Raw genomic sequence first — 113,650 nt, 5'->3', positions numbered from 1 at the left:
TGGCAGCAGGCGATCGAGGTCGACCCCTCGATGGCCGACGAGTTGGGAACGGGTGGGCGCGAGCCGCTCGCCGCCGTGAAGGAGATCAGCGTTGCTGACGAAGCCTGATACAGAAGCGAGCGGTGTCGTAGCTCTCGACGACCGCGAGACGCTCGTCGAGATGGAGGACCTCGAGGTCCACTTCGGCATGCGGGGCAACGTCTTCGGCCGGCTCGCCGGCAAGGCGGCGGGCGCGGTCAAGGCCGTCGACGGGGTGAACCTGAAGCTGCGCAAGGGCGAGGTGCTCGGCCTGGTCGGTGAGTCCGGCTCGGGCAAGACCACCCTCGGCCGGACCCTGCTGGGCATGAACCGGGCCACCGGCGGCACCATCCGCTACCGGGGCGAGGACATCACCGAGTTCGGCGAGCGCAAGATGCGGCCGCTGCGCCGCAAGCTGCAGATGGTCTTCCAGGACCCGCACGCCTCGCTCAACCCGGCGATGGACATCCGCACCGCCGTCGGCCACCCGCTGCGCATCCACAACCTGGTGAGCAGCGACGCCGAGTACGACGCCAAGGTCACCGACGCCCTGGAGCGGGTCGGCCTGACCCCTCCCGAGCGGTACCTGACGAAGTTCCCCGGCGACCTGTCCGGCGGGCAGAAGCAGCGGGCCGTGCTGGCCCGCGCGATCATCGCCGAGCCGGAGCTCCTCGTCGCCGACGAGCCGATCTCCATGCTCGACATGAGTGTCCGCGCCAAGATCCTGCAGCTGATGCTGGACCTCAAGCGGGACCTGGACCTGACGTACGTCTATGTGACGCACGATCTGGCCAGCGCGAAGTTCTTCTGCGACACCATCGCGATCATGTACCTCGGCCGGATCGTCGAGTACGGGCCCACCGCGGAGGTCTTCGCCGACCCCAAGCACCCGTACACGAAGGCGCTGCTGGCGGCGATCCCCGAGCCCGACCCGACGCTCGCCGTCGAGCGCGAGCTGCTGCGCGGTGAGATTCCGGATGCGGCCAAGCCGCCGCTCGGTTGTTCCTTCCACCCCCGCTGCCCGGTCGCGCTGGCCGGCTGCGGCTGGGAGGCCCGCGACCTGCGTGGCCTGCTGGAACGCCGTTGGCTGGAACTGCCGCCGGCCGAGGCGGGCAAGGAAAGGGCGCTCTTCGGCGATCTTGACGCGCTCTCCGAATCCGGGGTCACTTCCGCCGCAGTCACCCCCGGCAGGGGGCACAGCGCGGAAGATGTGCTGGAATACCTCCGCCGACTCCGTGAGGAGGCTTCGGCGGCCGAGCCGCGCGAGCCCTTCTGGCGGGGCGTGATCACCATGCACGCCGAAGGCGGCCGGGCCGTGGTGGAGTTCTCGCCATCACAGGACCCGCGGCTCAACCTGCTGCCGGAAACGGGCGTCCAAGTGGCCTGCCACCTGTACCCCGGCTCCGGCGGATAACCGCATCATCACCTACACGGTGGCGGGCGGCGCAGGTGTCGCGTCGCCCGCCCGGGAACGGCTAAGGATCGACTGAGCACGGAAAGACCAAAGGGAGAACGACGAGGATGAACCGTAAGCTACTGGTGCCGGCGATGCTTCTCGGCGTCGTCGCACCCGCCCTCGCCGGTTGCGGCGGATCGGGCAGTGGCGGTGACAAAAGCGGTAGACCCATCGTCGTCGGGACCACGGACAGCATCAAGCTGACCAAGGAGAACCCGTCACCCTTGGATCCGGCGACGTCGTACGACAGCGCCACCTGGAACGTCTTCTACAACACCTTCCAGATGCTGCTGCGCTACCCGCGCAGCGGTACCAACCCGGAGCCCGACGCCGCGGAGAAGTGCCGTTTCACCGACCTGGTGGGGCAGGTGTACGAGTGCACGCTCCGCAAGGGGCTCACTTTCTCCAACGGTCACGCGCTGACGGCCGAGGACGTCAAGTTCTCGGTCGACCGCATGCTGAAGATCAACAGCGACAACGGTCCCGCGTCGCTGATCTCCGGCGTCGCGACCGTGCAGGTGCGCGACGAGGACACGGTGGTCTTCCGTCTCAAGGCGCCGGACTCCACCTTCCCGCTCAAACTGGCCACGCCCGCCGCCGCGATCCTGGACAGCCAGGTCTATCCCGCGGACAAGCCGTACGACGGCTTCAAGATCGTCGGCTCCGGTCCTTACACGCTGGACGACTTCAAGCAGGACGACAAGGCCGTCTTCTCCAAAAACGCGAACTACCAGGGCACGCTGAAGCTGAACAACAGCAAGGTGGAGCTGCGGATGTTCACGTCCGCGGACACGATGGAGGCCGAGCTCAAGAAGGGCACGGTCGACGTCGCCACCCGCACCATGCGGCCCGACCAGATCAACCGGCTGCTCAAAGCCGGCGACGGCGAGGACGTCAAGCTCACCGAAGCGGCCGGCACCGAGGCCCGCTACCTGTTCTTCGACACCACGGACCCGGCGGTGCGGCCCAAGGCCGTCCGCCAGGCCGTCGCCCAGATCCTGGACCGCCAGGCACTGACCCGTGATGTCTTCCAGCGGACCGCCGATCCGCTGTACTCGCCCGTCCCGGTGGGCATCACCGGCCACGCCAACTCGTTCTTCAAGACCTACGGCGACCCGGACGCCGGCAAGGCCAAGGCCCTGCTGCACGCGGCCGGGATCGACCACAAGGTCGCGTTCGACTACTGGTACCGCAAGGACCTCGCCGGCTCCAGCAACAAGGAGGAGGCCGAGGCGATCAAGGCTCAGCTCGACGCGAGCGGCCTGTTCGACGTCACGCTCAAGAGCGAGGAATGGAACGTCTTCCTCACCGAGGTGAAGAAGCACAGGTACGCCGCTTACGCTCTGAGCTGGCTGCCCGACTTCCCGGACCCGGACAACTACATCGCGCCGTTCTTCGACAAGGGCAACTTCCTGAAGCTGCCCTACCAGAGCGATGTCATCCAGCGCCAGGTGATCCCGCAGACCCGCCAGCAGTCCCAGCGCAGCGCCACCATCAGTGATTTCGAGACCGCTCAGAAGATCATCGCCCAGGACGTGCCGATGCTGCCGCTGTGGCAGGGCAAGCAGTACATCGCTGCCCGCAGTGACATCACCGGTGTGGAATGGGCGCTCAACTCCTCCACCACCACCCAGTTCTGGGAGCTCGGGCGGGGCGTGACGAGTTGATCAGCACATACAAGGGAGAACGTCGAGGATGAATCGCAAGCTGCTCGCGCTGCCGATGGTCGTGGGTCTGATGACGCCCGTACTCGCCGCTTGTGGATCCGGCAGTGGCAGCGGGGACGACGGCAAGGCGATCGTCTTCGGCACCACCGACGAGTTCCACATCACGCCGCAGGCGCCGGCTCCGCTCGACCCCGTCACGGGCTACGACATCCAGTCCTGGAACGTCTTCTACAACACGTTCCAGACCCTGCTGCGCTACCCCCGCAGCGGTACCGACCCGGAGCCCGAGGCCGCCAAGGAGTGCCACTTCGCCGACGGGCTCGGCGAGCAGTACCGCTGCACGCTGCGGGACGGTCTGGAGTTCTCCAACGGGCACGCGCTCACGTCCAAGGACGTGAAGTTCTCCATCGACCGCATGCTCGCGATCAAGGACGAGAACGGCCCGTACAGCCTTCTGACCAACGTGGACAAGGTCGAGACGCCGGACGACGCCACGGTCGTCTTCCATCTCAAGGACCCCGACGCCACCTTCCCGTACAAGCTGGCCACGCCCGCCGCGGCCATCGTGGACAGCGAGGTGTACGACCCGAAGAAGCAGCACGCCGGCTTCGACATCGTGGGCTCGGGCCCGTACCAGCTGGACTCCTTCAAGGAGGGCGACTCGGCCGTCTTCACGAAGAACCCGCACTACAAGGGCACGATCAAGCTGAACAACAGCAAGATCGAGCTCAAGTTCTTCAAGAACTCCACGGACATGGAGAAGGCGCTCAAGGCCGGTGACATCGACGTCATGAACCGGACGATGACGCCCGACCAGCTCAACAGCCTCAACATCAGCACCGACAGCAACGTCAAGCTGACCGAGACGGCCGGCACCGAGATCCGCTACCTGGTCTTCAACACGGCCGACCCGGTCGTGAAGCAGAAGGCGGTCCGCGAGGCCTTCGCCCAGATAGTGGACCGGCAGGCCATCACGCGCGACGTCTACAAGCGCACCACCGAGCCGCTCTACTCGATGGTCCCGGCCGGCATCACCGCGCACGCCACCTCGTTCTACAACTCCTACGGCGAGCCGAGCGTGCCGAAGGCACGTAAGACGCTGAAGGAAGCCAACATCACCACGCCGGTCGAGCTGACGCTCTCGTACACGACCGAGCACTACGGCGAGGCGACCAAGCAGGAGTTCGAGCTGCTCAAGAAGCAGCTGGACGCCAGCGGGCTGTTCAAGATCAAGCTGCAGCCGGTGGCCGACTGGCACACGTACACCGACGCCGGGCGCAAGCACCAGTACCAGGTGTACGGGATGGGCTGGTTCCCCGACTTCCCGGACCCGGACAACTACGTCGCGCCGTTCCTCGGCAAGGACAACTTCCTGGAGCTGGCGTACGCGAACCCGCTGATCCAGGGCCAGCTGATCAACTCCACCCGGCAGAAGACGCAGCGCAGCGCCACCTTCCCGGACTTCACCCAGATGCAGAACATCATCGCCAGCGATGTGCCGATGCTGCCGCTGTGGCAGGGCAAGCAGTACCTCGCCGCCCGCAGTGACATCACGGGCACCGAATGGACCCTCAACGCGTCCTCCACGACCCAGTTCTGGGAGCTGGGACGAGGTGTGACGGGCTGATCAGGACACTGGAACGGGTCCGGACGACACTGTCGTCCGGACCCGTTCCGCTGCGCCGGGGCGGCCGGGGTTGACCTTGTCCCTGGGGCAGACCACAGCATCGGGGCAGCCGGGCACACCGCCCGGCAGGAGGAGGCGAGCACGGTGCTGCTGACGATCGGGGAGTTCGGGCACGCGTCCGGCCTGTCGCCCAAGGCGCTGCGGCTGTACGACGAACTCGGACTGCTGCCGCCCGCCCGCGTCGACCCGCTGACCGGCTACCGGTTCTACGATCCGGCGCAGCTGGAACGGGCCGGGCTGGTGGCCTGGCTCCGCCGGCTCGGCATGCCGCTGGCACGGATCCGGGTGGTGTGCGATCTGGCACCCGCCGCGGCGGCCGGGGCCGTCGCCGCGTTCTGGGCACAGGTCGAGTCCGACACCGACGCCCGGCGGGACCTCGCGACCTTCCTCGTCGACCACCTGTCACGGAAGGACACCGTCATGGAACGCACCGGAGCAGCTCTGGCGATCCGCTACGCCGCGCTCACCGACACCGGCCTGATCCGCGAGAGCAACCAGGACGCGGCCTACGCCGACGCCCGGCTGCTCGCCGTCGCCGACGGATTCGGCGCCGGCGGGGCGCCCGCGAGCGCCGCCGCCATCGAGGCGCTCAAGCGCCTCGACCTCGCCGACGGCACCCGCACCGGCACCACGGGCCCCGGCATCCCCGCCGGCGGTCTCCTCAACGCCCTCGAGAACGCCGTACAGGAGGCCAACGAGGCGGTGCGGGGCCTCGCGGGCACCGACGGCGCGCCGCAGGGGCCGGGAACGACCCTGACGGCCATGCTGTGGACCGGCTCCCAGCTCGCCCTCGTCCACATCGGCGACTCGCGCGCCTATCTGCTGCGCGGCGGCGAGCTCTTCCAGATCACCCACGACCACACCCTCGTCCAGTCGATGGTCGACGACGGCCGCATCAGCCCGGGAGAGGCGGCCTCGCACCCGCAGCGGACGCTGCTGCTGCGGGCTCTCGACGGCGGCGACGCGTCCGCCGCCGATCTGCGCCTGCACGACGCGCTCCCCGGCGACCGCTATCTGCTGTGCTCCGACGGCCTGACCGCCGTGGTGCCCGGCCAGGACATCCACCAGGTGCTCGCCACGGTCACCGACCCCGAGGAGGCCGTCCGCGAGCTGATCGGGCTGGCCAACGCGGGCGGCGGGCCCGACAACGTCAGCTGCGCCGTCGCGGACGTCGTCGAAGCGGCCGCGGGAGCAGGCGCCGGACCGGCCCGTTAGGCACTACGGGGCCGGGTACCGCGGGGCAGGGACGCCCCGCCGGCGATGAGTTCTGCCCGGCCGGCAGGTCTGTCGTAGGAGAACCCACGACAGGAGGCCGACGTTGAGTGCAGCCGATGAGGTGCGGGAGGGGACCGAACGGCAGCCGGAGCAGGGCCCGGACGCGGTCGTCTGGGTCCTGGCCGGCCCGCTCACCCGCGCCGGCATACCGGAGCTGTGCGCGTGCCTGCGGGACCGGCTGCACGGCGCGGAACCGGGCTGGGTGACCTGTGACGTGGCCGCCCTCACCGACCCGGACGCGGTCACCGTCGAAACCCTGGCCCGTCTGCAGCTCACCGCCCGGCGGCTCGGCAGCCGGATACGGCTGCGGAACGCCGACGGGCGGCTGTGCGGCCTGCTGGCCCTGGCGGGGCTGCGGGACGTGCTGCCCCTGGAGCCGGCGGGGGCAGCCGACAGCACCGGTCGGGGCCTACGGCTCCAGCCGTGGGGGCAGGCCGAACAGCGGAAACAGGTGCGCCGTGTCGAGGAACGAGTTGATCCCGGTGATCCGGTCCCCTGAGATCTCGATGACCTGCAGCGCCCACGGCTCGTGCCCGCCGTCGGAAGCGGGCCGGTACTGGCCGAACGCCGGTGAGCCGTTCGCCGTGACCGGCAGCAGCCGCGAGCCCGCGCAGCCTATGCCGGTCCCGAGCATCCAACCGCGGATGTCCGCGGGTCCGCGGAACCACAGCTCGTACGGCGGCATCGACAGGGTCGCGTCCTCCCGCAGCAGCGAGGTGAGCGAATCCAGGTCGTAGCGCTCGAAGGCGTCGACGTAGCGGGCCAGCAGGGCCCGCTGCGTCGCGTCCATCGGCCGGGCCGGGTCGCTGGTGGTGACATCACTGGCGGCGAGCGCCGAACGGGCCCGCTGCAGCGCGCTGTTGACCGACGCCACCGTCGTGTCCAGCAGCTCGGCGACCTCGCTCGCCTTCCACGCCAGCACCTCCCGCAGGATCAGCACCGCGCGCTGCCGGGGCGCCAGGTGCTGCAGCGCGGCGACGAACGCCAGCCGGACCGAATCGCGCTGGGCGGCCACCTCGGCCGGATCGCCGCCCGAGGGCAGCATCCGGCCGTCGGGCATCGGCTCGATCCACGTCGCCTCCGGCAGTGCCGGAGTCAGCGGCGACGAGGACGAGACGGGGGACGCGAGATCCATCGGGCGGGCCCGGCGCTCGCGCGCCTTGAGCATGTCCAGACAGACGTTGGTGGCGATGCGGTACAGCCACGACCGCAGCGACGCCCGGCCCTCGAACCGGTCGAAGCCGCGCCACGCCCGCACCAGGGTCTCCTGGACGGCGTCCTCCGACTCGAACGCCGATCCCAGCATCCGGTAGCAGTAACCCGTCAGCTCCACCCGGTGCCGCTCCAACTGCAGCTCCGAAGCCACGCCGTCCATTGCCGCGAGATCACTCATCGAGGGCCCCTTGTCGACCGTCGGCCGTCAGCTCCAGCCGTCCCGGTCATCCTAGGCGGGGGGTGTGACAGAGCGCCCGGGATCGCTCGGACCACGCCAGGTTCTGTCCTCAACAGGAAGATCCCGGGCCAGCAGGTCCATCATGAGGCCGTCGTGCCATGTTCCGTCGAGGCCGCGCTCGTAGTCGCGCATGATGCCGACCGGCCGGAATCCCACCTTGGTGTAGCAGCGGATGGCGGCGGTGTTGTCGGCCGCCGGATCGATGATCAGCCGGTGGTGCCCGTGTGCGGTGATCAGATGCAGGGTGAGGGTCCGCACGGCGTCGGTGCCCAGCCCGCGGCCGTGGCGGGCGGGGTCGAGGTAGATGTCGATGTTCGCGTGCCGGTAGTCGGGCTCCTCCTCGGCGCCCCACTGGATCGCGCCCGCCACGCGGCCCTCGTGCTCGATGACGAAGACCTCGGTGTCCGGCTCGGCGAAGTCCTCGGCGATGGACGCGGCCATGTCGTCGCGGTCACCGTGCCACCGTTCGTAGACCTCCGGGGTCGAGCGGATCGCGGTGAGTGCGGGAATGTCGGCGGCGGTGGCCGGACGCAGCGTGACCGAGGCGCCGTGGAGAGTGGTCTGCATGGCGGGGACGTTACCGACCCCGCGGTGCGATCACGACGCCGCCCGCGGCCCGCTCAGCCGGCTCCGGGGCGCACCAGCCCGCTCTCGTACGCGTACACCGCCGCCTGGACGCGGTCGCGCAGGCCCAGCTTGGTCAGCACGTGCCCGACATGGGTCTTCACGGTCGTCTCGCTGACGAACAGCTCCGCCGCGATCTCCGCGTTCGACAGCCCCCGGGCGACCAGCTTCAGCACCTCGACCTCGCGCTCGGTGAGGGTGTGCAGCGGCTGCGGCACGGACTCCTCGCCGGACGGGAGCCGCCCCGCGTACTTGTCGAGGAGCCGGCGGGTGATGCTGGGCGCGAGCATGGCCTCGCCCGCCGCGACCACCCGGATCGCCTGCACCAGCTCGGCGGCCGGCGCGTCCTTGAGCAGGAAGCCGCTGGCACCGGCGCGCAGCGCCTCGACCACGTACTCGTCCAGGTCGAAGGTGGTCAGCACCAGGACCTTCGCCGGTCCGTCCCGCCCGGGGCCGGTGATCTGGCGGGTCGCCTCGACCCCGTCCATCCGCGGCATCCGGATGTCCATCAGCACCACGTCGGGCTGCAGCGCCCGCACCTGGTCCAGAGCCTGCTGGCCGTCCCCGGCCTCACCGATCACGGCGAGGTCCGGCTCGGCCTCCAGGATCATGCGGAAGCCGGTACGCAGCAGCGGCTGGTCGTCCACCAGTAGGACGCGAATCGCCACAAGATCTCCCTCGTCGTTGCCGGTCCCGCCCCATTCTTGCCTAGATCACGTCGTCACCGGACGGCGCGGGCCCCGGGAGCGGCAGCGGATAGGGCGGGGGAGTGCCCCCGAACTCCGGACAGACCGTCTGGTGGTCGCACCAGCCGCACAGCTTGGTCCGCCGCGGCAGCCACTCACCGGTCGCCGTGGCCGCACGGATGGCGTCCCACAGCGCCAGCAGCTTGCGCTCCACGCTCAGCAGGTCCGCTTCCGACGGGTCGTACATGATCACGTCGCCACTGCCCAGGTAGACCAGCTGCAGCCGGCGCGGCACCACTCCGCGCAGCCGCCACAGCACCAGCGCGTAGAACTTCATCTGGAACAGCGCCTCGCCGGCGTACTCCGGGCGGGGCGCCTTGCCCGTCTTGTAGTCGACCACCCGCAGATCGCCGGACGGCGCCACATCCAGCCGGTCGACGTACCCGCGCAGCGTCAGCCCCGAGTCCAGCACCGTCTCCACGTACAGCTCCCGCTCGGCGGGTTCCAGCCGCGTCGGGTCCTCCAGCGTGAACCAGCGGTCGACGAGCTGCTCGGCGCTCTCCAGCCACCGGGTGAGGCCGGGCCCGTCCGCCACCTCGAAGAGCTGGGCCAGCTCGGGCCGGGCGGCCAGCAGCTTCTCCCACTCGCCCGGAACCATCGAACGGGCGCGGTCCGCCGTACGCTCGACAGCGGGGGAGTCGAAGAGCCGTTCGAGCACCGCGTGCACCACGGTGCCCCGGGTGGCCGCCTCGCTCGGCTTCTCCGGCAACTTGTCGATCACCCGCAGCCGGTACAGCAGCGGACACCGCATGAAGTCCGACGCCCGTGACGGGGAGAGTGACGACGGTGGCCGGGGAGGGATGTCTGAGGTGCTGGTGCCCATGGCAGACGACCCTACGGCCTCCCACCGACAGCCGGTGTCGGCCACGGACCACCGGGCCATACCATCGACGGCAGAGCCCCTCGCATTGCATGATCGATTCGGCCATTGCGAGGGTTCACACATGAACGAGGGGAACCAGTGAGCGAGAGCGGGCAGCCGCCGTCCCAGGGCACGCAGGCCCAACCGGGGAACGGGCCGAAGAAGGGCCCGCGCGAAGCCGGCGGCGGCATCCTCATGGGCCGCATCTTCGGTGTGCCCGTCTACGTCGCTCCCAGCTGGTTCCTGGTCGCGGCCCTCATCACCTGGGTCTTCGGCGGCCAGCTCGACAAGGTGCTGCCCGAACTCGGCAACATCCGCTACCTCGTCTCGCTCTTCTTCGCCGTCGCCTTCTACGCCTCGGTGCTCATCCACGAGCTCGCGCACACCGTCGCCGCCCTGCGCTTCGACCTGCCCGTGCGCCGCATCCAGCTGCAGTTCTTCGGCGGTGTCTCGGAGATCGAGAAGGAGTCCGAGACGCCGGGCAGGGAGTTCGTCCTCGCCTTCGTCGGCCCGCTGCTCTCCCTGGTGCTGGCCGGTGTCTTCTACGGCGGCATGAAGGTCGTCGAGCCCGGCACGGTCCCCGGGGTGCTGCTCGCCGGCCTCATGATCAGCAACCTGATCGTCGCGGTGTTCAACCTGCTGCCCGGCCTCCCGCTGGACGGCGGCCGGATGCTCCGGGCCGTCGTCTGGAAGATCACCGGCAAGCCGATGAGCGGCACGGTCGCCGCCGCCTGGACCGGCCGCGCACTGGCCATCGCGGTCCTCGGCCTGCCGCTGCTCACGTACAACGACACCGCCGACAGCAGCGGATTCGACTCGCTCACCGACGCCCTGCTCGCCGCGATCCTGGCCGCCATCATCTGGACCGGCGCCGGGAACAGCCTGCGCATGGCCCGGCTGCGCGAACGCCTCCCCGACCTCCGGGCCCGCACCCTCACCCGGCGCGCCGTGCCCGTCAGCTCCGACACCCCGTTGTCCGAGGCACTGCGCCGCGCCAACGAGGCCGGCGCCCGCGCCCTGGTCGTCGTGGACGGCCAGGGGGACCCGACCGCGGTCGTCCGCGAGGCCGCGATCGTCGGCATCCCCGAGCACCGCCGCCCCTGGGTCGCGGTCAGCGGCCTGGCCCAGGACCTCAAGCCGGGCATGAGGGTCTCGACGGAACTGGCGGGCGAGGACCTGCTGGACACCCTGCGGGCGACCCCGTCGACGGAGTACCTGGTCGTCGAGCCGACGGGCGAGATCTACGGGGTGCTGTCCACGGCGGACGTGGAGAAGGCGTTCCTTGCGGCGATGGCCAGGCCACAGGTCTGACCCGGACCAAGGGCCCTGCAGAACCACCCGGCGGCGAACCGAGCCCCTAGAAACAGCAGCTACGCTGTTCACATGTCCGAACCGACCGGTGCCGCCCGCCGTCGCGGCCCATTCCAAGTCGGGGACCAGGTCCAGCTCACCGACCCCAAGGGACGCCACTACACCTTCACGCTCGAAGCCGGAAAGCAGTTCCACACCCACAAGGGCGCTTTCCAGCACGACGAGTTGATCGGTGCTCCCGAAGGAAGTGTTGTCCGTACCACGGGGAACGTCGCCTACCTGGCGCTGCGTCCCCTGCTCCCCGACTATGTCCTGTCCATGCCACGCGGTGCCGCAGTGGTCTACCCCAAGGACGCGGGGCAGATCCTGGCGATGGCCGACATCTTCCCCGGCGCCCGGGTCGTCGAAGCGGGAGTCGGATCAGGCTCGCTCAGCAGCTTCCTGCTGCGCGCCGTCGGCGACCAGGGCATGCTGCACTCCTACGAGCGCCGCGCCGACTTCGCCGAGATCGCCACCCAGAACGTCCAGCGCTACTTCGGCGGGGAGCACCCCGCCTGGCAGCTGACCGTCGGCGACCTCCAGGACAATCTGTCCGACACCGATGTCGACCGCGTCATTCTGGACATGCTCGCCCCCTGGGAATGCCTCGACGCCGTCTCGAAGGCGCTCGTCCCCGGCGGCATCCTGTGCTGCTACGTCGCCACCACCACGCAGATGGCCCGCACCGTCGAGTCCATCCGTGAGCACGGCACCTTCAACGAGCCCGCGGCCTGGGAGACCATGGTCCGGAACTGGCACGTCGAGGGTCTCGCGGTACGTCCCGACCACCGCATGATCGGGCACACCGGCTTCCTGCTCACCGCCCGCCGGCTCGCCGACGGCGTGGAGCCGCCGATGCGCCGCCGCCGGCCCTCCAAGGGTTCGTACGGCGAGGACTACACCGGCCCCGGCAGCGAAAGCGGGGGCAAGCACGCGCCCGCCGACGCGGCAGCGGCCGCTGAGGTGACCGCCGCCGAGACGCCCGCCGTCGAGGCACCGGCCGCCCCCGAGGCGCCCGCCGAGTAGTACCGGGCCACCGCCCCGCCGAGAGCAGGGAGAGGCGCCGGTGCCGGAACGCCCGCAAGGGTTCCGGCACCGGCGCCTCCCGCATTCCGGCGGTCCCGGCACTCGCGGCCGCACCTGCTGTTCCACCGGAGTGTGACGTGTGGCACCATGCTGGCCACCCCCCTCGAACGAACTCCCCAGGAGCCAGGCGAGTGCAGCCCTCCGCAGGACCGGCCCTTCCGCATACCCGAGCCCGCTCGGTGCACTGGATCTCCACCGCCGCGCTGCTCGGCGCGGTCATCGGCGCCGGGGCCCTCGTCCAGCCCGCCGATGCCTCCTCGCACGCCTCCCAGGCCACCCCACGGCCCGCACCGGACCCGAAGGCGGCCGCGTACCCGCTGGACTGCGCGGGAGCCCCGGTGGACGTCGTCAGCCGCGTCTCGGCGGATCTGGACCAGGACGGCAGGCCCGAGACCGTCGTCGTCGTGCACTGCCCGGCCGAGGCGGGCACCCCGCCCACCGGTGTCTTCGTCCTGACGGCCGGCGCGGCGCCCGGCAGCGCGCCGCGCATCGTGGCCACCCTCGTCGATCCGGCGGAGCAGCGCAGCATCACCGGCTTCGGGCTCCAGGGCCGCACCATCAGGGCGACGGTCCTCGGGTACTCCAGCGACACCACACCGCGCTGCTGCCCGGACCAGAAGCGCGCGTACACCTGGCAGTGGCGGGCCGGACGGTACTACGCCACGCCGGGCGCGCTCGCGAACAGCATCTGAGCCGTCACCCGCCGCCTGCCGTCACCGGCCGCCCGCCGTCCGTCACCCGGCGTCGGGACCGAACACCTCGACCCGGTCGGTGACGCGGCGGACGTGGATGCAGTCGCCGGGGCACTCCTTGGCCGAATCCACCACATCGGTGAGCATCGTCAGCGGAACCGGGGCCGTGGCGCCCGGCGCCTGCCGCAGCTCGTCGTCGTGGCCCTTGACGTACGCCAGCCCGTCGATGTCGAGCTCGAACACCTCAGGCGCGTACTGCACACAGATCCCGTCGCCGGTGCACAAGTCCTGGTCGATCCAGACTTCCAGCTCTTCCGCGCCGGCCTCGGACACGTCACTCACGGGGTACCTCGCCTGCCGTTCATGGATCGGCCCGTAGACGGACCGCAACAGTCCCTGACGGGTGTTGACCGAACCGACGATACAACCGGCCGCTTTCCGATGTTGATCCGTGGGTATCCCCCTGGCGTGAGGACGTACGCAAGGGTGAAGATCGGACACACCCCGACCGTCTTTGTGATCTAGGGGTTTCAACCCCCACCGGCCCAGGTAGGGTCTGGAAACGTCCAGCTCCCCTTGGAGGAGGTGAGGACCGTGGCGGCCCACGACGACGACATCACCCGTGGCGGCCGACCCGCTCGTGGTTCAGAAGACACCGCGAGCCAGGTCGCCTTTCTTGAGCAGGAAATCGCCGTCCTGCGACGTAAGCTCGCCGACTCTCCGCGTCACACGAGGATTCTCGAAGAGCGGATCGTCGAGCTGCAGACCAACCTGGCAGGCGTGTCCGCTCAGAATGAGCGGTTCGCGAACACTCTCCGCGAGGCCCGCGACCAGATCGTGGCCCTCAAGGAAGAAGTGGACAGGCTCGCACAGCCTCCTGCCGGTTTCGGCGTCTTTCTGCAGGCGAACGAGGACGGAACGGCGGACATCTTCACCGGCGGCCGAAAGCTGCGGGTGAACGTCAGCCCCTCCGTCGAACTTGAAGACCTCCGGCGAGGTCAGGAACTCATGCTCAATGAAGCGCTCAACGTGGTCGAGGCCATGAAGTACGAGCGCGTCGGCGACATCGTCACCCTCAAGGAGATCCTTGAGGACGGCGAACGAGCCCTGGTCGTCGGACACACCGACGAGGAGAGGGTGGTGTGGCTCGCCGAGCCACTCCTGGACGGCGCTCTCCGCGTAGGCGACGCACTTCTGCTGGAGCCCCGCTCCGGCTACGTGTACGAGAGGGTCCCCAAGAGCGAGGTCGAGGACCTCGTACTCGAAGAGGTCCCTGACATCGACTACAAGCAGATCGGCGGCCTCGCCGGTCAGATCGAGCAGATCCGGGACGCGGTCGAACTCCCGTATCTGCACGCGGATCTGTTCAAGGAGTACTCACTGCGCCCGCCCAAGGGCGTGCTGCTCTACGGCCCTCCGGGCTGCGGTAAGACCCTCATCGCCAAGGCAGTCGCCAACTCCCTTGCCAAGAAGGTCGCCGAAGTCACCGGGAAGCCGCAGGGCAAGAGCTACTTCCTGAACATCAAGGGTCCCGAACTGCTCAACAAGTACGTCGGTGAGACCGAGCGTCAGATCCGCCTGGTCTTCCAGCGAGCCAGGGAGAAGGCGAGCGAGGGCACCCCCGTCATCGTCTTCTTCGACGAGATGGAATCCCTCTTCCGCACCCGCGGATCCGGTGTCAGCTCGGACGTGGAGAACACCATCGTCCCCCAGCTGCTCGCCGAGATCGACGGGGTGGAGGGCCTGGAGAACGTCATCGTCATCGGCGCCTCCAACCGTGAGGACATGATCGACCCGGCGATCCTGCGGCCCGGCCGTCTGGACGTCAAGATCAAGATCGAGCGGCCGGACGCCGAGGCGGCCAAGGACATCTTCTCGAAGTACCTCGTTCCGACACTCCCGCTCAACAGCGAGGACCTGTCGGAGCACGGCGGATCGAAGGCCGGCACCGTCGACGCCATGATCCAGGCCGTCGTCGAGCGGATGTACACCGAAACGGAGGAGAACCGCTTCCTGGAGGTCACGTACGCCAACGGTGACAAGGAGGTCCTGTACTTCAAGGACTTCAACTCCGGAGCGATGATCCAGAACATCGTGGACCGGGCCAAGAAGATGGCGATCAAGGCCTTCCTCGACCACAACCAGCGCGGTCTTCGCGTCGCCCACCTGCTCGCCGCCTGTGTCGACGAGTTCAAGGAGAACGAGGACCTGCCCAACACCACCAACCCCGACGACTGGGCCCGCATCTCCGGCAAGAAGGGCGAGCGGATCGTGTTCATCCGCACGCTCGTCACCGGAAAGCAGGGCGCGGACACCGGCCGCTCCATCGACACCGTGGCCAACACCGGGCAGTACCTGTAAAGCAGACCTCCGGCTGCGGGCGCCCCGACCGGGTTCCCGCAGCCGGAGTGTTTGTCCACAGGTAGGCCAGGACCGGAGCAATGAGTGAAATGATCTCCCCACCGCCGCCATCGCGTTCTAGGCTCTTCCGTACCGCGCCATGCAGTGCGGCTCAGGGAACAGCAGTCGCACTCGGGCCATATGCGCAGCGGTACTTGAGCGTCAGCCCCAGCACGGGGCGGCGCCGGGCAAGGAGGGCCGCATGACCGTACGGCGAGTAATGGGTATCGAGACGGAGTACGGCATCTCCGTTCCCGGGCACCCGAACGCCAATGCCATGCTCACCTCGTCCCAGATCGTCAACGCCTACGCGGCGGCGATGCACCGGGCGCGCCGCGCCCGCTGGGACTTCGAGGAAGAGAATCCGCTCCGTGACGCCCGGGGCTTCGACCTCGCCCGTGACACGGCGGACTCGAGCCAGCTCACCGACGAGGACATCGGCCTGGCCAATGTCATCCTCACCAACGGCGCGCGGCTCTACGTCGACCACGCCCACCCGGAGTACTCCTCACCCGAGGTCACCAACCCGCTCGACGCCGTCCTGTGGGACAAGGCGGGCGAGCGCATCATGGCCGAGGCCGCCGAACGGGCCGCGCAGCTCCCCGGCGCCCAGCCGATCCACCTGTACAAGAACAACACCGACAACAAGGGCGCGTCCTACGGCACCCACGAGAACTATCTGATGAAGCGGGAGACCCCCTTCTCGGACATCGTGCGCCATCTGACGCCGTTCTTCGTCTCGCGCCAGGTCGTCACCGGGGCCGGCCGCGTCGGCATCGGCCAGGACGGCCACGACGACGGCTTCCAGCTCAGCCAGCGCGCCGACTACTTCGAGGTCGAGGTCGGCCTGGAGACCACCCTCAAACGCCCCATCATCAACACCCGGGACGAGCCGCACGCGGACGCGGAGAAGTACCGCCGCCTGCACGTCATCATCGGGGACGCCAACCTCTCCGAGATCTCGACCTACCTCAAGCTCGGCACCACCGCCCTGGTGCTGTCGATGATCGAGGACGGCTTCATCAAGGTGGACCTGGCCGTGGACCAGCCGGTGCGCACCCTGCACCAGGTCAGCCACGACTCCACACTGCAACATCTCATCACGCTCCGCAGCGGCCGGACGCTGACCGCCGTACAGCTCCAGATGGAGTACTTCGACCTGTCCCGCAAATACGTCGAGGAGCGTTTCGGCGCCGACGCGGACGACCAGACGAAGGATGTCCTCAGCCGCTGGGAGGACGTCCTGAACCGGCTGGAGAACAACCCGATGAGCCTGTCGGGCGAGCTGGACTGGGTCGCCAAGAAGGAGGTCCTGGAGGGCTACCGGCGCCGTGACGGCCTGGAATGGGACGCCGCGCGCCTGCACCTCGTGGACCTCCAGTACGCCGACGTACGGCCCGACAAGGGCCTCTACAACCGTCTGGTGGCCCGCGGCCGCATGAAGCGGCTACTGGACGAGCCGGCGGTCGTCCGGGCCGAGACCAAGCCCCCCGAGGACACCCGCGCCTACTTCCGCGGCCGCTGCCTGGAGCAGTACGCCGACGACGTAGCCGCCGCCTCCTGGGACTCGGTCATCTTCGATCTGCCGGGCCGGGACTCCCTGCAGCGGGTTCCGACCCTGGAGCCGCTACGCGGCACCCGCAACCACGTCAAGGAGCTCCTGGACCGCTGTCGTACGGCGGAAGACTTGGTCCGCATCCTTTCCGGCGGCTGAAATGGCCCAGAACCGGGAATCAAGCAAGTGAGCGGAAACAGGGCCGATGTCGGACCCGGCTTGTAGGGTCTGATCAAGTGGGAAACGCAACCGAGCGGGGTGAGCGTCATGGCTACGAAGGACACCGACGGCGGACAGCAGAAGGCGACACGCGCCACCGAGGAAGTCGAAGAGGTAGCGCAGGACGCGCAAGCCTCGGACGAACTCAAGGAGCGCCACGAGAAGCTCTCGGAGGACGTCGACGACATCCTGGACGAGATCGACGACGTCCTCGAAGCGAATGCTGAGGATTTCGTGAGGTCATTCGTCCAAAAGGGCGGTCAGTAGTCGGCTCCGGGCGCATCGCCCGGAGTGCTCCGCCGAGACCTCGCAGGAACATGTGGATCACCGCCGCGGGCCGGGTAGGGTCCGAGGCGTGCTGTGCCTCAGCTGCGACGCAGCACCTGGACAGTTCAACGACCGGTCTGTCGCCATGCGCCGGGCCGTCGCATACGTGGAAGGAAACGTGTGGAAGCCAACACTCGTAGCACCGGGCGTCTGCCAGCTGCCTTCCTGACGCCTGGCTCGTCCTCGTTCATCGACTTCCTCGGCGAGCACTCACCGGACCTGCTGCCGCGCAACCGGAGCCTGCCGCCGCTCCAGGGCGCCATCGAGATCCCGCACGGCACGACCATCGTGGCCGCGACGTTCCCCGGCGGGGTGATCCTCGCCGGTGACCGGCGCGCGACGATGGGCAACATCATCGCGCAGCGGGACATCGAGAAGGTCTTCCCGGCCGACGAGTACTCGGCCGTGGGCATCGCCGGCACCGCCGGACTGGCCGTGGAGATGGTGCGGCTGTTCCAGCTGGAACTGGAGCACTACGAGAAGATCGAGGGCGCGGTGCTCTCCCTGGAGGGCAAGGCGAACCGGCTCTCCACGATGATCCGCGGGAACCTCGGGATGGCGCTCCAGGGACTGGCCGTCGTTCCGCTGTTCGCCGGATACGACGTGGACCGCGAAAAGGGCCGGATCTTCACCTACGACGTGACGGGCGGACGCTCCGAGGAGCACGGCTTCGCGTCGACGGGGTCGGGTTCGGTCTTCGCCCGCGGTTCGATGAAGAAGCTGTACCGCAAGGATCTGACGGAGGACCAGGCGATCACGCTGGTCGTACAGGCCCTGTACGACGCGGCCGATGACGATTCGGCCACCGGCGGACCGGACCTGGCGCGGCGTATCTATCCCATCGTCACCGTCATCACCGACGAGGGCTTCCGCAGGCTCACCGAGGACGAGTCGTCGGACGTCGTCCGTGCCATCCACGAGCGCCGGCTGGAACAGCCCGACGGCCCGCGTGCCGAGCTGCTCTGACGGTCCGGCAGGACCGGAGGACCGGGAATGCTTCCCCCGGCTGACGCCGGGTGGAGCCCCCACACCACTGACAGAAAGGGACGGATAGCCGGTGTCGACGCCGTTCTATGTCTCACCCCAGCAGGCCATGGCCGACCGTGCGGAGTACGCCCGCAAGGGCATCGCGCGCGGCCGCAGCGTCGTCGTGCTGCAGTACACCGACGGCATCGTGTTCGTCGCCGAGAACCCGTCCCGCGCGCTCCACAAGGTCAGCGAGATCTACGACCGGATCGCGTTCGCGGCGGTGGGCAAGTACAACGAGTTCGAGAACCTGCGGATCGGCGGCGTGCGCTACGCCGACCTGCGCGGCTACACCTACGACCGTGAGGACGTCACGGCCCGCGGGCTGGCCAACGTCTACGCCCAGACCCTGGGCACCATCTTCTCCAGCGTCGGCGAGAAGCCGTACGAGGTGGAGCTGATCGTCGCGGAGGTCGGCGCGGCCGCCGAGGACGACCAGATCTACCGGCTGCCGCACGACGGCTCGATCGTCGATGAGCACGGCGCGGTGGCGGTCGGCGGCAACTCGGACTCGATCGGCACCTTCCTGGACCAGCGGCACCGCGACGGCATGACGCTCGCGGAGGCGCTGAAACTGGCGGCCGAGTCCCTCGGCCGGGACAGCAACGGCGGGGAACGCACGCTCACCGCCGAGCAGTTGGAGGTCGCGGTGCTGGACCGGACGCGGCCGCAGCAGCGCAAGTTCAAGCGGATCCTGGGCCGTCAGCTGGCCCGCCTCCTGGAGGCGGACAGCGCAGCGACCACAAAAACGGACGACCCGTCAGATGAGGAAGAGGAGTAGGGGCACACGTCCCTGTCGCCTTACCCACGTCACGCCCGCACCTCTGCGAGGGGGACGGGGCTGGAGGGGTGGGGTTTCGAAATGCTGCCGAGCTATTTGTGGGCCGCCAGGCCCGTAAATAGTCGATTTCGAAGCCCCACCCCGGAGGGCCCGGCCCCCGTCACCGAGGCGCGGGCGTGAGTCGTTCCCGTACCTGCGGGAGGCACGCCGCGCCCGCCACCTGAATCGCCCGCCACCTGAATCAGGTCACCGCGGGAGCAGGCGGCGGCCCCGTCGAGCCCCGGACCACGAGTTCCACCGGCAGATCGCTCCCGTCGGCCGGACGGCCGTCCAGGACGGCCAGCAGTGCCGCCATGCCCCGGCCGCCGATCTCGTCGGCGGGAAGCCGGACCGTGGTGAGTTCCGGTTCGACCGCGGTGGCGAGCGCGAGGTCGTCGAATCCGGTCACCGACACATCAGCCGGCACCCGCAGCCCCAGCCGTCGCGCGGCCTTGCAGGCGCCCGCGGCGAGGATGTCGTCGTCGCAGACCAGGGCGGTGGGCCGGGGGCCGGGCCGGGTGAGGGCGTGTTCCGCGGCGAGCCGCGCGTCCTCGACGCTGTGCGCGGAGCGCACGGTGTGCAGCACCACGTCCCCGGCGCCCGCCAGGGTGTCGGCCAGTGTCGTGGCGCGGACGTGGAACGTCCAGGTGTCGACCGCGGAGGCCAGGTGGGTGAACCGGCGGTGCCCGAGGCCGAGCAGACAGCGGGCCACCTGCCGCATCCCGTCGGCGATGTCGAAGTTGACCGTGACGGCGGCGCCGGAGCCGGCCGCGCCGCCCGCGCCCGCCGCGCCCGCCGCGCCGGGGTCGCTGTCGAGCATCACGAGCGGAAGGTCGCCGCCGCCGATCGCGTCGAGCGCGTCGGCGGCCATCGAGGACGCGATGACGCCGTCGAGCGAGGCGCGGGCCGAGCCGAAGGGGTCGCGGGCCGGCCCGATGCCGTCGGGGGACGGGTAGAGCACCACGCCGAACTCGTGCTCCGCCGCGACGCGGGCGGCGCCGGTGTAGACCCGGGCGAAGTACTCGTTGGTCAGTGCCGGGACGACCAGCAGGGCCGTCCGGGTGCGGCCGAGCCGGAGGTTGCGGGCGGCCAGGTTCGGCCGGTAGCCCAGTGCCAGCGCCGCCGCGCGGACCGCCTCCGCCGTGCGCTCGGAGACCCGCCCGCGGGACTTTCCGCCCAGGACCAGCGAAACGGTCGCCTGCGAGACACCCGCGGCCCGCGCCACGTCCCGTGAGGTGGGGCGTGCGGTATCGGTCACTCCGGGCATCCTTCCGGTCCCCGCGGATGGACCCGCGGCCTGCCGTCATGGTACGTATGACGCATCAAGTTATACGTAACACCTCGGCCGGTGACCAGCGGCGGCCGGGGGAGAACCGGGGGAGAGGGGCCGGCATGGCGGCGGGGTACGGGGATCTTCTGAGGACGCGGTACGCCGGCCGGCTGCTCGGCGGCACGCTGATCGGCCGGCTGCCCAACGCGACGGCCGCGCTGTGCATCGTGCTGCTGACCCGCTCCGAAGGGGGCAGCTACTCGCTCGCCGGTTCGCTGGGCGCGCTCTACGGGCTGGGCACGGCCATCGGCCAGCCGCTGCTGGGCCGGATCGTCGACCGGTACGGCCAGCCGCGGGTGATGCTCCCCGCGGCCGTGCTGTCGGCCGCCGGCATGGTGCTGTTCGCCCTGGTCGGCCCCGACCCGCTGCCGGTGGCCTGTGCGGCGATGGCGGTGGCCGGGCTGTTCACCCCGCCGCTGGAAGGCGGACTGCGGGCGCTGTGGCCCGGCGTCCTGAAGAGCGAGGACCGGCTGCACGCCGCCTACGCCCTGGACGCCGCCGCCCAGGAACTGCTGTTCACCATCGGCCCGGTCCTCGTCACCGGCCTGGTCGCGGTGGCCTCGGAGACCGCCGCCGTGCTGTGGATCGCGGCGGTCGGCGTCGTGGGCGCGCTGGGCGTCGTGACGGCCCCGCCGTCCCGCGAGTGGCGGGCGGAGCCGCGGGCCGCCGACTGGCTCGGACCGCTGCGCGCCCCGGGGCTGCGCGCGCTGATCGGCTGTCTGTTCTTCGTCGGCGTCGCACTCGGCTCGATCGCGGTCGCCGCGGTCGCGTACGGGGACGTGCACGGCGGCGGCATGGTGAACGGCTACCTGCTGTCGGCGCTCGGGCTCGGCGCGCTCATCGGCGGCGTCACGTACGGCGCCAGGACCTGGCCGGGCACGCCGGAGCGCCGGCTGCGGGTGCTCACCATCGGACTGGCGGTCTGTTGCGCGCCCTTGGCACTGGTCCCCGGAGTGGTCGCGATGACGGTCCTGTCGGGGCTCGCCGGAGTGTTCCTGGCGCCGGTTCTGGCCTGCGCGTTCGTGGTGGTGGACCGGCACGCGCCGAGCGGCACGGTGACCGAGGCGTTCTCCTGGCTGGTGACCGCGATCGGCGTCGGCGCCTCACTGGGAACGGCCGCCGCGGGACCTGCCGCGCAGTTCGGCGGGGTCGCCGCCGGATTCGCCGTCGCGGCGGGCGGTGGATTCATCGCACTGGCGGTGCTGGTCGCGACCGCCCGATTCCTCGCGTCCCCAAACCTGAAAACCGAGTTGGAAAAAGATCGAATCGGTGGCGTCGAACCCGGTTTCAGCACCCCGCATCAGGCGTAATGTTCAGTCATGGACCGCCGCATTTTCGGGCTGGAGAACGAGTACGGCGTCACATGCACGTTCAGGGGGCAGCGGCGTCTGTCTCCTGACGAGGTGGCGCGGTACCTCTTCCGCCGTGTCGTGTCATGGGGCCGGAGCAGCAATGTCTTTCTGCGCAACGGCGCCCGCCTCTACCTCGATGTCGGCTCGCACCCGGAGTACGCCACTCCGGAGTGTGACAATCTGACCGAGCTGGTCACCCATGACAAGGCCGGCGAACGCATCCTCGAAGGCCTTCTGGTGGACGCCGAACGGCGTCTGCACGAAGAGGGCATCGCCGGCGATGTCTATCTGTTCAAGAACAACACCGACTCCGCGGGAAACTCCTACGGATGTCACGAGAATTACCTCGTCGCGCGACACGGCGAGTTCTCCCGCCTCGCCGACATCCTCATTCCGTTCCTGGTCACCCGGCAGATGATCTGCGGTGCGGGCAAGGTGCTGCAGACGCCGCGCGGTGCGGTCTTCTGCGTCAGCCAGCGAGCGGAGCACATCTGGGAGGGCGTCAGCTCGGCGACCACCCGTTCCCGTCCCATCATCAACACCCGTGACGAGCCGCACGCGGACGCGGAGCGCTACCGGCGGCTGCACGTCATCGTCGGCGACTCGAACATGTCCGAGACGACCATGCTGCTGAAGGTCGGTGCCACCGACCTCGTGCTGCGCATGATCGAGGCGGGCATCGTGATGCGGGACCTGACCCTGGAGAACCCGATCCGGGCGATCCGCGAGGTCAGCCATGACATCACCGGCCGCCGCAAGGTGCGGCTGGCCACCGGCCGCGAGGCGTCCGCCCTGGAGATCCAGGAGGAGTACTACTCCAAGGCTGTTGACTTCTGTGAACGCCGCGGCATCCGCAACGGCGTGATCGAGCAGGTGCTGGAGCTGTGGGGCCGCGCGCTGGAGTCGATCGGCAGCGGTGACCTGGCGGCCATCGGCACCGAGATCGACTGGGTGATGAAGTACCAGCTGATCGAGCGCTACCGGAACCGGGACAACATCACGATGTCCCACCCGCGCGTCGCCCAACTGGACCTCGCCTATCACGACATCCACCGCCGCCGGGGGCTGTACTACCTGCTGGAGAAGAAGGGCCAGGCCAAGCGGATCTGCAGCGATCTGAAGATCTTCGAGGCGAAATCGGTTCCCCCGCAGACCACTCGGGCCAGGCTGCGCGGCGATTTCATCCGCCGGGCGCAGGAACAGCGGCGTGACTTCACGGTCGACTGGGTGCATCTGAAGCTCAATGACCAGGCGCAGCGAACGGTGCTGTGCAAGGACCCGTTCCGATCGGTCGACGACCGGGTGGAGAAGCTCATCGCCGGAATGTGATCGACGCGAGTCGGAACGCGATCGGACACGGATCGTCGTCCGGAGCCCCGCACGCTGTGGCGTGCGGGGCTCCTGGCATGCCGGGGTCCTGTGATGCGGGGCAGGCCGTAGAGTGACCGCTACTGACGGACCATCCCAGCTACCCCGAGGACCACTGTGCGACGCCGACTCGCTGCCGCGCTCATCGTGCCGGCTCTGATGCTCACCGCGGCCTGCGGAGGAGGGGACGACTCGGACAAGAAGGCCGACTCGCCGACCCCCACGGCTTCCGCGACGCCTACGCAGCCCGCGGCTCCCAAGCCGGTGTCGTCGGCCGCGCCGATGCCCACCGTCGCCGGTGAGCTGGGCAAGAAGCCGACCATCACCATCCCCAAGGGCGAACCGAGCGGGAAGTTCGTCGTGAACACCCTGACCGCGGGCACCGGCCCGGAGGTCAAGAAGAACGACCAGGTCGTCACCAAGTTCACCGGCAAGGTCTGGAAGAGCGGCAAGGAGATCGGCGGCTCCTACGACAAGGGCGGCGCCGCGCAGATCATCCCGGCGGGCTCGCCCACGATCATCCCGGCCTTCAGCGAGGCCGTACTGGGTCAGAAGGTCGGCAGCCGCGTCCTGGTCGTCGCCCCGCCGGCCGCCGCGTTCGGCGCCCAGGGCAAGCAGGAACTGGGCATCACGGCCACCGACACCCTCGTCTTCGTGCTCGACGTCGGCCAGATCATGCCGATCCAGGTCACGGGCACGCAGTCCGCCATCCCGTCCGACCTGCCGAAGGTGGACGCGGAGAAGGCGGAAGCGGCGAAGATCACGGTGCCGAAGAACGACCCGCCGAAGACGCTCGTCGACAAGGTGCTGATCGAGGGCACGGGCGACGTGATCAAGAGCGGTCAGACGGTCTACATGCAGTACAGCGGCGCGGCCTGGAAGCCCAACGAGGGCAAGGACACGGCCAAGCTGTTCGACGACAGCTGGAAGACCGGGGCGCCGTTCAGCACCGTCATCGGCCAGGGTCAGGTCATCGAGGGCTGGGACAAGGGCCTCGTCGGCAAGAAGGTCGGCAGCCGGGTGCTGCTCGTCATCCCGCCGGAGCAGGCGTACAAGGCCGAGGCCAAGGGAGCCGACCTTCCGGCCAACTCCACCCTCGTTTTCGTGGTGGACATTCTCGGAGCAGTGTAAGACTGTCCGGGTTGTCCGCAACGTATCAAGGAGTTACCGCAGTGAGCATCGAGAAGCCCGAGATCGATTTCCCCGCTGGTGAGCCGCCGGCCGACCTCGAGATCAAGGAGATCTGGGAGGGCACCGGCGAGGAGGCCAAGGCGGGTCAGAACGTCAGCGTCCACTACGTGGGCGTCTCGTTCAGCACGGGTGAGGAGTTCGACGCCAGCTGGAACCGCGGTTCCGCGTTCACCTTCCCGCTCGGTGGCGGCCGCGTCATCAAGGGCTGGGACCAGGGCGTGCAGGGCATGAAGGTCGGCGGCCGCCGCCAGCTGACCATCCCCGCGCACCTCGCCTACGGCAACCAGAGCCCCACCCCGGCGATCAAGCCGGGCGAGACTCTGATCTTCGTCGTGGACCTGATCTCGGTCTGAGCAGGCGCGTATCCGAGGGCCCACGCCGGCAGGCGTGGGCCCTCGCTTTTGCCGCAGCTCCCCGGAGCGGTACGGTCGTCGATCGAGAGCTGAAGACGAAGGGTGCGCGATGGCGATTGCCAAGGCCGAGCGACTGATGAACCTGGCGCTGTGCCTGATGAACACCCGGCGTCCCGTCAGCAAGCGGGAACTGCGCGAGTCGATCGAGGCCTATCACGAGATAGGTTCCGACGACGCGTTCAACCGGATGTTCGAGCGCGACAAGGACGATCTACGGGAACTCGGGCTCATCATCGAGACGGTGGAGAGCGTCGACGGCGATGTGGGCTATCTGGCCCGCCGCGACCGCAACCGGCTGCCCGAGATCGCGCTGGACGCCGAGGAGGCCGCCGCGCTGAGCCTGGCCGCCAAGGTGTGGCAGCAGGCCCGGCTGGCCGAGGCCGCCAGCGGCGCGCTGCAGAAACTCCGGGCGGCGGGCGTGCCGTTCGAGGACACCCACAGCGCGCTGGAACCCCGGATCCCCACCCCGGCGCCGGCGTTCGAGCCGCTGATGGTCGCGACGCGCGAGCGCCGGGCCGTCGCCTTCGACTACCGCAAGGCGAACGCGGTGCGCCCCGAGCCGCGGCAGGTCGAGCCGTGGGCCCTGGAGTGTTGGCGCGGCCACTGGTACCTGGCCGGCTGGGACCGCGACCGCGGCGCGGTCCGGGTCTTCCGGCTCTCCCGCATCTCCGGCAAGGTCCGCTCCCGCGGCGGTGCCTTCAGCGCCCCCGTCCCTGACCACGTGGACGTACGCGCCGCCGTCGCGAGCTGGGCCGGCGAGGGCGCCACCGCGACCGCCCGGATCCGGCTGCGCCGCGACTCGGGCTATCCGCTGCGGGCCAAGGCCGTGACGTCCGAGCCGGTGGACGCCGACTGGGACGAACTGGAGATCCCGTACGGGCATGGACTCGACGCCTGGCTGGTGGAGTTCGGTCCCGACGTGGTGGTCCTGGAACCCGCCGAACTGCGGGCCGATGTGGTGGACCGGCTGCGTGCCGTGGCCAAGGACTGACGGGACTTCACGACATGGCGAACGCGATCGACCAGACCCGGCGGATGCTCTCCCTGGTCACCTATCTGCGGGAGCGCCCCGGCGCCCGCGTCACCGATGTGGCCCGCGCCTTCGGCGTCACCGAGGCCGAGCTGATCGGCGACCTGAACGTCCTGCCGCTGTGCGGTACAAGCTTCCGTGGCGGTGACCTGCTCGACATCGACACCGACGGCGAGCGGATCTGGTGGCACAACGTCGACGATGTGGCGCAGCCGCTGCGGCTGGCGGCCGACGAGGCCACGGCACTGCTCGTGGCGGCGCGGGCGGTGGCGAACCTGCCGGGGCTGCGCGACAGCGACCGGCAGGCGCTGCTGCGGGCCACCGCGAAGCTGGAGACAGCGGCCGGCGAGGTGGCGGCCGCCAGCTCCCAGCTCTCGGTGACCTTCGAGTCCGAGGGCAGCGTCTTCGCCGATGTGGACCGGGCCATCGCCGAACGGCGCCGGCTGTGGATCCGCTACTACTCGCCGGCCCGGGACGCGCTGACCGAGCGGGAGGTGGATCCGATCCGGCTCTTCGCGGTCGGCCACACCTACTTCGAGGGCTGGTGCCGGCTGTCGGAGGACCGCAGGACCTTCCGGCTCGACCGGGTCGCGGAGATCAGGCTGCTCGACGAGCCGTCCGACCCGCCGCGGATCGAGCCGCGCGACCTGTCCCTCGGGCTGGTGCAGCCGGCGGGCGACGACCCGGAGGTCGTCATCGAGGTGGGTCCCGGCGGCCGCTGGGTCGCCGAGTACTACCCGTACGACAGCGCCGACGAGCTGCCCGACGGGGGACTGCGGATCAGCCTGCGCACCCCCGACCCGGGCTCGCTGCGCCGGCTCGCGCTGCGGCTGGGCCGGGACGGCCGGATCGTCTCGCCGGCCGACCTCGCGGACCGGGCGCGGGAAGCGGCCGTGCTGGCACTGGCGGCGTACGGAGAATAGGGAGTGACGATGACGGGGGCAGCGACCTCGACGATGACGGCCCCTGCGCCGTCCGCGGTGCTCTTCAAGGCCGCGTGCCCGGACTGCCGCGGCCGTTTCGAGCTGGCGTCGCAGGAGCTGCGGCTGGCGATCGGCCGCACCCACCGGACCACGTTCTACTCCTTCACCTGCCCGGAGTGCGGGCTGGCGGTCCGCAAGCCGGCGGGGGAGCGGATCATCGAGCTGCTCACCGGCGGCGGGGTGCGCACCATGCGCCTGCACATCTGCTGACGTCCTGGCGATCGAGGGCATCCGGGCGCCCGAGGACATCCCGGCGCCCGAGGACATCCGGGCGCCGGCCGAGCCGATAGGGTCGGTGCCATGTGGTGGCTCTACCTGTACGTCGGCCTCTCGACCGCCGGCATCCTCGTGCTCGGCGCACTCGCCGTCCGGCTCTTCGCCGAGGTCCAGCGGCTGGCCCGGCAGGTGGCCAGGAGCACCGACGACCTCTCCCGCGCCGCCGACCGGCTGAGCCGGGCCGCGGAGCCGCTCGCGGAGCGCGCGGGGGACATCTCCCGGCAGTGACGCGGACCCGCGCCGACCCCCTGGACCTGGCGTGATCCCCGGTTCGCGGACCGGGACGGCTCCGGCGTTACACAACGGCTCTCGTTCCCGGCCGTCCCGGAGGGTACGCTGCGTAACGTGGCCCCATGAATGAGCGGCAGGGGTCGCACCTGGTGGTTGCCGACGGGTTGCCGGTTGTTTACCACCGCAGGCTACGATCACAGCCAGTACGGCGGTACGGACTCCTGTCCGGGTCGCCGAAGACATGGACCCACGCCGCCTCGGTGAGAAGGTAGACACTTATGCTCGGCAATCTCAAGCCCCTCGAGATCGTCCTCATCCTTCTCGTCATCATCTTGCTGTTCGGCGCCAAGAAGCTTCCCGACATGGCCCGGTCGCTCGGCAAGTCGGCCCGCATCCTCAAGAGCGAGGCCAAGGCGATGAAGAAGGACGACGAGGCTCCGGTGGCCGACACCCACACCGCCGAGTCCGCGCCCGCCGCGCCGAAGACGATCCAGGCCGCGCCCGGCGATGTGACCAGCGCCCGCCCGGTGACGGAGCCGAACCACACCACCCAGGGCTGACCTCAGCCCGTACCGGTTCGCAACAAGCCGCTGACGGCTGCCGCACGAGACGAGGACGTGGGTGCTCAAGTCTGCCCGCAAGCAGGAGAAGGATCCCGAAGGGCGCATGCCGCTCGCGGATCACCTGCGTGAGTTGCGCAACCGGCTGCTGAAGTCGGTACTGGCGATCATCGTCGTCACGATCGTCGCGTCGTTCTTCTACCGCGACATCATCCAGTTCTTCATGCACCCGGTGCTCAAGTCCGTGGGCTGCGTGAACGGCCAGATCAAGGGCGCCGACGGCCGGCCGTGCGCGGAGATGACGGTGAACGGGCTGACCGGCCCGTTCGCGATCGCCATGAAGGTCTCGCTGATGGCGGGCCTGGTGGCGACGACGCCGATCTGGCTCTACCAGCTCTGGGCGTTCCTCGCGCCGGGACTGCACACCAAGGAGAAGCGCTACGCGATCTCCTTCGTCGCCGCGGGCGTGCCGCTCTTCCTCGGCGGCGGCTACCTCGCCTATGTGATCCTGCCGCAGACCGCGCAGATCATGATCGACCTGACGGTCGACGACGCGCGCAACCTGTTCCCGCTCGACGACTACCTCGACCTCGTCGTGCGCATGATCATCGTCTTCGGCTGCGCCTTCGAACTGCCGCTGCTGCTGGTCCTGCTGAACTTCACCGGAGTGCTCACCGCCAAGCGCATGCTCGGCTGGTGGCGGGTGATGGTCCTCGGCATCACCATCTTCGCCGCGGTGGCCACGCCCACCGGCGACCCGTTCTCGATGTCGCTGCTCGCCGCTCCCATCGTGTTCCTGTACTTCGGGGCCGTGGGGATCGCGTTCTTCAACGACCTCCGCAAGCGCCGCCGCCGTGAGGCCGATCCGGACTTCTCGCTCGACGACGACGAGGCGTCCAGCCTCGACCACATCCCCGAGCAGGTCGGCGCCGCACCGGCCCCGGCCGCGTCGGACCGTCCCACCGACGACTTCGACGACGCGACCTGACCTCGCCCTCGGCGCTCGACCCCGGCGCTCGACCCCCGGGGTCGGCCTCGAAGCGCTCGACCTCGACGCGGGTGATCACGCGCGGTAGGGTCCGCGCGTGACCAGCGACATCACCCTCTTCGTCAACCCCGCCGCGGGACGCGGCCGGGGCGCACACGCCGCGCAGCCGGCCGCCCGCGCGATGCGGGAGGCCGGGTTCACCGTTCGCACCGTCGTCGGCCAGGACGCCGCCGACGCCCTCGTGCAGGCCCGCGAGGCGGTCGCCGCCGGGACCGGTGCGCTGGTGGCCGTCGGCGGCGACGGGATGGTCTCGCTGGCCCTGCAGGCGGTGGCGGGCACCGACATCCCGCTGGGAGTGATCGCGGTGGGCACCGGCAACGACTTCGCCCGCGCCACCGGGCTGCCGGTCCGCGACCCCGCGGCCGCCGGACGCGCGGCTGCCGCCGCGCTCAGCGAAGGGCGCACCCGGGCCGTCGACCTCGGGAAGATCGGGGACCGCTGGTTCGGGACCGTACTGGCCTCCGGCTTCGACTCACGGGTCAACGACCGCGGCAACCGGATGCGGTGGCCCACCGGGCGCTTCCGCTACGACGTCGCGATGCTCGCCGAACTCGCCGCCCTGCGCCCGATCCCGTACCGGATCCGGTTCGACGACGGCCCGGAACGGGAGATCGAGGCGACCCTGATCGCGGTCGGCAACGGGTCGTCGTACGGCGGCGGCATGCGGATCTGCACCGACGCGGTCCTCGACGACGGGCTGTTCGACATCACCGTCGTCGGGCCGTGCAGCCGCACCACGCTCCTGACGGTCTTCCCCCGGGTGTACCGGGGGACGCATCCCAGCCATCCGAAGGTCACCGTGCACCGGGCGGCACGGGTGCGGCTCGCGGCGGACGACGTGACGGGATACGCGGACGGCGAGCGGATAGGGCCGCTGCCGATGACCGCCGTGACGGTGCCGGGAGCGCTGCGGCTGCTGGTCTGATGTTCGACCGCGCCGGTCCGCCGCCCGTCCGCTGCCCGTCCGCCGTGGGTCCGCCGTGGTTCCGGGCGTCGATACGAATAAAAGATCACGCGGTGTGTCGGTGGGGGCCGGTACGCTCGGTGGCAAGATGACCGATGAGATGTCCCCCGCCGAGCGCTACGCCGCAGACCGGCGTCGCGCGGCCGATCAGGCCACTGCCCTCGCGCCGTTCCGCGCGCTGTACGACTTCGACCTGGATCCGTTCCAGATCGCGGCATGTCAGGCTCTGGAGGCCGGAAGCGGAGTGCTGGTCGCCGCGCCGACCGGCTCCGGAAAGACCATTGTCGGCGAGTTCGCCGTCCACCTCGCCCTCACCGAGGGCCGCAAGTGCTTCTACACCACCCCGATCAAGGCCCTGTCGAACCAGAAGTTCAGCGACCTCGTCAAGCGGTACGGCGCGGACAAGGTCGGCCTGCTGACCGGTGACAACAGCGTCAACGGCGACGCACCGGTGGTCGTGATGACCACCGAGGTGCTGCGCAACATGCTCTACGCCGGATCCTCGGCGCTCGACGGCCTCGGCTATGTCGTGATGGACGAGGTCCACTACCTCTCCGACCGCTTCCGCGGCGCCGTCTGGGAAGAGGTGATCATCCACCTCCCGCAGTCCGTGACGCTGGTGTCGCTGTCGGCGACCGTCTCCAACGCCGAGGAGTTCGGCGACTGGCTCGACACCGTGCGCGGCAGCACCGAGGTGATCGTCTCGGAGCACCGCCCGGTGCCGCTGTGGCAGCACGTGCTGGCCGGCCGCCGGATGTACGACCTCTTCGAGGAGAAGGAGGGCGCCGCCGAGGCCGCCCGCCGCGAGGTCAACCCGGACCTGGTACGCCTCGCCCGGATGGAGAACCAGCGGACCGTCCACCCCCGTGACCGGCACAAGCGCGGCTACGAGGCGGACCGGGAGCGCGAGCGCCGGTCGAGCGGCAAGGTCTGGACGCCCAGCCGCGCCGATGTGATCGAGCGGCTCGACTCCGAGGGGCTGCTGCCGGCCATCACCTTCATCTTCAGCCGGGCCGGCTGCGAGGCGGCCGTCCAGCAGTGCCTGTACGCCGGGCTGCGGCTGAACAGCGACGAGAACCGGGAGCGGGTCCGGGCCATCGTCCAGGAGCGCACCAAGGCGATCCCGGACGAGGACCTGCACGTCCTGAAGTACTTCGAGTGGCTGGAGGGCCTGGAGCGCGGCGTCGCCGCGCACCACGCCGGCATGCTGCCGACCTTCAAGGAGGTCGTCGAGGAGCTGTTCCTCAAGGGCCTGGTCAAGGCGGTCTTCGCCACCGAGACCCTGGCCCTGGGCATCAACATGCCGGCCCGCTCCGTGGTGCTCGAGAAGCTCGTGAAGTGGAACGGCGAGACGCACGCCGACATCACCCCCGGCGAGTACACCCAGCTGACCGGCCGGGCCGGCCGCCGCGGTATCGACGTCGAGGGCCATGCCGTCGTGCTGTGGCAGCGCGGTTTCGACCCGGGCGCGGTCGCGGGGCTGGCCGGCACCCGGACGTATCCGCTGCGCTCGTCCTTCAAGCCGTCGTACAACATGGCGGTCAACCTGGTCGGCCAGTTCGGGCGGCACCGCTCGCGGGAGCTGCTGGAGACGTCCTTCGCGCAGTTCCAGGCCGACCGGTCGGTCGTCGGGATCTCCAAGCAGGTGCAGCGCAACGAGGAGGGGCTCGACGGCTACAAGGAGTCGATGACCTGCCACCTCGGCAACTTCGACGACTACATGCGGCTGCGCCGCCAGTTGAAGGAGCGCGAGGCCGAACTGTCGCGGCAGGGCGCCACCCAGCGCCGGGCCGCCGCGTCGGACGCGCTGGAGAAGCTCAAGCCGGGCGACATCATCCATGTCCCGGCGGGCAAGTACGCCGGGCTGGCCCTGGTGCTCGAACCCGGGGTCCCGGCCGGCCGCAGCCCCGGCCACCGGCGGCACGAGGACCATCAGGACGGTCCGCGTCCGCTGGTGCTCACCGCCGAGCGGCAGGTCAAGCGGCTGGCGCAGATCGACTTCCCGGTGCCGGTCGAAGCCGTCGACCGGATGCGGATCCCGAAGTCGTTCAACCCGCGCAGCCCGCAGTCCCGCCGGGACCTGGCCTCCGCGATGCGGACCAAGGCCGGGCACTTCGAGCCGGAGCGGCACCGCAAGTCGCGGGCCGCGGCGGCCGACGACACCGAGATCGCCCGGATGCGCACCGAGATCCGCGCGCACCCCTGCCACGGGTGCGACGAGCGCGAGGACCACGCCCGCTGGGCCGAGCGCTATCACCGGCTGGCGCGCGACACCAAGCAGCTGGAGCGGCGCATCGAGGGCCGCACCAACACCATCGCGCGCACCTTCGACCGGATCTGCGGGCTCCTCACCGAGCTCGGATATCTGCAGGGCGAACAGGTCACCGCCGACGGCAAGCGGCTCGCCCGGCTCTACGGCGAGCTGGACCTGCTGGCCAGCGAGTGCCTGCGCGAGGGCGTCTGGGACGGCCTCGGCCCGGCCGAACTGGCGGCGTGCGTCTCGGCGCTGGTCTTCGAGGCGCGGCAGTCCGACGACGCGCTGGCGCCCAAGCTCCCGACCGGCAACGCCAAGGAGGCGCTCGCCGAGATGGTCAGGATCTGGGGCCGGCTCGACGCGCTGGAGGAGGACCACCGCATCCACCAGACCGAGGGCGTCGGCCAGCGCGAGCCGGACCTCGGCTTCGCGTGGCCGGTCTACCGCTGGGCGTCGGGCCACGGCCTGGACGCGGTCCTCGGCGACGCCGAGATGCCGGCCGGTGACTTCGTCCGCTGGTGCAAGCAGGTCATCGACGTGCTCGGCCAGATCTCCGACGCGGCCCCCACCGACAGCCCGGTCCGCAAGAACGCCCGCAAAGCCGTCGAAGCCCTGCGCCGCGGCGTAGTGGCGTACTCCTCGGTGGGCTGAGCCCAGGCGGTACCCGACACCCCGCTCGCCGGATCCACCGGCGGGCGGGGTTTTTGCTGTGTCGTGACAGGTCCGGCGGCGATGCGGGCCCGGCGGGAAACTCGCGATGTATCGCGCTTGTCGAACTCGCGTACACGCGATATGCTCGGCCACGGATATCCGGAAGCGAGGTGAGGGTGATGGCGAAGCGGCGAAAGCTGTCCAATCCGTTGGCGCTGGCGGTGATGGCCACGCTGGGGGAGCGGCCGATGCATCCGTACGAGATTGCGCAGGTGCTCCGGCAGCGGGGGAAGGAGCAGAGCATCAAGATCAATTACGGCTCGCTCTACACCGTCGTCCAGAACCTCGAGAAGCACGGTTTCGTCGAGATCGCCGGCACGCAGCGGCAGGGCAACCGGCCCGAGCGGACCCTGTACGGGCTGACCACGTCCGGGCGGGTGGAGATGCACGACTGGCTGGCCGATCTGGTGGCCGTGCCGGTGCGGGAGTATCCGGCCTACGAGGCGGCGCTCTCGCTGATCCTGATGCTGCCGCCGGACGAGGCGGTCGGGCTGCTCGGGGAGCGGGTCGCCAAGCTGGAGATCCAGGTGGCCGCGATCCGCGGGGTGCTCGGGAAGCTGGACGGGGACCTGCCCCGGATGTTCCTCATCGAGACCGAGTACCAGGTCCACATGGTCGAGGCGGAGATCGCCTGGACCCGTGGCTTCCTCGCCGAGCTGGCCGCGGGGACGGTCTCCGGCGTCGCCGAATGGCGGTCCTGGCAGCAGAGCGGCGACATCCCCGGCGAATGGGCGGAGATCGAGAAGCAGGTCGCGGACTCCGGGATCGGCGAACAGTTCAGGGAGCACATGAAGGAGCTCTGACCCCGGGGGGACCACCCCCGGAAACGACAACTCCGGCGCCCGCTGCGGGAACAGCGGACACCGGAGGCGTAACCCATCGGCCGGACAACCGCGCGAAGCAGGTGCCAGGCGATCCAGGTGCGGCACACCCAGGATAGCCCGGCCCCCTTCCCGCGATCGGTTCGGCAGACACCGAACACCGATAGGCGGAGGCACCCCATGACGACCACCCGCGCGCCCGCTGTGGCGGCGCACAACCTGATCAAGACGTATCCCGGTGATATCAAGGCCCTTGACGGCATGGACATCACCGTCGGAGCGGGCACGGTCTTCGGGCTGCTGGGCCCCAACGGCGCCGGCAAGTCCACCACCGTCAAGATCCTCACCACGCTCGCCCGTCCGGATTCCGGGACCGCGATCGTCGCGGGTCATGACGCGCTGCGGCATCCGGACCGGGTCCGCCGGGCCATCGGGGTGGTCGCGCAGAAGTCCGGCGCGGACCCGGTCGCCACCGGCCGGGAGAACTTGCTCCTGCAGGGGCGGCTGTACGGGCTCAGGGGCGCCGCGCTGACCCGGCGGGCCGATGAGCTGCTGGACCGTTTCGCTCTCACCGATGCCGCCAAGCGGCTGGTCAAGACGTACTCCGGCGGTATGCAGCGCCGGCTGGACGTGGCCATCGGGCTGGTCCACCGGCCCGAGGTGCTCTTCCTCGACGAGCCCACCACCGGTCTCGACCCCGAGGCGCGTACCGCCATGTGGGAGGAGATCTCCCGGCTGGCCGGTGACGAGGGCCTGACGATCCTGCTGACCACCCACTATCTCGAAGAGGCCGACCGGCTCGCCGAGCGCGTCGCGATCGTCGACCGCGGCCGGGTCGTCGCCGAGGGCACGCCCGACGAGCTGAAGGGCGAACTGCACGGCGACGCCGTCCAGGTCGTGCTGCGGGAGGACACCGGCCCGCTCGACGCGCGGCTGCTGGAGACGGCGCTGTCGGAGTTCGCCGGCGTCCGGGAGGCGGTCGTCGACGGCCGCCATGTGCGGGCCCGCGCCGACGACGGTCCGTCCGCGGTGCCGCATGTGCTCGCCGTCCTCGAACGCGAGGGCGCGGCCGTCGCCTCGGTGACCGTGGCCCGGCCGTCCCTCGACGATGTCTATCTGCGCTACGCCGGCCGCCGTTTCGCGGACGCCGACACCGGTGACGGCGCTCCCGTCCCCGCCACCGCTGGAGGTGCCCGATGAGTACGGCGACCTTGAACCACACCTGGTACATGACGCAGCGTCAACTGACCGCGATCCTGCGGCAGCCGGCCTTCCTGGTGATCACCCTGGTGCAGCCGGTGATCTGGCTGTTCCTCTTCGGCTCGCTGTTCCGCAAGGTCGTCGAGCTGGGCGGCTTCGGCACCACGTCCTACCTGGACTACCTGGTGCCGGGCGTGGTGGTGATGAGCGCCCTGTCCTCCAGCATGTGGGCGGGCATGGGCACCCTTGAGGAGATCGAACGCGGCACGCTGAACCGCTTCCTCGTCACCCCGGTCAGCCGGGCGGCGCTGATGAACGCCAACGTGGTGCAGCAGGGCATCAGCACCGCGCTGCAGTCCGTGGTGATCGTGCTGCTCGGCAAGCTGGGCGGCGCCGACTACCCGGGCGGATTCACCGGGCTGCTGATCCTGGTCGTCGCGTCGATCCTGCTCGGTACGGTGTTCGGCGCGTTCTCCAACGCGCTCGGCATGCTGGTGCGGCAGCGCGAGAGCATCATCGGCATCAACACCTTCCTGCTGCTGCCGCTGACGTTCCTGTCCTCGGCCTTCATGGCCGTGACGCTGATGCCGTCGTGGATGCGGCACATCGCCGACTTCAACCCGGTCAACTGGGCGCTGGTGGCGGGCCGTTCGGCGATGGCCGCCGACCCCGACTGGGGCTCGGTGCTCAGCCGCGGCGGTGCGCTGCTGGCGCTGGCGGTGGCCGCGGTGTGGCTGTCCACCCGCACCTTCCGCGCGTACCAGAAGTCGGTCTGAGGACCGTACGGAAACGGCGGCCGGGCCCGGAACATCCGGGCCCGGCCGCCGTGCGCTCACCAAACCGCCGTCAGCAAACACCCGCCGTCAGGAGGTGGCCGGAACGGTTTCCTGCTCCTGCTCGACCTGCTGGTTCCACTCGCGCTTCGAGGCCTGCCAGCCGTCCTCGTCGGCGCCGCGCCGCCAGTAGCCGGAGATGGAGAGCTGCTCGCGCTCCAGACCGCGGTCGATCCGCAGATGGCGCCGCAGTTCCTTCACGAACGTCGCCTCGCCGTGCACGAAGGCCTGCACGGTGCCCTGCGGGAACTCCAGAGCCTGCACCGCCTCCACGAGCGCGGCGCCGATCGGCCGGTCGCCGCGGTGCAGCCAGACGATGTCCGCCTTCCCCGACGGGATGATCTCCTGCTCCTCCTCGGGGCCCGCCACCTCGATGAACGCCTTGGCGAGCGCTCCCTCCGGCAGCCGCTCCAGGGATGCGGCGATGGCCGGCAGGGCGCTCTCGTCGCCGGCGAGCAGATGCCAGTCGGCGTCCTCGCCGGGCGAGTAGGCGCCGCCGGGGCCGCCGAACAGCACTTCCTCGCCGGGCTGCACCTGGGCGGCCCACGGGCCCGCGATGCCCTCGTCGCCGTGGTGCACGAAGTCGACGGTGAGTTCCACCGCCTCCGGGTCCCAGGCGCGCACGGTGTAGGTACGGGTACGCGGCCACTGGTCGCGGGGGAAGTCCCGGCGGACCGTTTCCAGGTCCATGGGCTCGGGGTACGCGACCCCGTCCACCGGGAACTGCAGCTTGATGTAGTGATCGGTGTGCTCGCCCGCACCGAAGCCCGCGAGCTGCTCGCCACCGAGCACCACACGGATCATGTGCGGGGTGATGCGTTCGGTGCGCAGTACGCGCGCCCGGTTGAGCTTCGGGGTCCTGCGCGCCGGACGGTCCGCCATGGGCTCTTCCCACCCTCTCGTTCACCTGGGTAACTCGGACACAACTTAGGCAAGCCTAACTGATCGGTCCATATCGTGGGCACCTCATATCGGAATGATCACAAGGCCGGTGAACTCCCGCCGCCGGAGCGCCGGTTCCCTTTGATGATCCACATGAGTACCGACACGGCCACCGCCATCGCCGACGGCCCGCGCGGAGTGCCGCTGCTCGGCAACCTCCCGCAGTTCGCCAGGGACCCGCTCGCGTTCTTCACCCGGCTGCGCGAGTACCCCGCGGACCAGGTCCGCTGGACCATGGGCCGCACCCCGGCCCGGTTCCTGTGCCACCCCGACCTGATCGGCGAGCTGCTGTCGTCGCGCGGGACGGTCTTCGAGCAGCCGGATCTCGGATTCTCCTTCAAATACCTGATGGGAGAGGGCGTGGTGACCGCCCGCGGCGCCGACTGGCGGCGCAAGCGCGCGATCGTCCAGCCCTCCGTGCGGCCCCGCCAGGTGCGGATCCACGCCGGGACGATGAGCGCCGTCGCCCAGCAGCTGGCCGACCGCTGGTCCGGCGGCGAGCACATCGACATCCAGCAGGAGATGGAGGGCGTGACCCAGCGGATCGCGGTCCGCACCATCTTCGGCACGGACGCGGCGGTCGACGAGGAGCTCATCGCCCGGTCGATGGGGATCGCGCAGCGTCAGATGGGCGCCGAGTTCCGCGGCCTGGGAGCGATACTGCCCGACTGGGTGCGCACCCCCGGGCGGATCCGCTTCAAGGCCGCCGTCGACACGCTCGACACCGAGGTGGCCCGGCTGGTCACCGCCCGCCGGACCTCGGGCGAGGACCGTGACGACCTGCTCGGCAGGCTGCTCGCCGCCCGGGACGAGAACGGGGTCCCCCTCACCGACCGTGAGATCCGCGACGAGAGCGTCACCCTCTACAACGCCGGCCACGAGACCACCGCCACCACCCTGACCTGGGCCTGGTACCTCATCTCCCGCAACGAGGCGGTACGCGGGAAGCTCGTCGCGGAGCTGCGCCGCGAACTGGCCGGCCGCACCCCGGACTTCGACGACTACGGGCGGCTGACCTACACCGAGAGCGTCATCAAGGAGACGCTGCGCATCCGGCCGACGGTCTGGCTGAACTACGCCGTCGCCACGGAGGGCGCGACGCTCGGCGGCGAGCCGGTCGAGCCGGGCACCCAGGTCTGGATCAGCCCCTGGGCGACCCACCTGGACCCGCGCTGGTTCCCGGACGCCCAGGAGTTCCGCCCCGAGCGCTGGGCACCGGACGCGCCCGATCCGATCACCGACAACTCCTGGTTCCCGTTCGGCGGCGGCACCCGCGCCTGTCTCGGCGCGCGCTTCGCGATGGTCGAGGCGGTCCTGGTCCTCGCCACCCTCGCCCAGCGCTTCCACCTGGACGTGGACCCGGGCGACATCCGGCCGACCGTCGGTCTGACCCTGCAGCCGGACCGGGCCGTCCGCGCCACCGTCCGGCCGCTCTGAGCTCCCCCCGCAGACCTCAGGGAGTGGAAGGGCTACTGCGTCAGCCAGACGTAGGCGGCGAACCGTCCGGTGGTCTGCTCCCGCCGGTACGAGAACAGCTCCTTCGACTCGATGGTGCAGCGCGGGTCGTGCCGGACCTCGCCCACACCGGCGCGGGTCAACTGCCCGGCGATGCCCGCCCGTACGTCCAGCCCGGCGGTGCCCTGGGCGGTGGTCGCCCACGCCTCGGGGAGCGTGGCGCAGACCTCCTCGCGCATGGCGTCGGGCACCTCGTAGCAGGTGCCGCAGGCGGTCGGTCCGATGAAGGCGACCATCCGGGCCGGGTCGGCGCCCTTGGCGACCATGGCGTCGACGGCGGCGGGCACGACGCCGGCCACCGTTCCCACCCGTCCGGAGTGCGCGGCGCCGATGACCCGGGCCACCGGGTCGGCGAGCAGCACCGAGGCGCAGTCGGCCGCCAGCGCGGCCAGCGCGAGGCCGACCTCGGAGGTCACGACGGCGTCGAGCGGCGGCGCGTCCGGGCCGAAGGGCGCGGTCACATCGGCCACCGTGGCGCTGTGCACCTGGCGCATGTGGACGACACGTGAGGTGTCGAGTCCCAGCTCGAACGCGGTCAGCTGCCGGTTGCGGCGGACGGCGGCAGGGTCGTCGCCGGTGGCCCCGCCGAGGTTCCTGCTGTCGTACGGGGCCCTGCTCACCCCGCCGTGCCGGTCGGTGACGGCGTACCGCACTCGCGGTGCCAGTTCCATGCGCTGTCTCCCTCGGTCGGCCTGTGCCAGCAGCGTACGGCCCCGGCCGGTACCGGCCGGAGCGGCGGCCCGCCCCGGGGGTCCCGCGCCTGGTACCGGATCACCGCGCGGTACGGCCGGCGAGCGCCTCCACCGCGGCGGCGACCGCGTCCGGGCTGGAGATCATCGTCAGATGGCGGGCGCCGGGGATCAGCGTCGGGGCGGGGGCTCCGATGCGTGCGGCGGTCTCGGCCGGCGTCTGCCGGCTGAACACGTCGTCCTGCGCGCCGAACACGGCCGCCTTGGGCACGTCCACCCCGCGCAGCCCCGCCAGCCGGTCGGCGGAGATGCCGGGTACGCCCTCGCCCAGCATGCTCCACAGGGCGCCCTCGGCGCCCGCCACCCGCAGCGGCCGCCGCCACTGGTCGAGACCCGCGCCGTCCAGCCGCGGGCAGCCGGGCCCGCACTGGGCGTCGTACACCTTGCGGATCAGCCGGTCGGAGCCGAGCCCGAGCCGCAGCAGGGTGGTGCGGTACGGATCGATCAGCACGTAACGCAGCGCGGGCGGCGGGCCCGCGCCCGTGTCGAGCGCGTCGCCGTCGAGGAGCAGCACCCCGCCGATCCGTCCCGGCGCGCGCAGCGCGGCCTCGGCGACCATCGCCGCGCCGCTGGAGTGGCCGACCAGGATCGGGCGCTCACCGGGACCGCCCAGCCGCAGGGCATCGAGGAAGCCCAGCAGCTGCCGGGTGAAGTGGTCGACGGTGTACGGGCCGCTCCGCTCGCTGTACCCCGAGCCGGTCAGGTCCAGGGCGTACACCCGGTGGTTCCGGGCGAGCAGCGGGGCCAGCCGCGACCAGGTGTCGGCCGACTCGAAGGCCCCGTGCACGAGGACGACGGGCGAGCCCGTCCCGCCCCACGCCTCGTAGCGGGTGTGGATGCCGGCCGCCTCGACGTACGTCAGCCCCGGTGGCGGCGCTGCCCGGTGGGAGGTGAACCCGTTGTAGACGAACGACGCGGCGGTCACCGTGACCAGCAGCGCGGCACAGACCAGCGCGGTACGCCGGACCCACCACCGCAGCCGGGAGCGCCGCGGGGCCGGGGCGGGACCGGACGGCGCCTCCGCAGCAGCCTCCGCAGGCGCATCGGCGGCGGGCGCCCGTGGGGCGGTGTCCGGCTCGGACTCTTCGTTCGTTCGTGCGTGATCCAAAACGGCTGTCCCGGTCGTCGATGGCCCGTGGGGGCGGACCGCCCCCACGGACACTCTCGCCCCCGGCCGCCCTCCGCCGCGTCCGGCGCGAGGAGGGGCCGGCGCTACTTCGTCCGCGGCAGCCCGTCCGCGGCGCGTACTCCCGCGGGAGCAGCGCCGCGGCCGTGGACGGCCGCCAGGCCCTACCCGTGCAGCCGGACCGGGATCTCCTGCCAGCCGTAGGCGATGAACGACGGGACCTGCCGCAACTCGTCCGCCTTGACCGCGAGCTGGAGGTCCGGGAAGCGCTCGAAGAGCGCGGGGAGCGCGGTGAGGGCCTCCATCCGGGCCAGCGGGGCGCCGATGCAGCGGTGCACGCCGATGCCGAACGCGAGGTGGTCGTCCGACTTCCGGGCGGCGTCGAACTCGGCGGCCTCCGGTCCGTAGTGCTCCGGGTCCTGGCCCGCCGCGGCGAACGTGGTGACGATGGCGTCGCCCGCCGGGATCGTCACGCCCTCGATGGTGATGTCGGAGACGGCGAACCGCAGCGGGAGCGACGCGATGGACGGCGCGACGCGCAGCACCTCGTCGATGACGCCGTCCCAGCCGATCTCGCCGGCGCGGACCGCCGCGAGCTGCTCGGGGTGCTGCAGCAGCGCGACCACGGCGTTGCCGATGAGGTTGACGGTGGTCTCGAAGCCGGCGCCGATGACGAGGAGCAGGGTGTAGAGCAGCTCCTCGTCGCTGAGCCGGTCGCCCTCCTCGTCACGCACCTTGATGAGCTCGGTGGTCATGTCGTCGCCGGGGTGCTCGCTCTTGTGACCGATGAGAGCGGGCAGCACGGTGCCGATCTGGTGCTGGACGGACGCGGCGTGCTCCGGGCTGGGATCGGAGGTGTCCATGATGGCGGCGATCAGCCGGCCGGTGTCCTCGCGCAGCTCGTCCGGGACGCCGAACAGCTCGCAGATCAGCCGCATCGGCAGCGGGTGCGCGTAGCCGGCCCGTACGTCGACCGGTTCGCCCGACGCGCCCGAGGCGTCGAGCCTGTCGAGGAGCTCGGTGGTGATCCGCTCCACCCGGGCGCGCATCGCCTCGGTGCGCCGGGCGGTGAAGCTGGGGGCGACGAGCTTGCGCAGCCGGGTGTGGTCCGGGCCGTACGTCGAGAGCATGTTGACCACCCCGACCCAGCCCATGATCCAGCCCCAGGCGGGGTGTTCGCCGACCTCCGGGAACAGCGACCAGTGCTTGCGCGGGTCCTTGCTGACCCGTGGGTCCAGGATCAGGGCCTTGAGGGTGTCGTAGCCGGTGGGCGCCCAGGCGGGGATGCCGCCCGGCAGTTCGACCGCCACCACCGGGCCGAGGGCGCGCAGCCGGGCGCTCTCGGCGGGGATGTCGGCGCCGAACGGGTCGATGGCCAAACGGGGGGACACGGTCATGCTCGGTCTCCAGGCTGGTCGGGGATACGCGGGGTGAAGCGGACGGGAAGCGCCTTCAGGGAGCGGTGGAACGGTCCCGGGCGCCAGGTGAGGTCCTCGCGCGGGGTGGTCGCCGTCAGGTCGGGCAGCCACTGGGTGAGCCGCTCGATGGCCTCGGTGGCGATCAGCAGCGCCTGCTGCTTGACGGGGCAGGCGTGCTCGCCCGCCGACCACGACAGGTGCGAGGCGTCGCGGGGGTGGTGGGCCCCGGCGAACTCCTGCTCGGAGAAGAGCGCGAGGGCGCCGTAGGAGACGACGACGGGGACGGCCGCCTGCACCCAGACCCCGTGGAAGCTCAGCGACTCGCGGGCGTAGAGGATGCCGTAGTTCGCCAGCGGGGTCTCGTACCGCAGCACCTCGACGACCGCCTCCATGACCGGGCGCGAACCGCTGGTCAGCGTCGAGTAGTAGGCGGGGTTGCCGAGGATGCGGGACAGCGCGTTGGAGACGAGGTTCGCGCTGGGCTCATGGCCCGCGCCCAGGGTCAGGAAGACCTGCCAGACGACCTCTTCGGGGGTCAGCTCCAGCGGGTGGTCCAGCAGCCAGCTCGTCAGGTCCTCGCCGCGCTGCGCGCTCTTGGCGCCGACGAGCCCCATGACGTAACTGCCGTACTCGGCCTCGCCCTGCGCGGAATCGGCCCCGCCCTCCATCATCTTGCCGAGCGCGGCTTCGAGCCGGCCGCTCTCGCTGTCCGGCAGGCCGAACAGGTTGTTGAAGATCAGCGACATCAGCGGGCGGGCGAAGTCGGCGACGAGGTCGGCGCTGCCCGCCGGGCCGAACCGGTTCACCAGGACGTCCACCGCGTGGTGCACCCGCTCGCGCAGGTCGTGCGGCTCCACGAGGTCGAAGGCGTCGACCAGGGTGCGGCGGTAGCGGATGTGGGCGTCGCCGTCGGAGAACAGGGTGTTGGGGCGCCAGCGCATCATGCCGAGGATCGGCGAGTCCTCGGCGACCGTGGCCTCCCACGGCCGGGGGTCGTGCGACCACGTCCCGGGGTCGTGCAGCACCTCGAGGGCGGCCCGCCGGTCGGTGACGACGTACGCGGGGATGCCGGGCGCGAGTTCGGCCCAGCCGATCGGGCCCTGGGCCTTCAGCGTCGCGTAGTAGGCGTGCGGGTCGGCGGCGAAGCCGTCCTCCCACAGGCGCACCGGCGCGGACAGCGAGAAGGTCTCGGCGGGGGCGGGGTAGGGAGAGGGGTTCACCAGGTCTCCGGACGGTCGCGGGCTATCAGGTGCTGGACGAGGGCGAGCAGCGAGTCGATGGAGGAGTTGGCGTCCCGGGCGTCGCAGCTCACCATCGGCGTGCCGGGATCCAGGTCCAGGGAACGGCGGAGCTGGTCCTCGGTGTAGGGCCGCGAGTCGGGGAACGTGTTGAGCGCCACGGCGTACGGCAGCCCCGTCTCCTCCACCAGGCCGAGCACGTCGAAGGAGTCGTCGATCCGGCGGGTGTCGACCAGCACCAGCGCGCCGAGCGCCCCGTAGGCGATGTCCGCCCACAGGGACCGGAAGCGCTCCTGGCCGGGAGTGCCGAACAGGTACAGCACGACGCCGCCCGCCAGACTGATCCGTCCGAAGTCGATGGCGACCGTGGTGGTGGTCTTGTCCCGCACCCCGGCCAGGTCGTCGACCTGGACCGACGCCTCGGACATGTGCTCCTCGGTGTGCAGCGGACGGATCTCCGAAACCGAGTCGATCAGCGTGGTCTTGCCCACCCCGAAGGGGCCCGCCACCAGGATCTTCACCAGGTCGCGGGCGCTGTCCGGCAGGTGCAGGCCACCGGTTCCGGTGCTACTGCTTGAGGGCGCGGAGGCCATCGGCCACTCTCTTCAACAGGTCGGGGTCGTGCAGGGCGGCCAGGGGTACCGGCGGGCGGGCGCTGACCAGCCCCAGGTCGATCAGATCGGCGGCGAGGACGCGTACGGCGGAGACCGGCAGCTCCAGCAGGGCCGCGGTCTCCACCACGGTCAGCGAGCCGCCGTCCAGCGCCTTGAGCAGCGCGTGCCGGGCGGCGGGGAGCCCGTCGGGGACGTGCTCACCGCCGGTCAGCACCGAGAGGCGCTCCAGGCTGTTGCGGGTCGGCCGCGCCACCCCGCCGGTGGACAGATACGCGGGGACCAGGGGGCGGCCGCTCCGGCGGCCCGTCATACCGGAGAGCCGCCATCAGCTCCCCGGGGCGCGGCGGCCATCGCCTTCTCACCGAGCCGTGCCACCTGGGAGTGCACCCGGTGGGCGAGCAGGTCCAGCCGGACCTCCGGGTCGCCGTAGGCGGCCACGACCGAGCCGTGCTTCGTGGGTGCGACCAGGATGTAGCCGTGGTCGGACTCGATGACGATCTGGCGGATCTGCGCGTCGTTCTGGTCCGCGAAGGCCGCGGCGGCCGCCCGGCACGCGCCCTGCACCGTGCTGGTGATCGCGGCGGTGCGCTCCGCGGTGGCCTGCGACAGGGCCGCGGAGAATCCGGAGACCAGCCCGTCCCGGGTGAGCAGGACGGCCGCCCGGACGTGCGGGATCTCCAGAATCGGGTCGAGCACCCACGCCGTGTCACCGGCTTCTCGGCTGGTCATCGCGGGTCGTTCCCTTCGGTTTCGAGTGCGGATCGGGCCGCGGCGGTGCCGGACTGCAGGGCGCCGAGCGCGGCGGCCGCCTCCTCGGGGGTCCGCTCCCGCACCCGCGGTGCGGCCGGCTCGGCCGCTGCCTGGGCGGGCACGGCGTCGGCACGGGCCCGGCGGCGGCGCTGCGGCAGGGCGTCGCCGTCCGGCGCGGGTTCATGGGTGATGGCGGCGGCGTCGCGCGCGGCTACGGGGGCCGGCGGCCGCGCCTGGGTGTGCGCGGCCGGGTGCGGCTGCGGCTGTGCGTGCGGCACGGGCCGCGCCTCCGCCGGCGTCTCCGGGCGGGTGGAGCGCGGGGTGCTGGCCGCGGGCGGCCGTTCGACCGGGTCGATCCGGCTGAGCAGGTGGTTCTTGACGAGCAGCACCGCGCGGACGCCGCCGTAGGGCGACGGCGACGACAGGTCGACGGACAGGTCGAACTTCCGGGTCAGCTGGCCGATCGCCGCCAGCCCCATCCGGGGCGGGTCGCCCAGCTCGGACAGCAGGATCGGGTCGCGTCCCGCCACCATCCGCTGCGCGTAGGCCCGTTCGTCCGTGGCCATGCCGACCCCGGCGTCGTCGATGGTCACCGAGACGCCGTGGTGGGCGCGTTCGAGGTTCACCGTGACCTCGGTGTCCGGGGCGGAGTGCCGCAGCGCGTTGTCGAGGAGTTCGGCGACGATGATCGCGACGGGCTCCACGGCGTGCGAGACGAGCGCCATGCCCGGCTCCAGGTGGTTGTGGATCCGCACCCGGTGGTAGCCGACGAGCCGGGACTGGCCACCGGTCACCGCCTCCACCAGATGGGACTCCTCGCGGGCCAGCCCCACCCAGGCACCGCACACCACGGCGGTGACCTGCGCGCGCCGCAGCGACTGCTCGTTCTCGTGGTCGAGCGCGAACAGCGTCTGCGACAACTCCGGGTCGTCGTAGCGCTGTTGCATGCCCCGCAGCACGTCCTGCAGCCGGTACAGACCGGCCTGGATGTCCCGGGTGGCGCCGCGCATGCCCGCGCGGGCGGCCGCGTCGACCCGTTTGCGCTCCTGCGCCATGGCGGTCAGCAGCCCGTCCAGGACGCCGTCCAGGCCCGCGCCGAGACCGGTGCCGGCGAGCTCCGGGTGCAGCGGGCCCGGCACCTGGATGTGCGGGTGGGCGGCGCGGGTGGCCTCGGCCGGCATGCGCTGGTTCGCCAGATGGACGATCTCGGCGGTGAACGCGTCGGCGGAACGGCCGATTTCCTGCCGCGCGCCGTCCAGATGGGTGCGCAGAGCAGCGATCTCCTCGCCCTGCCGGGCCCGGTGACGGCGCGAGCGCAACAGCCCGCCCCCCAGGACGAACGCCAATACGGTCCCGGCGGCCAGGCCGCCGGCGGCCAGGTCCGGTATTTCGATCATCGAATGGACCTCAGGGAGATCAGGGAGCGGGGGGAACGGGGCGCCATCCGCCCCGAAAGCGGATCCGCACAGTACACACCGCGACCGACTGATCCCGCACTGTTTTGAGGGAAGATCCTTTCGAATTTGGCCATCCGCAGTCGTGTTCTGTCCGAAGTGTCGGACTGCGCCTCGCCGTTGTATCCCTTCGCGCCGGCGGCCCGGGCCTAGTGCGCCTCGTCCAGCGCGTCCAGCAGCCGCATCAGGGAGCTGCCCAGGCCCCACCGGGCGGCGAGGGCTTCGAGGACCTCGGGGTCGGCCGGCTCGGTGGGGAGCGCCGGGTCGAACGCGGGAAGCGGGACGTCGGGGGCGACCGTGACGACCTTGGGGGCGACGTCCAGGTAGTCCGAGGCCTCCAGAATGCCCCGGCGCTTGGCGGGGGTGAGCTTGGAGGCCGGGTCCGCGGCGGCGCGCCGGACCCCGGCGAGGTCACCGTGCTCGTTGATGAGCTGCGCGGCGGTCTTCTCGCCGATGCCCTTCACGCCCGGCAGGCCGTCGCTGGCGTCGCCGCGCAGCGCCGCGAAGTCGGCGTACTGGTCGGCACGGACGCCGTAGCGTTCGAGGATGACGTCCTCGGTGATGAAGTCGCAGTCGCCGACGCCCTTGCGCGGGTAGAGCACGCGCACACCGCGGGCGTCGTCGACCAGTTGGAACAGGTCACGGTCGCCGGTGACGATGTCGACCGCCCACAGGGCCTGGCCGGCGAGCGTGCCGATGACGTCGTCCGCCTCGTACCCGGCGACGCCGACACGGGCGATGCCGATGGCGTCGAGGACGGCCTCGATGACGGGGACCTGCGGGGAGAGCGTGTCGGGGATCTCCTCGGTGTCCGGCCCCGACGCACCCTCCGGCGCCTCCTCCGCGACGCGGTGCGCCTTGTAGGAGGGGATCAGGTCGACCCGCCACTGCGGCCGCCAGTCGGCGTCCATGCAGGCGACGATCTCGTCGGGGGCGTGGTCGGTGACCAGGCGGGTGATGAAGTCGAGAAGCCCGCGCACCGCGTTGACGGGCGTGCCGTCGGGTGCCTTCACCGACTCCGGGACGCCGAAGTAGGCGCGGAAGTACAGGCTCGCGGTGTCGAGCAGGAGCAGCTTGTTCGGGCGCGCGTCAGTCACGCGGCCAGCATGGCACGCCCGCGCGGGGTGGCTCCGGCGCCGCGGCGGCACGTCGCCTCCGTGGCGCCGTCGCGACCGCCCCGGGCGGGATGTGACCTGAGTCTCGCTTCGGTTTGGTTCACATAAAGGGGGGCAGCGGCCGGTCTTGAAGTGAGCGACCCACAAGCGGGGGCTGTGCGTCGCTCTTCCTGCGAGCCGCGAGGTATATGTGTCAAGGCTGCAAGTTGAGCATCTGTACAAAGTCTTCGGGCGACAGCCCGAAGAAGCGGTCCGCCGGCTCGAAGCCGGGGCGGACCGCGACGAGCTGCGCGAGGACGGTGTCACACCTGCCGTCATCGATGCCTCCTTCGAGGTCAGCGAGGGCGAGGTCTTCGTCGTCATGGGCCTGTCCGGATCGGGCAAGTCCACCCTCCTGCGCACGCTCAACGGACTGCTCCCACCCACTGCCGGACGCGTACGGTTCGACGGCCAGGACCTCACCGCGCTGAACGACACCGAACTGCGCCGCGTGCGCTCGCACAGCATCAGCATGGTGTTCCAGCACTTCGCGCTCTTCCCGCACCGCAGCGTGCTGGAGAACGCGGCCTACGGCCTCGAGGTGCAGGGCGTCGCCCGTGCCGAGCGTGAGCGCCGGGCCGGCGAGGCACTGGAGATGACCGGACTCGGCGGCTGGGAGAAGTCCTGGCCCGACGAGCTGTCCGGCGGTATGCAGCAGCGGGTGGGCCTGGCCCGCGCGCTGGCCACCGAAGCCCCCGTCCTGCTGATGGACGAGGCGTTCAGCGCGCTGGACCCGCTGATCCGCCGCGAGATGCAGCAGCAGCTGGTCGACCTGCAGAAAACCCTGCACAAGACCATCGTCTTCATCACGCACGACCCCCACGAGGCGGTGCGCCTCGGGGACCGGATCGCGGTGATGCGCGACGGCCGGATCGTCCAGAACGGCACCGTCGAGGAACTGCTGCTGCAGCCCGCCGACGCCTACGTCGCCTCCTTCATGGAGGACGTGGACCGCGGCCGGGCGCTGGCAGGCGTGAGCACCGGTTCCTCCGGCACCCCGGGCAGCACCTTCGGAAAGGAGTCGGCCGATGCCTAGACTCCAGCTCGGCGACTGGATCGACAGCGCCGTCACCTATCTCCGTGACCACTTCGCCTGGCTCTTCGACATCATCACCAACGTCGTGTCCGGTATGTACGACGGCCTGGACGCCGTGCTCGGCGCGCCGGCACCGCTGCTGCTCGCGGGGATCTTCGCGGTCGTCGCCCTGTGGCTGCGCGGGCCGACCGCGGCCGTGCTCACCTTCGCCGGCTTCGCGCTCATCGACTCGATCGAGCAGTGGGACCAGGCGATGGCGACCCTGTCGCTGGTGCTCGTCGCCACGGTGATCACCATCGTGCTCGCGATACCGCTCGGCATCTGGGCGGCCCGCAACCGCACCGTCAGCACGGTGCTGCGGCCGGTACTGGACTTCATGCAGACGATGCCCGCTTTCGTCTATCTGATCCCGGGCATCTTCTTCTTCGGCGTCGGCCAGGTGCCCGGCGTCATCTCCTGCATCGTCTTCGCGATCCCGCCGGGCGTCCGGATGACCGAACTGGGCATCCGGCAGGTCGACGGCGAGCTCATCGAGGCCGCAGAGGCGTTCGGCACCACCTCGCGCAACATCCTGCTGCGGGTGCAGCTGCCGCTCGCGCTGCCGACCATCATGGCCGGCATCAACCAGGTCATCATGCTGGGCCTGTCCATGGTCGTGATCGCGGGCATGGTCGGCGGCGGAGGCCTGGGCGCATCGGTCTTCACCGCGATCAGCCAGGTCAACATCGGGCTGGGCTTCGAGGGCGGCATCTCCGTCGTCATCCTGGCCATGTATCTGGACCGGATGACCTCCTCGCTCGGCACCCGGGTCTCACCGCTCGGCCGCCGCGCCACCGCGGCCCTGACGTCGCTGCGTGGCGCCAGCATCTGGAACTACCGGCCGCAGACCAGCATCGCGGTCGTCGGTGTGGTCGTCCTCGCCCTCGTCGCGGGCGGCATGAACATCTTCGGCGGCTCGGCGGACACGAACACCGCCGTCGCGGGCAAGAACGTCGGCAACGGCCGCGCGGTGAACATCGGCTACATCCCGTGGGACGAGGGCATCGCGTCCAGCTTCCTGTGGAAGGAAGCGCTGGAGGAGCGCGGCTACCAGCCCAAACTCTCGCAGTACGACGTCGGTCCGCTCTACACCGGGCTGTCCGCCGGGAAGGTGGACTTCCAGACCGACGCCTGGCTGCCGACCACCCACCAGTCGTACTGGGACAAGTACAAGGACAACCTGGACGACCTGGGCTCCTGGTACGGCCCGACCTCCCTCGAACTCTCCGTCCCCTCCTACGTCAAGGGCGTCGACTCGCTGGCCGACCTCAAGGGGCAGGGCGGCAAGTTCAAGGGCCGGATCATCGGCATCGAGCCGGGCGCCGGCATGATGAAGGCGCTCAACGACAAGGTCCTCAAGCAGTACGGCCTGGAGGGCGAGTACCAGGTCACCACCGGCAGCACCGCGAGCATGCTCGCCCAGCTCGACCGGTCCCTGAAGGCCAAGGAGCCCGTCGTCGTCACCCTGTGGTCCCCGCACTGGGCCTACAGCAAGTACGACCTGAAGAAGCTCAAGGACCCGAAGGGCGCCTGGGGCGCCGGTGACGGCCTGCACACCCTGACCCACAAGGGCTTCGCGGCCAAGGAACCGCAGATCGCCCAGTGGCTCAAGGACTTCAAGCTCACCGAGCCACAGCTCAGCAGCCTGGAGGCGGCCATCCAGGACGCCGGACAGAACCATGAGCAGGACGGCGTGCGCGCCTGGCTCAAGAAGAACCCCGGCCTGATCGACAAGATCGCGCCGGTGAAGAAGCCGGCTGCGGCCGCCAAGGGCTGACCGGCCGCCCGGCCGCGCGACCTGACGGCGCGCGCCGGGCCCGACCACGCGCCGTACGGTAGGCCGGTGACTCATCGTCCTGCCGTACGGCGCGTGGTTTCGCTCGTCCCCTCCCTGACCGAGGCGGTGGCGGCGACCGCCCCCGGGCTGCTGGTCGGCGCGACCGACTGGTGCAGCCACCCGCCCGGTCTCGAGGTGACCCGGATCGGCGGGACCAAGAACCCGGACCTCGCCCGGATCGCCGCCCTCGCACCCGACCTCGTGATCGCCAACGAGGAGGAGAACCGCGCACCCGACCTCGACGGGCTGCGGGCCGCCGGGGTGCCGGTCCTGGTCACCGAGATCCGCGACCTCGACCAGGCCTTCGCCGAGCTCCACCGGGTGCTGGTCGACGGCTGCGGTCTGGAACGTCCCGGCTGGCTCGACGAGGCCGAAGCGGCCTGGGGCGCGCCGCCCGTCCCCGAGCGGCGGCTGCGGGCGGTCGTCCCGATCTGGCGGCGGCCCTGGATGGTGCTCGGCCGGGACACCTTCGCGGGCGATCTGCTCGCCCGGCTGGGCGTGGACAACGTGTACGCGGCGCACGCCGACCGCTATCCGCCGATCCCCGTCGAGGAGCTGCGCGCCGCCGGCGCCGATCTGGTGGTGCTGCCCGACGAGCCGTACGCCTTCACCGCCGACGACGGCCCGGAGGCCTTCCCCGGCCTGCCCGCCGCGCTCGTCGGCGGCCGTCACCTCACCTGGTACGGCCCCTCGCTCACGGCCGCGCCCGCCGCGATCAGCGCGGCGCTGCGAGCAGCGACCCGCTGAGCAGCCCGCGCACCGTCCGCGTCCCCGCCACCGCCCAGGCCGCCACGAGGAGGGCGTACAGCCCGGCCGCGAGCCATGTGAAGGCGTCGAGGCCGGTGTGCCGGGCCAGCCCCGCGGCGCCCGTGACACAGGTGCCGACGGGGAAGGTGAAGGCCCACCACGTCATCGCGAACGGCATCCCGCGGCGCGCCGCCCGCACCACCAGTGCCGCGGCCAGCGCCAGCCAGAGCAGGGCGAAGCCCATCACCGGCACCCCGTACAGCACGGCGAACGCGCTCATGGCCGCCGCGTACGGTGCCTGGACGACGCCCGGTGCGGTGTCGGCGAGCTGGTTGACGGCCGTCGTGGACTGGCCGAGCGGGCCGAGGACCAGGAAGAGCGTCGGGGTCAGCGCGAGCGGCAGCGGCCCGTGCTGCACGAGCCGGCCCCAGATCAGCGGCAGCATCACCAGGGTGCCCAGCAGGCTCAGCCCGAACATCGCGTAGCAGCCCAGCAGCATCGCCTCCTGCCACTGGCCGGCCGGCAGATGGGGGATCAGCGCCGGGCCGAGCGCGGCCGACACCATTGGCGCGACCACCGGCAGCAGCCAGACGGGAGAGGCGCTGCCCGGCTCGACGCGGTGCCGGGTGATCATCAGATACGGGATCGCCGCCGCGATCAGCAGCCCGCTGACGGTGCCCGCCGTCCAGAGCACGGAGTCCGCGGCGATCGCGGCGGTCCGCCCGATCACGGGGGAGCCCAGGCTCAGCGTGCCGGCCCCCACCGCGAGCAGTGCCATCGGCAGACACCCGTAGAACGGGGCGACGGCCGGGTCCAGCAGATGCCGGCGGGCCTGGTCGCCGTGGCGGAGCCAGTGCCCGGCGCGGGCGGTGAGCAGCGCGGCCAGCAGAACGGCGGAGAACGCCCAGACGACGGTGCAGGCGGTGTGCAGACCGGGGACGCGCACCGGCAGCGCGGCGCCCGCGTTGGCGACGATGGCGGTGCCCATCATGGTGGCGTACCAGTTGGGTCCGAGGTGACGCAGGGCGCCGGAGCGGATCTCCAGATCGTGGAGAGCGCGGGCCCGTACAGGGGCGAGGGTGGTTGCCATGGTCTTCACACTCGCCGCCCGGCGGCCCGGCCGGAAGGCGGCGCGGGTCTATGGGGGCATAACCTGGGCTTATGAGTTCAGACAGCGCCACCGGTGACCGCGTCCCCCGGGCGGGCCTGGGCCACCGGGTGCCCGACCTCGGCGCGATGGAGCTGCTGCTCGCCGTCGCCCGGCTCGGCAGCCTCGGCCGGGCCGCCCGTGAGCTGGGCATCAGCCAGCCGGCCGCGAGCAGCCGGGTGCGGGCCGTGGAACGGCAGCTGGGCGTCGCGCTGGTGAACCGCTCGCCCACCGGGTCCACCCTCACCGACGCGGGCGCGCTGGTCACCGAATGGGCGCGCCGGGTCGTGGAGTCGGCGGAGGCGTTCGACGCCGGAGCACGGGCGCTGCGCACCCGCCGTGACTCGCGGCTGCGGGTCGCGGCGAGCATGACCATCGCCGAGTACCTGCTGCCGGGGTGGCTCATCGTGCTGCACGGCCGGCACCCCGACACCGCCGTGTCGCTGTTCGCCGGGAACTCGGCGGACGTCGCGGAACGGGTCATCGGCGGCGGCGCCGACCTCGGATTCGTCGAGGGGACGGATGTGCCGAACGGTCTGGACGCGGCGGTCATCGCGCACGACCGGCTGGTCGTCGTGGTCGCGCCGTCGCACCGCTGGGCGCGACGGCGCAAGCCGCTGTCCGCGGCCGAGCTCTCCGCCACCGCCTTCATCCTGCGCGAGCAGGGCTCGGGCACCCGCCAGGTGCTGGACGCCGCCCTCGCGGGACACGGCGGCCTCGCCGTACCGCTGCTCGAACTCGCCTCGACCACCGCGCTCAAGGGCGCCACGCTGAGCGGCGCGGGCCCGGCCGTGCTCAGCGAGCTGGCGGTGGCCGACGAGCTGGCCGCCCGCCGGCTCGTCGAGGTCCCGGTGGAGGGCATCGCGCTGGAACGCGTCCTGCGCGCCGTCTGGCCCACCGGCCACCGCCCGACGGGACCGGCCCGCGACCTGCTGTCCCTCACCCGCCGGCCGGCGTGACAGGACATACGGCGGGACGTGCGACGGAGGGGCGGCGGACGTGGGGCGGAGCTGCGGCGCAGCGCCCGGCACACCGCCATGCCGGTCATGTGACCTGCCTGTAACCGCCGTACTTACGGGATTCTCATGCTGTGGCCTTAGGGTGACGGCCGTGACCATGACGACCCCGCCCGGCTGGTATCCAGAGCCCGGGCACACAGGCAACGGCCCGGCCCTGGAACGGTGGTGGGACGGCGCCGCGTGGAGCGAGTACACGCGGACCGCCCAGGCCCCGGCCGACCAGGCCGCGGCCCCCGGCATCCCGTCCTACGCCGCCTATCCCGGTGGCAGCGTGCCGGACCGGCCGGCCCGCAGGGGAGGCGTGATCGCGATCGGCGTCATCGCCGTCCTCGTCCTCGTCGGCGGTGTGGTCGGCGGCGTCGTCATGCTGAAGGACAGCGGCGGTGACAAGGGCTCGGACCACGCGGCCCCGTCCACCAGCGCGCCGAGCACCCCGGGCGACGGGCCGAGCGGTTCGGACGGGCCGTCGCAGGGCCCCGACCAGGCACCCCAGACCAGTGGTGTCGTCGTGGACGCCCTGGACAAGATCAGTCTGCCGATCCTGCCCGGCTGGCAGGGCAAGGCCGGCGCCGGCGGCGCGGGCCTGACCATCGGCGGCTACCCGTGCGTCTCCGACCCGGCCAAGAACTGCGTCCGCGGCGGAGTGTTCTCCGCGCCCGCCGTGGCGTTCAAGCTCAAGAGCACGACGCCCGAGGCCGCCGCCAAGGAGGACATCCCGGTCAACGCGGAGCAGTCCTACGAGGGCGGGCTCACCTCCCACAAGGAGCTGCTCTCGCAGCCGGTCACCGTCGCCGGACAGCAGGGGTACCTGGTGCGCTGGCAGGTCGTGACGAAGGTCGGCGACGACGGCTACGTCCAGTCGCTGGTCTTCCCGTCACCGGCCAGTCCGCAGCAGCTCGTCGTGGTCCGCTACGGCTTCGACATCAACGCGAAGGCCCCCGGTCCCGAGGCCATGGACCGGATCACCAAGGGCATCAAGGCCGCCAGTGGTTCCGGCGGCACGGGCGGCACCGGCGTCTGACCGCGCCCCCGCCGGCCACCGGAAACGGGGCCGGCGGGGCAGGGACGTTCACAGGAACGTCTTGCCCTCGCCCCGGTAGGTCGGCACCGTCGCGGTGATCCGGTCGCCCTCCACGAGCTGCAGCTCGGCGAAGCGCTCGCACAGCTCCCCGGCCTTGGCGTGCCGGAACCACACCTTGTCGCCGATCAGCAGATCGTCCGCGGGCGATCCGAGCAGCGGCGTCTGCACCTCGCCGGGACCCTCCTGCGGGTCGTAGCGCAGGCCCTGCGGAAGGTACGGCACGGGCAGCCGGTCGGGGCCCGCGGCGCCCGACGCCGGATAGCCGCCGCCCAGCACGGTCACGATGCCCACGCCGGGACGGCGCACCACCGGCTGTGCGAACAGCGCCGCCGGACGCCCCCGGAACGACGTGTAGTTGTCGAACAGCCGCGGCACGAACAGCCCGGAGCCGGCCGCGATCTCGGTGACCGCGTCCTCCGCCGCCGTGTGCTGCACACTGCCGGTCCCGCCACCGTTGACGAACTCCAGCTCGGGGGCGACGGCCCGCACCGCCCGCACCACCTCGGCCCGCCGGACCGCCAGTTCCTTGCGCGCGGCGGCCTGCATCAGCCGGATCACCCGCGAGCGCACCGGCCGGCCCGCCAGCGAGTCGCCGACCCCGGCCACATGGCCCTCGTACGCCATGATCCCGGCCAGCCGGAATCCGGGCCGGCGGGCGATCGCCCGCGCCAGGTCGGCCAGTTGCCCGGGCTCCCGCAGCGGGGACCGCAGCGCGCCGATCCGTACCCGGCCGCCCAGCATCCGCAGCGACGTGTCGAGTTCCAGGCAGACCCTGATCCGCTCCGAGCCGCCGCGGCGGGCCGCGTCGATCAGGTCCAGCTGGGTGATGTCGTCGACCATCACCGTCACGGCGGCGGCCAGTTTGGGATCCCCGGCCAGCTCCGCGAAGCCGTCGCGGTCCGCGGAGGGGTACGCCAGCAGCACGTCGTCGAAGCCCGCCCGCGCCAGCCACAGCGACTCGTCCAGGGTGAACGACATGATGCCCGCGAACCCGTCACGAGCCAGCACGCGTTCCAGCAGCGCCCGGCACCGCACCGACTTGGACGCCACCCGGATCGGCTTCCCGCCGGCCCGGCGGGTCAGATCGGCGGCGTTGGCGTCGAACGCCTCCAGGTCGACGATGGCGACCGGGGCGTCGAGATGGGCGGTGGCCCGGTCGTACCGGACGCGGTCGGCTGCGGGATCAGACATGCGCGCAGCTTGCCAGACGGTGACTACCGAACGGTAGGGGGCGGGGGTCACGGGCAGGTCCCGGGCGGGGCGTTGCCGGGCGAGGGGCACTTCCGCGGCACTGCCGCGGCGCTTCCGGGGCGGAACATCCCGGTACCGCCGGATCTGGCGGGGGCCGCCGTGGCACCCGCCCCGCAGGACCCCCCGCGACCTGCGCCGCCCCCGATCCACGGCACAGCCGGAGCCCGTAGAGTGGCGCCAGACCACGTAGGGACATTGCGAGGGGGCACGGGTGAGCACGGGGGTCGAGAACGGAGCGGGGCAGCCGTCCCCCCGCAGCCGCCCGCGTTCCCCGCGCTGTACCCGACGACCCCGCCGCGGCCCGTGCACCGCCCGGCGGCCCGCGAGCAGATCGCCGCGCGCCGCCCGCAGGAGCGGCCGGCGGACCGGACGCCCGCACCGCCGACCGTGCCGCCGCCGCCCGCCGCACCACCGGCCGCCGCGTCACCGTTCCTGTCACGGCACCCGGAACCACCGCGCCCCGCCACTCCGCCGCACCAGGCACGGACGCGCCCGGAAACCGAACCACCCGCCGTACCCGAGCCGTTCGCGGTCCCGGCGCCGCCCGCCCGCCGTCCCCGTACGGCCGCCGGCCGCACCGCGTCGGCGCTCTGCCTCGTCCTGGGCCTCGGACTGTTCACCGGCGCCGCCACCGGCGCCCTGATCAACCACGACCCGGCCGCGGTGGGGACGACCCAGGGCGCCTACGCCCGCGCCGGCGACCTGTGGCACAGCGTTCCGGTCGACACCCTGCTGCCGCCGGTCGTGAGCCGGCCGGGCGCGGGCCCCGGTGGCGCCGACCGGACCTACACGCGGATCGGTGTCGCCCCGGCCGCCGGCTGCGCGGGCGCCTTCGACCCGCTGCTGGCGAAGGTGCTGGCCCCGGTGGGCTGCGTGCAGGTGCTGCGCGCCACCTACGTCGACGCCACCTCCAGCCGCGTCACCACCGTCGGCCTGCTCGTCACCGGCGGCGACGCGGCCGGCATGAGCGCGCTGAACCACCGCTGGACCAGCGAACACCTCGGCTCCCGGCTGGATCTGATGCCGCATCCGGTCGCGTTCCCCGGCACCGCGGCGGCCTCCTTCGGCGACGCGCAGCGGGCCAGCTGGACGGTGAGCGTCTCCGCCACCCTCCCCGTCGTGGTCTACGCGGTGAGCGGTTTCGCGGACGGCCGTCCGGTTCCCGAACCGCAGCCGGCCGCCGTGGCCACCGCGCCCGGTGCCACCACCGCGCCGGCCCAGGCCGGCCTCGGCACCGACGTCCTCGTCCTGGCCGCCGACCTCGAATCCCGGCTGCACAAGGCCGTCACGACCGACGCCACGTCCTCCCGGGGGGCATCGTGAGGAGATCGGCCGCCCTCGGGCGTACCGCCGCCGCCCTGCTGGGAGCCCTGCTCGCCGTGCTGCCGGCCGCGTCCGCCCGCGCCGACTCGGTCCGCGACGCGGAATGGACGCTGGACGCCCTGCACGCGCACGACGCCTGGCGCACGAGCCAGGGCGCCGGCGTCACCGTCGCCGTACTGGACACCGGTGTCGACGGCACCCACCCCGACCTGGCGGGACAGGTCCTGCCCGGCAACGACCTCATCGGCTTCGGATCAGGTCCCGGCGACAGCACGTGGGCCAAGCACGGCACCGGCATGGCCGCCATCATCGCGGGCCACGGCCATGGCCCCGGGTACTCGCAGGGCGTCCTCGGCATCGCGCCCCGGGCCAAGATCCTGCCGGTCCGGGTGATCCTGGAGGAGAAGGACCCCCGGCGCGACGAAGCCCGCGCGAGCAGGGGAAAGGCGGTTCCTGACGGGATCCGCTGGGCCGCCGACCACGGAGCCGGCGTCATCAACCTGTCGCTCGGCGACGACAGCGCGACCGCCGTGCCCACCGCGGACTACGACAACGCGATCCAGTACGCCCTCGGCAAGGGCGTGGTAGTCGTCGCGTCGGCGGGCAACGGCGGCGAGCAGGCGGACCGCTCCTCGTACCCGGCCGCCTACCCGGGGGTGATCGCGGTCGCGGCCGTGGACCGGGTCGGCGCGCACGCCTCGTTCTCCACCCGGCGCTGGTACGCCTCCGTCTCGGCGCCCGGTGTCGACGTCATCCTGGCCGACCCCAACCGCAAGTACTACGAAGGGTGGGGGACCAGCCCCGCCTCGGCGTACGTCTCCGGCGCGGTGGCCCTGATCCGCTCCGCCTACCCGAAGCTGAGCCCCGCGCAGATCAAGCAGCTCCTGGAGAGCACCACCCGTGAGCGGCCGGCCGGCGGCCGCAGCGACGCGGTCGGCACCGGTCTGATGGACCCGGCCGCGGCGCTCAAGGCGGCGGCGAAGCTCGAACCCCGGGCCGAGGCGCCGACCCCGGCCCCCTCGGCGCGGCGGTACTTCGGCGCCGGCCCGACGATCACGCTCTCGCCGGCCGCGGACGGCGGCGGTCTCGGCGACGGGGTGGCGGTCACCTGTGCACTGCTGGGCGGAGTCCTGGTCGGCGCGGCGGCGCTGCTCTGGTTCCGCCCCCGCCTCGGCCGGTCACGGCGCCGGGCGACGCACGGAATCCCTACCTGAACACGGGAACGCCTGAAAACCGGAACACCGGAACGTCCCTACTCGAACGCGCCCACCGCCGCCTGCGCGACGTCCTCTGCCAGCGCGATCCCCGCGGCCTGAGTGGTGTTTCCACTGGTCAGGACCGCGACGAGATAGGTGCTCCGATCCGTGGCGACCTGGCCGATGCTGTTGATGTCCCACAGCCCGGTCGTGCTGCGCTGCAGCCAGCCGTTCTTGAGCGCGGTGTCGGACGCCGGCACCGCCGCCGCCGTGACGCCCCAGTCCTGACCGTCGGATATCCGCCCCATCAGCCCCTGCAGATACCTGCGCGAGTCGGCGTCCAGCGGTGAGTCGGCACCGAACACCGCCCGCAGCAGCCGCAGCTGGTCGGCGGCCGTGGTCCTGGTGAGCCCCCACAGATCGCCGTCGCCGCCCTCGGTCCCGGTCAGCCCGAGGCGTTCGTTGGCCTCGGCGAGGCCGTCCGCGCGGCCGACGGAGTGCCAGAGCGCGGTCGCGGCGTCGTTGTCGCTCTGCTCGATCATGACGGTGGCGTTCGCCGTCTCCTGGGCGGTGAGACCGCGCCCGGCGTCCTGCGCCGTCAGCAGCAGTGCCGCGAGGATGTCGACCTTGACGATGCTCGCCGTGTCGTACGTCCCGTCCCCGTACACCGCCTGCGCGCCGGACGCGGTGTCCAGCACGGCGACGGAGAAGTCGGCGTCGGTCGAGTCGGCCACGGTGCCGAGCGCGTCGCTCAGCTCCTGGTCCCGGTCCGCCGCGGATGCCCCGGTCGGCATGCTCTCCCCACCCTCCCCGGCCGGCTGCGCCGCACCGGAGGAGGCGGCCGGACGCACCTCTGCCCCGGCCGGCGGCCGCGCCATCGCGTGGACGCCCGCCACCACCCCGCCACCCGCCAGTACGACGGCCGCGATGGTCGCGATGATGACGGTGCGGCCGGTATGACGGGTCCGGTGCCGGTTGTGAGGTCGCATTCCCGCAAGCATGGGAATCGAACCTGCGCGCACGCTGAGACACGGATGAACAAGCCGTGAGAAAACGGGCGGTACGAGCCCGTCGACGGCAGCCGGCCGGGGCCGGATACGCTGCCCAGCGTGTCACTCAAGAATATCCCCGACCCTGGCTTCGCCGACGACGACGGTTCGGCCGACGCGGCGCTGGCCACCGCACTCGCCGCCTACGCCGACGACAGCCGGACCGAGCCCGGTGTACTCGCCGCGCTGCCCGGCGCCCGTCTGCTGGTCCCCGTGGTGGCCGTACTGGGCGAGGTGGAGACCGGCCCTGACGGTCTGCGCCGCGAGAAGACCAGCGACATGGCGGTACCCACGATCCAGGCCGCCGACGGCCGGCGGGCGCTGCCCGCCTTCACCTCCGTCGAATCCCTCGCCCGCTGGCGCCCCGACGCCCGGCCGGTCGCCGTCCCGCTGCACCAGGCGCTCCAGGCCCTCGCGCACGAGAAGGCCGACACCCTGCTGATCGACATGGCGGGACCGGCCCCGTACGCCCTCACCGGCCCGGCGCTGCGCGCCGTCGCCCTGGGACGTGCGCACGTGGACCCGCTCGGCGATCCTGAGGTGCTCGGCGCGCTGCGCGCGGCCGTCGCCGCCGAACCGGGGGTGCTGCGCGCGTATCTGTCCCCGGCCGGCACCTCGGACGGCACCCTCGGCCTGGTCCTCGCCCCGGACGCGGCGGTGGCCGAGGTGGCCCGGCGGATCGCCACCGCCCTGTCGGCCGACGAGGTGCTGCGGTCCCGGCTGGTCCGCGGGCTCGACCTCGCGCTGCTGGGGCCGGATGCCGAGGTGTCGGGCGAGCCGCTGTTCACGCGCTGAGCGGACCGGTCCGGCCGACGGCCGGGTGACAACCGGTATGCCCCACTGTCTGCCGAAGTGTGCGATGCGGTCCTGGGACCGAGAATGCGAGAGCAGACCGACAGTGCACGCATACGGGCAGTAATCGATGCCAGGAGGCCCCATGGACAAGCGGACAGTGACCTGTGAATTCCTGGGCACGCTGCTGCTGGTCTTCTTCGCCGTCGGATCCGCGGTACTGGCGGGTGAGTACATCGGCACCCTCGGCATCGCGCTCGCCTTCGGCTTCACACTGCTGGCGCTGGCCTACGCGCTCGGCCCGATCTCCGGCTGCCATGTGAACCCGGCCGTCACCCTCGGCATGCTGGTCGCCGGGCGCATCAGCGTCCGGACGGCCGTCGAGTACTGGGTCGCCCAGCTGCTGGGCGGCATCGCGGGCGCCGCGCTGCTCTTCCTGGTGGCCAAGCAGGTGCCGGGGCTGAAGACCAGCGGGGCGTTCGGCACCAACGGCTACGGCAGCCGGTCCGCGGTCGGCATCAACATCGGCGGCGCGTTCGTCGTCGAGGTGGTGCTGACGTTCCTGCTGGTGTTCGTGGTGCTCTCCGTCACGCACAAGGTGGCGGTGTTCGGCTTCGACGGCCTGCCGATCGGCCTGGCGCTGGCCGCGATCCACCTGGTCGGCATCCCGCTGACCGGGACCTCGGTGAACCCGGCGCGCAGCCTCGGCCCCGCCCTCTTCGCGGGCGGAGCCGCGCTGTCGCAGCTGTGGCTGTTCCTCGTGGCGCCGCTGATCGGCGGCGCGCTGGCGGCGCTGGTGCACCATGTGACCCACCCGCCGACGGCCGCGCGGCACGGCGGCCTCCGGGTGGACGACCACGCCGACCACGCCGATCAGGCCGCCCGGGATGCCGGGGACACCGGGGCGGAACGGCCGGAGACGGCCTGACGCGACCTGGGGCGGCGCGCCCGGCGGTCCCGTCGGCCCGGCTTCAGCTCAGCTGTAGACGGGTCCGGTGAGCTTCTCGCCGGGTCCGTGGCCGGGCTCGTCCGGTACCAGGGAGGCCTCGCGGAAGGCCAGCTGCAGCGACTTCAGACCGTCCTTGAGCGGGGCGGCGTGGTAGGTGCTGATCTCCGGCGCGCCGGCGGTGACCAGGCCGGCCAGTGCGGTGATCAGCTTCCGGGCCTCGTCCAGGTCCTTGTGCTCCGGGCCCTCCTCGGCGAGGCCCAGGTTGACGGCCGCCGCGCTCATCAGGTGGACCGCCACCGTCGTGATGACCTCGACCGCGGGAACGTCCGCGATGTCGCGGGTCATCGCGTCGAAGTCAGGGGTCTCGTTCTCGTCACTCATGGCCCTCACGATAGGCGACCGCGCGGCAGGCCCACGCCGACGGGTACGATCCCGCCGATTACGGGCTTCCGCAGGTCACTGGTATGCTTGCAAATCGACCGGTCGGACACACCTGTGCCCGGCCCACAAGTGGAGGCTCCGATCTCCCACCCGACCGACCGAGAGGTTGGCGGGTCCGGTCTGGCAGCGTTCTTCGGTGGATGGTTCTCCCGGATGCCGAACGCGCTGCCTGTTGCGCCCCGCGGTGTTCCGTGGCGGTGCTCCCGGTTTTGAGGAGCCCTGCCTGTGACCTGTTCGGGGCGTTTTTTGCGTTCTGAGTACAGGGGTCGGACGACACAGACGTTACGTGGCTGTCCGCCAGGCGGCCGCGTGGTGCAACCGAGGAGGCCCCATCAGCGCCGAGCCCCGCATCGTCGAGCCTCGCATCAACGACCGCATTCGCGTCCCCGAGGTGCGACTCGTCGGTCCCAGTGGTGAGCAGGTCGGCATCGTGCCGCTTGCCAAGGCCCTGGAGCTTGCGCAGGAATACGACCTCGACCTGGTCGAGGTCGCAGCGACCGCACGTCCGCCCGTGTGCAAGCTCATGGACTACGGGAAGTTCAAGTACGAATCGGCCATGAAGGCCCGTGAGGCGCGCAAGAACCAGGCGCACACGGTCATCAAGGAGATGAAACTCCGGCCGAAGATCGACCCGCACGACTACGACACCAAGAAGGGCCACGTCGTCCGCTTCCTGAAGCAGGGCGACAAGGTCAAGATCACGATCATGTTCCGTGGTCGCGAGCAGTCCCGCCCCGAGCTGGGCTTCCGGCTGCTGCAGCGACTGGCGTCCGACGTGGAGGAGCTCGGCTTCATCGAGTCGAATCCGAAGCAGGACGGCCGAAACATGATCATGGTTCTCGGTCCTCACAAGAAGAAGACCGAAGCGATGGCCGAAGCCCGCGAGGCAGCGGCTGTTCGCAAGGCCGAGCGTCAGGGTTACGGCTCCGACGACGAGTCCGACGAGCACGACGAGTCCATCGACGGCACCGTCGAGAACTCCGAGGGTTCCGAGGAGTCCGCCGAGGCGCCGGTCGTCGAAGCGGCCGAGGAATCGGCTGAGAAGCCTGCCGACAAGCCGGTCGAGGACAACTGAGACCGCGTAAGGCCCCGGGGCACCGTTCCGGGATGGAAGACAGTACTGACGCTCTCCGTCCGCACCTGTGGCGGACGGGAGGGCCAGCGACGAGGAGACTACGGCGACATGCCGAAGAACAAGACGCACAGCGGTGCCAGCAAGCGCTTCAAGGTCACCGGCAGCGGCAAGATCATGCGTGAGCGCGCCGGCCGTCGTCACCTGCTCGAGCACAAGCCGTCGAGCAAGACGCGCCGCCTCGCCGGCACGGTCCAGCTCGCCAAGGCCGACACCAAGAAGATCAAGAAGCTTCTCGGTCTGTGACGGCCGCGCCCCATCGTCCGTGAGGACACCGAGGGGCGCGACGTCCAACCGGGATCCCATCGCTTTCGGGCCGCGTGAGTCCCCCCGCGGTCCCCTACAAGGAGTTATCAAGTGGCACGCGTCAAGAGGGCTGTAAACGCCCACAAGAAGCGCAGGGCAATCCTCGAAGCGGCGAAGGGTTACCGCGGTCAGCGTTCGCGCCTGTACCGCAAGGCCAAGGAGCAGGTCACCCACTCCCTGGTCTACAACTTCAACGACCGCAAGAAGCGCAAGGGCGACTTCCGTCGGCTGTGGATCCAGCGCATCAACGCCGCTGCCCGTCAGAACGACATGACGTACAACCGCCTCATCCAGGGTCTGAACGCCGCCAACATCGAGGTGGACCGCAAGATCCTCGCCGAGCTGGCCGTCAACGACCCCAACGCCTTCGCCGCGCTGGTCGAGGTTGCCAAGAAGGCGCTGCCGACGGACGTCAACGCGCCCAAGGCCGCCTGAGAACGACGCGACGGGGTGCTGCCGGGGTCGCCCCGAGTGACCCCCACGGCAGTCCCCGGACCCGCAGGCTGAGCCTGCGGGTCCGTGTGCTGTCCCGGCGCCCAGGGCCTACGTCATCTCCCGGATCCACCCCAGAAGCGAGCACTCCCCATGGCGAGCCCCGAGCCCGAGCTGACCTCCTTGCGATCCCCGCGTGTCACCGCGGCCCACCGCCTGGCCAAGCGCAGCTTCCGCGGCAAGGAGCGACGGTTCATCGCGGAGGGCCCGCAGGCGGTCAGGGAGGCCATCAGCCACCCCGGTGGCGCCGCCGGGCGCACGCTCATCGAGCTGTACGCGACCCCCGAGGCCGCCGAGCGGCACGCCGACATCGTCGCGGCCGCCCGCGCGATCGGGGCCCCGGTGCTCACCGCCGCCGACGAGGTCGTCGCCGAGATCTCCGACACCGTCACCCCGCAGGGCATCGTGGGCATCTGCCGCTTCCTGGACTCCCCATTCGATGACATTCTGCGATCCGCTCCCCAACTCGTCGCGGTCCTCGCGCACGTCCGGGACCCCGGCAACGCCGGAACCGTGCTGCGCTGCGCGGACGCGGCCGGCGCCGACGCGGTGATCCTCACCGACGCCTCCGTCGACCTGTACAACCCCAAGTGCGTGCGCGCCTCGGTCGGCAGTCTCTTCCATCTGCCCGTCGCCGTCGGCGTACCCGTCGAGACGGCCGTCGCCGGCCTGCGCGCGGCCGGAGTGCGGCTGGTCGCCGCCGACGGAGCCGGCGTACGGGACCTGGACGCCGAACTCGACGAGGGCACCATGGGCGGCCCCACCGGCTGGATCTTCGGCAACGAGGCCTGGGGACTGCCGGAGGAGACCCGCGCACTCGCGGACGAGGTGGTGCGCGTCCCGATCCACGGCAAGGCCGAAAGTCTCAACCTCGCCACGGCCGCCGCCGTGTGCCTCTATGCCTCCGCCCGGGCGCAGCGTGCGCCCGGAGGGTGCCGCTCCGTCACATCCAGCTAGTAGGGTTGCGGCCCGGGGGCCCTGAGAAGGGGGGTGCGGAGATGGACGTCGCGGCTACCGAGAGCACCACGCCTGCCACGCTCGCGAGCTGGGCGGCGGGCCTGGGCGAGTACGGACTCACACCGGACGACCTTCCCGACGGACTCGTCGTCGCGGACGAGGACGGCCGGGTCATCTGCTTCAACTCCGCCGCCGCCCGGATCACCGCGCTGCACCCGGCCGACGTGCTGGGCGCGCCCATCGAGCGGGCGCTGCCGCTGGAGGACCTCGAAGGCCGCCGCTGGTGGTCGCTGACCGACCCGTACCAGGGGCTCGCGATCCGGGTGGGCCAGCCGGAACGGAATCTGCTGCTGCCCGGCGGCCGCGAGGTGCTGGTCTCCGCGCGCTATGTGCGCACCCACCCGACCGGCCCGGTCCGCCGGCTCGTCGTCGCCCTGCGCGGCACCGAGGCGCGGCGCCGTACCGAGCGCAGTCACGCCGAGCTGATCGCCACCGTCGCGCACGAGCTGCGCTCGCCCCTCACCTCGGTCAAGGGCTTCACCGCGACGCTGCTGGCCAAGTGGGAGCGGTTCACCGACGACCAGAAGAAACTGATGCTGGAGACCGTCGACCAGGACGCCAACCGCGTCACCCGGCTGATCGCCGAGCTGCTCGACATCTCCCGGATCGACTCCGGCCGCCTGGAGGTGCGCCGCCAGCCGGTCGACATCGCCGCGATGGTCAACCGGCATGTGGACTCGCATGTGGCCGCCGGGCAGTCCAGGGACCGCTTCCGGGTCGAGGTCACCCAGCCGCTGCCCGCCCTGTGGGCCGATCCCGACAAGATCGACCAGATCCTCGGCAACCTGCTGGAAAATGCGGTGCGGCACGGCGAGGGACAGGTCACCATCGAGGTGGCGCCCTCGGTTCTGGGCACCCCGGACAAGGAACGCGCGGAAGGTACGGCACTGACGGTGAGCGACGAGGGCCCCGGCATCCCCGAGGAGTCGATGAGCCGCGTCTTCACCCGCTTCTGGCGGGGGAGCAAGCGCGGCGGCACCGGCCTGGGCCTGTACATCGTCAAGGGCATCGTCGAGGCGCACGGCGGGACGATCGCGGTCGGCCGGGCCCCCGGCGGCGGAGCCCAGTTCCGATTTATTCTGCCCGTCGGGGCGCCGGCGTTCATGGCCTGAGCCATGACCCCGCTCGGTCCGACGGGCGTGACCGGCTCATCAGCGCGGCCCCAGTAGACTCGGACCCTTGGCTTGTGTCCGGTCGGGCAGGCCGCTCACAGCACCCAATTCGGAACGGGAAGAGATGTCGGCACCGAACAAGTCGTACGACCCTGTCGAGGTCGAGGCACTGAAACCCGAAGAGATCGAGCGCATGCGGGACGAGGCGCTCGCCGCCATCGCCGCGGCCGCCGGCCTCGACGAGCTGCGCGAGGTCAAGGTGGCACACACCGGTGACCGGTCGCCGCTCGCCCTCGCGAACCGTGAGATCGGGGCCCTGCCGCCGCACGCGAAGGCGGAGGCCGGCAAGCGCGTCGGCCAGGCCCGCGGCGGGGTGAACAAGGCGCTGGCCGCCCGCCAGGCCGAGCTGGAGGCCGAGCGCGACGCCCGGGTGCTCGTCGAGGAGGCAGTGGACGTCACGCTGCCCTACGACCGGGTCCCGGCCGGTGCCCGGCACCCGCTCACCACGCTCTCGGACCGCATCGAGGACGTCTTCGTGGCCATGGGCTACGAGGTCGCCGAAGGCCCCGAGATCGAGGCCGAGTGGTTCAACTTCGACGCCCTGAACTTCCCGCCGGACCACCCGGCCCGCGAGATGCAGGACACCTTCTTCGTCCAGCCGCTGGCCGGCGGCTCCGCCGGGGACGCCGCGGAGTCGGGCGTCGTGCTGCGCACCCACACGTCTCCCGTACAGATCCGTTCGATGATCGACCGCGAGCCGCCGGTCTACGTCATCTGCCCGGGCCGGGTCTACCGGACCGACGAGCTGGACGCCACGCACACCCCGGTCTTCGCCCAGGTCGAGCTGCTCGCCATCGACGAGGGCCTGACCATGGCCGACCTCAAGGGCACGCTGGACCACATGGTCCGCGCCCTGTTCGGCGGCGACCTCACCACCCGGCTGCGGCCCGCGTACTTCCCGTTCACCGAGCCGTCCGCCGAGATGGACATGCAGTGCTTCGCGTGCCGCGGCGAGTCGGCCGTCGACCCGGACCGCCCCTGCCGGACCTGCTCCTCCGAGGGCTGGATCGAGCTGGGCGGCTGCGGCATGGTCAACCCGCGGGTGCTCACCGCGTGCGGCGTCGACCCCCGGAAGTACAGCGGGTTCGCCTTCGGCTTCGGCATCGAGCGGTTGCTGATGTTCCGTCACAACATCGCGGACATGCGAGACATCATCGAGGGTGACGTGCGTTTCACCCTTCCGTTCGGGATGGAGATCTGATGCGGATCCCGCTTTCTTGGCTGCGGGAGTACGTCGACCTGCCCGCCGGCGAAACCGGCCGTGACGTCCAGGCCAAGCTCATTTCCTCCGGCCTCGAGGTCGAGACCGTCGAGCAGCTCGGCGCCGGCCTGACCGGCCCGCTGGTGGTCGGCAAGGTCCTCACCATCGAGGAGCTGGAGGGCTTCAAGAAGCCGATCCGCTTCTGCACGGTCGACGTGGGCAGTGCCAACGGAACCGGTGAGCCGCAGGAGATCGTCTGCGGCGCCCGGAACTTCGCCGTCGGCGACAAGGTCGTCGTCGTGCTGCCCGGCGCGACGCTGCCCGGCGACTTCAAGATCGCCGCGCGCAAGACGTACGGCAGGACCTCGCACGGCATGATCTGCTCGGCCGCCGAGCTCGGCATGGGCGACGACCACGACGGCATCATCGTGCTCCCGCCGGAGCACGAGGCCGGCACCGACGCGATCGCGCTGCTGGAGCTCGTCGACGAGGTGCTCGACATCGCCGTCACCCCGGACCGGGGCTACTGCCTGTCGATGCGCGGTGTCGCCCGCGAGACCGCCATCGCCTACGGGATCTCGCTGAGCGACCCGGCGCTGCTCGACGTGCCGCCGCCGAACGCGTACGGCTACCCGGTCAAGGTGGGCGACCCGATCGGCTGCGACCGCTTCACCGCCCGCACCGTGGTCGGCCTGGACCCCGAGGCCCGCTCCCCGATCTGGCTGCAGCGCAGGCTGCAGAAGGCCGGCATGCGGCCGATCAGCCTGGCCGTGGACGTCACCAACTACGTGATGCTGGAGCTCGGCCAGCCGCTCCACGCCTACGACCGGACCCGGGTCGACGGCCCGATCGGCGTCCGCCGCGCACAGCCCGGCGAGAAGCTCACCACGCTCGACGGCGCGAAGCGCGTGCTGGACGCCGAGGACCTGGTGATCACCGACAACAGCGGTGTGATCGGTCTGGCCGGCGTCATGGGCGGGGCCGACACCGAGATCGCGGACGCCGTCCGCGACGAGACGACGGGCGAGGTGCGCGGCACCACCGACGTCGTCATCGAGGCCGCGCACTTCGAGCCGGTCACCATCGCCCGCACCGCCCGCCGGCACAAGCTGTCCTCCGAGGCGTCCAAGCGCTTCGAGCGCGGCACCGACCCGCAGACCACCTCGGCCGCCGCACAGCGCACCGCCGACCTGCTGGTGCTGCTCGCGGGCGGCACCGCGGAGCCGGGCGTCACGGAGATCATCTCCCCGTCCGCACCGCGCACCATCTCCATCCCGGCCGACCACCCGGACCGCGTCGCGGGCACCGAGTACGGCCGCGAGACCGTGGTGCGCCGGCTGCAGCAGGTCGGCTGTGACGTCTACGGCTCCGACGAGCTCGTCGTCACCGTGCCGAGCTGGCGCCCGGACCTCACCGACCCGAACGACCTCGCGGAAGAGGTCATCCGGCTGGAGGGGTACGAGAACCTGCCGTCGACGCTGCCCAAGCTGCCGTCCGGCCGCGGTCTGACCGGATCGCAGCAGCTGCGCCGCCGGACCGGCCGGGCGCTGGCCGGAGCCGGCTACGTCGAGGTGCAGAACACGCCGTTCCTCGGCGAGGCCGCCTTCGACCAGCTCGGCCTGGAGGCGGACGACCCGCGCCGCCGCACCGTCAAGCTCGTCAACCCGCTCTCCGACGAGGAACCGGCGATGCGCACGACGCTGCTGCCGGGACTGCTGGCCACGCTGCGCCGCAACATCGGACGGGGCTCGCACGACCTGGCCCTGTTCGAGACCGGTCTGGTCTTCCTGCCCACCGGCGCCGAGCCGTCGCCGCCGCGGCTGCCGGTCGACCGCCGGCCCACCGACGAGGAGATCGCGGCGCTGAACGCCGCGCTGCCCGAGCAGCCGCGCCGGGTCGCCGTCGCGCTGTCCGGCGCGCGCGAGCAGGCCGGCTGGTGGGGCAAGGGCACCGCCGCGAGCTGGGCGGACGCCATCGAGGCCGGCCGCACCGTCGCCCGCGAGGCCGGGGTCGAGCTGATCGTCCGCCAGGACCAGCACGCCCCGTTCCACCCGGGCCGCTGCGCGGCGCTGCTCGCCGTGGTGGACGGCGCGGAGCTCCTCGTCGGCCACGCCGGTGAACTGCACCCGCGGGTCGTCAAGGCGCTGCACCTGCCGGACCAGACCTCCGCGATGGAGCTCGACCTGGACCGCGTGGAGCGGGCGTCCGCCGGCCCCGTCCCGGCGCCCCGGGTGTCCACCTTCCCGGTGGCCACGCAGGACGTCGCCCTGATCACCGACGCGTCCGTGCCGGCCGCCGAGGTGGAGGCCGCCCTGCGCACCGGTGCCGGTGAACTGCTGGAATCGCTGCGGCTGTTCGACATCTACACCGGTGAGCAGGTCGGCGAGGGCAAGAAGTCCCTCGCCTACGCCCTGCGCTTCCGGGCCGCCGACCGCACTCTCACGGCCGAGGAGACGACCGCCGCCCGTGACGCCGCCGTCGCCGCGGCCACCGCGGCCACCGGCGCGGTGCTGCGCGGCGCGTGACAGCGGGCCTCCGGGCCTGACCGAACGCCGATGGGGCGCACCCGGATCTCCGGGTGCGCCCCATTCGTCGGTCCTGACCCGGTCAAGGGCCCCGTCTTAGGGCTACCGGTCACGGGATTCGGGCCGGTCCAGGATGCGCAGCCAGCTGCCGTCCGGCTGGCGGCGCGCCACCTGGGCGCGGCCGCCGGTCCCGTCGGCGGACCGCGTCGCGGTCAGCGCCAGATCGCCGTTGACCAGGGTGGGCAGCGACTCCTCCAGCGTGAAGTGCGGTACCTGCCGCAGCAGTTGCTCGATGACGCCGCGGATCGCCTCCCTGCCGACGGTCTCGCTGCCGAGCGGGAATCCCAGCACGGCGTCGGGCTCGTAGAGCGCGGCGACTCCCTCGGCGTCGCCCGCGTTCGCCCGTTCCACGAACAGCCGGGCCAGGTCCTCCGGTTGTGCGGCGGCTTCTCGTGCGGTGGTCATGGTCGCTCCCTCTCTTCGTAGCGGTCGCTGGTCGATGCGTTTCCTCTCTCCCATGGTGCGACGCCATGGCCCAGAAGTCGAAGAGATGGATCGTATGATCGACAGAAGCATTGGTTATGGGTAAGCGCTTGTCCTCGTGCGGAGGTTTCTTCGCTCGATCGGGTGATTCTCCAGGGCTGGGCGTTGTGGGAGGTGCACGGATCGACAGAATCGGTCGCGACGCGGGGGTCCGATCTCTGTGGGGGCGGTTCCGTCGCCGACCGCGCCAACGGCTGCGGGGAGTGTCGTCGAAGTAGCGTCGTCCGCCCGGAGGGCGGGGCCGGCGGGGTCTGGTGCGTGCGATCGCAAGGCGGCGGAGGGAGTCCATGCGGAGCATCGGCGACCGACGACAACGCCGCGAGCGCGCGTGTCAGGCCCCGCCGGCCAGACGGGACTTCGACGACACGACCTAGGGGGAGCCGGCGGGATGATCCGTATCAGAGCAGTTCTCGGGGTGCCGTACGGCACCCCGGCCGTGCTGGTGTACGTGCTGCCCGGTGTCTGGATCGCGCTGGTGCTGGTGGTCGCGGCGGTCGCGCCCGACGGGGTGAGTCCGCTGCCGGCGCTGGCCGTGGCACCCGCCATCGCGTGCGTGGGCACCGGTCAGCGGCAGTGTGTGCTGGTCAGTGGTGTCATAGCGCTCGTGGCGCTGGTGGCGGGGCTGGTGGGCCAGGGCGCCTTTGAGGTGCGGGATCGGCTCGGCACCGGGGTGGCGGTGCTCGCCGTGGTGGCGCTGTGCTTCTGGATGGCCGGCCGCCGGGCGGGACTGGCGGCGGAGCTGGAGCGCACCCGGGAGATCGCCGTCGCCGCCCAGCGGGTGCTGCTGCGGCCGCTGCCGTCGCGGGTGAACGGCTATGCGGTGGCGGGCGAGTATCTCTCCGCGAGCCTGGGCGCCCGGGTGGGTGGCGACCTGTACGAGGTGCTGGCCACGCCGTACGGGCTGCGGGCGGTGCTCGGTGACGTCCGGGGCCACGGGCTGGCCGCGATCGACTCGGTCGCCGCGCTGCTCGGCAGCTTCCGGGAGGCCGCGTACGACGAGCCCGAGCTGACCGGGGTGCTGTCCCGGCTGGACCGTTCGCTCCAGCGCCATCTGCGGCAGCGTTCGTGCGCGGAGCATCCGGCGGTGGCGGACACCGAGTCGCAGAACCCGGTCGCCGAGGAGTTCGTCACCCTGCTGTTGGTGCAGCTGAGCGACGACGGGAAGCTGGAGACGGTCAACTGCGGTCATCCGCAGCCCTTTGTGACCGGGCCCTACGCGACCGGCGAGCGACCGCGGCCGCTGGCGGTGGGGGAACCGCTGCCGCCGCTGGGCCTGTTGGACGACGGGGACCGGGCGGCGCCGGCCCACCACGGCGTGCTGCTGCCCGGCCAGGCCCTGCTGCTCTACACCGACGGGCTGCAGGACGCCCGCAACGCGTCCGGGACGTTCTTCCCGCTTCCCGAAGCGGTGGCGGCCGCGGCCGCCACCGCGCGGATCGGCGGCGCACTGGCCGCCGCACCCTTCGCCCGTGCACTGAGCGCCGCGGCCCTGCGGCACACCGGCGGCCGGCCGGCCGACGACATGGCCCTGCTCGTCCTGCTCCGCGAGGTGGCCCGGGTCCCGCTGCGGAACCGTTCCGCCGCACTGTCGGGAACACCGCGCCGCTGAGCCGCTCCGGGGGCGCGGACCGCGGTGGCGGGCGGTCCCTGTACGTCGTACTTTGCGGATATCTGTCGTATTTCGCAAGGACGTCAGGGACGCAAGGGAACGAGGTGGTCGCAGTGGCCGGTAAGTTCGAGGTCTACCAGGACAAGGCCGACAAGTGGAGGTTCCGCCTCAAGGCGGGCAATGGCGAGATCATCGCGGTGGGCGAGGCGTACGAGTCCAAGTCCGGCGCGATGAACGGAGTGGACTCCGTCAAGCGGAACGCCGGTGACGCCCCCGTGCAGGAAGTCGACGGCACGAAGAAGCAGTAGTCGGGGTCCGGCGCGGCGGGCAGGCACTCGGCACAGGCCCAGACGGGATGGTCGCCGCCCTCACGCGGGCGCAGCGTGCCGACCCGTGTCGTCCCGGCGCCGCTCGCCGCGCAGCGGAAGCATGTACCGGTCACTGTCGGCCTCCCAGAGATCGTCGTGGACCGCACCACCCGTCCTGCCGCGGTGTGCCTGGCAACGCAGGGCGGGCGGTGCGGGGTGGGCCGCCGCCAATGCACGAGGGGGAGTCGGCGACCCGGGGCACAGTCAATCCCGCCGCCAACTCCCGGGGGAGCGTGTGCGAACGGCATATGCGGGTGCTCCGCTCACACCCCGTGTGAACGGGGTGGTACTACGCTGCGCGCAGTGGGCGAAACCAGGGGGACCGGATGGAACCCAACACGCTGTTCGACGCCGTCCTCGACGAGGCGGGTGCCTCCCATGCGGGGCTGGCCGCCCGGATCAACGCACTCGGCCGGGCCCGGGGAATGCCGCTCCGCTACGACCGCACCGCGGTGACCCGCTGGATCAAGGGCCAGCGGCCCCGCGGCGAGGTGCCCGACCTGATCCGCGAGGTGCTCGGCGGCCTGGTGCAACGCCCGCTGACCCTCGGCGACATCGGGATGGACCGGGGAGCGGTGGCCCAGACGGCGGGTACCCCGCTGACCGGTTTCGTGGAACGCGCCACCGCGTTATGGCGCGCCGACGAACAGCAGCGCCCCCATGTGCGCACCGCGCCCGTACTGACCGGGCCCAAGGCGGTCATGCCGCTGTGGGAGTGGGAGAACCCGCCGGAGGACATGGACGTCTCGCGGACCGGGGTGCAGCGGGTGACCGGCGCGGACGTGGCCATGCTGCACGCCGCCCGCGCGCACTACGAGGAGCTGTACCGGGGAGCGGGCGGCGTGGCGACCCGGGACCGCGTCGTCGGCTTCCTCAACTCCCAGGCCGCGCCGCTGCTGCGCGGCCGCTACTCCGATCCGCTCGGCCGGCAGCTGCACCGCGCGGTCGGGGCGCTCGTCGGGATCGCCGGGATCTGCGCCTACGACACGGACGCGCACGGGCTCGCGCAGCGCTACTTCCACCAGTCGCTGCGGCTGGCCAAGGCGTCCGGGGACCGGGGGCTGGGCGCCTGTGTGGTGGGCATGCTCGTCTACCAGTCGCTCCATCTGCGCGACTACCGGCAGGCGGTGGCGTTCGCCGAGGCGGCACTGCGCACGGCGGGCCACAACGTCACCCCCGCACTGGCCGCGGATCTGTACGCGATGCAGGCCAAGGCGTACGGGCGGCTCGGCGACCGGCCCAGCGCCCACCGCTGCGGCCGGCTCGCGGAGACCGCGGAGCAGCGGATCAGGACCGAGGACGAGCCCGCGGAGACCGCCTATGTCCAACCAGGGCTGGTGGACGTGCAGTTGGCGGAGGCGTTCCTGAGCCTCGGTGAGCTGCGGCCCGCCCTCGAACACGCCGTCCAGGCGGTGAGTTCCCCCTCGCACGCCCGTGGACGGGTGCACCGGCTGGCCGTGCTGACCCATGTGGAGCTGCGCCGGGGCGAGGCCGACCACGCCGCGACGCTGGCGGTCCGGATGGTGGAGCAGGGGCGGGGTATGGAATCGCAGCGTCTGCGCGACCGGTTCGCGGCGGTCCGCGGCCAGCTGGCCGCCTGCGACAGCGTGCTGGCGGTCCAGGCCGCCGGGCTCATCGACGAGCTGCTCCGCGTTCCGTTGTGACGCTCACGCGAGCTGCGATGTTGTCACCATCCGAAAGGAAGGTGGCGGAATCGTGCAATGGAAGAACCTTAGTGAGCGAACCGTGTACAGAAACCGCTGGATGCGTGTCAATCTCGCCGATGTCGAACTCCCCGACGGGCGTCATCTCAACCACTACCTGATCAGGCTGCGGCCGGTCGCGCTGGCCACCGCCGTCAACGAGGCGAACGAGGTGCTGCTGCTGTGGCGGCACCGGTTCATCACCGACAGCTGGGGCTGGGAGCTCGCGGCCGGGGTCGTCGAGGACGGCGAGGACATCGAGACGGCGGCGGCCAGGGAGATGCTGGAGGAGACCGGCTGGCGACCGGGGCGGCTGCAGCACCTGCTGACCGTCGAACCCTCCAACGGCCTGACCGACGCACGCCACTTCGTCTACTGGTCGGAGGAGGCGGAGTACGTCGGTCATCCGGAGGACGACTTCGAATCGGACCGGCGGGAGTGGGTGCCGCTCAAGACCGTGCCGGACATGGTCGCGCGGGGTGAGGTCCCCGCGTCGAACATGGCCGCCGCGCTGCTGATGCTGCATCATCTGCGCCTGGGGTGATGCTCGCGGCCGAGCAGGCTGTTCAGGACGTGGAGTGCGGCCGCCCGCCGTGCGGGCCTGCGGGACCACACGGCGGGTGCGGCGGCGCCGATCAGCAGCAGGAGGGAGAGGGCGGCGACGGCGACGGCGGGCACCAGCGCACGGCGTCCGCCGACGACGATGGTGAGCGTGCTGAGAGGGAGGCTGAGGATCACGGGGGAGAGTGCTCTATGGGGATGGTCCGGTCTCATGTAAAAATAGTGAAGCACTTGAGAGACGTTTCGTCTACGAATTGGGACGGTGGGCATGGTGGTCGGTGAACGCCACGATCAGCTGTCCCGGTTGGTCCAGGAGGCGCAGACGGCCGGGGACTCGTACCAGGACCTCGCCGACCGGGCCATCGACCCGGTGACCGGCGCCACCGTCTCCAAGCCGTATCTGCACAAGCTCGCCCGCGGCCAGGTCGCCACCGCGCCCGGCCCCGTCCAGCTGCGCGCCATCGCCGCCGCGCTGCGCCGGCCGGCCGCCCTCGTCCAGCGGGCCGCCGCCGAGCAGTTCCTCGGCTGGGTCTCGGACGAGGTGCAGGGTTACGACGACGACATGCGCGTCATCGTCACCTACGCGGAGGCCATGCCGCCCGCGGAGCGCCGACGGCTGCGCGCCACGGTCGAGGCGTGGGAGCGGGCGCGGGCAGAGGAGCGTTAGCCGCCGGAAGGCGCGGTACGAGGCGGTCGCAGGGTGCGGCAGGGGTGGTCGCGGAGGCCCGCTCGCGGGGCCGGATTCCCTTGCGGTTGTTGGCCGGTACAGCTGTTGTCGGGGTGCGGGCCGGGCGGTACGTTGCCCCGTGACGCGCATCCGGTGCCTGGATTCGGCCGGCCGCGCGTGCCATCGATGGGGAACACCGTGATCCGGATCGTCTATCTCCTGGCCCCTCTCCAACCCGATGTCGGCGCGGTCGTCCGCGAACGCCGCGGCCGGGTCGAGGTCTATCTCTCCGACCGGCACCACACCCGTGACGGAGTCGCGGCCCTCAACAGCGCCTCCGAAGAGCTCCTCGCGGCAGGGCACTGGTTCCAGCTCTGGAAGGGCGAGATCGTCTCCATCCGGTCGCCCGAGCACTGACCGGGCGGCCGGAGGCGGGCCGGAGCGGCGCGGTCAGCGCGCCGCCCCGGCCGCCTTCAGGGCGGTCACGGTGGCCGCCGCGAGGCTGTCGAGGTACCCCTTGGGCAGCGGGGAGCGGATCACGGCGAGCCGCCAGTAGAGCGGACCCGCGATCAGGTCCAGGGACAGGTCCGCGTCGGTTCCCGCCGCCAGTTCGCCGCGCTCGACCGCCTTGCGCACGACGGCCGCCGAGATACCGCGCTGGGTGTCGCGCAGCGCCGTCTGCAGTGCCGCGGCGATCTCCGGATTGCGCGCCGCCTCGGCGAGCAGGTCCGGGATGATCTGCGACGCGACCGGATGCCGCAGGGCGCGCGCGGTGACCTCCAGCAGTAACCGGACGTCACCGAGGAGCGAGCCGGTGTCCGGCGCGGGCATTCCCTGGACCGCCACGGCGGACACCGTGTCGAGGACCAGCGGCAGCTTCGAACGCCAGCGCCGGTAGACCGCGGCCTTGCCGACCCCGGCCCGGCGGGCGATCCCCTCGATGGACATCCGGCCGTAGCCGACCGCCGCCAGCTCGTCGAATACGGCGCTGCGGATGGCGTCCGTCACGTCCTCCCGGAGCACGGCGGCTCCCGCGGGGGCGCGACGAGGGGTTCGGGGCTCCGTTGGCATGCCGCCGAGCCTAGCCTGACGTGGCGACGGAACGGTTGCGTTCCATTCAATGGATGCTCTACCGTCGGACCACACGACGAGACGGATCCGTTCCGTCGTGTCGTGTTCACTCCCCGTTTTCGCCTCGAACGAAAGCGCGTCACATGACCTTGCAGACGGACGCCCCCGCGGCGGCGCAGGACCTGGACAGCCCGGACGGCGGGCTGTCGGCCGCTGATCTGGCGGCGAAGTACGGGCTGTCGGTCAGTGGTGCCCGGCCGGGCCTGGCCGAGTACACCCGGCAGTTGTGGGGCCGGCGGCACTTCATCAACGAGTTCGCGAAGGCGCGGACGCAGGCGCAGTACACCGATGCCCGGCTGGGTCAGCTGTGGCAGGTGATGACGCCGTTGCTGAACGCGGCGGTGTACTACCTGATCTTCGGGCTGTTGCTGGGTACCGACCGCGGTGTGGACAACTTCATCGCGTTCCTGGTGACCGGCATCTTCATCTTCACCTTCACCCAGTCGTCGATCATGAGCGGCGTGCGGGCGGTGGCGGGGAACCTGGGGCTGATCCGGGCGCTGCACTTCCCGCGGGCGTCGATGCCGCTGGCGTTCACGCTGATGCAGCTGCAGCAGTTGCTGATGTCGATGCTGGTGCTGTTCTCGATCGTGCTGATGACCGGCGAGGTGCCGACCTGGTCGTGGCTGCTGGCGATTCCGGCGCTGTTCATCCAGTCGGTGTTCAACGCCGGTCTGGCACTGATCGTCGCCCGGCTGGGCAGCAAGATGACGGACCTGGCGCAGCTGATGCCGTTCATCCTGCGGACGTGGATGTACACCTCCGGTGTGATGTATAGCATCAGCCATTTCACGAAGACGGCACCGTATTTCGTGAAGATCCTGCTCGATGTGAATCCCATCGCGGTGTACATCGACCTGATGCGCTTCGCGCTGATCGACAGCGTGACCGCCGAGGACATGCCGCCGCACGTGTGGGCGGTGGCGGTGGGCTGGGCGGTCGTGGTGGGCGTCGGCGGGTACGTGTATTTCTGGAAGGCTGAGGAGAAGTACGGCCGTGGCTGAGACAGCGGAGATCGAGAAGAGCGCCACTCACACCGACCACCGGGCCGCCGGTATCGCGGCCCCCGCCGCGTCCCGCATCCCGACCGTGATCGTGGACGATGTGCACATCGTCTACCGGGTGCACGGCGCCGGGAACAGCAAGGGCAGTGCGACGGCCGCCCTCGGCCGCCTGGTGTCCCGTAAGTCGTCGCCGAACGTCCGGCTGGTGCACGCGGTGCGCGGGGTGAGCTTCACCGCGTACCGGGGTGAGGCCATCGGACTGATCGGGTCGAACGGTTCGGGCAAGTCGACGATGCTGCGGGCGATCGCGGGTCTGCTGCCGCCGGAGAGCGGCCGGGTCTACACCGACGGCCAGCCTTCGCTGCTGGGGGTCAACGCGGCGCTGATGAACGACCTGTCCGGCGAGCGGAACGTCGTGCTCGGCGGTCTGGCGATGGGGATGTCGCAGGAGGAGATCCGCGAGCGGTACCAGGGCATCGTGGAGTTCTCGGGAATCAACGAGAAGGACGATTTCATCTCGTTGCCGATGCGGACGTATTCCTCGGGCATGGCGGCCCGGCTGCGGTTCTCGATCGCGGCGGCCAAGAACCACGATGTGCTGATGATCGACGAGGCGCTGGCCACCGGTGACCGGTCCTTCCAGCGCCGCTCGGAGGAACGCATTCGCGAGCTGCGCAAGGAAGCGGGCACGGTCTTCCTCGTCAGCCACAACAACAAGTCGATCCGCGATACCTGCGACCGGGTGCTGTGGCTGGAGAAGGGCGAGCTCCTCATGGACGGCCCGACCGAGGAAGTCGTCAGCGCCTACGAGAACGCCCACGGATAACGCCCACGGATAAGGAACCGGCCCGCCATCGGAAGGGCGGGCCGGCTTTCTCATTCGTTCATCGGTGCGGTCAGTACTGGTAGAAACCGGAGCCGGTCTTACGGCCCAGCCGGCCCGCGTCGACCATGCGCTGGAGCAGCGGGGGAGCGGCGTACAGCGGCTCCTTGAATTCGTGGTACATCGAATCCGCGATGGCGGCGATGGTGTCCAGACCGATGAGGTCGGAGAGCTTGAGCGGGCCCATCGGGTGCGCGCAGCCCATTTCCATCCCGTTGTCGATGTCCTCGCGATTGGCGATTCCGGACTCGAACATCCGGATCGCCGACAGGAGATACGGGACCAGCAGCGCGTTCACCACGAATCCGGAGCGGTCCTGCGCGCGGATCGCGTGCTTTCCGAGCACGTCGGTGACAAGGCTCTCGGTCCGCTTGAGGGTGTCGTCCGCGGTGGTGAGCGCCGGAATCAGCTCGACGAGCTTCTGCACCGGGGCCGGGTTGAAGAAGTGGATCCCGAGCACGTACTCGGGACGCGAGGTGGCCACCGCGAGCTTCACCAGCGGGATGGACGAGGTGTTGGAGGCCAGGATGGCGTCCGGCCGGGTCACCACCTGGTCGAGGACCTGGAAGATCTCGGTCTTGACCTGCTCGTTCTCGACCACGGCCTCGATCACGAGGTCACGGTCGGCGAATTCGCCGAGGTCGGTGGTGAAGCTCAGACGGGCGAGTGTCGCGTCCCGCTCCTCCTCGGTGATCTTGCCGCGTTCGGCGGCCTTCCCGAGGGAGTTCGTCAGACGGGTACGGCCGAGCTCCAGGGCCTCGCCGGTGGTCTCCGCGACCCGGACGTCCAGTCCGGCGCGGGCGCAGACCTCCGCGATACCGGAGCCCATCTGCCCGGCCCCCACCACTCCGACGCGCTGGATGTCGCTCACTCGTAAGCCTTTCGCTGTGGTACAGGAATAAGCGGGCGCACCACGCGGTAGCGGGCCCGCCCGCTCCGACGTTACTCCGCCCGTGCGGAGGATTGCTCCAGCCCCCCGGCCGCACCATCATCAGCGGGACAGCACCCGACGATCAGGGGGCACGGATGGGGCACATCACTCGCAGGACCTTCGCCGTGGGCGCCATCGGCACCGTCGGCGCGGTGGCCGCGGCAGCCGCCACCGGGACACCCGCGGCGGCGGCCGCCAGGGTCCGGAACGCGGAACGGGAGCATCCCGCCCGCCAGTTCCGCGGCATGTGGATCGCGACCGTCGCCAACACGGACTGGCCCTCCGCGCCCGGTCTGCCGGCGGCGGAGCAGCGGCGGGAACTGCTCGATCTGCTGGACACCGCCGTCGAGCGCCGCCTCAACGCGGTGATCCTCCAGGTCCGGCCCACCGCGGACGCGCTGTGGGCGTCGCCGTACGAGCCGTGGTCGCAGTACCTCAGCGGGACCCAGGGCCAGGACCCCGGCTGGGACCCGCTCGGCACGGCCGTGCGCGAGGCGCACCGGCGCGGCCTGGAGCTGCACGCCTGGTTCAACCCGTACCGCATCGCCAACAACACCGACCCGAACCTGCTCACCCCGACCCACCCGGCCCGGCTGCACCCCGAGTGGGTCGTCCCGTACGGCGGGAAGCTGTACTACAACCCGGGGCTGCCGGAGGTGCGGCGGTTCGTCCAGGACGCGATGCTCGACGCCGTGCGGCGCTATCCGGTCGACGCGGTGCACTGGGACGACTACTTCTATCCGTACCCGGTGGCGGGGCAGGTCTTCGACGACGATGCCGCGTACGCCGCCTTCGGTTCCGGGTTCCCGGACCGGGCCGCCTGGCGGCGCGACAACACCGACCGGCTGGTGCGGGAGACCGCCGTGCGCATCCAGCGGATCCGGCCGCGGACCCGCTTCGGGATCAGCCCCTTCGGGGTGTGGCGCAACCGGGCGACCGACCCGCTCGGCTCGGACACCACGGCGGGCGTCCAGACCTACGACGATCTGCACGCCGACACCCGCGGGTGGGTGAAGAAGGGGTGGATCGACTACATCGTTCCGCAGGTGTACTGGAACATCGGGTTCCCGGCCGCCGACTACGCCCGGCTCGTCCCCTGGTGGGCGGACGTGGTCTCCGGCACGGACGTCGAGCTGTACGTGGGCGAGGCGCTGTACAAGGTGGGCGTCGCCGGGCAGCCCGCGGCCTGGCAGGATCCCGCCGAGCTCTCCCGCCACCTCACCTTCGACCGCGACTTCCCGCAGGTGCGCGGCAACGTCTTCTTCTCGTCGACCCAGGTGGTGGCCGACCCGCTCGGAGCGATGAGCCGCGTCGTGGCCGACCACTACGGAGGCTGCGCGCACCCGCCGCACTGAGGCGGCGGGACCCCTGGTCCGCCAACCCCGTTCCTGTGCGCGGCGGTTGCCGCGGGTCCTCCGGCGGATATTCGTTCGATCAAGGGGTGCGCGCCTGTTAGCGTCATGGTGTGGCGAAACTCAATCAGATCATCGCGGTCGAGAAGGGCGTCAAGTCCAAGTCCCATCAGGAACTGACCGCTTCCCATCACGACCTGCAGAAGCCCGTTCTGCTCTCCGGGCTCTCCCGGACCTACCAGCCGAAGGACGAGGAGGGCGAACAGCTGCCCCCCGAGTCGACCCGGGTCCAGATCAAGGCCGAGGACGTGCTGCGGACGACCACGGTCACCCTCACCCGGCTCTTCGACGTCACCGCCACCAAGGACTGGGCGAACTGCGAGGCCCGCGCCGACGTGACGGTCGACGGCCGCGCCCTGGTGCGGGAAGTGCCGGTGTCCTACCTGCTGTTCCTGGAGAAGCAGCTGGTGGACCTGCACACCTTCATCCGCAAGCTGCCGGTGCTCGACGCCTCGGAGTCGTGGAACCTCGACCCGTCGAGCGACGCGTGGAAGACCGAGCCCGTACGCACCATCCGTACGAAGAAGGTGCCGCGCAACCACGTCAAGGCCGAGGCGACGGAGAAGCACCCCGCCCAGGTCGACGTGTACTACGAGGACGTGCCGGTCGGTTACTGGACGACCGTCAAGTTCTCCGGCGCCCTTCCGGCCCGGCGGGTCAACGAGCTGCTCGAGCGGGTGGAGAAGCTGCAGAACGCGGTCAAGTTCGCCCGCGAGGAGGCCAACAGCGCGGAAGTCACCGACCAGCGGGTCGGCGACGCCGTACTGGGGTACCTTTTCGGACCGTAGGCGACCACACCACAACAGACCCCCTCCGCCTGTGTGCGGAGGGTGCGCGAGGAGCGCAAAGCTCAGCCTGAAGCTTGTCGTGACGACGTGGTTCCAGTGGGGGTTCGAGTCCCTCTCCCGGCACTACCGGCCGGGGTAGCCCAACTGGCAGAGGCAGACCGCGATCAATCTCAGACTCTTGCTCCAGACTCAGCATTCGCCGCCGATCGCCGGATCCCCCGGGTGCGGGCTTGGTCGTCAGGTGCCGGTTCGAATCCGGTCCGCCGCTCTCCTTCCTGCGGCGGTAGTTCAATGGCAGAACAAGACGACGTGAAACTGATCCGCACCCCATCGCGCCGGCGTGTGCATATGGGTGGCATCAACAGGGGCCCGGGAGCTGGACACGCTCTCGGGCCCCGCTCCATGTCCGGGGGTGGTCCTCAACCCCTCAGCCGGTGACGGCCCGTCGAGCGGTACACGGGCTACGGCCGGAACCGCTGGGTACGGTGAACGGGCGCGGGTACGCGTCGGGCAGGACCGTGCGGGGAAACGTGGTTCCGTACTCCGGGAGGCGAAGGTGCTGGACATCCGGCGGGTGACGCGGGCGGCGGACGTGATCGACGCGGAGACCCTCTTCGACGGGCCGGCCCGTCCGGAGTGGGCGGCGCGGTTCCTCGCCGAGCCGGGCCATCATCTGCTGGTGGCCTACCGGGGAGTGGAGCCGGCCGGGTTCGTCAGCGGGGTGGAGATGACCCACCCGGACAAGGGGACCGAGATGTTCCTCTACGAGCTCGGGGTGGCCGAGGGGCACCGGCGGCACGGCCTCGGCCGCGCCCTGGTCACCGGCCTGGCCGCGCTCGCCCGCGAGCGCGGCTGCTACGGGATGTGGGTGCTCACCGACCGCGACAACCCCGCCGCCCTGGCCACCTACCGCTCCACCGGGGCGGACACCGACGAGGCCACCGCCCTGCTGTCGTGGACCTTCACCACCGACAGCGTCCCGGAGCCGTAGCGGTCCGCCGCCCGATCCGCCCCGCCGCCTGCCGCCGCCCGGTCCGCCGCCCGTCCCGCTGCCCGGTGCCCGCCCGGCGGCGTGGCCCGGGCGTCCGGGGGACTCGGCTAGCCTGAGGGCACAATGAACCGTTTGACGACGTCATCGGGTGCGTACGACCTCACCCGCTTCCCCGAGGACCCCCGCGACAGGCTCCGTGCCTGGGACGCCGCCGACGAGTACCTGCTGCGGCACCTGGACGGCATCGCCCCGGACGGCGGCGAGCCGCGGCCCGTCGACCTCTCCGGCACCGTCGTCGTGGTGGGCGACCGGTGGGGCGCACTGGTCACCGCGCTCGCCGCGCACCGCCCCGTGCAGATCACCGACTCCTTCCTCGCCCAGCAGGCGACCCGGGCGAACCTGGCGCGCAGCGGGGCCGAGCCCGGCGCGGTACGGCTGCTTTCGGCCATGGACCCCGTCCCGGACCGCATCGACGTCCTGCTGGTCCGGGTGCCCAAGAGCCTCGCGCTCCTGGAGGACCAGCTGCACCGGCTCGCACCGCGGCTGCACGCGGGCACCGTCGTCGTCGGCACGGGCATGGTCACCGAGATCCACACCTCGACGCTCACCCTGTTCGAAGAGCTCATCGGCCCGACCAGGACGTCGCTGGCCGCCAGGAAGGCCCGGCTGATCTTCAGTACGCCGGACCCCGCGCCGGTCCGCACCGACAGCCCGTGGCCGCGTACGTACGAACTGCCCGCCGACGTCGGCGCGGCCTCCGGTCTGGCCGTCACCAACCACGCGGGCATCTTCTGCGCCGAACGCCTCGACATCGGCACCCGGTTCTTCCTGCGGAACCTCCCGCAGCGCCACGGCCCCGAGCGCGTCGTCGACCTGGGCTGCGGCAACGGCGTGGTCGGAACGGCCGCGGCGCTGGCCAACCCCGCCGCCGACGTGACGTTCATCGACGAGTCCTTCTCCGCGGTGGCCTCGGCCGAGGCCACCTTCCGGGCCAACGCCGGACCGGACGCCAAGGCCGCGTTCCTGGTCGACGACGGCCTCTCGTCCGTCCCCGCCGGCTCGGTGGACCTGGTGCTGAACAACCCGCCGTTCCACAGCCACCAGGCGACGACCGACACCACGGCCTGGAACATGTTCACCGGATCGCGCGAAGCGCTGCGCGCCGGGGGCGAGTTGTGGGTGATCGGCAACCGGCACCTCGGGTACCACGTGAAGCTGCGCAAGCTCTTCGGCACCTGCGAGGTCGTCGCGAGCGACCCGAAGTTCGTCATCCTGCGAGCGGTGAAACGCTGATCACGGCCTGACGCGGCCGCTCAGCGGGCCGCCGCGTCCCGGAGGGCGTCGATCAGGCCCAGCAGGGCGGGCTGCGCCGGCGAGGTCTCGCGTACCGCGGCGTAGATCGCCCGGACCGGCTCCGGTCCGCGGACCTTGCGCACGACGATGCCGGGATGATGGCGGTTGCCCAGTCCGAGCGTCGGCATCAGACCGACTCCGAGGCCGGCCGCGATGAATCCCTGCGCCGTGGCGTAGTCCTCGCTCTCGACCACGAAGTCCGGGCTGAAGCCGGCCGCGGCGCAGGCGTCGACGACGGTTTCGAGGCAGGGGCCCGCGGGCCATTCGTTGCCGACCCAGGGCTCGTCGGCGAGGTCGGTCAGATCCAGTACCTTCTTCGCCGCGAGCCGGTGCCCCTTGGGCAGTACGGCGCGGTACGGGTCGTCGAGCAGGTGCACGAGGCGGATGCCCGCGCTGGACCGGTCGCGCGGGTGGACCACGATCGCCAGATCGGCCCGGCCCTGCTGCACCTCGGGCAGGGGGTCGTCGGGGTCGATCAGCTTGAGGTCGATCCGTACGCCCGGATGTTCGTCGCGCAGCCGCGCCAGCGCGGGCGCGACCAGCGTCGCGCCCGCCGTGGCGAAGTAGCGGACGGACAGCTGCCCGGTGCGGCCGGCCCGGAGGTCGGCCAGCGCCGTCTCCGCCTCGGCGACGTTCCTGCTGATCACGGCCGCGTGCTCGGTGAGCAGCAGTCCGGCCGCCGTCGGCCGGACACCCCGGCCGAAGCGTTCGAGCAGCGCCGTTCCCGCCTGCTTCTCCAGTGCCGCCACCTGCTGGCTGACGGCGGAGGGGGTGTACCCCAGATTCGCCGCCGCCGCGGTCACCGAACCACTGGTGACGACCGCCCGCAGTACCTGCATCCGTCTCACATCGAGCATGTAGGAGAGCTTAATGGTGCATGCAACTCTTTTCTCTTGTCCTGTCGTATCGACTCGGGGCACGGTGATCACCGGAGACGGAAAGCCGAACAGGGAGACAGCACGTGAGCAACGACGGCAGTGGTGGATCCGGCCCGATGGCGTTGGTGCGGATGGGTGTCCTCGCCCTGCTGTGGGGATCGACGTTCCTGTGGATCAAGCTGGCCCTGGACGGCCTGTCGCCCGCTCAAGTGACCTTCACCCGCTGCGCGCTGGGCTCCCTGGTGCTGCTGGTCCTGTGCTTCTCGACGCGCCGCCGGCTGCCCCGCGACCGCGCGACCTGGGGTCATGTCGTCGTGGCCGCCTTCTTCTGCAACGCCCTGCCGTTCGCGTTGTTCAGCGTCGGGGAGCAGACGGTCGACTCCGGCGTGGCCGGGGTCCTGAACGCCACCACCCCGCTGTGGTCCCTGCTGATCGGCCTCACCCTCGGCACGGAACGCCGGCTCCACCCCGCCCGGCTGGGCGGCCTCCTCCTCGGATTCGCGGGCACCCTGCTGATCTTCGCCCCGTGGGGCCAGGCCGGACTCGTCAGCTGGGGTTCCGCCGCCATCCTCGGGGCGGCGGCGAGCTACGCCGTCGCGTTCGCCTACATGGGGCGCCATCTCGTCGGGAAGGGCACCGCCACCATCGCGCTCTCCGCGTCCCAGCTCATCGCGGCGACGGGACTCAGCGCGCTGGCCCTGCCGATCGGCGGCCTGGCGCCCGTACACCCGGGTCCCGCGGCCCTGTCGGCCGTCGTCGTCCTGGGGATCTTCGCCACCGGCATCACCTTCCACCTCACCTACCGGCTCATCGCGGACGAGGGCGCCACCAACGCCGCCACCGTCGGATACCTGCTGCCGGTGGTCTCGGTGGCGCTGGGCGCGATCGTGCTCCACGAGCACGTCGGCCTCAGGACCGTCGCGGGCATGGCCGTGGTCCTCGTCGGCGTCGGCATGACCCGCAGGCCGGCGCGCACGCGCGATGGCGCGGGTGCGGGGGCGGACAGCCGGCTGTGCGAAGCGGCCGCTCAGTCCGTCCGTCGGTAGCCGGCCGGGCGGGGCGATCCTCCGGGGGCTTCGCCGTCCACCAGCAGGCGCAGGGCCTTGTCGAGCCGGGCCTGCCTGGTCTCCGGTGTGAGTGCCTGGAGGAGCGGCAAGATCGTCAGATAGCGCCCGGTCCTGTCGAGCGCCTCGAACGCCCTCCCCGCCGCCGGGTTCGCGTCGAGCGCCGCCGCGAGGTCGGGCGGCACGGCCGCCGTCCGCTGCGACGCGTAGGCCGCGGCCCACCGGCCGTCCTCCCGCGCCGCGAGCACCTCGGCCAGCCCGGGTTCCCGCATCCGCCCCGCCGCGGTCAGCATCTCGACCTTCTCCACGTTCACCCGCGACCACAGACTCCTCGGCCGGCGCGGCACGTACTTCTGCAGATAGTGCCGCTCGTCGAGAGAGCGCCGCTGCCCGGAGATCCAGCCGTAGCAGAGCCCGATGTCGACCAGCTCGTCGGAGGTGACGCTCGGGATGCCGGAGTTCTTCTTGGCCATCTTGATCCACACGCCCTCATGGCGCCCGAAGTGCCGGGCCAGCCAGCCCTCGAACGCCCCGCCGTCCGCGAAGGCGATGATCTCCACTCCGTCGAGCTCGTCCACGCGGCCAGGCTATCGCCGGGCGCTGCGTGGGGCCTGGAGTCCGGATCTTTGCATAAAGCTTCGGTGGAACGTATAGTCATGCCATTGACGAGGAGGGTTCGATGGCTTTGCGGGCAGCGGTGGCAGGGGCGAGTGGTTACGCGGGGGGTGAGATCCTGCGGCTGCTCCTGGGGCACCCGGAGATCGAGATCGGTGCGCTCACCGGCAACTCCAACGCGGGACAGCGACTGGGCGCACTGCAGCCGCATCTGCTGCCGCTGGCCGGACGCGTACTCGAGCCGACGTCGGCCGAGGTGCTGGCCGGGCATGACGTGGTCTTTCTCGCGCTGCCGCACGGACAGTCCGCGGCGGTGGCCGAGCAGCTCGGCGACGGTGTGCTGATCGTCGACTGCGGCGCCGACTTCCGGCTGCGCGATGCCGCGGACTGGGAGAAGTTCTACGGCTCCCCGCACGCCGGGACCTGGCCGTACGGGCTGCCCGAGCTGCCCGGGGCGCGGGTCGCGCTGCGGGGCTCGAAGCGCATCGCGGTGCCCGGCTGCTTCCCGACCAGTGTCTCGCTGGCGCTCTTCCCGGCGTACGCGGCCGGGCTCGCCGAGCCCGAGGCCGTGATCGTCGCCGCTTCCGGCACGTCCGGCGCGGGCAAGGCCCTGAAGCCGCACCTGCTCGGCAGCGAGGTCATGGGATCCGTCACCCCGTACGGCGTCGGGGGCGGGCACCGGCACACCCCCGAGATGATCCAGAACCTGTCGGCCGTGGCCGGGGAGCCGGTCGGCGTCTCGTTCACCCCGACCCTCGTACCGATGCCGCGCGGCATCCTCGCCACCTGCAGTGTGCGGGCGAAGGCGGGGGTCACCGCCGACGCGGTCCGCGCCGTGTACGAGAAGGCCTTCGCGGACGAGCCGTTCGTGTACCTGCTGCCCGAGGGGCAGTGGCCGTCGACCGGCGCCGTACTCGGTTCCAACGCCGTACAGCTGCAGGTCGCGTACGACGCGGCGGCCGGCCGCATCATCGCCATCAGCGCGATCGACAATCTGACGAAGGGCACCGCGGGCGGCGCGGTGCAGAGCATGAACGTGGCCCTCGGACTTCCCGAGGACATGGGACTTTCCACGACAGGAGTGGCACCGTGAGCGTCACGGCAGCACAGGGATTCACGGCCGCGGGCATCGCCGCCGGGATCAAGGACAGCGGCAACCCCGACCTGGCCCTCGTGGTCAACAACGGGCCGCGCCTGGCCGCCGCGGGTGTCTTCACCTCCAACCGTGTGAAGGCCGCGCCCGTCGTCTGGTCCGAGCAGGTCGTCAAGGGCGGACTGGTGTCCGCCGTCGTCCTCAACTCCGGTGGCGCGAACGCCTGCACGGGGCCGCTCGGCTTCCAGGACACGCACGCGACCGCTGAGAAGGTCGCGGAGGTCCTCGGCCAGAACGCGGGCGAGATCGCGGTCGCGTCGACCGGACTGATCGGGCTGCGCCTCCCGATGGACAAGCTGCTGCCGGGGATCGGGAAGGCCGCGGCCGAACTCTCCGCGCACGGCGGTGAGAAGGCCGCCATCGCGATCAAGACCACCGACTCGGTGCACAAGACGGCCGTCGTCGAGAAGGACGGCTGGACCGTCGGCGGGATGGCCAAGGGCGCGGGCATGCTCGCACCGGGCCTGGCCACCATGCTGGTGGTGCTCACCACCGACGCCGACCTGGACGCCGGCACCCTCGACACCGCGCTGCGCGCCGCCACCCGCACCACCTTCGACCGGGCCGACTCCGACGGCTGCATGTCGACCAACGACACCGTGCTGCTGCTCGCCTCCGGCGCCTCCGGCACCGTCCCCGCCTACGACGACTTCGCCGCCGCCGTCGAGCGGGTCTGCGCCGACCTGGCCCGTCAGCTGATCGGTGACGCCGAGGGCGCGTCCAAGGACATCAAGGTCGAGGTGATCAACGCCGCGACCGAGGACGACGCCGTCGAGGTGGGCCGCTCCATCGCCCGCAACAACCTCCTCAAGTGCGCCATCCACGGCGAGGACCCCAACTGGGGCCGGGTGCTGTCCGCGATCGGCACGACCGGCGCCGCCTTCGAGCCGGACCGGCTGAACGTGGCCATCAACGGCGTCTGGGTCTGCAAGGACGGCTCGGTCGGCGAGGACCGCGACCTGGTCGACATGCGGTACCGCGAGGTCGTCATCACCGCCGACCTGAACGCGGGCGGCGCCGCCGCCACCATCTGGACCAACGACCTGACGGCGGACTACGTGCACGAGAACAGCGCGTACAGCTCATGACCAACCCCACCGCGCGCAACCACACCGCGCTGCCCAAGGCCCGCATCCTCATCGAGGCACTGCCGTGGCTCACCCGCTTCAACGGCAAGACCGTCGTCATCAAGTTCGGCGGCAACGCCATGGTCGACGAGGAGCTGAAGGCGGCCTTCGCCCAGGACGTCGTCTTCCTGCGGCACGCCGGCCTCAAGCCCGTCGTCGTGCACGGCGGCGGCCCGCAGATCAGCGCGCAGCTCGACCGGCTCGGCATCGCGTCGTCCTTCACCGCGGGACTGCGGGTGACCACCCCCGAGACGATGGACGTCGTCCGGATGGTGCTCGCCGGCCAGGTCCAGCGGCAGCTGGTCGGACTGCTCAACGAGCACGGCCCGTTCGCCGTCGGGATGACCGGCGAGGACGCGCACACCATGACCGCCGTCAAACGGCACGCGGTCGTCGACGGGGAGCAGGTGGACATCGGCTTCGTCGGCGAGATCACCCATGTCGACCCGGGCGCGATCCAGGCGCTGCTGGACGACGGCCGGATCCCCGTCGTCTCGTCCATCGCCCGCGGCGAGGACGGCCATGTCTACAACATCAACGCGGACACCGCCGCCGCCGCGCTCGCCTCGGCGCTGGACGCCGAGGTGCTCGTGGTCCTCACCGACGTCGAGGGGCTGTACGCCGACTGGCCGTCCAGCGAGGACGTGATCAGTCAGCTCACCGCGAGCGAGCTGGAGAAACTGCTGCCCTCGCTGGCCAGTGGCATGGTGCCCAAGATGGAGGGCTGTCTGCACGCGGTGCGCAACGGCGTCGGCAGCGCACGGATCATCGACGGCCGGGTGCCGCACTCGATGCTCCTCGAGGTGTTCACGGACGACGGCATCGGCACGATGATCGTGCCGGACGGGCAGGGGGACGGGTCATGAGCAACGCGGAACTGACGCGGCGCTGGCAGGGCTCGCTGATGGACAACTACGGGACGCCGCGCGTCCCGCTGGTCCGCGGCGAGGGAGCGAAGTTCTGGGACGCCGACGGCAAGGTCTATCTCGACTTCGTCGGCGGTATCGCGGTCAACTCCCTCGGCACCGGCCATCCGGCCGTGGTCCGGGCGGTCTCCGAGCAGATCGGCACGCTCGGCCATGTGTCGAACCTCTTCATCGCCGAGCCCCCGGTGGCCGTCGCGGAACGGCTGCTGGAACTCTTCGGCCGGCCGGGCCGGGTCTTCTTCTCCAACTCCGGCGCGGAGGCGGTGGAAGCCGCCTTCAAGATCGGCCGGCTGACCGGCCGTACGCACATGGTCGCCACCTCCGGCGCCTTCCACGGCCGGACGATGGGCGCCCTCGCGCTCACCGGCCAGCCGAAGAAGCAGGAGGCCTTCCACCCGCTGCCCGGTGAGGTGACCCATGTGCCGTTCGGCGACGCGGACGCACTGCGCGCCGCCGTCACCACCGGCACCGCGCTGGTGATCATCGAGCCCATCCAGGGCGAGAACGGCGTCGTCGTACCGCCCGCCGGCTATCTGCGGGCGGCCCGGGAGATCACCGCCGCCACCGGCACCCTGCTGGTCCTGGACGAGGTGCAGACCGGCATCGGCCGGACCGGCCACTGGTTCGAGCACCAGGCGCACGGCGTCGAGCCCGATGTCGTCACCCTCGCCAAGGGTCTCGGCGGCGGTCTGCCGATCGGGGCGACGATCGCCTTCGGTGCGGCGGCCGACCTGCTGACACCGGGTCAGCACGGCACCACCTTCGGCGGGAACCCGGTCTCCTGCGCCGCCGCGCTCGCCGTACTGGACACCATCGCGGCCGACGGGATCCTCGGCAACGTGAAGCGGCAGGGCGACCGGCTGCGGCACGGGATCGAGGCGCTCGGGCACCCGCTGGTCGATCATGTGCGCGGTGCGGGGCTCCTGCTGGGTATCGTTCTCACGGAGCCGCTCGCACCACAGGTGCAGCAGGCGGCTCAGGACGCCGGACTCCTGGTGAACGCCGCCGTACCCGACACGGTACGGCTCGCTCCTCCGCTGATCCTCGGTGACGACGAGGTGGAGGTGTTCCTCCAGGCTCTGCCCGCCGTCCTCGACGCGGTGCACCGTGACCAACGATCCGGAGAAGGGCGACGATGACCGAGGCGCAGCACGGCCAGGCCGTACCGCAGACCCGCACCGCACGCCACCGGCGGATCGTGGACATCCTCAACCGGCAGCCGGTGCGGTCGCAGAGCCAGCTGGCGAAGATGCTCTCCGACGACGGGCTGAGCGTCACGCAGGCGACGCTCTCGCGGGACCTGGACGAACTGGGCGCGGTCAAGATCCGCAACTCCGGCGGTGAGCTGATCTACGCGGTGCCGTCCGAGGGCGGCTTCCGCACCCCGCAGGCGCCGCTGGGGGAGTCGGTCAAGGAGGAGCGGATGGCCCGGCTGGCCGGTGAGCTGCTCATCTCGGCGGAGGCGTCCGCCAACCTGGTCGTGCTGCGCACCCCGCCGGGCGCGGCCCAGTTCCTGGCCTCCGCGATCGACCAGGCCGAGGTGCACGACATCCTGGGCACCATCGCGGGTGACGACACCCTCATGCTGATCAGCCGCGACGCGGCGGGCGGCCAGGCGCTGGCCGACCACCTGCTCCGGCTCGCGGCGGGCGACCACCGGCAGAACTGAACGGCGCCGTACGACCTGGCCCGTTTCGCCGAAGCCACCCGGAAGGCCCCCGTTCGCGGGGGCCCTTCGGCGTTTCCGGGGCGGCGGAACCCGCCGGAAGGTCTTTTGACGAACCATGCAGAGCAATGCATACTTATGCCAGTCAGTGCGGTCGTCACCAGGCGACGATCCACGCGACACCTTCGAGGAGCAGCGGTGAGCAGCAACGGCGATGTCAGGCTCTGGGGCGGCCGGTTCGCGGACGGCCCGGCGGAGGCCCTGGCCAAGCTTTCGGCGTCGGTCCACTTCGACTGGCGGCTGGCCCCCTACGACATCGCCGGCTCCCGCGCCCACGCCCGCGCCCTGCACAAGGCCGGGCTGCTCACCGATGACGAGCTGGGGCGGATGCTGGCCGGGCTCGACCGGCTCGCGGCCGATGTCGAGGCGGGCACCATCACCGGCACCATCGCCGACGAGGACGTGCACACCGCGCTGGAGCGCGGCCTGCTGGAGCGGATCGGCGCGGACCTGGGCGGCAAGCTGCGGGCCGGCCGGTCCCGCAACGACCAGATCGCCACCCTCTTCCGGATGTATCTGCGCGACCACGCGCGGATCATCGGCGGCCTGATCGCCGAGCTGCAGGAGGCGCTGGTCGGTCTCGCCGAGACGCACGCGGACGTCGCCATGCCGGGCCGTACGCATCTGCAGCACGCCCAGCCGGTGCTCTTCGCCCACCACGTCCTGGCGCATGTGCAGGCGCTGAGCCGGGACGCCGAGCGGCTGCGGCAGTGGGACGACCGGACGGCCGTCTCCCCGTACGGCTCCGGCGCGCTCGCGGGCTCCTCGCTCGGTCTCGACCCGGTGGCGGTCGCCGCCGAACTCGGCTTCGAGCGCGGCTCGGTGGCCAACTCCATCGACGGCACGGCCTCGCGCGACTTCGTCGCGGAGTTCGCGTTCATCACCGCGATGATCGGGATCGACCTGTCGAGGATCGCCGAGGAGATCATCATCTGGAACACGAAGGAGTTCTCCTTCGTCACCCTCCACGACGCCTTCTCCACCGGCTCGTCGATCATGCCGCAGAAGAAGAACCCGGACATCGCCGAGCTGGCGCGCGGCAAGTCCGGCCGGCTCATCGGCAATCTGACCGGTCTGCTGGCGACGCTGAAGGCCCTGCCGCTCGCGTACAACCGCGATCTGCAGGAGGACAAGGAGCCGGTCTTCGACTCCTGCGACACCCTTGAGGTCCTGCTGCCGGCCTTCACCGGCATGATGGCCACCCTCACGGTCAACACCGCGCGGATGGAGGAACTGGCGCCGGCCGGCTTCTCCCTCGCCACCGACATCGCCGAGTGGCTGGTCAAGCAGGGCGTCCCGTTCCGGGTCGCGCACGAGGTCGCGGGGGAGTGCGTCAAGGTCTGCGAGGCGGACGGCATCGAGCTGGACGGGCTGACGGACGAACAGTTCGCCAAGATCTCACCCCATCTGACGCCCGAGGTCCGCACCGTTCTCAACGTCAAGGGCGCGCTCGCCTCCCGTGACGGGCGGGGCGGCACGGCGCCGGTCCGGGTGGCCGAGCAACTGGCCGAGGTCAAGCAGGACGTGGCCGTACAGCTGGCCTGGGCGCTGGCCGAACGCTGACACCGGGCGGAGCGCCGGGCCGCCACGGTCCGGCGCTCCGCCTGTTCTGCGGGCTTAATATGAGACACGAGTGTCTCATGCGCGCTATATTCGTCTCATGAGTTTCGATCGTGAACAGGTGCTGCGCGACGCCGCGGCCCTGCTGAGCCGCCGGGCGACCGCGTCCATGGACGAGATCGCCAAGGCGGCCGGAATCAGCCGCGCCACCCTCCACCGGCACTTCCCCGGCCGCGACGCCCTCGTCCGGGCCCTCGGCCTGCTCGGGATCGCGCAGATGGACGAGCGGCTGGACGCCGCCCGCATAGAGGAGGGCGACCCGGTCGAAGCGGTCCGCCGGCTGATCGACGAGGCCATGCCCGTCTCCGGCTTCCTGGCCTTCCTCTACGGCGAGAACCAGCTGTACGACCTGCCGGAGGTCAACGAGGGCTGGGCGCGGGTGGACGAGCGGGTCAGCGCGCTGTTCCGGCGCGGCCAGGAGCAGGGGCTGTTCCGGTACGACCTGGCACCGACCTGGCTGGGCGAGGCGCTGTACGCCCTGATCGCGGCCTCGGCCTGGTGCGTCCAGGATGGACGTATGGCACGGAACGATTCCGCCCGTATGGTCTCCGAGCTGATGCTCGGCGGGATGCTGCGGAGCGCGTCATGACCCGTGACGCCCTGCACAAGCCCACCGCCCCCGTGCCCCCGACGCCCCCGCACCCCTCCCGCTGGCTCGCGCTCGGCATCCTGACGCTGGCGCTGCTGCTCGTCGCCGTCGACGCGACGGTGCTCGGGCTGGCGATGCCGTTCCTGACCGAGGACCTGGAGCCGTCCTCGACGCAGGTGCTGTGGATCGGCGACATCTACTCCTTCGTCATCGCCGGGCTGCTGGTCTCGATGGGCAGCCTCGGTGACCGCGTCGGCCGCAAGAAGCTGCTGCTCATCGGCTCCGCCGCGTTCGGCGGGCTGTCGGTGCTGGCCGCGTACGCGCACACCCCCGAGATGCTCATCCTCGCCCGCGCCCTGATGGGCGTGGCCGGCGCCACCCTCATGCCGTCCACCCTCGCGCTGATCCGCAACCTCTTCACCGACCCGCGCGAGCGCAGCTTCGCGATCGGTGTGTGGGGCGCGGCCTCGACGGCCGGCGCCGCCGTGGGGCCGGTCGTCGGCGGCATCCTGCTGGAGCACTTCTGGTGGGGTTCGGTCTTCCTGATCAACCTGCCGGTCATGGCGGTGCTGCTGGTCGTCGGCTACAAACTGCTGCCGGAGTCCAAGAACCCCGACCCGGGCCCCTGGGACCTGGTCAGCGTCGCGCTGTCGCTCGTCGGCATGTTCGGTGTCGTGTACGCCATCAAGGAGATCGCGGCGCACGGGGCGAAGCCCGCCGCCTTCGTCGCGGGCGCGGTGGGTATGGCCTGCCTCTACGCCTTCGTCCGGCGGCAGTACACGCTGCCCGCACCGCTGCTGGACATGCGGCTGTTCCGCAACCGGGGCTTCTCCGCCTCGGTGCTGGCCGATCTGCTCACCGTGCTGGGCCTGTCCGGGCTGATCTTCTTCCTGTCGCAGTTCCTGCAGATGGTGCAGGGGCGCTCGCCGCTGGAGGCGGGTCTCGCCGAACTTCCGGCCATGGTCGGCGCGGTGGGGGCCGGGCTGTGCGCGGGCATGGCCGCCCGCCGGTTCTCCGTGCGGCTGGTCGTCGCGGGCGGGCTGGGCGCCAGCGGTCTGGCGCTGGCCGGACTGTTCGGGCTCACCCCGGACACGGGCTACCCGCTGCTCTTCGCCGTGCTGCTGATCGTCGGTGTGGGCGCGGGCTTCTCGTTCACCGTCACCGCCGACGTGATCCTCTCCAGCGTCCCCGAGGAGGAGGCCGGTGCCTCGGCGGCGGTGTCCGAGACGGCCTACGAACTCGGCGCGGCCCTCGGCATCGCGCTGCTCGGCTCCATCGTCACCGGCGTCTACTCCAACCTGACGCTGCCCGCCGGGCTGTCGGCGGACGGCGCGGCGCAGGCCAAGGACTCCCTGGCGGGCGCCGTCGAGGTGGCGGGCACACTGCCCGGCGAGAGCGCGGAGACGCTGCTCACGGCGGCACAGGCCTCGTTCACCGACGGGCTGCGCATCGCGGCCCTGGTCGGCGCGGTCGTGCTGCTCGGCGCGTCCGTGTGGGCCTGGCGGATGCTGCGCCACACCAAGCTGGAGACGGCCCGCTCCGCCCACCACTGAGGGGCGGGGCGGGGCGCCTCGGCGCCGTGGGTCAGGCGGCCTTGGCCTTGGTGGCGTACATGTCGACGTACTCCTGGCCCGACAGCCGCATGACGTCGCTCATCACCTCGTCGGTGATGGCCCGCAGCACATAGCGGTCGCGGTCCATGCCCTCGTAGCGGGAGAAGTCGAGGGGCGCGCCGAAGCGGATGGTCACCCGGTGGATGCGCGGCAGCTTCTTGCCGGCCGGCTGGACGCGCTCGGTGCCGATCAGCGCGCAGGGCACGACGACCGCGCCGGTCATCAGGGCGAGCCGGGCGACACCCGTACGGCCCCGGTACAGCCGGCCGTCGGGGGAGCGGGTGCCCTCCGGGTGGATGCCGAAGATCTGGCCGTCCTCCAGCACCCGGCGGCCGGTCATCAGCGCCGCCGCGCCGCCGCGGGCGCCGTCCCGGTCCACCGGGATCATGCCGACGGTGGTGAAGAACGCGGCCTTCGCGCGGCCCTTGATGCCGCGGCCGGTCACGTACTCGTCCTTGCCGAGGAAGAAGACCGGGCGCGGGGCCACCAGGGTCATGAACGGTGAGTCCGAGAAGGCCAGGTGGTTGCCCGCCAGGATGACGGGTCCGGTCGCGGGGATGTTCTCTATTCCCTCGACACGCGGGCGGTACAGCACGCGGAGGAGCGGTACGAGCAGCGTATTGATCAGGAAACGGAACAACGGGCCCTCCGGGCAGGGGATCGGTGGATCGCAGACCAGGGGCGCACGCCCACTGGCGCACACCCCCTACAGATGAGGACGATACTTCCGTTCGCCTGGTCAGCGCACGTCGGGTTCACACACTTGCTACGCAGTGTTGACGTACGTTCCGCGCATGTTTCGCCTGTCGTGGCTCGTACGAAAGATGTACGCGCCTACGATGCGCGGGTCGACCGGCAGGTGCCGCACGGGCGTTCGGCCGCAGTCACCGGAGACAGGGGAGAGCTCATGACGCACGACCAGCAGGGATCAGGACCGGCCCGCCGGGCCGTCCTCGGCGCGGCGGCGGCCCTGGGCGCAGGTGGTGCGGTGTTCGCCCTGCCGGGGACGGCGGCCGCTTCGGATACGCCGGCCACGGACACGGCGGCCCGCCATGGCGGACACGGCTCGTCCAAGCTGCCGGTGCCGACCGTCATCGGGCACCGCGGCTCCAGCGGCTACCGCCCCGAGCACACCTTCGGCTCCTACCAGTACGCCCTGGACATCGGCGCGGACGTCATCGAGCAGGACCTCGTGCCCACCAAGGACGGCCATCTGGTCTGCCGGCACGAGCCCGAGATCGGCGGCACCACGGACGTCTCGAAGCACCCCGAGTTCGCGAGCCGCAGGACCACCAAGACCATCGACGGCACCGCCACCACCGGCTGGTTCACCGAGGACTTCACCCTCGCCGAGCTGAAGACGCTGCGCGCCGTGGAGCGACTGCCGGCCAACCGGCAGCGCAACACCCTCTACGACGGCCGCTGGGAGATCCCCACCTTCGAGGAGGTGCTCCAGTGGGCCGAGGAGCAGGGCCGCAAGCGGGGCCGTCCGGTGTGGCTGCACACCGAGACCAAGCACCCCACGTACTTCCGCAAGCTCGGCCTCGGCCTGGAGGAGCGGCTGGCCAGGCTGCTGCGCCGCTACGGCCGTGACCGCAAGGACTCCCCGCAGTTCCTGGAGTCCTTCGAGTCGAGCAGCCTGCAGCGGCTGGGCGCGCTCGGTATCGCCGCCCCCAAGATCTTCCTGCTCTCCGACCTCACCTCCCGCCCGTACGACTTCGTCGAGGCGGGCGACCCGCGCACCGTCGCCGACCTCGTCACCCCCGCGGGACTGCGGTGGATCGCGCACTTCGCCCGGGGCATCGGGCCGACGCTGCTGCTGATCATTCCCGTCGACGCCACCGGAAAGCTCGGCACCCCGACCACGCTGGTGCGCGACGCGCACGCCGCCGGGCTGATCCTGCACCCGTACACGATGCGCAACGAGAACACCTTCCTGCCCGCCGACTTCCGCCGGGGCACCGACCCGAACGCCTACGGTGACGCCTTCGGCGCGTTCAAGAAGTACTTCGAGCAGGGCATCGACGGGATCTTCTCCGACAACGCCGACACCGCGCTCCTCGCCCGCCAGGACTTCCTGAAGTCCTGATCGGGCCCTTCGGGCGGATGATCCACTCTGACGGGTGAAGACGGCCGCGTCCGGCAACCGCCGGGCGCGGCCGCGTCGTCCCGGCGATCATGACGATGTCGCTGCGCGAGGACGAACTGACCCGGTTGCGCCCCCTGATCGCCGCCGAGGCGGCCGCCGAAGAGGTGCCCGGCGGCATCGAGGCCGCCGACCTCGAACAGGCGGTCTGGCTGAGGATGCTCGAACTGGCCGTACCGCCGGCCGATCCCGCCCGCTGGCTCCGCGCCGCGGTACGGCGCGAGGTGCGCGAGGCCGCCCGCCGGGTCCGCCGTGAGCTCCGGTACACCCCGGGCCGCGACCCGGCGGCCGACCGCGGGCCGTCCGTCGAGGAACAGGTGCTCGGTGCCGAACAGCGGGCGGCCGTGCACGCCGCCGTCCAGCGGCTGCCGGGACGCTGCCCGCAGGTGGTTGGTGCGCTGATGTCCCGTTCCGACCCCACATACCAGGAAATCTCCCGGGAGTTGGGAATCTCACAGGGCAGTATCGGCCCATTGCGCTCACGCTGTCTCGGCTGCCTGCGCTCGATCCTGAAATCTGGGGTTGCATCCCCGGTAAGACGGGGTAAGGCACGGTAAACAGTCGGCGACAAGGCGTTCCTGGCGCGTTCGAGCGCGGCCGGATGCGGGTATTGCGAGGCATCTACCGCGCCGGGGCGTTTGTGCGATCATCAGCGCCACGGAGACGGCGCACACCCGTACCAACTCCGGTCAGGCACACGTCCCGGGCGCGCATCACACCCTCATCAGCCCGGGCGGACTCGAAGGGGAGGCCTGCGCACATGGGCATGAGCGTGACCATCTCTACGGCGGATCCAAACGACGCCGAGAAGATCCTCAAACTCCAGTACCTCTGCTATCAGAGCGAGGCGGAGCTCTACGGCGACTACACCATAGAACCGCTCACCCAGACCTTCGAGGCGCTGCGCGCCGAGCTGGCTGAGGGGTGCGTCCTGGTCGCCCGGCTCGGCGACGAGGTCGTCGGCTCGGTACGCGGAGTCGTCGACGTCGACGGCACCGCGCGGATCGCCAAGTTGATCGTCCATCCCCGTATGCAGCGGCACGGCCTCGGCGGCCGGCTGCTGCACGCCGTCGAGGAGCGGCTGTCCGCCGAGAGCGAGGCGAAGCGGTACCGGCTGTACACCGGGCACCGCAGCGACCTGAACCTGCGGCTCTACCGCAAGCTGGGGTACGAGCAGGTGGGCGACGCCGAGCCGATCACCCGGCGGCTGAGCCTGGTGACCATGGAGAAGGACGCGCCGCCGCAGACGTTCGCCGCCAGCGCCTGACCGGTTTCCGTCACGGCTGTTGTGGCCGCGCCGACCTGCGCAGCCACAACAGCCCGGCGACGGGCAGCAGCATCGGCAGGAAGAGATAGCCGATCCCGAAGTCCGACCACACGGTCGCGTCGGGGAACGCGGACGGGTCCACGAGGGTGAAGGTGCCCACCGCGAGCACGCCGGCCAGTTCGGCCGAGCAGCACACCAGCGCCACCCTGCGGGCCGCCTCGCCGCCGCGCCACAGCGCGACGGTGATCACCGCGTAGACGAGCCCGGCGACCGCCGACAGCACGTACGCGAGCGGCGCGTCATGGAACTTCGTGATCATCTGCACCAGCGAGCGCGACACCGCCGCGACGGTGAACACCCCGTAGAGCGAGAGCAGCAGCCGCCCGGGACCCCGGCCGATCCGCCCGGCCCCGGCCCCGTCCTCGTGTGCGGCCGGTGCCCCGGATGCCTCGTGTGCGGGCTCAGACACTGCCGCCGCCTCCCCAGATGTCGAAAAGCCGTACTTCGAGCACGGCGAGGATCACTCCGCCCGCGGCGACGATCGCCGATCCCCAGCGGGTGCGTTCGGTCAGCGACATGAAGGCGGCCGCCGGGATCGTGCAGGCGGCGCCGACCAGGTAGGAGACGAAGATCAACGTTCCCTGGTCCGGCTTCTCGCCGCGCGAGAGCTTCACCAGGGCGATCACCAGCTGAACCAGCGCGAGCACCGTGACCACGGCCATGCCGATGAAGTGCCAGTCCTTGGTCGGCTGGTCGCGGAAGGCGGCGAAGCCGCACCACGCCGCGAGCAGCAGCGCCGCGACCGAGACCGTGATGGTGACTGCGTCGAGCATGCCGCGACTCTATTACGGGTCAAATGGGCCGGGTCCGGCGGGATCCAGGAGCCCCCACGAGCCCGGCGTAGGGTGGCCGGATATGAAGATCACCACGCAGGCTCTGCTGTTCGACAACGACGGGACGCTCGTCTCCTCCATGGACTCGGTGGTCCGCTGCTGGAGCCGCTGGGCGCGGGAGGAGCGGGTGACGGCCGAGGCGTTCGCGGCGGTGCAACTGCACGGCCGGACCGCGGTGGCCATCATCCGGGACCTGCTGCCCGAGGAGCGGGTCGCGGCGGCGGTGCGCCGGATCGAGGAGCTGGAGCTGGCCGACGCCGACGGCGTGGTGGTCCTGCCCGGCACCCTCGCGCTGCTCGGCTCGCTGCCGGCCGGCCGCTGGGCGGTCGTCACCTCCGCCACCGGCCGGCTGGGCGCCGCCCGGCTTGCCGCTGCCGCGATCGACCCGCCCCTGCTGATCAGCGCCGACGACGTGACGCACGGCAAGCCGGACCCGGAGCCCTTCCTGCTGGCGGCCCGGAAACTGGGGGTGCGCCCGGAGGACTGCACCGTCTTCGAGGACGCTCCCGCCGGGCTCACCGCGGGCCGCGCCGCCGGGATGCGGACCGTGGCCTTGGCCACAACCCACGCTGCCGTGGAGCTGGACGCCGATGTGGTGGTCCCGGACCTGTCCGCGGTATCGGTGCAGGTCACGGACGCGGGCCTGGAGATCACCACCGCTGGATGAGCGGTTGTCCGCATAGTGAACGACCTGCCCGGAATGCGGGACGCGACCGGCAGGTCTGCTTTACTGGATCTCATGACCACGACGAACAGCCGCTGCCGCGCGACCGAGGCGACCACGCCCGGTGTTCGTTGTATGTGTCGAATGTGTGACTAGCCGAGGCCCAAGGCCCGCGTCACAACTTCCAGCAGCCTCTTCTTGCCGCTGATCCCCGCTTGGCCCCTGACGGGCCGATCCGTGCCGCGATCCGAGAAGAATGCCCCCTGTGCGGCGCTATGTCTGCCGCGCACTCGACAGTGACGGATACCCCTGTGATCACCACCACGGACCTGAGAAAGGTCTACCACTCGCGTGACCGCGAGATCACCGCCCTGGACGGCGTCGATCTGCATGTCCGCGAGGGCGAGGTCTACGGCGTCGTCGGACAGAGCGGCGCCGGCAAGTCCACCCTCATCCGCTGCGTCAACCTCCTCGAGCGCCCCACTTCCGGCACCGTCGAGGTCGCCGGGCAGGACCTGACCGCGCTCGGCGGCCGGACCGACCGGGCGGGTGCCGCGCTGCGCGCCGCCCGCAGCGGCATCGGCATGGTCTTCCAGCACTTCAACCTGCTCGCCTCGCGCACTGTGCAGGGCAACGTCGAGCTGCCGCTGGAGATCCTCGGCGTCTCCGGCAAGGAGCGCTCCCGCAAGGCCCTCGAACTCCTGGACCTGGTCGGCCTCGCCGACAAGGCCCGCGCCTACCCCGCGCAGCTGTCCGGCGGCCAGAAGCAGCGCGTCGGCATCGCCCGTGCACTGGCCGGCGACCCCAAGGTGCTGCTCTCCGACGAGGCCACCTCGGCGCTCGACCCGGAGACCACCCGCTCCATCCTCCAGCTGCTGCGCGACCTCAACCAGCAGCTGGGGCTGACCGTTCTGCTCATCACGCACGAGATGGACGTCGTCAAGGCGATCTGCGACTCGGCCGCGCTGATGAAGAACGGCCGGGTCGTGGAGGCCGGCACCGTCGCCGAGCTGCTCGCCACCCCCGGCTCCGAGCTCGCGCACGAGCTGTTCCCGGTCGGCGGCGAACCGTCGGGACCCGACCGCACCGTCATCGACCTCACCTTCCACGGCGAGAGCGCGACCGAGCCGGTCATCTCCCAGCTGGCGCGCACCTACAACGTGGACGTGTCGATCCTGGGCGCGGCCATGGAGACCATCGCCGGCCGGCAGATCGGCCGGATGCGCATCGAACTGCCCGGTCCCTTCGAGGACAACGTCGTACCGATCGGCTTCCTGCGCGAGCAGGGCATCCAGGTCGAGGTGGCACGGACCGCCGCCGCCGCACGCGTGAAGGAGACCGTGAAATGACCTGGGCCGAAATACAGCCGCTGCTCACGACGGCCTGTTGGGAAACCCTCTACATGGTGGGCTGGTCCACCGTGATCACGGCCGCGGTCGGCCTGCCGCTGGGCGTGCTCCTGGTTCTCACGAGCCGGGGCGGCCTGCTGCAGAACGTGGTGCTGAACAAGGTCATCGGCGTCGTCGTGAACATCACGCGGTCGCTGCCGTTCATCATCCTGATGGTCGCGCTGATCCCCTTCACCCGCTGGCTCGTCGGCGCGGCGTTCGGGCTCAACGCCGCGGTCGTCATGCTGTCCGTCGGCGCGATCCCGTTCTTCGCGCGGCTGGTGGAGACCTCGATCCGCGAGGTCGACCCCGGACTCGTCGAGGCGGTCCACGCGATGGGCGGCAACACCCGCACCGTGGTCGTCAAGGCGCTGCTGCCCGAGTCGCTGCCGTCGCTGGTCTCCGGCCTCACCACCACCGTCATCGCCCTCGTCGGCTACTCGGCGATGGCCGGCACGATCTCCGCCGGCGGCCTGGGCAACCTCGCGTGGACCTACGGCTACCAGCGCTTCGAGAACAAGGTCATGGTCGCCACGATCGTGCTGCTGATCGCGCTGGTCACCGCCGTCCAGCTGGCCGGCGACCTGACCGCCCGGGCGCTGGCCCGGCGCGGCGCCCGCACCTCCGGCGCCCCCGGGCTCCGCCTGCTGCGCGCCGCCCGCGTCGCGGAGACCACCGAGACCTCCTGACCCGCCGGGCTTCCCTCCGGCTCGTACCATCCACTGAGAAAGAGGCACTTTTCGTGCGTAACACCACCAAGATCACCACTGCTGTGCTGGCCGCCGGAGCCCTCGCTCTGGGCCTGAGCGCCTGCGCCTCCAACCCGACCCAGAAGGACGGCGAGAACGACGCGCTGGTCGTCGCCGCGAGCCCCGTGCCGCACGCCGACATCCTGAAGTTCGTCAAGGACAACCTGGCGGAGAAGGCCGGACTGAAGCTCGAGGTGAAGGAGTTCGACGACTACGTCATACCGAACACCGCCACCGAGAACGGCGAGGTCGGCGCCAACTTCTTCCAGCACAAGCCGTACCTCGACGACTTCAACGCCAAGAACAAGACGCACATCGTCCCGGTCGTGAACGTCGAGCTCGAACCGCTCGGCCTCTACCCGGGCAAGGCGAAGACGCTCGCCGACATCAAGGCCGGCGACACCATCGCCGTGCCCAGCGACACGACCAACCAGGGCCGCGCGCTGCAGCTGATCGCCTCCAAGGGCCTGATCACGCTCAAGCCCGGTGTCGGCGCCAACGCCAGCCTCCAGGACATCGCCGACAGCAAGGGCCTGAAGTTCAAGGACGCGAAGGCGGAGCTGCTGCCCAGCCAGCTGCCCGACGTGGCCGCCGCCGTCATCAACGGCAATGTGGCGCTCGGCGCCAAGCTCGACCCGGCCAAGGGCACGCTCGCCCTGGAGAAGGCCGAGGGCAACCCCTACGCCAACTTCCTGGCGGTCAAGGACGGCAAGCAGAACGACCCGCGGGTCGTGAAGCTCGTCAAGCTGCTCAACTCCGACGAGGTCCGGAAGTTCATCGAGACCAAGTACCACGGCTCGGTCATCCCGGCGTTCGGCAAGCCCGCCGCCTGACACCCGCGCCCCCGCACCCCGGCCGCCCGACCAGGCGGCCGGGGTGCGCCGCGTCGCAGCCCGTTACCTGCGCCGCACCCAGTACACGTCCGTCATGTACGGCATCTCGATGTCGCCGCCGCGCCGGGTCGGCTCGTGCGCCCCGAGCAGCGACTCCAGATCGGCCCGCACCCGCTCCTGCTCGGCCGCGTCCAGCACCGCGATGTGGCTGGACGACATCATCCGCTCGACGACGTCCTCGACGGTCGTCGAATGCGGGTTGGGCCAGTGCCGCTCGTGCACCCGGCCCCAGCCCGGCCGCCCCTCGAAGGACCTGCGCCACCGGTTGTCCGGATCCCCGATGCCGGACGCCAGCGGCGGGCTCGGCAGATCGCGCGGCGCCAGCCGGAAGAAGATGTCCTGGAAGTCGCGCACCCACGGCACCGACGTGTCGTACGTGTTCCACACCAGGGCGAGCGCGCCGCCCGGCCGCAGCAGCCGCTCCACCTCGTCGAGCGCGTCCGTCTCCTGGAACCAGTGCCAGGACTGCGCCGCCACGACCGCGTCCGCGCAGCCGTCCGGCAGCCCCGTCGCCTCCGCCGTGCCCGCCGTCACCACCACACCGGGCAGCAGCGCGGCCAGCCGTTCGCGCATCTCCGGCACCGGCTCCACGGCCAGCACCTCGGCCCCGGTCAGCGCCAGCAGCCGGGTGAACTTGCCTGTGCCCGCTCCGAGATCGACCGCCGTCCGCCCCGCCTGCAGCGGCAGGGCGTCCGCCAGCGCGGCGAGCGCGGCCATGGGGTACGAGGGGCGGGAGCGCTCGTACAAACCCGCGGCCCGCTGGGATCCGACTCCTGCTGCGTGGTGCAATGTCACGCGGCCAGACGCTAGCAGGGTCGGATGGCGACGGCCGATACCCGCCCCGGCCGTCATACGGCCTACCCTGGAAGGGCGTTCGCGGATCACCCCTCCCGCGAACCGTTCTGCGAGCCCGCTCTGCGAATGTCGCGGCCGATGCTGCATGCTGTGCTCTCCACACATGCCCTGGTTACGGAGCAGCGAATGACCTCCACCTTTCCGGACATCTCCATCAGTACGGAGCGGCTGGTGCTGCGCCCCTACGAGGAAGCCGACATCCCCGCCCTCGCGGAGATGATGAACGATGAGCTGGTCACCGCCTGGACCTCCGTCGCCCAGCCGTACACCGAGGACGACGCCCGCGCCTTCGCCACCCGGATCGCCCCCGCGGAACGCACCGAGGGCCGCGGCATCGTCTTCGCCGTCACCGAGTTCCTCACCCAGCGGCTGGTCGGCACCGTCCATCTGCAGAACACCGACTGGCGCATCCGCAGCAGTGAGATCGGCTACATGACCGCTCCCTGGGCGCGCGGTGAGGGCTACGCCTCCGAGTCGGTGCTCGCCGTCACCCAGTGGCTCTTCGACGACCAGAAGTTCGAGCGCCTCGAACTGCGGATCGCCGCCGACAACACCGCCTCCCAGCAGGTCGCCCAGAAGATCGGCTGCATCAGCGAGGGCGTGCTGCGCAACGCCGGCATAGTGCGCAGCCGGCCGGAGGAGGACCCGGGCGGCCGGTGGGCGGAGATCAGGACCGACCTGATCGTGTGGAGCCTGCTCCCGGAGGACCTGGACGTACCGCACGGCCGGGGCTCGGGGGACGAGGGGTACGTCGCCTTCGCCGACTGGGAGTAACGACCCTGCAGGTGCCGTCGGTGCCGTCGTCCGGTCAAGATCGGGCCCCGGGGTACTGTGCTTCCCCGGGGGAGCGCGCCACGCCCGGACACCGACCGCGACCACGCCCAGGAGACTGACGACATGGCCGACCGGGTCACCGTGATCGGGTGGGACGGCTCGCCGCCGTCCGACGCCGCGCTGTCGGCGCTCGCCGCGGCCACGCTGGTGGCCGGGAACCGCCGTCATCTGGACCTGCCGTACGTACCGGCGGCCGCCGAGCGGATCGTGCTCGGCAGCATCGAACTGGCCGCCCGCCGGATCGCCAAGCACCGGGGCACCGCGGTGGTACTGGCCGACGGCGACCCGGGCTTCTTCGGCGTCGTGCGCGCCCTGCGCGATCCGGAGCACGGCCTGGAGATCGAGGTCGTCCCCGGCGTCTCCTCCGTCGCACGGGCCTTCGCGCTGGCCGGCATGCCGTGGGAGGACGCCCGCGTCGTCGTCGCGCACAGCCGCTCGCTGCGCCGCGCGGTCAACGTGTGCCGTGCCTACCCCAAGGTCGCCGTGCTGACCGCGCCCGGCGCGGGCCCCGCCGAACTCGCCCTGCTGCTCGACGGCGTACACCGCACCTTCGTCATCTGCGAGGCGCTGGGCACCGAACAGGAGCAGGTCAGCGTCCTCACCTCGGACAAGGTCGCCGACCACATCTGGCGCGATCCCAACGTCGTCCTGGTCGTCGGCGGGATCACCTCCGCCGATCCGGCGGTCGCGGGCCGCAGCGGCTGGATCGCCGGCCGCGACCCGGGGTTCCCCGGCGCGGTGCGCGGCTGGGCCCTGCCGTCCTCGGAGTACGGCGGCGACGGCTCGCACCAGCTGCGGGCGCTCCAACTCGCCCGGCTGGGACCCCGCACCGGCGACCTGGTCTGGGACATCGGCTCCGCGGACGGGGCGTTCGCCGTGGAGGCCGCCCGGTTCGGCGCGGCCGTGATCGCGGTGGACCGGGACGAGGACGCCTGCGACTGGATCACCGCTGCCGGCCGGCGCTTCGGCGTCCAGCTCCAGGTCGTGCACGGCACCGCGCCGCAGGCGCTGGAGGACCTCCCCGAGCCGGACGTCATCCGGATCGGCGGGGGAGACGCCGAAGTCGTCACGGCGTGCGCCGCCCGGCGCCCGGAGCGCATCGTCGCGAGCGCGGGCAACCGGGACGAGGCGGAGGCGGTCAGCCGGGCCCTGGAGGAGGGCGGCTACGACGTCGAACGCGCCCTGCTGCAGACCGTCGAACTGGATTCCGGCTGGGCGGAACGCGAACGCCTCGTCACCTTCGCCCTCTGCGGCCACCGCAGGTGACAGCGGGCCCGCCGGCCCGCCCGCACTGTGGACCCTTGGACCGCCCTCCGGCGCACGCGCGGTAGGCTGGCGGATCGTTGTGCCGTCGTCGTGCGTTGACGGATCGACCCGTTGTCGATCTGTTGGTCATCCGTCGCCGCCGGGCAGCACACGCGGTGCCGACGCGCCGCATTTCCCGCCTTCCGGCCGTCATGGCCGGCGGGTGGACAGTGTGCGCGGCGCGGCGTTGGAAGGAGCGATACCGATGGGCGAGGGGCACGCATGACTGACACCGGCCAGGTCCCGGGCGAGGGACTGCCGGAGAACGCAGTCGGGGAAGCGGTTCCGCAGCCGCCCGCCGATCTGCCCGGCAGCGCCGCTCACCAACCGACCGCTCCCAGCTGGGGAACGGACGCGCTGAGCGGCGACGGCGCTCCCGCGTACACCTTCCTCGACCAGTCGGAGCCTTCCGGCCCGGCGGTCGACGACGACGAGGACCTGCTCCTGATGCCCAGTCTGCAGGGCTCCTGGAGCGATCCCCAGCCCGTTCCGCCGCAGCCCGAGGTCGTCGTGCCTCCCCTCAACGGTGAGGGGCACGAGTCCCACGAGTCCGCGGGACGCGACTCCGGATCCCTCGACTACGGGACGGTCCGGCTGCCGCAGCCCGCCGCCCAGCAGCTGCCCGGGGCCGCGGCCCCCGCCGCCGTCCAGGAACCGGAGCCCGTGGCCCAGCAGGCCGCCGAGCAGGTCCCGGAGCAGGCCGCCGAGCCGTTCGCCGCCGACCAGCCGGCCACCCAGCCCGCGCCGCCCCGGCGGCCGTTGCACATGGGTCCGCCGATGCCGGACCCGGCGTCCAGCGGTGTCTCCGTCCGCTCGCTGGCCGACCGCGGACCGGCCACGGCCCAGGGCCAGACGCCCGCCCCGCTGCGGGCGACCGGTGGCCCGGCCACCGCGGGACCCGAGTACCTCGACGTCCCGCACAGCGACTCCGCCGCCATCCCCGCGCAGCAGAACGGCGAGGCCCCCGAGCCGGCCGCCGTCGCGCAGCCGGGCTCGCCCGTCCAGGGCAGCGCATGGCCGTCGGCGGCACCCGCCGCCCCGGTGGCGCAGCAGCAGGACCTCCCGCCCGTGGTCCTCGCGGCGGCGCCCGCGCCCGAACCGGTCCAGCCGCAGGCCGCGGTGGAGCAGCCGGTCCCGGCCCAGCCGTCCGTCCAGGCCGAGCACCCCGCTCCGGTCCAGCCGCAGGCCGCGGCGCCGGTCGTACCGGCCCAGGAAGGGCCGGGAACGCCGCACGCGGGCACGCCCGTCCCGGACGCGGTGCCCGCCCAGGCCGCACCGATCGCCGTCGCGCCTGCGGCGCAGGCCGAACCGGTCGCGCCCGTCGCGCCCGTCGAAGCCGTGGCACCCGTTGCCCCGGTGGCCCCCGTCGTACCGGAGCCGGTGCCCGCCGCCGAGCCGGCGCAGCCGTCCGTGAACGTGCACGTGCCGCCGGTCGTGGCCGCGGCGCAGCCGCCGGTGCAGGCCACCGAGGTCCCTGCCGAAACGATCACTCCTCCGGCGGCTCCCGCCCAGCACCCGGCGGACGCGGCACCGCCCGCGGCGGAGCCCTACGTCCTCCCCGACGCGCTGCCCGAGCCCATCCTCGTCCCGGCGGCGGCTGCCCCGGCGCAGTCCGTACCGCAGGACGCTCCGGCGCCGGAGGCTCCCGCCCCGGACCTCGCCGCCGTCCTGGCGCCGGTTCCGGCGGAGCAGCCGCCCGTGCCCGGTACGCCGGTCGCGGCCGAACTCCCCGCTGAGCCGGACGAGTCCGCCGCCCCGGCCGCCGAGGCCCCCGTACCGGTCGTGCGGCAGCCCGCCGCCGACGGATACGAACCCGCCGTCCGTGACGCGGTCCACCGGGTGATCCGCGAACGCCGGGACATCCGCAACGGCTTCCGCGACGACCCCATCCCGCACGAGGTGCTGCTCCGCGTCCTGGAGGCGGCCCACACCGCCCCCAGCGTCGGCCACTCGCAGCCCTGGGACTTCGTCGTCATCCGCTCCGCCAAGACCCGCGAGCGCATGCACGAGCTGGCCAACGAGCAGCGCGACGCGTACGCCAAGTCGCTGCCGAAGGCCCGCGCCAAGCAGTTCCGCGAGCTGAAGATCGAGGCGATCCTCGACACCCCGGTCAACATCGTCGTCACCGCCGACCCGACCCGTGGCGGCCGGCACACCCTCGGCCGGCACACCCAGCCGCAGATGGCCCCGTACTCCTCCGCCCTCGCGGTCGAGAACCTGTGGCTCGCCGCCCGCGCCGAAGGGCTCGGGGTCGGCTGGGTCAGCTTCTTCGACGAGCGGCAGATGGTCCGTGAGCTGGGGCTGCCCGAACACCTCGAAGTCGTCGCCTACCTGTGTGTCGGCTACGTCGACGAGTTCCCGGAAGAGCCCGAGCTGATGCAGGCCGGCTGGTCCCAGCGCCGTCCGCTGTCCTGGGTGGTCCACGACGAGGAGTACGGCAACCGCGCCCTGCCCGGCGAGGAGCCCCACGACCTGCTGGAGGAGACGCTCCGCGGCATCCGCCCGCTGGACGCCAAGGCGCTCGGTGAGGCCTGGGAGCGGCAGAAGCGGATGACCAAGCCGGCCGGCGCGCTCGGCATGCTGGAGATCATCTCCGCGCAGCTCAGCGGCCTGTCCCGGCAGTGCCCGCCGCCGATTCCGGAGCCCGCGGCCGTCGCGATCTTCGCCGGTGACCACGGGGTGCACGCCCAGGGCGTCACATCCTGGCCGCAGGAGGTGACCGCCCAGATGGTCGCCAACTTCCTCGGCGGCGGAGCGGTCTGCAACGCGTTCGCCAACCAGGTCGGCGCCGAGGTCTGCGTCATCGACGTCGGGGTCGCGTCCGAACTCCCCAGCACCCCCGGGCTGCTGCCCCGCAAGGTCCGGTACGGCACCGCGGACTTCACCGCCGGGCCCGCCATGACGCGTGACGAGGTGCTGCGCGCCATCGAGGTCGGCATCGAGACCGCCCGCGACCTGGTCGCCGCCGGCAACAAGGCGCTGCTCACCGGCGAGATGGGCATCGCCAACACCACCACCTCCGCCGCGCTCATCTCCGTCTACACCGGCCAGGACCCGGCCGAGGTGACCGGTCGCGGCACCGGCATCAACGACGAGATGCACGCCCGCAAGATCGACGTCGTCCGCCGTGCGCTGGACCTGCACCGCCCCGACCCGGCCGACCCGATCGGCGTACTGGAGGCCATCGGCGGGCTGGAGCACGCCGCCATGGTCGGCCTGCTGCTCGGCGCCGCGGCGCTGCGCACACCGGTGATCCTGGACGGCGTCAGCGCCGGCGCCGCCGCGCTGGTCGCCCGCGCCATCGCCCCCGAGGTGCTGGCCGCCTGCATCGCGGGCCACCGCAGCGCCGAGCCCGGCCATGTCGCGGCCCTCACCAAGCTGGGCCTGCGGCCGCTGATCGACCTCGACCTGCGGCTCGGCGAGGGCACCGGCGCACTGCTGGCGCTGCCGCTGGTGCAGAGCGCTGCGCGCGTCATGCACGAGGTCGCGACGTTCGACTCCGCGGGAGTCACCGAGAAGGGCTGACGTCCACGACGTCGGCAGTGAACGCCGGGCGGGCCGGGTGCGGCCCGCCCGGCGTCGCCACGCGCAGATGTGATCTTGCGCGCTGCGGCCCGGGCGCATACGACCGTAGGGTTGGCAGCAGGGGCCCGGCCCCGCACGCACCACAGCCGCTCCGAGGGAGCAGCGGCCGCAACTTCGCCACAAGGAGCCGTACAGCCATGGCCGACGACCGCAACGACGCTCCCGCCTACCCCGTCGGGCTGCGGCTGTCCGGACGGCGGGTGGTCGTGCTCGGCGGCGGTACCGTCGCACAGCGCAGGCTGCCGGCACTGGTGTCGGCGGGCGCCGACATCGTGCTCGTCTCACCGTCGGCGACCCCGTCCGTCGAGGCGATGGCCGACGCGGGCGAACTGCGCTGGGAACGCCGTCCGTACCAGGACGGCGACCTCGCGGACGCCTGGTACGCGCTGATCGCCACCACCGACACGACGGCCAACGCCGCGGCGTCCGCGGAGGCCGAGGCCCGCCGCGTCTGGTGCGTGCGCAGCGACGACGCCGAGGCCGCCACCGCGTGGACCCCCGCCACCGGGCGCAGCGAAGGGGTGACCGTCGCCGTCCTCACCGGGCGCGACCCGCGCCGCTCCGCGGCCGTCCGTGACGCGGTCGTCGAAGGGCTGCGGGACGGCACGCTGGTCGCTCCCCGGCACCGCGAGCGGACCCCCGGCGTGGCGCTCGTCGGCGGCGGCCCCGGCGACCCGGACCTGATCACGGTGCGCGGCCGGCGGCTGCTCGCCGAGGCCGACGTGGTGATCGCCGACCGGCTCGGCCCCCGCGACCTGCTGGACGAACTCCCGCCGCACGTCGAGGTGATCGACGCCGCGAAGATCCCCTACGGCCGGTTCATGGCCCAGGAGGCGATCAACAACGCGCTCATCGAGCACGCCAGGGCAGGAAAGGCCGTGGTCCGGCTCAAGGGCGGCGACCCGTTCGTCTTCGGGCGCGGCATGGAGGAGGCCGAGGCGCTCGCCGAGGCGGGCATCGCCTGCACCGTCGTGCCCGGCATCTCCAGCTCCATCAGCGTGCCCGGCGCCGCCGGCATCCCGGTCACCCACCGGGGCGTCGCCCATGAGTTCACGGTCGTCAGCGGCCACGTCGCCCCCGAGGACCCGCGCTCCCTCGTCGACTGGCAGGCGCTCGCGAAGCTGCGCGGCACCCTCGTGCTGCTCATGGCCGTCGAGCGGATCGGCGCCATCGCCGCCTCACTCGTCCAGCACGGCCGTTCCGCCGACACCCCGGTCGCCGTCATCCAGGAGGGCACCATGGCGGCGCAGCGGCGCGTGGACGGCACCCTGGCGACCGTCGCCCAGGTCGTCGCCGACGCGGAGATCCGGCCGCCGGCCGTCATCGTCATCGGCGACGTCGTCACCGTCGGCCGCACCGTCCAGGGGTAGTCAGCCCCCGGCGGGTACCGGCCAGGTAGCCACCCCGGCGTTGGCATGTGCCGCGGGACAGGGCAGTATCAGCCTGTGGCTGAGCTCATCACGATCGACGACCCGGACGACCCCCGCCTTCACGACTACGTGGCCCTGACCGACGTCGAGCTGCGGCGCCGCCGCGAGCCCGCAGAAGGGCTGTTCATCGCGGAGGGCGAGAAGGTGATCCGGCGTGCCCGGCTCGCCGGCTACCGCATGCGGTCCATGCTGCTGTCGGCCAAGTGGGTCGACGTCATGCGCGACGTCATCGACGAGGTGCCGGCGCCGGTGTACGCGGTGAGCCCGGAGCTCGCCGAGCAGGTCACCGGCTACCACGTGCACCGCGGCGCGCTCGCCTCCATGGGCCGCAAGCCGCTGCCGGAGGCGGACGACCTGCTGGGGACCGCGCGCCGCATCGTCGTCATGGAATCCGTCAACGACCACACCAACATCGGCGCCATCTTCCGCAGCGCCGCGGCGCTCGGCATGGACGCCGTGCTGCTCTCCCCGGACTGCGCGGACCCGCTCTACCGACGCTCCGTCAAGGTCTCGATGGGCGCGGTCTTCTCGGTGCCCTACGCCCGCCTCGACAGCTGGCCCCGCGACCTGGAGACGGTGCGCGCGGCCGGCTTCAAACTGCTCGCCCTCACCCCGGCCGACAAGGCCACCGACATCGACGAAGCCGCCCCGCACCGGCTGGAACGGGTCGCCCTGCTCCTCGGCGCGGAGGGCGACGGCCTGTCCACCCAGGCTCTCGTGGCCGCCGACGAATGGGTCCGCATCCCGATGGCCCACGGCGTCGACTCCCTGAACGTCGGCGCCGCGGCGGCCGTCGCCTTCTACGCGGTGGCCTCCGGCCGGCCCACCGACTGAGGAACGCCCGCAACAGTCGGCCGGGAACGCCCGTCCGACCGGAGGGGACGGGGCGGGGTGCCTCCACGACGGCCGTCGGCCACCCCCGTGCCTGAGCACGCCCATCGGACCGGAGGGGACGTGGCGGGGTGCCCCCGCAGGCGACGAGAATCCACCACCGTCACGGTGCGGACGGCCCGCGGGTTTCGAGCGCCGAGGAGGTGCCCCGCCGCGTCCCCGACCTGCACCACGGCGGTGCGCCGCCGTCGCCGGGCAGCAGGCGCGATGACACCTCCACCCGCGAGCCGGGGGCGCCCGTCAGCCGGAGGCGCCCGGCCGCCCCACCGACTGACGGCCGGTCACCCGCCCGGGGCTCAGGCCGGGAGATCCACCAACTCGGCGAGAGCCGCCCGGTGGCGGCCCGGGGTGCCCAGGGCGATCTCGTCGGCCTTGGCGCGCTTGAGGTAGAGGTGGGCGGGGTGCTCCCACGTCATGCCGATACCGCCGTGCAGCTGGACGCACTCCTCCGCCGCGTGCACGGCGGTCGTGGCGCAGTGCGCCTGGGCGACGGCCACCGCGACGGCAGCGTCAGGACTGCCGGACGCCAGCGCGTCGGCGGCGTTTCGGGCCGCGGCGCGGGCCGAGACGACCTCCAGCCAGAGGTCCGCCAGCCGGTGCTTGAGGGACTGGAAGGAACCGACGGGGCGGCCGAACTGATGCCGCTCGCCCAGGTAGCGCACAGTCTCGTCGAGGCACCACTGGGCGATGCCCAGCTGCTCAGAGGCGAGCAGCCCGGCCCCGGTGAGCAACGCGGCGCGCAGCGCATCGGCGGCCGAGTCGGGACCGACGAGCAGCCGGGCGGCGACCGCGTCCAGGGTGAGGTCGGCGATCGGCCGCGTCAGGTCGAGCGGGACCGGCACGTCGATGGAGACCCCGGCGGCGTCTGCGGCGATCTCGTAGAGGCCCGGCCCGTCGGGGCCGACCGCCGGCACGACGAGCACGTCCGCGGCCGACGCGTCGGCGACGCTGGTGATCCGGCCGCTCAGCGTGCCGTCGGCCGCAACACGAACACTCCCCGGGAACGCGGCGCCGGGCGCCGTGGGCAGCGGTACGGCCAGTGCCGCGGTGGCCTCGCCGGAGGCGAGCCGCTTCAGCAGCGGACCCGCCGCCGCGGGCGCGGCCAGCAGCGCCGAGGTGGCGAGCACCGCGCTGCCGAGGAACGGCACCGGGGCGACCGCGCCGCCGAGTTCCTCCAGCACCACCGCGGCCTCGCGGGCGGACGCCCCCTGGCCGCCGAGCTCTTCCGGTACGAGCAGCCCCGCGATGCCGATCTCCGCGGCCAGCGTGCGCCACAGGTCCAGGTCGTACGGGGTGCCGCTCTCGATCCGGGCCAGCACGGCGGTGGGCGGGCAGCGGTCGGCCAGCAGACCGCGAACGGCGGACCGCAGATCGTCCTCGACGTCGGAGTACAGCAGGTCGGGGGTCGCGGGCTGCGACGACGGCTGGTTCATCGGGGAAGGTCCTTCCAGGCGGCGTCCTTGTCGGTGCGGGGCTCGGACGGCAGGCCGAGCACCCGCTCGGAGACGATGTTGCGCAGGATCTCGGAGGTGCCGCCCTCGATCGAGTTGCCCTTGGCGCGCAGATAGCGGTAGCCCGCGTCCCGTCCGAAGAAGTCGACGGTCTCCGGGCGGGTCATCGTCCAGTCGCCGTAGCGCAGTCCGTCCTCGCCGAGGAGTTCCACCTCCAGGCCGCTGATCTGCTGGTTGAGCCGGGCGAAGGCGAGCTTCAGCCCGGAGCCCTCGGGGCCGGGCGCACCGGCGGCGAGCTGCTGGCGGACCCGTTCCGCGGTGAGCCGGGAGACCTCGGAGTCCACCCACAGGCGCAGCAGCCGGTCGTGCAGGTCCGGGGTGCGCAGCTCGGGCCGTTCGCGCCAGGTGGCGGCGACCGTGCCGATCATGCCGCCCTCGCGCGGGATGGACGCGCCGCCGATCGCGACCCGCTCGTTCATGAGGGTGGTCTGCGCCACCCGCCAGCCGTCGCCGACCGCCCCGAGGCGGTGCGCGTCCGGGATCCGGACGCCGGTCAGGAAGACCTCGTTGAACTCGGCCTCGCCGGTGATCTGCCGCAGCGGGCGGACCTCGACACCGGGGTCGGTCATGTCGCAGACGAAGTAGGTGATCCCGCGGTGCTTGGGCAGGTCGGGGTCGGTGCGGGCGATGAGGATGGCCCAGCGCGCGTTGTGCGCGTTGGACGTCCAGACCTTCTGGCCCGTCACCACCCAGTCGTCGCCGTCACGTACCGCGCGGGTGCCGAGCGAGGCCAGGTCGGAGCCGGCGCCCGGCTCGCTGAAGAGCTGGCACCAGACCTCCTCGCCGGTCCACAGCGGCCGCAGGAAACGGGCCTTCTGTTCGTCGGTGCCGAAGGTGAGGACGGTCGGGGCCGCCATGCCCAGGCCGATGCCGATCCGGCGCGGATCGTTCTCGGGCGCTCCGGCCGCCGCCAGCTCGGCGTCCACGACCCCCTGCAGGGAGCGGCGGGCGCCGAGGCCGCCCAGGCCCTGGGGGTAGTGCACCCAGGCCAGGCCCGCGTCGAACCGGGCCCGCAGGAACGCGAGGCGGTCGGTGGCGGCGGGGTCGTGGGCGGCAAGCAGCGCCCGCACGCGGTGACGCAGGCCCTCCTCGTCGGGGGTGCCCGCCGGTTCGGTCGTCATACGCCACGTCCTTCCCGCTCATCCATCTCATCGTGACTAAGCAAGCGCTTGGTAACGTAGTCGATGTGGGGGTGCCGACGCCAGACCCCGCGGGGGAGCGGTGGACGGTGCTCCGGGAGAGCGGACGGTGCTCCGGGAGAGCGGACGGGTGTTCCGGGAGCGGGGTCAGCGCGGCCAGGCGCCCTGCGCGACCGCGATACAGGCCGCGGCCAGCAGCGTCACGATGACGAAGACGATGAGGCGTTGGCGCAGCAGCCGCCGGTCGGGCCCGCCGGGACGGCGTCCCGCGGGCGTACGGGGCGCGGGGGTCCGCGGCGCGGGAG

General features: G+C 71.5%; 111 protein-coding genes and 2 pseudogenes (2 of these 113 only partly in view). 80 read left to right on the top strand and 33 right to left on the bottom strand.

Going from position 1 to position 113,650, the window contains the following annotated elements; all coding sequences use genetic code 11:
• From LNW72_RS10195 to LNW72_RS10170, 6 genes are all read left to right on the top strand, one after another.
• Positions 1-108: the 3' portion of an ABC transporter ATP-binding protein gene (locus tag LNW72_RS10195; protein ID WP_250975109.1), read on the top strand. The gene continues 954 nt to the left of window position 1, outside the view; the window shows 108 of its 1,062 coding nt (coding positions 955-1,062); its start codon lies beyond the left edge, outside the window; its stop codon occupies positions 106-108.
• The gene (locus LNW72_RS10190) at positions 92-1,432 is read left to right on the top strand and encodes an ABC transporter ATP-binding protein (RefSeq protein WP_250975108.1); all 1,341 of its coding nucleotides are present in this window, start codon (positions 92-94) and stop codon (positions 1,430-1,432) included. The genes LNW72_RS10195 and LNW72_RS10190 overlap by 17 nt, the downstream gene beginning before the upstream one ends.
• A gap of 107 nt (positions 1,433-1,539) precedes the next feature.
• Positions 1,540-3,141, top strand: coding sequence for an ABC transporter substrate-binding protein (locus LNW72_RS10185; protein WP_250975107.1), 1,602 nt, complete (start codon positions 1,540-1,542; stop codon positions 3,139-3,141).
• A 28-nt stretch (positions 3,142-3,169) separates the two neighbouring features.
• Complete coding sequence (locus LNW72_RS10180) at positions 3,170-4,768, top strand: ABC transporter substrate-binding protein (RefSeq protein WP_250975106.1); 1,599 nt, start codon at positions 3,170-3,172, stop codon at positions 4,766-4,768.
• 144 nt (positions 4,769-4,912) lie between these two features.
• Entirely contained in the window at positions 4,913-6,043 is a 1,131-nt protein-coding gene (locus LNW72_RS10175) for a MerR family transcriptional regulator (protein ID WP_250975105.1), read from the top strand.
• A gap of 103 nt (positions 6,044-6,146) precedes the next feature.
• Entirely contained in the window at positions 6,147-6,602 is a 456-nt protein-coding gene (locus tag LNW72_RS10170) for an STAS domain-containing protein (RefSeq protein WP_250975104.1), read from the top strand.
• Here LNW72_RS10170 and LNW72_RS10165 read toward each other — a convergent pair.
• From LNW72_RS10165 to LNW72_RS10150, 4 genes are read right to left on the bottom strand one after another with little or no spacing between them, the layout of a single operon-like run.
• Positions 6,513-7,496 carry a sigma-70 family RNA polymerase sigma factor gene (locus LNW72_RS10165; protein WP_250975103.1) on the bottom strand — a complete coding sequence of 328 codons (984 nt, stop codon included), beginning with the start codon at positions 7,494-7,496 and terminating at the stop codon, positions 6,513-6,515. The two genes, LNW72_RS10170 and LNW72_RS10165, sit on opposite strands and share 90 nt — an antisense overlap.
• Before the next feature lie 51 nt (positions 7,497-7,547).
• Complete coding sequence (locus LNW72_RS10160; protein WP_250975102.1) at positions 7,548-8,123, bottom strand: GNAT family N-acetyltransferase; 576 nt, start codon at positions 8,121-8,123, stop codon at positions 7,548-7,550.
• A 53-nt stretch (positions 8,124-8,176) separates the two neighbouring features.
• Entirely contained in the window at positions 8,177-8,848 is a 672-nt protein-coding gene (locus LNW72_RS10155) for a response regulator transcription factor (protein WP_138354806.1), read from the bottom strand.
• 40 nt (positions 8,849-8,888) lie between these two features.
• The gene (locus tag LNW72_RS10150) at positions 8,889-9,749 is read right to left on the bottom strand and encodes a PD-(D/E)XK nuclease family protein (RefSeq protein ID WP_250975101.1); all 861 of its coding nucleotides are present in this window, start codon (positions 9,747-9,749) and stop codon (positions 8,889-8,891) included.
• Between the two features lie 138 nt (positions 9,750-9,887).
• Between LNW72_RS10150 and LNW72_RS10145 the strand changes: the two genes are divergently transcribed.
• From LNW72_RS10145 to LNW72_RS10135, 3 genes are all read left to right on the top strand, one after another.
• Positions 9,888-11,099: a site-2 protease family protein gene (locus tag LNW72_RS10145; RefSeq protein WP_250975100.1), complete on the top strand. Its 1,212-nt coding sequence runs from the start codon at positions 9,888-9,890 to the stop codon at positions 11,097-11,099.
• Between the two features lie 72 nt (positions 11,100-11,171).
• Complete coding sequence (locus LNW72_RS10140; protein ID WP_250975099.1) at positions 11,172-12,164, top strand: tRNA (adenine-N1)-methyltransferase; 993 nt, start codon at positions 11,172-11,174, stop codon at positions 12,162-12,164.
• 191 nt (positions 12,165-12,355) lie between these two features.
• A complete protein-coding gene (locus LNW72_RS10135) occupies positions 12,356-12,916 on the top strand; it encodes a hypothetical protein (protein WP_250975098.1) in 561 nt (186 codons plus the stop codon).
• Between the two features lie 42 nt (positions 12,917-12,958).
• Here the strand turns inward: LNW72_RS10135 and LNW72_RS10130 are convergent, their stop codons facing one another.
• Positions 12,959-13,258, bottom strand: coding sequence for a ferredoxin (locus LNW72_RS10130; protein ID WP_138354809.1), 300 nt, complete (start codon positions 13,256-13,258; stop codon positions 12,959-12,961).
• 252 nt (positions 13,259-13,510) lie between these two features.
• Here LNW72_RS10130 and arc point away from each other — a divergent pair, with 252 nt between their 5' ends.
• The 6 genes and pseudogenes from arc (at position 13,511) to prcA (ending at position 19,224) form a co-directional block, all read left to right on the top strand.
• Complete coding sequence (arc, locus tag LNW72_RS10125) at positions 13,511-15,277, top strand: proteasome ATPase (RefSeq protein ID WP_250975097.1); 1,767 nt, start codon at positions 13,511-13,513, stop codon at positions 15,275-15,277.
• A 241-nt stretch (positions 15,278-15,518) separates the two neighbouring features.
• The gene (gene dop, locus LNW72_RS10120; RefSeq protein ID WP_250975096.1) at positions 15,519-17,030 is read left to right on the top strand and encodes a depupylase/deamidase Dop; all 1,512 of its coding nucleotides are present in this window, start codon (positions 15,519-15,521) and stop codon (positions 17,028-17,030) included.
• A gap of 108 nt (positions 17,031-17,138) precedes the next feature.
• Positions 17,139-17,357: a ubiquitin-like protein Pup gene (locus LNW72_RS10115; protein ID WP_138354812.1), complete on the top strand. Its 219-nt coding sequence runs from the start codon at positions 17,139-17,141 to the stop codon at positions 17,355-17,357.
• Between the two features lie 37 nt (positions 17,358-17,394).
• Positions 17,395-17,586 (top strand): annotated as a pseudogene (locus tag LNW72_RS10110) (endonuclease domain-containing protein); the annotation flags it as partial.
• A complete protein-coding gene (gene prcB, locus LNW72_RS10105; protein WP_250975095.1) occupies positions 17,538-18,383 on the top strand; it encodes a proteasome subunit beta in 846 nt (281 codons plus the stop codon). The pseudogene LNW72_RS10110 and the gene prcB, both read left to right, overlap by 49 nt.
• Before the next feature lie 91 nt (positions 18,384-18,474).
• Positions 18,475-19,224, top strand: coding sequence for a proteasome subunit alpha (gene prcA / locus LNW72_RS10100; protein ID WP_250975094.1), 750 nt, complete (start codon positions 18,475-18,477; stop codon positions 19,222-19,224).
• A gap of 241 nt (positions 19,225-19,465) precedes the next feature.
• Here prcA and LNW72_RS10095 read toward each other — a convergent pair whose 3' ends face one another.
• Entirely contained in the window at positions 19,466-20,530 is a 1,065-nt protein-coding gene (locus LNW72_RS10095; RefSeq protein WP_374117198.1) for a LacI family DNA-binding transcriptional regulator, read from the bottom strand.
• Positions 20,531-20,655: 125 nt separating this feature from the next.
• Here LNW72_RS10095 and LNW72_RS10090 point away from each other — a divergent pair, with 125 nt between their 5' ends.
• The 15 genes from LNW72_RS10090 to LNW72_RS10020 all read left to right on the top strand — a co-directional run bounded on the left by LNW72_RS10090 (position 20,656) and on the right by LNW72_RS10020 (position 35,771).
• Positions 20,656-21,903 (top strand): MFS transporter, encoded by a 1,248-nt coding sequence (locus LNW72_RS10090; protein WP_250975092.1) that lies wholly within the window; start codon positions 20,656-20,658, stop codon positions 21,901-21,903.
• Positions 21,904-21,912: 9 nt separating this feature from the next.
• On the top strand, positions 21,913-23,274 hold the full coding sequence (gene pafA / locus LNW72_RS10085; protein WP_138354818.1) for a Pup--protein ligase: 1,362 nt from the start codon (positions 21,913-21,915) through the stop codon (positions 23,272-23,274).
• A gap of 156 nt (positions 23,275-23,430) precedes the next feature.
• Positions 23,431-24,444: an FKBP-type peptidyl-prolyl cis-trans isomerase gene (locus tag LNW72_RS10080; protein WP_250975091.1), complete on the top strand. Its 1,014-nt coding sequence runs from the start codon at positions 23,431-23,433 to the stop codon at positions 24,442-24,444.
• Between the two features lie 41 nt (positions 24,445-24,485).
• On the top strand, positions 24,486-24,857 hold the full coding sequence (locus tag LNW72_RS10075; RefSeq protein WP_250975090.1) for an FKBP-type peptidyl-prolyl cis-trans isomerase: 372 nt from the start codon (positions 24,486-24,488) through the stop codon (positions 24,855-24,857).
• Between the two features lie 109 nt (positions 24,858-24,966).
• Positions 24,967-25,908, top strand: coding sequence for a YafY family protein (locus LNW72_RS10070; RefSeq protein WP_250975089.1), 942 nt, complete (start codon positions 24,967-24,969; stop codon positions 25,906-25,908).
• 14 nt (positions 25,909-25,922) lie between these two features.
• Positions 25,923-26,870: a WYL domain-containing protein gene (locus LNW72_RS10065; RefSeq protein WP_250975088.1), complete on the top strand. Its 948-nt coding sequence runs from the start codon at positions 25,923-25,925 to the stop codon at positions 26,868-26,870.
• Positions 26,871-26,879: 9 nt separating this feature from the next.
• Complete coding sequence (locus LNW72_RS10060) at positions 26,880-27,140, top strand: hypothetical protein (protein WP_164293719.1); 261 nt, start codon at positions 26,880-26,882, stop codon at positions 27,138-27,140.
• A 90-nt stretch (positions 27,141-27,230) separates the two neighbouring features.
• Entirely contained in the window at positions 27,231-27,434 is a 204-nt protein-coding gene (locus LNW72_RS10055) for a hypothetical protein (protein WP_138354824.1), read from the top strand.
• Between the two features lie 281 nt (positions 27,435-27,715).
• Positions 27,716-27,997 carry a Sec-independent protein translocase subunit TatA gene (tatA, locus tag LNW72_RS10050; RefSeq protein ID WP_250975087.1) on the top strand — a complete coding sequence of 94 codons (282 nt, stop codon included), beginning with the start codon at positions 27,716-27,718 and terminating at the stop codon, positions 27,995-27,997.
• A gap of 61 nt (positions 27,998-28,058) precedes the next feature.
• Entirely contained in the window at positions 28,059-28,985 is a 927-nt protein-coding gene (tatC, locus tag LNW72_RS10045; protein WP_250975086.1) for a twin-arginine translocase subunit TatC, read from the top strand.
• A gap of 97 nt (positions 28,986-29,082) precedes the next feature.
• Positions 29,083-29,970 (top strand): diacylglycerol kinase, encoded by an 888-nt coding sequence (locus LNW72_RS10040; protein ID WP_250975085.1) that lies wholly within the window; start codon positions 29,083-29,085, stop codon positions 29,968-29,970.
• Between the two features lie 127 nt (positions 29,971-30,097).
• On the top strand, positions 30,098-32,914 hold the full coding sequence (locus LNW72_RS10035) for an RNA helicase (RefSeq protein ID WP_250975084.1): 2,817 nt from the start codon (positions 30,098-30,100) through the stop codon (positions 32,912-32,914).
• A gap of 179 nt (positions 32,915-33,093) precedes the next feature.
• Positions 33,094-33,777 carry a PadR family transcriptional regulator gene (locus tag LNW72_RS10030; RefSeq protein ID WP_250975083.1) on the top strand — a complete coding sequence of 228 codons (684 nt, stop codon included), beginning with the start codon at positions 33,094-33,096 and terminating at the stop codon, positions 33,775-33,777.
• Positions 33,778-33,975: 198 nt separating this feature from the next.
• The gene (locus LNW72_RS10025) at positions 33,976-34,995 is read left to right on the top strand and encodes an ATP-binding cassette domain-containing protein (RefSeq protein WP_250975082.1); all 1,020 of its coding nucleotides are present in this window, start codon (positions 33,976-33,978) and stop codon (positions 34,993-34,995) included.
• Positions 34,992-35,771 (top strand): ABC transporter permease, encoded by a 780-nt coding sequence (locus LNW72_RS10020; RefSeq protein WP_250975081.1) that lies wholly within the window; start codon positions 34,992-34,994, stop codon positions 35,769-35,771. Before LNW72_RS10025 ends, LNW72_RS10020 begins: the two co-directional genes overlap by 4 nt.
• 87 nt (positions 35,772-35,858) lie before the next feature.
• Here LNW72_RS10020 and LNW72_RS10015 read toward each other — a convergent pair whose 3' ends face one another.
• A complete protein-coding gene (locus tag LNW72_RS10015) occupies positions 35,859-36,710 on the bottom strand; it encodes a siderophore-interacting protein (RefSeq protein ID WP_250975080.1) in 852 nt (283 codons plus the stop codon).
• A 153-nt stretch (positions 36,711-36,863) separates the two neighbouring features.
• On the opposite strand from LNW72_RS10015, the gene LNW72_RS10010 reads away from it, so the two are divergent.
• Complete coding sequence (locus LNW72_RS10010) at positions 36,864-38,207, top strand: cytochrome P450 (RefSeq protein ID WP_250975079.1); 1,344 nt, start codon at positions 36,864-36,866, stop codon at positions 38,205-38,207.
• 32 nt (positions 38,208-38,239) lie between these two features.
• Here LNW72_RS10010 and pgeF read toward each other — a convergent pair whose 3' ends face one another.
• From pgeF to LNW72_RS09965, 9 genes are all read right to left on the bottom strand, one after another.
• Positions 38,240-38,956, bottom strand: a complete 717-nt coding sequence (gene pgeF, locus LNW72_RS10005; RefSeq protein WP_250975078.1) for a peptidoglycan editing factor PgeF — start codon at positions 38,954-38,956, stop codon at positions 38,240-38,242.
• Positions 38,957-39,056: 100 nt separating this feature from the next.
• Positions 39,057-40,142: an alpha/beta fold hydrolase gene (locus LNW72_RS10000; protein ID WP_250975077.1), complete on the bottom strand. Its 1,086-nt coding sequence runs from the start codon at positions 40,140-40,142 to the stop codon at positions 39,057-39,059.
• 182 nt (positions 40,143-40,324) lie between these two features.
• Positions 40,325-41,557, bottom strand: a complete 1,233-nt coding sequence (locus tag LNW72_RS09995; protein ID WP_250975076.1) for a cytochrome P450 — start codon at positions 41,555-41,557, stop codon at positions 40,325-40,327.
• Positions 41,554-42,798 (bottom strand): cytochrome P450, encoded by a 1,245-nt coding sequence (locus LNW72_RS09990; protein WP_250975075.1) that lies wholly within the window; start codon positions 42,796-42,798, stop codon positions 41,554-41,556. The genes LNW72_RS09995 and LNW72_RS09990 overlap by 4 nt, the downstream gene beginning before the upstream one ends.
• The gene (locus LNW72_RS09985) at positions 42,795-43,409 is read right to left on the bottom strand and encodes an ATP/GTP-binding protein (RefSeq protein ID WP_138354835.1); all 615 of its coding nucleotides are present in this window, start codon (positions 43,407-43,409) and stop codon (positions 42,795-42,797) included. Before LNW72_RS09985 ends, LNW72_RS09990 begins: the two co-directional genes overlap by 4 nt.
• A complete protein-coding gene (locus LNW72_RS09980) occupies positions 43,384-43,740 on the bottom strand; it encodes a DUF742 domain-containing protein (RefSeq protein WP_250975074.1) in 357 nt (118 codons plus the stop codon). The genes LNW72_RS09985 and LNW72_RS09980 overlap by 26 nt, the downstream gene beginning before the upstream one ends.
• Positions 43,737-44,159: a roadblock/LC7 domain-containing protein gene (locus LNW72_RS09975; RefSeq protein WP_250975073.1), complete on the bottom strand. Its 423-nt coding sequence runs from the start codon at positions 44,157-44,159 to the stop codon at positions 43,737-43,739. The genes LNW72_RS09980 and LNW72_RS09975 overlap by 4 nt, the downstream gene beginning before the upstream one ends.
• The gene (locus LNW72_RS09970; RefSeq protein WP_250975072.1) at positions 44,156-45,577 is read right to left on the bottom strand and encodes an ATP-binding protein; all 1,422 of its coding nucleotides are present in this window, start codon (positions 45,575-45,577) and stop codon (positions 44,156-44,158) included. The genes LNW72_RS09975 and LNW72_RS09970 overlap by 4 nt, the downstream gene beginning before the upstream one ends.
• A 206-nt stretch (positions 45,578-45,783) precedes the next feature.
• Complete coding sequence (locus LNW72_RS09965; RefSeq protein WP_250975071.1) at positions 45,784-46,731, bottom strand: 5'-3' exonuclease; 948 nt, start codon at positions 46,729-46,731, stop codon at positions 45,784-45,786.
• A gap of 208 nt (positions 46,732-46,939) precedes the next feature.
• On the opposite strand from LNW72_RS09965, the pseudogene LNW72_RS09960 reads away from it, so the two are divergent.
• The 3 genes and pseudogenes from LNW72_RS09960 to LNW72_RS09950 all read left to right on the top strand — a co-directional run.
• A pseudogene (locus LNW72_RS09960) lies at positions 46,940-47,756 on the top strand (glycine betaine/L-proline ABC transporter ATP-binding protein); the annotation flags it as partial.
• Between the two features lie 60 nt (positions 47,757-47,816).
• Positions 47,817-49,640: an ABC transporter permease/substrate binding protein gene (locus LNW72_RS09955; protein WP_250975070.1), complete on the top strand. Its 1,824-nt coding sequence runs from the start codon at positions 47,817-47,819 to the stop codon at positions 49,638-49,640.
• A 66-nt stretch (positions 49,641-49,706) separates the two neighbouring features.
• Positions 49,707-50,447, top strand: a complete 741-nt coding sequence (locus LNW72_RS09950) for a helical backbone metal receptor (RefSeq protein WP_250975069.1) — start codon at positions 49,707-49,709, stop codon at positions 50,445-50,447.
• Here LNW72_RS09950 and LNW72_RS09945 read toward each other — a convergent pair.
• On the bottom strand, positions 50,416-51,537 hold the full coding sequence (locus LNW72_RS09945) for a TDT family transporter (protein ID WP_285369474.1): 1,122 nt from the start codon (positions 51,535-51,537) through the stop codon (positions 50,416-50,418). The genes LNW72_RS09950 and LNW72_RS09945 overlap by 32 nt on opposite strands.
• A gap of 71 nt (positions 51,538-51,608) precedes the next feature.
• On the opposite strand from LNW72_RS09945, the gene LNW72_RS09940 reads away from it, so the two are divergent.
• Both LNW72_RS09940 and LNW72_RS09935 read left to right on the top strand, forming a co-directional pair.
• Positions 51,609-52,553: a LysR family transcriptional regulator gene (locus LNW72_RS09940; RefSeq protein ID WP_250975068.1), complete on the top strand. Its 945-nt coding sequence runs from the start codon at positions 51,609-51,611 to the stop codon at positions 52,551-52,553.
• Between the two features lie 157 nt (positions 52,554-52,710).
• Positions 52,711-53,634: a DUF2510 domain-containing protein gene (locus LNW72_RS09935; RefSeq protein ID WP_250980087.1), complete on the top strand. Its 924-nt coding sequence runs from the start codon at positions 52,711-52,713 to the stop codon at positions 53,632-53,634.
• Positions 53,635-53,682: 48 nt separating this feature from the next.
• Here LNW72_RS09935 and LNW72_RS09930 read toward each other — a convergent pair whose 3' ends face one another.
• Positions 53,683-54,885: an amino acid deaminase/aldolase gene (locus tag LNW72_RS09930; protein WP_250975067.1), complete on the bottom strand. Its 1,203-nt coding sequence runs from the start codon at positions 54,883-54,885 to the stop codon at positions 53,683-53,685.
• Between the two features lie 363 nt (positions 54,886-55,248).
• On the opposite strand from LNW72_RS09930, the gene LNW72_RS09925 reads away from it, so the two are divergent.
• Positions 55,249-56,268 carry a hypothetical protein gene (locus tag LNW72_RS09925; protein ID WP_250980086.1) on the top strand — a complete coding sequence of 340 codons (1,020 nt, stop codon included), beginning with the start codon at positions 55,249-55,251 and terminating at the stop codon, positions 56,266-56,268.
• A complete protein-coding gene (gene mycP / locus LNW72_RS09920; protein ID WP_250980085.1) occupies positions 56,262-57,482 on the top strand; it encodes a type VII secretion-associated serine protease mycosin in 1,221 nt (406 codons plus the stop codon). Before LNW72_RS09925 ends, mycP begins: the two co-directional genes overlap by 7 nt.
• A gap of 38 nt (positions 57,483-57,520) precedes the next feature.
• On the opposite strand, the gene LNW72_RS09915 is transcribed toward mycP, so the two are convergent.
• Complete coding sequence (locus LNW72_RS09915; RefSeq protein WP_250975066.1) at positions 57,521-58,453, bottom strand: serine hydrolase; 933 nt, start codon at positions 58,451-58,453, stop codon at positions 57,521-57,523.
• A 120-nt stretch (positions 58,454-58,573) separates the two neighbouring features.
• Between LNW72_RS09915 and LNW72_RS09910 the strand changes: the two genes are divergently transcribed.
• Both LNW72_RS09910 and LNW72_RS09905 read left to right on the top strand, forming a co-directional pair.
• The gene (locus LNW72_RS09910; RefSeq protein WP_250975065.1) at positions 58,574-59,308 is read left to right on the top strand and encodes an SseB family protein; all 735 of its coding nucleotides are present in this window, start codon (positions 58,574-58,576) and stop codon (positions 59,306-59,308) included.
• A gap of 142 nt (positions 59,309-59,450) precedes the next feature.
• Positions 59,451-60,233 carry an MIP family channel protein gene (locus tag LNW72_RS09905; protein WP_250975064.1) on the top strand — a complete coding sequence of 261 codons (783 nt, stop codon included), beginning with the start codon at positions 59,451-59,453 and terminating at the stop codon, positions 60,231-60,233.
• A 48-nt stretch (positions 60,234-60,281) separates the two neighbouring features.
• On the opposite strand, the gene LNW72_RS09900 is transcribed toward LNW72_RS09905, so the two are convergent.
• The gene (locus tag LNW72_RS09900) at positions 60,282-60,635 is read right to left on the bottom strand and encodes a DUF1844 domain-containing protein (RefSeq protein ID WP_250975063.1); all 354 of its coding nucleotides are present in this window, start codon (positions 60,633-60,635) and stop codon (positions 60,282-60,284) included.
• A gap of 346 nt (positions 60,636-60,981) precedes the next feature.
• Here LNW72_RS09900 and infC point away from each other — a divergent pair, with 346 nt between their 5' ends.
• The 7 genes from infC to pheT all read left to right on the top strand — a co-directional run bounded on the left by infC (position 60,982) and on the right by pheT (position 68,540).
• Positions 60,982-61,770 (top strand): translation initiation factor IF-3, encoded by a 789-nt coding sequence (gene infC / locus LNW72_RS09895; protein WP_374117197.1) that lies wholly within the window; start codon positions 60,982-60,984, stop codon positions 61,768-61,770.
• Between the two features lie 108 nt (positions 61,771-61,878).
• On the top strand, positions 61,879-62,073 hold the full coding sequence (gene rpmI / locus LNW72_RS09890; RefSeq protein WP_138354851.1) for a 50S ribosomal protein L35: 195 nt from the start codon (positions 61,879-61,881) through the stop codon (positions 62,071-62,073).
• A gap of 111 nt (positions 62,074-62,184) precedes the next feature.
• Positions 62,185-62,568, top strand: coding sequence for a 50S ribosomal protein L20 (gene rplT, locus LNW72_RS09885; protein ID WP_138354852.1), 384 nt, complete (start codon positions 62,185-62,187; stop codon positions 62,566-62,568).
• 150 nt (positions 62,569-62,718) lie between these two features.
• Complete coding sequence (locus LNW72_RS09880; RefSeq protein WP_250975062.1) at positions 62,719-63,582, top strand: RNA methyltransferase; 864 nt, start codon at positions 62,719-62,721, stop codon at positions 63,580-63,582.
• Between the two features lie 41 nt (positions 63,583-63,623).
• A complete protein-coding gene (locus LNW72_RS09875) occupies positions 63,624-64,754 on the top strand; it encodes an ATP-binding protein (protein WP_250975061.1) in 1,131 nt (376 codons plus the stop codon).
• A gap of 124 nt (positions 64,755-64,878) precedes the next feature.
• On the top strand, positions 64,879-66,015 hold the full coding sequence (gene pheS, locus LNW72_RS09870; RefSeq protein ID WP_250975060.1) for a phenylalanine--tRNA ligase subunit alpha: 1,137 nt from the start codon (positions 64,879-64,881) through the stop codon (positions 66,013-66,015).
• Positions 66,015-68,540 (top strand): phenylalanine--tRNA ligase subunit beta, encoded by a 2,526-nt coding sequence (gene pheT, locus LNW72_RS09865; protein WP_250975059.1) that lies wholly within the window; start codon positions 66,015-66,017, stop codon positions 68,538-68,540. The genes pheS and pheT overlap by 1 nt, the downstream gene beginning before the upstream one ends.
• Positions 68,541-68,642: 102 nt before the next feature.
• Here the strand turns inward: pheT and LNW72_RS09860 are convergent, their stop codons facing one another.
• Positions 68,643-69,005 (bottom strand): nuclear transport factor 2 family protein, encoded by a 363-nt coding sequence (locus tag LNW72_RS09860; protein WP_250975058.1) that lies wholly within the window; start codon positions 69,003-69,005, stop codon positions 68,643-68,645.
• Between the two features lie 466 nt (positions 69,006-69,471).
• Here LNW72_RS09860 and LNW72_RS09855 point away from each other — a divergent pair, with 466 nt between their 5' ends.
• The 4 genes from LNW72_RS09855 (at position 69,472) to LNW72_RS09840 (ending at position 73,307) form a co-directional block, all read left to right on the top strand.
• Positions 69,472-70,692: a PP2C family protein-serine/threonine phosphatase gene (locus LNW72_RS09855; protein ID WP_250975057.1), complete on the top strand. Its 1,221-nt coding sequence runs from the start codon at positions 69,472-69,474 to the stop codon at positions 70,690-70,692.
• Positions 70,693-70,805: 113 nt separating this feature from the next.
• Positions 70,806-71,000 (top strand): YegP family protein, encoded by a 195-nt coding sequence (locus LNW72_RS09850; protein ID WP_250975056.1) that lies wholly within the window; start codon positions 70,806-70,808, stop codon positions 70,998-71,000.
• A 386-nt stretch (positions 71,001-71,386) separates the two neighbouring features.
• On the top strand, positions 71,387-72,724 hold the full coding sequence (locus tag LNW72_RS09845) for a transcriptional regulator (protein WP_250975055.1): 1,338 nt from the start codon (positions 71,387-71,389) through the stop codon (positions 72,722-72,724).
• Between the two features lie 100 nt (positions 72,725-72,824).
• A complete protein-coding gene (locus LNW72_RS09840; RefSeq protein WP_203674525.1) occupies positions 72,825-73,307 on the top strand; it encodes an NUDIX hydrolase in 483 nt (160 codons plus the stop codon).
• Here the strand turns inward: LNW72_RS09840 and LNW72_RS09835 are convergent.
• Positions 73,289-73,501 carry a hypothetical protein gene (locus LNW72_RS09835; protein WP_138354860.1) on the bottom strand — a complete coding sequence of 71 codons (213 nt, stop codon included), beginning with the start codon at positions 73,499-73,501 and terminating at the stop codon, positions 73,289-73,291. The genes LNW72_RS09840 and LNW72_RS09835 overlap by 19 nt on opposite strands.
• A gap of 91 nt (positions 73,502-73,592) precedes the next feature.
• Between LNW72_RS09835 and LNW72_RS09830 the strand changes: the two genes are divergently transcribed.
• Both LNW72_RS09830 and LNW72_RS09825 read left to right on the top strand, forming a co-directional pair.
• Complete coding sequence (locus LNW72_RS09830; RefSeq protein ID WP_250975054.1) at positions 73,593-73,991, top strand: hypothetical protein; 399 nt, start codon at positions 73,593-73,595, stop codon at positions 73,989-73,991.
• Positions 73,992-74,177: 186 nt separating this feature from the next.
• Complete coding sequence (locus LNW72_RS09825; protein ID WP_250975053.1) at positions 74,178-74,408, top strand: hypothetical protein; 231 nt, start codon at positions 74,178-74,180, stop codon at positions 74,406-74,408.
• Positions 74,409-74,441: 33 nt separating this feature from the next.
• Here the strand turns inward: LNW72_RS09825 and LNW72_RS09820 are convergent, their stop codons facing one another.
• A complete protein-coding gene (locus LNW72_RS09820; RefSeq protein ID WP_138354863.1) occupies positions 74,442-75,062 on the bottom strand; it encodes a TetR/AcrR family transcriptional regulator in 621 nt (206 codons plus the stop codon).
• Positions 75,063-75,205: 143 nt separating this feature from the next.
• Here LNW72_RS09820 and LNW72_RS09815 point away from each other — a divergent pair, with 143 nt between their 5' ends.
• Both LNW72_RS09815 and LNW72_RS09810 read left to right on the top strand, forming a co-directional pair.
• Positions 75,206-76,126 carry an ABC transporter permease gene (locus LNW72_RS09815; RefSeq protein ID WP_250980083.1) on the top strand — a complete coding sequence of 307 codons (921 nt, stop codon included), beginning with the start codon at positions 75,206-75,208 and terminating at the stop codon, positions 76,124-76,126.
• A gap of 52 nt (positions 76,127-76,178) precedes the next feature.
• The gene (locus LNW72_RS09810; protein ID WP_250980082.1) at positions 76,179-76,952 is read left to right on the top strand and encodes an ABC transporter ATP-binding protein; all 774 of its coding nucleotides are present in this window, start codon (positions 76,179-76,181) and stop codon (positions 76,950-76,952) included.
• A 70-nt stretch (positions 76,953-77,022) separates the two neighbouring features.
• Here LNW72_RS09810 and LNW72_RS09805 read toward each other — a convergent pair whose 3' ends face one another.
• Positions 77,023-77,880 carry a 3-hydroxybutyryl-CoA dehydrogenase gene (locus LNW72_RS09805; RefSeq protein WP_250975052.1) on the bottom strand — a complete coding sequence of 286 codons (858 nt, stop codon included), beginning with the start codon at positions 77,878-77,880 and terminating at the stop codon, positions 77,023-77,025.
• Between the two features lie 155 nt (positions 77,881-78,035).
• On the opposite strand from LNW72_RS09805, the gene LNW72_RS09800 reads away from it, so the two are divergent.
• The 4 genes from LNW72_RS09800 to LNW72_RS09785 all read left to right on the top strand — a co-directional run bounded on the left by LNW72_RS09800 (position 78,036) and on the right by LNW72_RS09785 (position 82,424).
• A complete protein-coding gene (locus LNW72_RS09800) occupies positions 78,036-79,295 on the top strand; it encodes a family 10 glycosylhydrolase (RefSeq protein WP_250975051.1) in 1,260 nt (419 codons plus the stop codon).
• A gap of 110 nt (positions 79,296-79,405) precedes the next feature.
• The gene (locus LNW72_RS09795; RefSeq protein WP_250975050.1) at positions 79,406-80,140 is read left to right on the top strand and encodes a hypothetical protein; all 735 of its coding nucleotides are present in this window, start codon (positions 79,406-79,408) and stop codon (positions 80,138-80,140) included.
• Between the two features lie 559 nt (positions 80,141-80,699).
• Positions 80,700-81,131: a GNAT family N-acetyltransferase gene (locus LNW72_RS09790; RefSeq protein ID WP_250980081.1), complete on the top strand. Its 432-nt coding sequence runs from the start codon at positions 80,700-80,702 to the stop codon at positions 81,129-81,131.
• Positions 81,132-81,254: 123 nt separating this feature from the next.
• Entirely contained in the window at positions 81,255-82,424 is a 1,170-nt protein-coding gene (locus LNW72_RS09785) for a methyltransferase (RefSeq protein WP_250975049.1), read from the top strand.
• 20 nt (positions 82,425-82,444) lie between these two features.
• On the opposite strand, the gene LNW72_RS09780 is transcribed toward LNW72_RS09785, so the two are convergent.
• A complete protein-coding gene (locus LNW72_RS09780; RefSeq protein ID WP_250975048.1) occupies positions 82,445-83,341 on the bottom strand; it encodes a LysR family transcriptional regulator in 897 nt (298 codons plus the stop codon).
• 152 nt (positions 83,342-83,493) lie between these two features.
• Between LNW72_RS09780 and LNW72_RS09775 the strand changes: the two genes are divergently transcribed.
• The gene (locus LNW72_RS09775) at positions 83,494-84,408 is read left to right on the top strand and encodes a DMT family transporter (protein WP_250980080.1); all 915 of its coding nucleotides are present in this window, start codon (positions 83,494-83,496) and stop codon (positions 84,406-84,408) included.
• Here LNW72_RS09775 and LNW72_RS09770 read toward each other — a convergent pair.
• Positions 84,390-85,004, bottom strand: a complete 615-nt coding sequence (locus tag LNW72_RS09770; protein WP_250975047.1) for a YdeI family protein — start codon at positions 85,002-85,004, stop codon at positions 84,390-84,392. The genes LNW72_RS09775 and LNW72_RS09770 overlap by 19 nt on opposite strands.
• Positions 85,005-85,105: 101 nt before the next feature.
• Here LNW72_RS09770 and argC point away from each other — a divergent pair, with 101 nt between their 5' ends.
• The 8 genes from argC (at position 85,106) to LNW72_RS09730 (ending at position 93,735) form a co-directional block, all read left to right on the top strand.
• Positions 85,106-86,134, top strand: a complete 1,029-nt coding sequence (gene argC, locus LNW72_RS09765; protein WP_250975046.1) for an N-acetyl-gamma-glutamyl-phosphate reductase — start codon at positions 85,106-85,108, stop codon at positions 86,132-86,134.
• A complete protein-coding gene (gene argJ / locus LNW72_RS09760) occupies positions 86,131-87,282 on the top strand; it encodes a bifunctional glutamate N-acetyltransferase/amino-acid acetyltransferase ArgJ (RefSeq protein WP_250975045.1) in 1,152 nt (383 codons plus the stop codon). The genes argC and argJ overlap by 4 nt, the downstream gene beginning before the upstream one ends.
• The gene (gene argB / locus LNW72_RS09755) at positions 87,279-88,187 is read left to right on the top strand and encodes an acetylglutamate kinase (protein ID WP_250975044.1); all 909 of its coding nucleotides are present in this window, start codon (positions 87,279-87,281) and stop codon (positions 88,185-88,187) included. Before argJ ends, argB begins: the two co-directional genes overlap by 4 nt.
• On the top strand, positions 88,184-89,386 hold the full coding sequence (locus LNW72_RS09750; protein WP_250975043.1) for an acetylornithine transaminase: 1,203 nt from the start codon (positions 88,184-88,186) through the stop codon (positions 89,384-89,386). Before argB ends, LNW72_RS09750 begins: the two co-directional genes overlap by 4 nt.
• On the top strand, positions 89,383-89,916 hold the full coding sequence (locus tag LNW72_RS09745) for an arginine repressor (RefSeq protein ID WP_138352687.1): 534 nt from the start codon (positions 89,383-89,385) through the stop codon (positions 89,914-89,916). Before LNW72_RS09750 ends, LNW72_RS09745 begins: the two co-directional genes overlap by 4 nt.
• 195 nt (positions 89,917-90,111) lie before the next feature.
• Complete coding sequence (gene argH, locus LNW72_RS09740; RefSeq protein WP_250975042.1) at positions 90,112-91,536, top strand: argininosuccinate lyase; 1,425 nt, start codon at positions 90,112-90,114, stop codon at positions 91,534-91,536.
• 97 nt (positions 91,537-91,633) lie between these two features.
• A complete protein-coding gene (locus tag LNW72_RS09735) occupies positions 91,634-92,182 on the top strand; it encodes a TetR/AcrR family transcriptional regulator (protein ID WP_250975041.1) in 549 nt (182 codons plus the stop codon).
• A complete protein-coding gene (locus tag LNW72_RS09730; protein WP_250975040.1) occupies positions 92,179-93,735 on the top strand; it encodes an MFS transporter in 1,557 nt (518 codons plus the stop codon). The genes LNW72_RS09735 and LNW72_RS09730 overlap by 4 nt, the downstream gene beginning before the upstream one ends.
• Positions 93,736-93,766: 31 nt before the next feature.
• Here LNW72_RS09730 and LNW72_RS09725 read toward each other — a convergent pair whose 3' ends face one another.
• Positions 93,767-94,435, bottom strand: a complete 669-nt coding sequence (locus tag LNW72_RS09725) for a lysophospholipid acyltransferase family protein (RefSeq protein ID WP_250975039.1) — start codon at positions 94,433-94,435, stop codon at positions 93,767-93,769.
• 267 nt (positions 94,436-94,702) lie between these two features.
• Here LNW72_RS09725 and LNW72_RS09720 point away from each other — a divergent pair, with 267 nt between their 5' ends.
• The 3 genes from LNW72_RS09720 to LNW72_RS09710 all read left to right on the top strand — a co-directional run bounded on the left by LNW72_RS09720 (position 94,703) and on the right by LNW72_RS09710 (position 97,208).
• Positions 94,703-95,884, top strand: a complete 1,182-nt coding sequence (locus tag LNW72_RS09720; protein WP_250975038.1) for a glycerophosphodiester phosphodiesterase — start codon at positions 94,703-94,705, stop codon at positions 95,882-95,884.
• An 89-nt stretch (positions 95,885-95,973) separates the two neighbouring features.
• Positions 95,974-96,498: a sigma-70 family RNA polymerase sigma factor gene (locus LNW72_RS09715; protein ID WP_250975037.1), complete on the top strand. Its 525-nt coding sequence runs from the start codon at positions 95,974-95,976 to the stop codon at positions 96,496-96,498.
• A gap of 203 nt (positions 96,499-96,701) precedes the next feature.
• Entirely contained in the window at positions 96,702-97,208 is a 507-nt protein-coding gene (locus LNW72_RS09710) for a GNAT family N-acetyltransferase (RefSeq protein WP_250975036.1), read from the top strand.
• Between the two features lie 10 nt (positions 97,209-97,218).
• On the opposite strand, the gene LNW72_RS09705 is transcribed toward LNW72_RS09710, so the two are convergent.
• Positions 97,219-97,677: a hypothetical protein gene (locus LNW72_RS09705; RefSeq protein ID WP_374117195.1), complete on the bottom strand. Its 459-nt coding sequence runs from the start codon at positions 97,675-97,677 to the stop codon at positions 97,219-97,221.
• On the bottom strand, positions 97,670-98,041 hold the full coding sequence (locus LNW72_RS09700; protein WP_250975035.1) for a hypothetical protein: 372 nt from the start codon (positions 98,039-98,041) through the stop codon (positions 97,670-97,672). The genes LNW72_RS09705 and LNW72_RS09700 overlap by 8 nt, the downstream gene beginning before the upstream one ends.
• 82 nt (positions 98,042-98,123) lie before the next feature.
• Here LNW72_RS09700 and LNW72_RS09695 point away from each other — a divergent pair, with 82 nt between their 5' ends.
• The 4 genes from LNW72_RS09695 (at position 98,124) to LNW72_RS09680 (ending at position 101,735) form a co-directional block, all read left to right on the top strand.
• Positions 98,124-98,768 carry an HAD-IA family hydrolase gene (locus tag LNW72_RS09695; protein WP_250975034.1) on the top strand — a complete coding sequence of 215 codons (645 nt, stop codon included), beginning with the start codon at positions 98,124-98,126 and terminating at the stop codon, positions 98,766-98,768.
• Positions 98,769-99,040: 272 nt separating this feature from the next.
• Entirely contained in the window at positions 99,041-100,114 is a 1,074-nt protein-coding gene (locus LNW72_RS09690) for a methionine ABC transporter ATP-binding protein (RefSeq protein WP_285369462.1), read from the top strand.
• Positions 100,111-100,842, top strand: a complete 732-nt coding sequence (locus LNW72_RS09685; RefSeq protein WP_250975032.1) for a methionine ABC transporter permease — start codon at positions 100,111-100,113, stop codon at positions 100,840-100,842. Before LNW72_RS09690 ends, LNW72_RS09685 begins: the two co-directional genes overlap by 4 nt.
• A gap of 53 nt (positions 100,843-100,895) precedes the next feature.
• The gene (locus LNW72_RS09680; RefSeq protein ID WP_250975031.1) at positions 100,896-101,735 is read left to right on the top strand and encodes a MetQ/NlpA family ABC transporter substrate-binding protein; all 840 of its coding nucleotides are present in this window, start codon (positions 100,896-100,898) and stop codon (positions 101,733-101,735) included.
• Between the two features lie 63 nt (positions 101,736-101,798).
• Here the strand turns inward: LNW72_RS09680 and LNW72_RS09675 are convergent, their stop codons facing one another.
• The gene (locus LNW72_RS09675) at positions 101,799-102,590 is read right to left on the bottom strand and encodes a class I SAM-dependent methyltransferase (RefSeq protein ID WP_187144809.1); all 792 of its coding nucleotides are present in this window, start codon (positions 102,588-102,590) and stop codon (positions 101,799-101,801) included.
• 186 nt (positions 102,591-102,776) lie between these two features.
• Between LNW72_RS09675 and LNW72_RS09670 the strand changes: the two genes are divergently transcribed.
• The 5 genes from LNW72_RS09670 (at position 102,777) to LNW72_RS09650 (ending at position 110,638) form a co-directional block, all read left to right on the top strand.
• Positions 102,777-103,424, top strand: coding sequence for a GNAT family N-acetyltransferase (locus LNW72_RS09670; RefSeq protein ID WP_250975030.1), 648 nt, complete (start codon positions 102,777-102,779; stop codon positions 103,422-103,424).
• A gap of 123 nt (positions 103,425-103,547) precedes the next feature.
• Positions 103,548-104,750, top strand: a complete 1,203-nt coding sequence (cbiE, locus tag LNW72_RS09665; RefSeq protein WP_250975029.1) for a precorrin-6y C5,15-methyltransferase (decarboxylating) subunit CbiE — start codon at positions 103,548-103,550, stop codon at positions 104,748-104,750.
• A 261-nt stretch (positions 104,751-105,011) separates the two neighbouring features.
• On the top strand, positions 105,012-108,314 hold the full coding sequence (cobT, locus tag LNW72_RS09660; RefSeq protein ID WP_250975028.1) for a nicotinate-nucleotide--dimethylbenzimidazole phosphoribosyltransferase: 3,303 nt from the start codon (positions 105,012-105,014) through the stop codon (positions 108,312-108,314).
• 197 nt (positions 108,315-108,511) lie between these two features.
• Positions 108,512-109,744 carry a uroporphyrinogen-III C-methyltransferase gene (gene cobA / locus LNW72_RS09655; protein ID WP_250975027.1) on the top strand — a complete coding sequence of 411 codons (1,233 nt, stop codon included), beginning with the start codon at positions 108,512-108,514 and terminating at the stop codon, positions 109,742-109,744.
• A gap of 75 nt (positions 109,745-109,819) precedes the next feature.
• The gene (locus LNW72_RS09650) at positions 109,820-110,638 is read left to right on the top strand and encodes an RNA methyltransferase (RefSeq protein WP_250975026.1); all 819 of its coding nucleotides are present in this window, start codon (positions 109,820-109,822) and stop codon (positions 110,636-110,638) included.
• A gap of 353 nt (positions 110,639-110,991) precedes the next feature.
• On the opposite strand, the gene LNW72_RS09645 is transcribed toward LNW72_RS09650, so the two are convergent.
• The 3 genes from LNW72_RS09645 to LNW72_RS09635 form a co-directional block, all read right to left on the bottom strand.
• Positions 110,992-112,128, bottom strand: a complete 1,137-nt coding sequence (locus LNW72_RS09645; RefSeq protein ID WP_250975025.1) for an acyl-CoA dehydrogenase family protein — start codon at positions 112,126-112,128, stop codon at positions 110,992-110,994.
• Positions 112,125-113,327 carry an acyl-CoA dehydrogenase family protein gene (locus LNW72_RS09640; RefSeq protein WP_250975024.1) on the bottom strand — a complete coding sequence of 401 codons (1,203 nt, stop codon included), beginning with the start codon at positions 113,325-113,327 and terminating at the stop codon, positions 112,125-112,127. Before LNW72_RS09640 ends, LNW72_RS09645 begins: the two co-directional genes overlap by 4 nt.
• A 165-nt stretch (positions 113,328-113,492) precedes the next feature.
• Positions 113,493-113,650: the end of a serine/threonine-protein kinase gene (locus LNW72_RS09635; RefSeq protein ID WP_138352666.1), read on the bottom strand. It continues 1,006 nt past the right edge of the window; 158 of the gene's 1,164 nt are visible here — the last part of the coding sequence; its start codon lies beyond the right edge, outside the window — the gene reads right to left on this strand; the stop codon is at positions 113,493-113,495.

It is taken from the genome of Streptomyces sp. RKAG293 (genome assembly GCF_023701745.1).
Classification (GTDB): Bacteria; Actinomycetota; Actinomycetes; order Streptomycetales; family Streptomycetaceae; genus Actinacidiphila.
Note: the sequence above shows the minus strand (reverse complement) of the source record. Positions and strands in the feature narration are given on the sequence as shown.

Coding starts and splice junctions, on each gene's coding strand:
- LNW72_RS10185 (WP_250975107.1), top strand. CDS start 1,540: ATGAACCGTAAGCTACTGGTGCCGGCGATGCTTCTCGGCGTCGTCGCA.
- LNW72_RS10180 (WP_250975106.1), top strand. CDS start 3,170: ATGAATCGCAAGCTGCTCGCGCTGCCGATGGTCGTGGGTCTGATGACG.
- LNW72_RS10165 (WP_250975103.1), bottom strand. CDS start 7,496: ATGAGTGATCTCGCGGCAATGGACGGCGTGGCTTCGGAGCTGCAGTTG.
- LNW72_RS10160 (WP_250975102.1), bottom strand. CDS start 8,123: ATGCAGACCACTCTCCACGGCGCCTCGGTCACGCTGCGTCCGGCCACC.
- LNW72_RS10150 (WP_250975101.1), bottom strand. CDS start 9,749: ATGGGCACCAGCACCTCAGACATCCCTCCCCGGCCACCGTCGTCACTC.
- LNW72_RS10140 (WP_250975099.1), top strand. CDS start 11,172: ATGTCCGAACCGACCGGTGCCGCCCGCCGTCGCGGCCCATTCCAAGTC.
- dop (WP_250975096.1), top strand. CDS start 15,519: ATGACCGTACGGCGAGTAATGGGTATCGAGACGGAGTACGGCATCTCC.
- LNW72_RS10115 (WP_138354812.1), top strand. CDS start 17,139: ATGGCTACGAAGGACACCGACGGCGGACAGCAGAAGGCGACACGCGCC.
- LNW72_RS10095 (WP_374117198.1), bottom strand. CDS start 20,530: ATGCCCGGAGTGACCGATACCGCACGCCCCACCTCACGGGACGTGGCG.
- LNW72_RS10090 (WP_250975092.1), top strand. CDS start 20,656: ATGGCGGCGGGGTACGGGGATCTTCTGAGGACGCGGTACGCCGGCCGG.
- pafA (WP_138354818.1), top strand. CDS start 21,913: ATGGACCGCCGCATTTTCGGGCTGGAGAACGAGTACGGCGTCACATGC.
- LNW72_RS10070 (WP_250975089.1), top strand. CDS start 24,967: ATGGCGATTGCCAAGGCCGAGCGACTGATGAACCTGGCGCTGTGCCTG.
- LNW72_RS10065 (WP_250975088.1), top strand. CDS start 25,923: ATGGCGAACGCGATCGACCAGACCCGGCGGATGCTCTCCCTGGTCACC.
- LNW72_RS10060 (WP_164293719.1), top strand. CDS start 26,880: ATGACGGGGGCAGCGACCTCGACGATGACGGCCCCTGCGCCGTCCGCG.
- LNW72_RS10055 (WP_138354824.1), top strand. CDS start 27,231: ATGTGGTGGCTCTACCTGTACGTCGGCCTCTCGACCGCCGGCATCCTC.
- tatA (WP_250975087.1), top strand. CDS start 27,716: ATGCTCGGCAATCTCAAGCCCCTCGAGATCGTCCTCATCCTTCTCGTC.
- LNW72_RS10035 (WP_250975084.1), top strand. CDS start 30,098: ATGACCGATGAGATGTCCCCCGCCGAGCGCTACGCCGCAGACCGGCGT.
- LNW72_RS10030 (WP_250975083.1), top strand. CDS start 33,094: ATGGCGAAGCGGCGAAAGCTGTCCAATCCGTTGGCGCTGGCGGTGATG.
- LNW72_RS10025 (WP_250975082.1), top strand. CDS start 33,976: ATGACGACCACCCGCGCGCCCGCTGTGGCGGCGCACAACCTGATCAAG.
- LNW72_RS10020 (WP_250975081.1), top strand. CDS start 34,992: ATGAGTACGGCGACCTTGAACCACACCTGGTACATGACGCAGCGTCAA.
- LNW72_RS10015 (WP_250975080.1), bottom strand. CDS start 36,710: ATGGCGGACCGTCCGGCGCGCAGGACCCCGAAGCTCAACCGGGCGCGC.
- LNW72_RS10010 (WP_250975079.1), top strand. CDS start 36,864: ATGAGTACCGACACGGCCACCGCCATCGCCGACGGCCCGCGCGGAGTG.
- pgeF (WP_250975078.1), bottom strand. CDS start 38,956: ATGGAACTGGCACCGCGAGTGCGGTACGCCGTCACCGACCGGCACGGC.
- LNW72_RS09995 (WP_250975076.1), bottom strand. CDS start 41,557: ATGACCGTGTCCCCCCGTTTGGCCATCGACCCGTTCGGCGCCGACATC.
- LNW72_RS09985 (WP_138354835.1), bottom strand. CDS start 43,409: ATGGCCTCCGCGCCCTCAAGCAGTAGCACCGGAACCGGTGGCCTGCAC.
- LNW72_RS09980 (WP_250975074.1), bottom strand. CDS start 43,740: ATGACGGGCCGCCGGAGCGGCCGCCCCCTGGTCCCCGCGTATCTGTCC.
- LNW72_RS09975 (WP_250975073.1), bottom strand. CDS start 44,159: ATGACCAGCCGAGAAGCCGGTGACACGGCGTGGGTGCTCGACCCGATT.
- LNW72_RS09970 (WP_250975072.1), bottom strand. CDS start 45,577: ATGATCGAAATACCGGACCTGGCCGCCGGCGGCCTGGCCGCCGGGACC.
- LNW72_RS09955 (WP_250975070.1), top strand. CDS start 47,817: ATGCCTAGACTCCAGCTCGGCGACTGGATCGACAGCGCCGTCACCTAT.
- LNW72_RS09945 (WP_285369474.1), bottom strand. CDS start 51,537: ATGGCAACCACCCTCGCCCCTGTACGGGCCCGCGCTCTCCACGATCTG.
- LNW72_RS09940 (WP_250975068.1), top strand. CDS start 51,609: ATGAGTTCAGACAGCGCCACCGGTGACCGCGTCCCCCGGGCGGGCCTG.
- LNW72_RS09935 (WP_250980087.1), top strand. CDS start 52,711: ATGACGACCCCGCCCGGCTGGTATCCAGAGCCCGGGCACACAGGCAAC.
- LNW72_RS09930 (WP_250975067.1), bottom strand. CDS start 54,885: ATGTCTGATCCCGCAGCCGACCGCGTCCGGTACGACCGGGCCACCGCC.
- LNW72_RS09915 (WP_250975066.1), bottom strand. CDS start 58,453: ATGCGACCTCACAACCGGCACCGGACCCGTCATACCGGCCGCACCGTC.
- LNW72_RS09905 (WP_250975064.1), top strand. CDS start 59,451: ATGGACAAGCGGACAGTGACCTGTGAATTCCTGGGCACGCTGCTGCTG.
- LNW72_RS09900 (WP_250975063.1), bottom strand. CDS start 60,635: ATGAGTGACGAGAACGAGACCCCTGACTTCGACGCGATGACCCGCGAC.
- rpmI (WP_138354851.1), top strand. CDS start 61,879: ATGCCGAAGAACAAGACGCACAGCGGTGCCAGCAAGCGCTTCAAGGTC.
- LNW72_RS09880 (WP_250975062.1), top strand. CDS start 62,719: ATGGCGAGCCCCGAGCCCGAGCTGACCTCCTTGCGATCCCCGCGTGTC.
- LNW72_RS09875 (WP_250975061.1), top strand. CDS start 63,624: ATGGACGTCGCGGCTACCGAGAGCACCACGCCTGCCACGCTCGCGAGC.
- pheS (WP_250975060.1), top strand. CDS start 64,879: ATGTCGGCACCGAACAAGTCGTACGACCCTGTCGAGGTCGAGGCACTG.
- pheT (WP_250975059.1), top strand. CDS start 66,015: ATGCGGATCCCGCTTTCTTGGCTGCGGGAGTACGTCGACCTGCCCGCC.
- LNW72_RS09860 (WP_250975058.1), bottom strand. CDS start 69,005: ATGACCACCGCACGAGAAGCCGCCGCACAACCGGAGGACCTGGCCCGG.
- LNW72_RS09855 (WP_250975057.1), top strand. CDS start 69,472: ATGATCCGTATCAGAGCAGTTCTCGGGGTGCCGTACGGCACCCCGGCC.
- LNW72_RS09845 (WP_250975055.1), top strand. CDS start 71,387: ATGGAACCCAACACGCTGTTCGACGCCGTCCTCGACGAGGCGGGTGCC.
- LNW72_RS09840 (WP_203674525.1), top strand. CDS start 72,825: ATGCGTGTCAATCTCGCCGATGTCGAACTCCCCGACGGGCGTCATCTC.
- LNW72_RS09830 (WP_250975054.1), top strand. CDS start 73,593: ATGGTGGTCGGTGAACGCCACGATCAGCTGTCCCGGTTGGTCCAGGAG.
- LNW72_RS09825 (WP_250975053.1), top strand. CDS start 74,178: ATGGGGAACACCGTGATCCGGATCGTCTATCTCCTGGCCCCTCTCCAA.
- LNW72_RS09820 (WP_138354863.1), bottom strand. CDS start 75,062: ATGCCAACGGAGCCCCGAACCCCTCGTCGCGCCCCCGCGGGAGCCGCC.
- LNW72_RS09815 (WP_250980083.1), top strand. CDS start 75,206: ATGACCTTGCAGACGGACGCCCCCGCGGCGGCGCAGGACCTGGACAGC.
- LNW72_RS09800 (WP_250975051.1), top strand. CDS start 78,036: ATGGGGCACATCACTCGCAGGACCTTCGCCGTGGGCGCCATCGGCACC.
- LNW72_RS09785 (WP_250975049.1), top strand. CDS start 81,255: ATGAACCGTTTGACGACGTCATCGGGTGCGTACGACCTCACCCGCTTC.
- LNW72_RS09780 (WP_250975048.1), bottom strand. CDS start 83,341: ATGCTCGATGTGAGACGGATGCAGGTACTGCGGGCGGTCGTCACCAGT.
- LNW72_RS09775 (WP_250980080.1), top strand. CDS start 83,494: ATGGGTGTCCTCGCCCTGCTGTGGGGATCGACGTTCCTGTGGATCAAG.
- argC (WP_250975046.1), top strand. CDS start 85,106: ATGGCTTTGCGGGCAGCGGTGGCAGGGGCGAGTGGTTACGCGGGGGGT.
- argB (WP_250975044.1), top strand. CDS start 87,279: ATGACCAACCCCACCGCGCGCAACCACACCGCGCTGCCCAAGGCCCGC.
- LNW72_RS09750 (WP_250975043.1), top strand. CDS start 88,184: ATGAGCAACGCGGAACTGACGCGGCGCTGGCAGGGCTCGCTGATGGAC.
- LNW72_RS09745 (WP_138352687.1), top strand. CDS start 89,383: ATGACCGAGGCGCAGCACGGCCAGGCCGTACCGCAGACCCGCACCGCA.
- LNW72_RS09735 (WP_250975041.1), top strand. CDS start 91,634: ATGAGTTTCGATCGTGAACAGGTGCTGCGCGACGCCGCGGCCCTGCTG.
- LNW72_RS09730 (WP_250975040.1), top strand. CDS start 92,179: ATGACCCGTGACGCCCTGCACAAGCCCACCGCCCCCGTGCCCCCGACG.
- LNW72_RS09720 (WP_250975038.1), top strand. CDS start 94,703: ATGACGCACGACCAGCAGGGATCAGGACCGGCCCGCCGGGCCGTCCTC.
- LNW72_RS09715 (WP_250975037.1), top strand. CDS start 95,974: ATGACGATGTCGCTGCGCGAGGACGAACTGACCCGGTTGCGCCCCCTG.
- LNW72_RS09710 (WP_250975036.1), top strand. CDS start 96,702: ATGGGCATGAGCGTGACCATCTCTACGGCGGATCCAAACGACGCCGAG.
- LNW72_RS09700 (WP_250975035.1), bottom strand. CDS start 98,041: ATGCTCGACGCAGTCACCATCACGGTCTCGGTCGCGGCGCTGCTGCTC.
- LNW72_RS09695 (WP_250975034.1), top strand. CDS start 98,124: ATGAAGATCACCACGCAGGCTCTGCTGTTCGACAACGACGGGACGCTC.
- LNW72_RS09690 (WP_285369462.1), top strand. CDS start 99,041: ATGTCTGCCGCGCACTCGACAGTGACGGATACCCCTGTGATCACCACC.
- LNW72_RS09685 (WP_250975032.1), top strand. CDS start 100,111: ATGACCTGGGCCGAAATACAGCCGCTGCTCACGACGGCCTGTTGGGAA.
- LNW72_RS09670 (WP_250975030.1), top strand. CDS start 102,777: ATGACCTCCACCTTTCCGGACATCTCCATCAGTACGGAGCGGCTGGTG.
- cbiE (WP_250975029.1), top strand. CDS start 103,548: ATGGCCGACCGGGTCACCGTGATCGGGTGGGACGGCTCGCCGCCGTCC.
- cobT (WP_250975028.1), top strand. CDS start 105,012: ATGACTGACACCGGCCAGGTCCCGGGCGAGGGACTGCCGGAGAACGCA.
- cobA (WP_250975027.1), top strand. CDS start 108,512: ATGGCCGACGACCGCAACGACGCTCCCGCCTACCCCGTCGGGCTGCGG.
- LNW72_RS09645 (WP_250975025.1), bottom strand. CDS start 112,128: ATGAACCAGCCGTCGTCGCAGCCCGCGACCCCCGACCTGCTGTACTCC.
- LNW72_RS09640 (WP_250975024.1), bottom strand. CDS start 113,327: ATGACGACCGAACCGGCGGGCACCCCCGACGAGGAGGGCCTGCGTCAC.